Origin of the sequence: Massilia sp. AB1, from assembly GCF_018119385.1 — a bacterium.
In the GTDB taxonomy this organism is placed as follows: Bacteria; Pseudomonadota; Gammaproteobacteria; order Burkholderiales; family Burkholderiaceae_D; genus Telluria.
The window spans coordinates 171,961-285,556 of record NZ_JAGKSG010000001.1 but is presented as its reverse complement, the minus strand read 5'-3'; the positions used below and the strand labels follow the sequence as shown (position 1 = coordinate 285,556).

Here is a 113,596-nt window from a genome sequence, read left to right as displayed (position 1 = left end):
CAGCGCGCGTGGGCGCTGCCAGGTGGGAAGCTGCCGCAACCCGGGCCGCGTAGGCGGTCGGCCCTTCGTCCGCTGCACGTGCCAGGCCGTGTTGGCCGAGGCGCTTGCACAGCACCGAGTATAGAGCATCGATCGGATGAATTGCCCTGCGGCGAATTAAAATTCCATAGAGCAGCAACAAAATACAGCTGCTTGTTATCAGGGCGATAAAAGGCCAGCCCGTGAAGCCCGCCTGCAGGCTGTTCACCACGTCGCGCTGGCGTTCCGGCGTGTAGTTGAGCACCCACTGGTTCCAGCCATTGTTGACCGCGCCCAGCGCATTGCGCAGCTGGCCGAGCCAGTTGCCGCCGTCGCGACCCAAGTCGAACCCGCGCAGGGCTTCGATGCCGAAGGGTGCGGGCATCTGGACCGCCGCGCCGAGGCCGCGCCGCACCCGTTCCGGCGCCACCGCCGCGGTCGGGTCCACGCGCACCCAGCCGCGCGGCGCCAGCCAGACCTCGGCCCAGGCGTGGGCGTCCGATTGCCGGACTGTCATGAAGCCGTCCAGCGGATTGATCTCGCCGCCCTGGTAGCCGGTCACCACCCGCGCCGGCACCCCGGCAGCGCGCATCAGGAACACGAAGGCGCCCGCATAGTGCTCGCAGAATCCGGCCCGGGTCTGGTACAGGAATTCGTCGACCGTATGGCGGCCGAGCAGGGGCGGCTCCAGCGTGTACGAATAGGGCTGCTCGCGGAAGCGGCGCAGCACCGCCTCGACCCGGGCCGCCGGTTCCGGCTCGCGGCGCAGGTCCATGCCGGCCTGCAGCGCGCGCGGGTTGTAGCCGTAGGGGAGCAGCAGCCAGCGGCTGGCGTTGGCCAGGCGCTCGCCGCCCTGCAGCGCATAGTCGAGGTGCGAGCTGGCGCGGTAGCGCACGCGTTCCTGCGGGGCGGAGCCGACGGTCAGTTCGAACTGGGGCGACACGTGCGTGACGCGGCCCGGCAGCGCGGGTATGCGGCCCGGCATCTCGAGCGCGAACACCCAGCGCGCCGGCGAGGGCTCCAGCGTCACTTCGTAGGAAAGGGCCGGGCCGCCCACCGACAGGCGCTGGTCCCTGGGCGCATGCTTTTCCGCGCCGCGGGTCCAGGTCAGCCCGTCGAATGAATCCAGCACCGGCCCGCGCCAGTAGAGGCGCGCCTGGTCGGGCGCCGGGCCATCGAAGCGCACGCGGAACACTGGCTCGTCGGACAGCGCGAGCGAGGACATCTGCCCCGGCGCCATCTGGTCCGACAGGCCGGACTTCGCGCCGCCTCCGGGGCCCGGCATGCCCCACAGCGGGCCGTGAATGCGCGGGAAGACCACGAACATCAGCAAGGCCAGGGGCGCGGCCAGCGCCAGCATGCGCGCGGCCATCAGGAGGCGGGCGCGCAGCGCCGGCACGGCGCCGGTGAACTGGAAGGACAGCTGGGTGGTCAGCAGCGCCAGCACCGACAGCACCATCAGCAGCGCGCTGAAGATGCTCTGCGAGTAGAAGAAGTTGGTCAGGACCAGGAAGAAGCACAGGAAGATCACCACGAACAGGTCGCGCCGCGCATGCATCTCGAGCATCTTGAAGGCGACCAGCAGCACCAGCATGGCCACCCCGGCGTCGCGCCCGAGCAGGGTCTGGTAGCTGGTCTGCACGCCGATCATGGCCAGCACGGCGATCGGCAGCAGCACCAGGCTGGATGGCATGCGCTTGCCGCGCAGGGTGATCGCCGCGCGCCAGGACAGGACGGCGCCGCACAGCAGCGAGATCCAGGGTGGCAGGTGGCGCGCGTGCGGCAGCAGCACCAGCAGCGCGCTGCCCAGCAGCAGCAGGGTGTCGGCTTTGTCACGGGGCAGGGCGGCGCGCGCCTTCATGGCTGCTCCTGCTTGCCGTACAGGGCCAGCGCGCGCAGGCAGGCCGCCTGGTGCGCCGCGCCCAGGGCCGCGTCGTAGCGCAGCGCGCCCAGGCGGAAGGCATAGGGCAGGGCGCGCTGCTCGGCGTCCAGCACCCAGCGCGTCATGCGCGCCAGGCGCCCCTCCACGCCCAGCTGGGCCGGCAGCGCGTCGAAGTCGAGCACCAGGTCGCTGCCTTCGCCGCCCTCGAAATGCTTGGTCACCAGCTGGCCGCCGAGGGCCGGGTCGAGGCGCGCGATCTGGCGCCAGGCCAGCTGGCGCAGCGAGTCGCCGGCCTGGTAGCTGCGCACGCCGGCGAAGTCGTCGCTGCCGGCCGCGCGCACCTGGCTGCCGCTGTTGCCGACCAGGGGCAGGGCCGGTGCGCCGTCCTCGGGACGCGGGTAGACCAGGGCGCGCAGGCCGGGCCGCCAGTAGCTCCAGGCATGGAACAGGCCGAGAGGAAAGCGGGTCGAGAGCCTGACGCGCGGCGCGGCCAGCCAGCCGCGCTCGGTCGTCGGCATCGCCAGCACCACGGTGGATTGCGAACCGGCCGCCACGTCGGTCACGTGGCGCGGCTCGGCGATGGTCGAGAAATCGGCCCGGACCGCGTAGCGCGCCAGGCGGGTGCGGTTGGCGATCTGGAGCTCGAACTGGGCTTCCTGGCCCGCGAACACGGGCGCCACGCGGCCCTGCTGCAGGCGCAGCTGGGCAAGATTGCGGTAGGTGGCGACCATGTCGACCAGGGCGCAGGAGACGGCCAGGAAGGTCAGTGCGAAGCCCAGGCCCAGGGCGTAGTTGACGGAACCGATCAGGAGGATCAGCATCAGGGCCGCGAAGCCCAGTCCCGCCTTGCTCGGCAGGATGAACACGCGGCGCTGCGACAGCAGCACTTCGCCGGTGTCGAGCGTTCCCTTGCGCGGCAGCCAGGCGCCGGTGGTGCGCCGCAGCCAGCCCCTGAAGCCCTGCGCCTGCGCCATCAGACGGGAACGGATTTCTGCAGCTGCAGCACCAGGTCGCGGCTGGCCAGGGCGGCGCCGTGGGCGGCCTTGAGCGGACGCAGGCGGTGCGCGCAGACCGGCACCAGCACGGCCTGGATGTCTTCGGGGATCACGTGGTCGCGCCCTTCGAGCGCGGCCCAGGCGCGCCCGGCCTGCAGCAGGGCGATGGCGGCGCGCGGCGACAGGCCTTCGGCGAACATGCCGTTCTGGCGCGAGGCCTGGGCCAGCGCCTGCACGTAGGTGACCAGCGCGCTGGAGGCGTGGATCTCGCGCAGCGCGCGCTGGGCCTGGGCCAGTTCGGCCGCGTCCATCGCCGGTTCTAGGACCCGCAGCATGGCGCGCCGGTCCTCGCCCATCAGGAGGGCGCGCTCGGCGGCGGCGTCCGGATAGCCCAGCGAGAGGCACATCAGGAAGCGGTCGAGCTGGGACTCGGGCAGCGGGAAGGTGCCGACCTGGCTGGCCGGGTTCTGGGTGGCGATCACGAAGAAGGGCTCGGGCAGGGCGCGGGTGACGCCATCGGCCGTGACCTGGCGCTCCTCCATCGCTTCCAGCAGGCCGGACTGGGTCTTGGGCGTGGCGCGGTTGATCTCGTCGGCCAGCAGCACCTGGGTGAAGATCGGGCCGGGGTGGAACACGAAGCCGTTCTTCTCGCGCTCGTAGACCGAGATCCCGGCCACGTCGGCGGGCAGCAGGTCGCTGGTGAACTGGACGCGGTTGAACTTGAGGCCCAGCGAGATCGCCAGCGCGTGCGCAAGCGTGGTCTTGCCGACCCCGGGCAGGTCTTCGAGCAGCAGGTGGCCGCCCGCCAGCAGGCAGGTGAGGGCGAGGCGGACCTGCTCGTCCTTGCCGATCACGACCTGGCCGACCTGGCGCGCGGCGGCATGCAGTTGTTTGAACATAGGGCCTAATGGGTTGTTCGTCGGTGGCGGCCATTCTGCGGAGCAGGCTGCCGGCATGGTAGATTAGCGCCATCGGCAACCCTTGTACTCCGACAGCAACAAGCCGTCGCATCGATTCTATGCGAGAACGGCGGCGCGGGTGTGCATGGATGAGCACTGGCGAAAGACCAAGCACTATGAGCACAGCAATTTACAGCCACCCGGACTGCCTGCGCCACGAGATGGGCAGCTGGCATCCGGAGTCCCCATCGCGCCTGCAGGCGATCGACGACCAGCTGATCCTGGCGCGCCTGGACGGCCTGATCGAGCAGCGCAGCGCGCCGCTGGCGGACACCGCCGATATCCTGCGCAACCACACGCCGGGCGCGCTGGCGCTGGTGCGCGACCACGTGCCGGCCACGCCGGGCGACTATTATCCGCTGGACGGCGATACCTCGCTCTGTCATTACAGCTACCAGGCGGCGCTGCGCGCGGCCGGGGCGGCGGTGGCGGCCACCGACGCCGTCATCGCCGGCAGCATCGCCAACGCCTTCTGCGCGGTGCGCCCGCCGGGCCACCACGCCACGCCCACCGAGCCGATGGGCTTCTGCCTCTTCAACAACGTCGCCATCGCGGCGCGCCATGCGATGGAGGTGCACGGGCTGGAGCGGGTGGCGATCGTCGACTTCGACGTCCACCACGGGAACGGCACGGCCGACGCCTTCCGCAACGAGCCGCGGGTGCTGATGGTGAGCTTCTTCCAGCATCCCTTCTATCCCTACAGCGACCCCGAGCCGATCACGGCCAGCCAGGTGAACGTGCCGGTACCGGCGCGCGCCGACGGCGAGACGGTGCGCAAGCTGGTGCAGGAACAGTGGCTGCCGGCGCTGCATGCGCACCAGCCGCAGATGATCTTCATCTCGGCCGGCTTCGACGCCCACCGCGACGACGACATGGGCGGGATGGGGCTGGTCGAGGCGGATTATGCGTGGATCACGCGGCAGGTGATGGCGGTGGCGAAGCAGTATGCGCGGGGACGCATTGTCAGCTGTCTCGAGGGCGGATATGAGCTGTCGGCGCTGGGGCGCAGCGTGGTGGCGCATTTGAAGGTGTTGGCAGAGCTGGAGTAAGCGGCCAGAACCTAAGTTTTGCGCACTGATTTAGTGCAAATAAATGCCAAAGAGGCCAAATAAACCACACTTCAAAAATAGCACGAGTGTTCCCTTTGACATGTACATATGTCAGTAATACAGTCGATCTCGGCCTAAAGAAATGGCCCGCCGGACACTCCGGCGCAACATAATCAAGGAGAAGACAGTGAGACAAATCCGCATGCTGTGTGCGCTGTGCCTGCTTTTGATTTCCGGTATCACCTCTGCCGCCAACTACACCCTCTGGATCAACGGAAGGACGGGAGGCGGCCAGATCGGCAACTACAACGACTTCACCTATTGGGGACCTTCGACCGCCGCCGCCGGGGTCAACAAGAAGGCCGTCAACTGGGACGGCCGCAGCAGCATCGCTTCCCAGAGCGGCAAGATCCGCGACGCCCTCGACTGCTTCTGCACCGGCGCCAACTGGTGCTATGTCGCCACCCACAGCGCCGGCGACCTGATGATGGGCTACACGATGGCCAATTACGGGGGCTCGGCGCGCTACAAGAAGAACGCCGCCCCGAACTCGAGCGGCGTATGCGGCAATTCCGACGGCGGCACCCAGACCGGCTGGAACATCAAGTGGGTGCGCGCCGCATCGGGCGCGGGCGGCGGTTCCGAACTCTCGGACGCCGGCTCCTGGACCACTTCCGAGCCGCTGGTGCAGGACCTGAAGACCACCACCGCGCGCGCCATGTACAACCACAACACCACGCGCAACGTCTGGTTCTACATGTATGCCGGCGCCAAGGGCACAGCCTATTCCGGCATCCTGCCGGGCCAGGACGACGAGGCCGTGGCCTACCACAGCACCGGCGGCGTGTCCGGCAGTTCGGGCGGCTCCTACTGCAACCCGAGCGACTGGTGGTGCAACGACCTGACCCTGGGCACGGCCGCCAACGAAGGCGGCAGCGTCAAGTGGAGCTACCACTCGGTGGCCTTCCGCGACGACAACGAGGCCTATAACCACTACGCCAACGGCAATTGGGCAGGCATCGTCGGCGTCGTGCGCAACGCCGTGGTCAACAGTGCCTACTGAAGCACGCAAGCCGCGCCGCCTTGCCTGGTCCATCGGGCTGGGCATCGCGGCCCTCGCCGCCGCGGGTCTCTACCTGGCGCGCGGCGGCGAGGCCGGCGCAGAACATGCCACGGCTGCCCCGCCGCCCGCCAGCGGCCCGCAATTCTTCGCCAAGCTGCCGGAGCAGGGCGGCCTGCCTGTCCCGGACGGCCGCGAGGAGCGGCGCCGCCAGCTGGTCGAGCAGGTGCGGGAGACCGACCAGGCCTATTGCAGCTACCTCGAAGGCAGCAGGTATCCGCACGAGTCGCAGCCGATCGCCCGCAACCCGGACCAGGCCCACCCGAACCAGCCGGTGACCGAGATGAACCCGATGCGCACGCCGGGCGGAGGCAGCAGCGACAAGGTGCTGCTCCAGACCTCGCAGTCGCGCGTCTACCTGGCGGCGGGAGAGGCGGTCGCCTTTTCGCTGCGCGCGGTGGACGCCCAGGGCCAGACGGTGCCCCTGGTGGTGACGCGGGCGCTGGCGCAGGGCATGACCTACGGCGCCAGCCGTCCCACGGCCCAGGTGGCGCTGCCCTTCGCGGACGACGGCGGCGGCGCCGATCCGGTGGCGGGCGACGGCGCCTTCGCGGGCGTGCTGTCGCCGGCCCAGACCGGGCTGGCGGGCTTCCACGGCACCATCCGCACCGAGGTGCGCTACACGGCGGGCGGACGCAGCGGCTTCGCCCTGTTCGACGTCATCTACACGCCGACCCTGCCGGCCTCCTGGACCGGGCAGGTGCGCGAAGCCACCGAGAACGGCTCGCTCAACTTCTACCTGCGCCTGGACGTGCGCCAGCCGGGCCGCTACGTCGTCACCGGCCGGGTCGACGACGCGCGCGGCAAGCCCTTCGCGCTGGCGACCTTCAACGACGTACTGGGAGCAGGCGCGCAGGACGTGAAGCTGAGCGTGTTCGGCAAGCTGCTGACGGACGGTGCGCCGCAGCTGCCGCTGGTGCTGCGCGATGTCGACGGTTACCTGCTGCGCGAGAACGCCGACCCGGACCGGCTGCTGCTGCCGCGCCTGGAGGGCAAGGTCTACGCCAGCAAGACCCAGTCGCCGAAGGGCTTCTCGGATGCCGAATGGCAGAGCGAGGAGCGCAGCCGCTACCTGACCGAGTTTGCGAAGGACCGCAAGGAGGCGCGCGCCCGGCTGGCCGCTTTCGACCCGGGCCAGGCCGCGCCGCCCAGCGCCTGCGCCCAGCCCGCAGGGTGAGCGCCGCTGCTGCCGGGCCTTGGCTTCAGCCCGGCAGCAGCGGGAGCTGCTCCATCATCATGGCGACGCCGATCGCGCCGCACAGCATCCCGCACCAGAACCAGCGCAAGAATGGACGCATGAGTGGGCGCACGAGCGGGCGCTTGTCGAGTTGTCGCACTTTCATCTTTCTCTCCTCCAGCGGCTCTAACGGCCAAAGGAAAGTGTGCGCGCCAAATGTTTCAAACGCGTTGCAATGTATCAAGAAGTGCGGCCGGTGTAGTGGGGAGGGCGGGCGCCAGCGTAAAATAGCGCCTTGAACGAAAGATATAGAGAGCAAAGTATGTCGATACAATGGTTCCCGGGGCACATGAATGCGGCCAAGAGGGAAGCGGCCGAGCAGATGGAGAACATCGACGTGGTGGTCGAGGTCCTGGACGCGCGGCTGCCGGAGGCGAGCCGTAACCCGCTGGTCGAGGAGATCCGCAAGTTCCGCCAGCGCCCCTGCCTGAAGGTCCTGAACAAGATCGACCTGGCCGATCCCGCCGCCACCGCCGCCTGGAAGGCCTATTACGACGCCCAGGAAGGCGTGACCGCCTATCCGATGACGACCAAGAAGCCGGCCGACGTGGCGCGCATCCCGGCGCTGTGCCTGGGACTGGCGCCGCACCGCGGCGTGCCGACCAAGCCGCTGCGCATCATGATCATGGGCATCCCGAACGTGGGCAAGTCGACCCTGATGAACGCGCTGCTGAAAAAGCGCGTGGCCAAGGTGGGCGACGAGCCGGCCGTGACCAAGACCCAGCAGCGCCTCTACCTGGACAAGCACACTGTGCTGGTCGACACCCCCGGCATGCTGTGGCCGAAGATCGCGATGGCGAGCGACGGCCTGGCGCTGGCGGCCAGCCACGCGATCGGCTCGAACGCGCTGATCGAAGAAGAAGTCGCTGAATACCTGGCGAGCGTGCTGCTGGAGCGTTACCCGCAGCTGCTCACGGCCCGTTATGGCCTGAAGACCGAAGGCATGGACGGCGTGGACGTGATCGAAGGCGTGGCGGCGCGCCGCGGCTACCGCGTACGCGGCGGCGAGTTCGATTACGAGAAGGCTTCGCACATGCTGCTGCAGGACTACCGCAGCGGCGCACTGGGGCGCATCAGCCTGGAGACGCCGGAAACCCGTGCGGCCAGCCTGGCGCAGCACGCGGCCGAGATGGCGGAGAAGGCGCGCATCGCCGAAGAGAAGGCGGCAGAGAAGGCAGAGCAGGCGGCTCGCGGAAAACGCGGGACTTAAACAACCCTGTCATCAGCGCGATGCCGGCTCTGCCGCCGACGCGGTGATCGCCGGACCTTATCGATTCGTGCCGGCGCCGCCGGCCGCTGGCTCGCCAAAGCGGAAACTCGACACCGCCAGGCTCCCGAAGAAGTCATCTTCGTGGTACACACAGGCTGCCGCTTCATCTTCCGCCGCTCCGAGCGCCACCATCAGCGGAATCAAATGCTCCTCGCGCGGATGCGCGGCCCCTGCCTGCGGCGCTTGGCTCCAGCGCAGCAGCGCCTGTTCGCGTTCACTCGGCGGCAGGTCCACCACCGCATGCCGCAGCCAGCCGTCGAAGGCATGCGACGCCTCCCGTCCCGCCGGTCCGAACTGGCGCAGGTTGTGGAAGGACAGCCCGCTCCCGACGATCAGCACGCCCTCGTCGCGCAAGGGCTTGAGCGCGCGCCCGGCGGCGATGTGCGCGGCCGGGTCCAGGTCGCGCAGCAAGGACATCTGCACCACCGGCATGCGCGCTTCCGGGTACACCGGATACAGCATCGAGAAGGTGCCGTGGTCGAAGCCGCGCTCGGGATCGAGTTCGGCGTCGATGCCCGCCGCGGCCAGCAGGCGCGCTACCTGGCCGGCCAGCGCGGGATCGCCCGGGGCGGGATAGCGGATCTGGTAGGTATGGGGAGGAAAGCCGCCGTAGTCGTAGATCATGCCTGGTGCGCCGCCGGAGGACAGCATGAAGTGCGGCGCTTCCCAGTGGCTGGTCACGACCAGCACCGCGCGCACCGCGTCGCCATTCTCCTGCCGCATCGCCTTGAGCGAGGCTTCCAGTCGGTCGTAGGCGGCGCCGACCTGCTCCTTCATCCACGGCCAGGGGCCGCCGCCATGCGAGACGAAATAGGTGGGTAAGGTGGACATGGGCGCTCCTCTCGAAAGCTCGTAACGCCCATGTTAGCCCATCCTCCTACACCTTGCTGGCGCCCCGCGCCACTTCCATCAGGCCGAACAGGCGCGCGCAGCGCATCCAGGCCAGGACCGCCACCGCCAGCTGGGTCAGCAGCAGGGCCCCGACGAAGCCGGCGACGCCCAGCGGCGGTGTATTGATGCGCGCCACCGCCAGCAGCGCCGCCAGGCCCAGGCCCAGAACCGTCAGGCCCAGGTAGGTGCCGAGCACGGCGAACGGGCGGCGCGCCAGCACGCGCAGGCCGGCGAACCAGGCTTTCACGGCGGAGGTGCGGCGGCGGTCGAGCGCCAGCACCGCGCGGCCCTGGTCGAGGGTCGCGTGCACCACCAGGAACAGCACGGCCGCCAGGATCTGCGCGCCGGTCAGGGCCAGGCTGGCGTCGACCGCCACGATGGCGGCGGCCTCCTGCTTGCCGGCGGCGTCGAAGGCGACGCCGGCCACGGCGCCCACCAGGGCGAGCGGCAGCAGCGCCCAGATCATCATGCGCGCCAGGCGGCCGTATTCGAGCACGCCGCCCGCCACCAGGGCCGCGAAGCCCGGAGTCTGCGGAGCGCGCGCCGCCGTGATCGCGGCGCCGGTCAGCAGCGGCGACAGCAGCAGGGTCAGCACCAGGGCCGCGATGCCGCCGCCGGTGACGGCGGCGCCGTACTGCTTGCCGGTGCCGATCAAGTCGGTGATCGAGACCAGGTCGAGGCGGCGCGCCAGTTCCGCCGCCTGGACCGAGTGGTCGAAGGCCGCGCCCAGCATGTTCCAGACCGGCAGCGAGGCCGCCAGCGTGGGCAGCAGCAGAGCGGCGAGCCACAGCAGCACCAGGCGCCATTGCAGGGCCGGGCGGGTGGCGCGCAGCGGCGCGGGCAGGCGGCTCGGCGCCGCGCTGGGGATGGTATGCGGCGGCGCCGCTTGCTTGTCGAGGAGTGCGCTCATGGTCGTCATACGGTCGCGATGAAGGAAAGGACGAGTTGGACGAAGGCGGCGAATTCGCCGGTCCAGCGGGTCGACGCGCTGCGGTCGGCCTTGAGGGTGCGGCTGTCGTCGAGCTTGTTGACGTCGAGGTAGTGGCTGCGGCGTGGGTCGAGCTGGGCCGACACGGCCTTGGTCGGCCGCACCCAGGTGAAGGTGCGCCAGCGCTCGTCGGTATCCCACAGCACCGTCTCGCTGCTGCCGTCGGCGAACTTCACCACCAAAGTCTGCGGCACCGGCGCGCCGCCGCGGCGCACGGTCACCGTGGTGCGGTAGGGGAAGGGGCCGGTGCCGGCCGCCGGCTTCGGATGCGCCTTGTCCCATTCTTCGCGGATGCGCTCGATGCGCTTGTCGACCGCTTCCTGGGTGTCTTCCACCTGCTTGCCGCCGGCCATGCGCGTGCCCGGCAGCGGCAGGACTTCCTCGCTGCCGATCTCGGCCACGCGGTCGTCCACCCTGGCGGTCGAGAACACCTGCTGGGCGAAGACCCGCTCGACCGCCGCGCGCTGGCCGGTTCCGTCGGCGAGGGCTTCGCGCAGGTCGGCGATGCCCGGATGGCGGAACTTCCAGCGGCGGTAGTATTCCTTGAAGCCGCGCTCCATGGCTTCGCGGCCGATGCGCTCTTCCAGGTCGCGCATCACGATGGCGCTGCGCGAGTACACCGGGCCGATGCCCTGCAGGCGGTGCCAGGCGTTCTCGCCAGGCGCGTCGGCCGGGTTGTCGCGCGGGGCGCCGGTGCGCACGCCGTCGAACACGTCGAAGGCCGGGTCGATGCCGAGCCGTTTCATGAAGGCCGGCGCCGGGTACACCTGCTGGCCGCGGTCGCGCATCATGCGGCTGTCCCAGTATTCGTTCATGCCTTCGTCGAGGAAGGGCTCCTCGAACTCGTTCGAGGCCAGGATGCCGTAGAAGTAGCCGTGGCCGAATTCGTGGATAGTGACCGCGTCGAGCTCGAAGGCCTGCAGCGACTTCGGCTCCACCTTGTCGTAGCCCATGGCGGTGAAGAAGGTCGGGTACTCCATGCCGCCGGCTTCCTCGGCGTTGTGGGGCGGGATCACCACCGTCAGGGTCTTGTAGGGGTAGGGGCCGAGGGTGCGCGAGAAGTAGGCCAGCGAATCCTTGGCCGCCTTCATCGCCGGCTCGGCGCTGGCGGCGTATTCGGGCGGGTAGATCACCTGCACCGTCACGGTCGGGCTGCCCGGGCCGGTCCAGGTCTCGACCAGCGGCTTGGCGCTCCTGCGGTCGGCCATCCAGGCGAAGTCGTGGACGTCGGCCTGCACGTAGCGGCGCGTCACCATGCCGTTCTTCTCGACGGGTGCGCCCTGCAGTTCGCCGGTGGCGCCCACCGTATAGTCCTTGGGCACGGTGAGGCTGACGTCGAAGCTGCCGAAGTCGGCGTAGAACTCGGAGTTCTGGTGGAACTCATGCGCGTTCCAGCGCGGCGCCGTGGCCCCGCGTTCGCCCGGCAGTTCGAGCACGGCGATCTTGGGGAACCATTGCGCCACCAGGTGGAAGCTGCCGAAATAGCCGGTGCGCGCGATCACGCGCGGCAGCTGGGTGGCGAAGCCGATGTCGAGCGTGGTCGAGGCGCCCGGCGCGACCGCCTGCGGCAGGTCCATGCGCACCACGGTGTGGTCGGTGGCCGGGCCGTTGTCGGGCTGGACGAAGCGCCACGGCACGCTGGCGCCGGCCTGGCGCACGCTGCGCAGGGCGATGTGGCCCCATTCGCCGTCCTTGGTCTCGACCCCGGTACGGAAGCCTTGGCCGCTCTGGCGCTGCTCGGTGAAGAAGGTGCTGCCCGCGCCTTCGAAGGCGTTCATGTACAGGTGCACGTAGACGCTGCGCACGGGAACGGCGCTGCGGTTGCGCCAGGTGAGCTGCTGCTGGCCCGTCACCTGGTGCTTGACCGGATCGAGCGTGGCCTCGATGCGGTACTGGACCACGCGGTCGGACAGGGTGGCCTGCTCGCCGGTGCGGATCCCGCCCCAGGCATCCGGCGCGCTGGGCGTGGTCACGAAGGCGGCGTCGGGGGCGGCGAGGGCGATGCCGTCGAGCGAGGGCGGCGGCGCGGCGGCGGGCGCGCTGGCCTGGACGGTCCAGGCCAGGGCCAGGCCGGCGCTCAGTAAGGCCACGCCCGCCGCTCCGGCGGCCAGCACGGAACGGCTGCGGAAACGAATCTCCATCAGGACTCCTTGTCGTGTAAGGATGAGTTGTGATTGTGGAGTGACTATATCGACAAGCTTGTCGCCGCGCCAAGATTTTCCGACAGAAGGCGCGAAATGGCGCTTGGAAGGCAAAAATGGCGGCTGGGCCTTGCCAGCGTTATAATGCGGCCCGTTCTGGTGCCCGCGTGCGCAATCTGCGCGCGCAGTTAAACGGGAAACACGACGCGATCGCGCTACGCATGATCGCCAGGTGTGCTGCCCCCGCAACGGTCAACAAGCGTCGCCATTCGGCGACAGGCTTCCTCGACAACCACTGTGCATCCTGCATAGGAAGGTGAGGCGGTCCGTCTTGCAAGCCCGGATACCGGCCAGACAGGTGGAAGCGCGTTCGCACGCGGCTTCCGTTGACTCCGGCGTGCGGGGACGCAGGCCGGTGGCTTTTTCGAGAATGCATCCGACATGAATTTTGCTGCTCTACCGCGCAGCGCGCCGGCCATCAAGCCGCTCGCCCTGGCCTGCGCCCTGTCCCTGTCCGTCCTCGCCGCCCAGGCCTGCGCCCAGGACGCCGTTCCCTCCATCGTCGTCACCGGCGCCCGCTTCCCGGTCGACGCCGGGCTGGCCCCGATCGGCGCCACCGTCATCACCGCGGACGAGATCCGCCGCGCCGGCGCCACCGACGTCAACGAAGCGATCCGCAAGGTCGGCGGCGTGTACGGCCGCCAGAGCCTGGACGCCTCGCCCGACTTCGCGCTCGACCTGCGCGGTTTCGGTTCCAACAGCGCCCAGAACCTGGTGGTGATGGTCGACGGCGTGCGCCTGAACGAGAACGAACTGGCCAACACCGTGCTCTCGACGATCCCGGTCGACAGCGTCGAGCGCATCGAGATCACGCGCGGCGGCAGCAGCGTGCTGTACGGCGAAGGCGCGACCGGCGGCGTGATCCACATCATCACCCGCCGCGCCGGCCAGGCCGGCACCCGCGCTTCGGTGTTCGCCGAAGCAGGGCGCTTCGACCACCGCGACCTGCGCGCCTCGCTCAGCCATGGCGCCGGCCCCTGGTCCTTCGACGCGTCCATCGCCGACCGCAGCAGCGACGGCTATCGCCGCAACAGCGATTTCGACCAGACCACCGCCAGCGCCGGCCTGCAATACGCCTGGGACGCGCAAGGCCGCGCCGGCCTGCGCATCGAGAGCGCGCGTTCCGATTCGCGCTTCCCCGGTTCGCTCACGGAAGACGAATACCTGGCCAATCCGCGCCAGAGCCTCACCCTCCGGGACTTCGGCACCCTGGACACCGACCGCATCAGTGCCTACGCCGAGCAGCGCGTGGGCGCCTTCGAGCTGGCCGCCGACCTGTCGCACCGCGAACGCGACCTGAGCGCCAACTACTTCTTCAGCACCACGCTGTCGCGTTCCACCTACGCGTCGGAGCAGACCCAGTTCTCGCCGCGCGTGCGCCACAGCGCCATGCTGGGCGGCCAGCGCAACGAGCTGGTGGCGGGCGTCGACCTGATCCGCTGGGAGCGCCAGGTGAAGTCGGACTTCGGTTCGGGCGACGCGCGCCAGGATTCCAGGGCGATCTACCTGCGCGACGAGCTGCGCTGGAACGCGCCGCACAACGCGCGCCTGGCCGCGGGCGTGCGCCACGAGAAATTCGAGAAGGACGACGTGCTGGGCGCCGCGACCGATAGCCGTTCGCAGTCGCTCAACGCCTGGTCGCTGGAAGGCAGCGTTGACGTGATGCCGGAGGTGACGCTGTTCGCCAAGGCCGGCCGCAGCTACCGCATGCCCAACGCCGACGAGAACGGCCTGCGCTCGAGCGCCGACGTGCTGCAGCCGCAGACCTCGCGCGACCTGGAGCTGGGCGTGACCGCCGGCGGCAAGGAGCGTCAGCTGACGGCGCGCCTGTTCCGCCACCGCCTGCGCAACGAGATCTTCTACGATCCGACCATCGGCTGGGGCGCCAACACCAATCTCGATCCGACCCGCCGCCAGGGCCTGGAAGTGGAAGGGCAGGCCGCCCTCGGCGCGGCATGGCGCCTGACCGGCCAGTGGCAGCGCGTGGACGCCGAGTTCACCGCCGGCCCGAACGCCGGCCGTGAGATGGTGCTGGTGCCGAAGAACGTCGTGAGCGCGCGCCTGGCCTGGGTGCCGGGCGACGGCCAGAGCGCCGACATCGGCGCCCAGTGGGTCGACAGCCAGCGCTACGGCAGCGACTTCACCAACAGCTGCGGCGCGCGCATCCCTTCCTACACGACCGTCGACGCACGCTATGCGCGCCGCATGGGCGCCTGGGAAGTGGCGGTCAGCGGCCTGAACCTGTTCGACCGCGACTACTACAGCAACGCCTTCGGCTGCCGCTCGGGGATCTATCCGAGCGACGGCCGCCAGCTGAAGCTGTCGCTGCGCTACGACTTCTGATGATGAAGTCCCGCCTCCTGCCGCTGCTGGCCTTCGCGGCCGGCAGCGCCCACGCCGCCGTGAGCGTGGTCGACGACGCCGGCCGCAAGGTCGTGCTCGAGCGCCCGGCGCAGCGCGTGATCTCGATGGCGCCCCACGTCACCGAGCTGCTGTTCGCGGCCGGCGGCGGCGGCAAGGTGGTGGGCGCGATGAACTACAGCGACTACCCGCAAGCCGCGCGCAGCCTGCCGCTCGTCGGCAGCAACAGCCAGATCGACATGGAGCGGGTGCTGGCGCTCAAGCCCGACCTGCTGGTGGTCTGGCACAGCGGGAATACCCCGCGCCAGATCGCCCAGCTCGAAAGCCTGGGCGTGCCGATCTTCCGCAGCGAACCGAAGCGCCTGGAGCAGGTGGCCAGCAGCATCGAGCGCCTGGGCGTGCTGCTGGGCGCCGAGGCCAGCGCGCAGGCGGCGGCCGGCGGCTACCGCGCGCGCATCGCCGCGCTGGGCGAACGCTACGGCAAGCGTTCGCCGGTGACCGTGTTCTACCAGGTCTGGGACCAGCCGCTGTACACCCTCAACGACGAGCAGATCGCGAGCGACATCATCCGCCTGTGCGGCGGCCGCAATATCTTCGGCGCCCTCAAGGTGGTGGCGCCCCAGGTGGGCGTCGAGGCGGTGGTGGAGCGCGATCCGGAAGCCATCCTGGCCGGCAAGCGCTACGACCCGGCCAATCCGGGCCTGGCGCTGTGGAAGCCCTTCCAGGGCATGACGGCAGTGAAGCGGGGCAACCTGTTCACGGTCGACGGCGACCTGCTGAGCCGCCCGGGACCACGCACGGCGCAGGGCGCGGCCCAGCTGTGCGAGCAGCTCGAGAGCGCGCGCCAGCGGCGGTAACACTGGCTTAAGGAAGCGTTAAAGAGGTAAGCAAATGCAAAAAGATGGGCTCCATCCTCCTTGGATGAGCCAAAAAAGTGGTAATCTCGCGGTCGTTCGCTCAATCACTTTTAGTGGAAGGATAGTTATGCGCTCTCTGCGTTTTGCCCTCGTTGCCGCCAGCCTGATCGCCGGGTTCGCCAACGCATCGCCGACCGATCCGAAAAACGGCGCCGAATACACCACGCTGTCGGTGCCGCAACCGGTGCAGGCGACGGGCAAGAAGGTCGAGGTCATCGAGTTCTTCGCTTACCACTGCCCGGCATGCAACGCCTTCGAACCGACGCTGAACCAGTGGATCAAGAAGCAGGGCGATAACATCGTCATGCGCCGCATCCACCTGCCGTTCCAGGGCCCGGCCGATCCGGAAGCGCACCTGTTCCTCACGCTGGAAGCCATGGGCAAGCTGGAGGAGTATCATCACAAGGTGTTCCAGGCGGTGCACGTGCAGCGCCAGCGCCTGATGAAGGATGAGGACATCACCGCCTGGGCCGTCAAGAACGGCCTGGACAAGGCGAAATTCATGGAAGCATGGAATTCGTTCGGCGTGCAGACCAAGCTGCGCCGCCTGCCGCAAGTGGCGCAGGGCTATAAGGTCAGCAGCACCCCGACGATCGTGATCGACGGTAAATACGTGCTGTCCCCGGCCACCGTGGGCGAGGCCAACAAGCTTCAGAACATGAACCAGGCGCTCGCCGCCACGGAACAGGTCATGGACGCACTCGTAGCAAAGGCAGCCAAGACGAAATGAGCAGTGACGATGTCGAACGCGAAGTCCTGAAGATGTACGAGGGCTCACGCCCTCGCGAGGAAGAGCTGTTCGAGACAAGTAATTTCAACCACCTCGCGTGGTCGCTGGCGGCGTTCTTCGCGTTCGTCGCCATCTGGCTCGCCATTGCGCTCGTCCATGCCGAGAATCAGCGCTACGCGCTGCTGACCAACAAGTGCCCCGATCCCCTCTTCAAGGGCGGGATCGACAAGGCCTGCCTCGTTACCGTGCACTCGCGCGACCACTGGTGGGAACACCTGTGGTACGGCGTGACGCACGTACGCGCGCGGCCCGAAGACTCCGGCCGGTAATCCTTCCCCAGTTGGCGGCACGCCGCCAACCCTTTTCCTCCCGCTTACTCCTTTAATCCCTTGCCGCCAGGCAGGGCGATGACGAAGCGCGCCCCGCCCAGGGCCGAACTTTCCACCTTGAGCGTGCCGCCGTGCAGGGCCACCGCCTTCTGCGCGATCGACAGGCCGAGCCCGAAGCCGCCGGTGGCGCGGTCGCGGCTGCGGTCGAGCCGGTAGAATGGATCGAAGATCTTGTCGCGCTCTTCCTCGGGAATGCCGGGACCGTCGTCGTCGATGGCGATCTCGACGCCGTCCGCGCGCCGCCGCGCCGACAACAGGATGCGCGCGGCCGCGTACTTCTGGGCATTGCGCAGCAGGTTCCCGATCGCCCGTCCCAGCAGGCGGCCGTCGGCCTCGATGGCGCCCAGGCCGGATTCGAACTCGCAGTCGAGCTTGGCCGAGGCATGGGGCAGGGCGCCGCAGCATTCGTGGAGCAGCTCGTCCAGCGACAGGGTGGCGCTCTGCAGCGTACGCGCGCTGTCGAGCTTGCTCATGTCGAGCAGTTCGCTGACCAGGTTGTTGAGCTCCGCCAGGTCGCCTTCCATGGCGGCGATGCGCTTGCTCAGGTCCGGGTCCTTGGCGCGCGCGTCCAGCAGTTCCAGCGCGAATTCCAGGCGCGCGATGGGCGTGCGCAGCTCGTGCGAGACCGAATTCAGCAGGCTGCGCTGGGCTTCCAGCAGGTCCTCGATGCGGCCCGCCATGTGGTTGATGCGCTCGGCCAGCGGATAGATGGTGGCCGAGGATTTCATGTGGGCGCGCACCGTCAGCTTGCCGCTGCCGAACTCGTCGGCCATGCTGGACAGCGCCTGGAGGCCTTGCCAGTGCGAGCGCGACCACAACGCGATCGGCACCAGCAGGGCGATCGCGACGATGACGTAGCGCAGGGCTTCCATCTTGAGCGCCTGGCCGATATCGATCGGCAGGTTCTGGGCGTGCAGCACTTCCTCGTGGCTGCCGATGTAGCGCTCGCCCTCCAGGTCGACGCGCCGGAAGAAGGCCTTGCGGGCCGGGTCGAGCACGATCTCGCCGCGGTCCAGGGCGGCCCGGCGGCCGCTTCCCAGCTGCGCGCGGGCCTGCTCGAGGGGGATCAGGTCGTAGCGCACCGTGGAGACTTCGCGCACCTTGTTCAGGCGCCCCAGCCACTCGTCGGCCGGTGCCTGGTCCACGTATTGTTCCAGCAGAAAGATCTGGGCGGCGGCCTGGCTCCGCGCGATGTCGTCCAGCGGGTCGCCGAACAGGCGGCTGAATGCGAAATAGATGACAAAGGTGGCAGCCGTGATCGACAGCATGACCAGCACAAAGAAACGGAAGAAAATCCGGTTCACGGTGCCGTCCTGTGTGATTGTCGGTTTCGGAATGCTGCCAAACTCATAACTTCTCCTCACCCGGCATTGTACAGGTGCAACGAGGTGAATGGCTCGGCAAATTGATGGCACAAGTGCAACTAATCAGGCAAAGCCGGCTCGGTAGCAAATAGTTGCCCTTACAAATTGATGACAATTCCTCTACATCTAGAGGGGGAATAAAAAAGGACGGCCGTCTACCATAATGCTTCATCAGGGATACCAGGTTTTCCGTTTGCCCACCTGATGCGCGAGTGTCGGTGGGTTTTTTTATTCAGGAGTGGCCGGGCGGCAGCCCGCCCGGCCCTCGTTCCGATGGACGTCGTGACCGTGCAGCCCGAGGCGCCGGCGGAGTTCGTCGAAGACGTGTGGTACTTTGAAGTAACAAACTGGGAGAGTTCGGCTTGCTCGACGTAAAATACGCGGTTACCGAACTTTTCGACGATGTGAACATGAAAAAGCTATTCGCCCTGGTCCTGGCCGTCTCGGGCAGCGCAGCAAGCGCGCAGACGCCGACCACCAACCCGATGCCCGACGGCAGCCGCGACATGTATGTCGGGCTGGGCGCGATCTCGGCGCCACGGTATGAAGGCGCGGATAGCAGGAAGGTGTCGGCCTTGCCCCTGCTCCAGGTTCAATGGAGCCATGGCCTCTTCATTTCGGGTATGAGCGCCGGCATGCATTTGTCCGAGCGTCCAACGGTCGAGTACGGTCCCTTGCTGACACTGCATGCCAGCCGCGACGAATCCGGCCTCGGCGGCGAGATCGGCGCTTTCGAGAATTCGTCCCTGATGCCGAGCCTGATTCCGGAGCCGCTCTCGCGCAGCAGCGGCAATCCGCTGGTGGGCATGGACAAGATCGACGCCCGCCTGCAGGTGGGCGGCTTCTTCAATTACTACCTGGCGCCGCAGTGGCGCTTCACCAGCAGCCTGGTCTACGGCGCCGGCATCGACCGCGACGGCGTCCAGTTGCAGCTGGGCGCCCAGCGCCTGGCCGCCCAGATCACGCAGCACCACACGCTGTCCTTCAGCGCCGGCGCCACGGTCGCGAACCGCGCCTACAACCAGTCCTACTTCGGCGTCAGCCCGGCGCAGGCGCGCACCAGCGGGAATGCCGTCTACACCGCTGACAGCGGCCTGAAGGACCTGCGCCTCGGCGTGCGCTGGAACTGGGCGCTGACGCCTTCCTGGATGCTGACCAGCAATGTCCAGGTCCTGCGCCTGATGGGCGACGCACGCCGCAGCCCGCTCGTCGAGCGGCCCAACCACCTGACGGTTTCGACCGCACTTGCCTACCGGTTCTGATCATGCGATCCGCCTCCATCACCGCATGCGCTTGCCTGCTCCTGACGGCCCTCCCGGCCGCGGCGCAGTCGCAGTCGTTCGCGGGTGAATGGGTGAGCTACCGCGACGCCTACCGGACGATGGTGCTGTTCGACAAATACGGCGGCGCCAAGAACCTGCTGCAGAACCATCTGCAGGTGGCGCCGAAGGAAAAGGGCGTGCTGGGCGAGGGCCTGCAGCTGGTCCTGAACGGCAAGACGGTGCAGACCAGCCTGCCGCTCGACGCGAGCGGGCGCGGCACGCTGCCGCTGCTCAAGGCCGCCTACGACGAGAACGCGGTGCTGGCCCCGAACCGGCGCCTGGGCGGCTTCACGATCCGTCCACGGGTATCGCTGGCGCCGCGCGCCGACGGCGCCTACGAGGTGGCCGAACTGCGCAGCGCCTGCGAACAGGCGCTGGGCTTCGCGCGCTACGCCGATGCGTCGGCGCGCTCGCGCCAGTGCGCCGGCGTGCGCCTGGTGTTCCCGAAGAAGGGGGCGGAGGCCGCGGTGCGCCTGCGCCGTCCGGATGGCGGAGAACAGGTCCTGCCGGTGACCCACGGTCCCGCCTTCATCGGCGACCTCGACGACGATTTTCCGATCGTCGTCTACCGCTTCGGCGCCGCCGAACGCGCCCAGCTCATCAGCTACAACGCGCCGCTGGCCATCGTGCCGCTGTTCGAATAAGCGGCCTTTCCGTTCCTTGAGAGAGAAGCGGCGCCTAGTGCCCGTCATTACCGTCCGGCGGCGGTTCGTTCATGCCCAGGGGCGCCGCAGGCTTGCGCAACGCCCCGCGCGCAAGAATGCGCTGGATGGTGAAGTCCGGGATATTCACGTCCGCCAGGTAGCGTTCCGCATAGGCGTCGCCGAAATGTCTTTGCAGGCGAATGCCGACCTCGATCAGGGCCTGTCGGTGCAGATCGCGCCGGCGCTCGCATGGAGAACTCTCTGTCATGGCCGCTTCCTTATGGTCCATGTTGCCCGTATTGCTCTATAATTTAGAGCAGTGCGAGCAGCATAGCACTTTTGGTTGTATATGCATAGTAACCGGCGAGCAGTGCGCGGTGGTGATGCGCGGCTTGCAATCCTGAAGACTTTAGCTGGCAGAAGCTGAACCCGGATGATCGCACTTCATCGCATTACCGACGCCAACCTGATTTCGGCGCGTTGCTACGGCATTGAACTGGACCTCGACGGACCTTGCGAACAGCTCGCGTCCAGGGTGCGCCGCGGAACCAGGATGGCGTGGAATGCCGCGGACGAGCAGCGCGAGCTGTTCCGCCAGGAGCGGATGTTCCGGGCCATCATCCTGCACGCCTGGCCGGAACCGGACGATCCCGTGGTGCTGGAGCTGCGCGCCCAGGCCCGGCTGGGACTGGCGCACGTCGACCTGCTTACAGGCCGGCGCCGCTCCTGGCACCCACCGGAATGCGCATCAGGATGAATTTGGCCGTGTAGAGCACAATCATGGTGCCGACGAAATCGCCGGTGGCCATGACCAGGAATCCCGACAGCAGAGGCCGCTGAGGCTCGGCGAAGGCGAACCACAGGTGATGCAGCAGAGGGCTGGCAAGGGAAAAGGCGAGCGAGCAGATCAGAAGGCGCTTCGGCGTCAGGTTCTGCAAGGTGGCGAGCAGGCCCCAGTGGCGCTGCATGATGCGGTATACGAGGTAGGGCGCCGCGCTCGCGAGGATGCCGCCGATGAAGGAACGGATCATGTCGTCCGGGAAGAAATACAGGAAGCAGACCGCCCACGAGACCAGCAGCAGGCCGATCGCGCCGGCGCCGCCGAAGAGCAAGGTGCAGAGCAGCCGGACACCGGCGGGCAGGTAGATCCAGTTGATGCCGCTGGCAAATTCCAGGCGGGTGAAAAGCAGCTCGTTCAGTGCGAGTGTGGCGATGAAAAGCACGATTGTCGCGGCAATCATCGCAAGGTTCAATTTCAGTTGGCTCATGCCTGTTTTTCGTTGGAGTAAAATGACATGCCTGCCGAATACAGGTTATGAGCTTAGCGTAAGTCGATGTGCTGCTGCAACCAGGAATCGAGATTTGATGAAGAAGGTACGTCCTGCCGATATTTATCTGCGTTTTTTGCAACTGACCGAAGCAATACGCGGACTGCCGACCCTGCCGGAACTGGATCCGCTCGAAGAGCGCATCCTCAACATCGTCGCGCGCGCCCAGCAGGAGCAGCTGCGCCTGTCCGTGCGCGACATGATGGCCAAGCACGAGCTGGGCGCGCCCGCCACCGTGCATGCGCGCCTGAAATCCATGCGCGAGAAGGGCTGGATCATGCTGAGCGACACCGACGACGCCCGGCGCAAACAGATCGAGCTGACCCAGGCGGCGCTCCAGCATTTCGACCGCCTGTCGCAGTGCATGCTGCGCGCCACCGACGGCAAGATCCAGGGCTGAGGCGCGCGAGCTTCTATCCCGGGAAAGCGTGCAGGCCAGGCGCCGCCGCATTGGCCGGTCCGGGCGTCCGGCCGACATTCATGACCCAGCACACCATCACGAAATAGCCGGCCAGCGCGGTCAGCTCCACGGCGCCGTCCTGGCCGAAGCAGGCGACGGCTTCCGCATAGGTCTCGTCGCTGACCCCGTGCCTGAGCATCAGCTCGGCGACGAAATCGGCGGCGCAGGCTTCTTCAGCCGCCAGGCCGCGCGGACGCCGCCCCGCCGCCAGCGCCGCGATGGCCTGTTCCGGCACGCCGGCCTTGATCGCCAGGGGCGCATGGGTCTGCCACTCGAACTGATTCCCCGTCTCCCGCGCCACGACGCAGATCGCGAGTTCGCGGATATTGTCTGTCAGCTTGCCCTCGAAGCGCAGCGCTTCCCCGGTCTTGCCGATGCGCTCCATCAGCGCCGGCGTTTGCAGCAGCGGGATGAAGGGACCGAAGATCGCCTTGCGCGGGCCGTTGATGATGGAATCCGCCGCCGCCCGCTGCGCCTCGCTCATGGCCTCGCGGTCGGGAATGGGCAGGCGCTGGGACGCCGAGGCGCCGAAACCCTGGGCAGTTGCGTTGAGTTCGGTAGCTTGGTTCATGGATGCTCCTTAATGAGAGTGGAATGGCTTGCTTCGCGCCACAGCCAGATGGCGCTGAGGATCAGGCCGGCTGCTGCGAGCGTCAAGGCAGTGTGCAGGGCGGCCGGGGAATGGGCGGTGAGATAGCCGATGGCGCCGGAGACGACCGGACCCATCAGCTGGCCGAAGGCGAAGCCGGCGGTCATCCGCCCGAGGATGGCAGCGGCGTTGCCGTGGACGCGGTGGCGGGCTTCCTGCATGCCCACCATGGTGATCACCATGAAGGTGCCGCCGACCAGCAAGGCGGCGACGACGACGCCGGCCAGCGACACCCACAGCGCGGGCAGCAGCACGCCGGCCGCCATCACGACATGGGCGCCGGCCCACACCTTCAGGCGATTCGCCTTGTGCAGGCGCCAGGACACCAGCACCGTCGACAAGGCCGCGGCCAGGCCGAACACGGGCCAGGCCCAGCCGAAGTTGGCGGGGTCATCCACCAGCTGGCGCGCCAGTGCGGGCAGATACGTGGCCGGAAGGATGTATCCGAAACCAAACAGGGTGTAGCAGGCAATCAGGCCGCCCGTGCGTACCGCAGACGTACGCGATGCGGCGTCCGGCGCGGGCGCCGCCGCGGCAGGGGCGGGCACGGGCAGGCGCCTGCTGGCCGCCAGCGGAAGGATCACAGCGACCGCCGCCAGCAAGGCCAGGTCGACCCACATCGCCTGCGAGGAGATGGCGGAGCCCGCCAGTGCGAGACAGAACAGGCCGGCCGCGGCGATGCCCAGGCCCACGCCCGCGAACATCAGCCCCGCCAGGTGGGCGCGGCCGGCGGCGGCCAGCCAGCCCAGGCCCCAGGTGCTGGTCGCGACCAGGGTCCAGGCGCTCAGTACGCCGGCAAGGAAGCGCAGGACTGCCCAGGCCGGCAAGGAAGCGGTCCAGCCGATCGCCGCCGTGACCGCTACGGTGCCGGCCAGGCCGAGTGCGAGCAGGGTTTCCGCTCTCAGGCTCAGCCTGGACGCGAGCATGGCGCCCACCAGGTAGCCAAGGTAATTGCTGGCCGCGAGCAGGGCGCCGGCTTCGCTGTCGAGCAGGCCATCCCTCACCATCAGGGGAAACAGCGGCGTGAAGGCGAAGCGGCCGATGCCCATGGCCACCGCCAGGGAGAGGACGGCCGCCGTGCACACCAGGAGGGCGGTGCGCCCGGAGGGCAGGCTTGAGCTGAGAGTGGAACTGGTCATGGGCTCTATTACACCTTGTTTGCCCATGAAAGACTAATGAATAAATGTGGAGTACCATTCTCCATATGAGAACGATCGATCTGGAATCCCTTGCCATCTTCCGCACCGTGGTCGAGGAGGGCGGCGTCATCCGGGCTGCCGAGAAGCTGCACCGCGTGCCGTCCAACGTCACCACGCGCATCCGCCAGCTGGAGGATTACCTCGGCGTACGCCTGTTCCGCAAGGAAGGGCGCTCGCTGACGCTCTCCAGCGAGGGCGAGATGCTGCTGAACTATGCGCTGCGGCTCCTGAGGCTGGCGGACGAGACGGTCAATGCGCTGCGCAGCGGCAAGCCGCAGGGGACGTTCCGGCTCGGCTCGCTGGAAAGCACGGCGGGAAGCCGGCTGGCGCCGATCCTGTCGCGCTACCATGCCGAGCATCCGGGGGTGGTCGTGGAACTGGTGACCGGGACCACGGGCGCCCTCATCAACCGGGTGATGCAATACGAGATCGAGGCGGCCTTCGTGTCCGAGCCGTTCACGGCGCCCGAGCTCGAATCCACCGTGGTGTTCCGCGAGGAGCTGGTGCTGGTCACGTCCAAAGAGGTGCGCAGCGTCCGGACCGCGCGCGACCTGGGGCGCAGCACGATGATCGCCTTCGCCCATGGCTGCTCGTACCGCAAGCGCCTGGAAGACTGGCTGGGCGGCGACAATGTCATGCCCGAGCATGTGCTCGAATTCGGCTCCTACCAGGGCATGATCGCTTGCGTGGCCGCGGGGACTGGTTTTGCGATCATGCCCAAGTCGGTGCTGGCGGCGCTGCACGCGACCGGCAAGGTGAGCCAGCATCCGCTGCCGGAACGCTTCGCCACCAACCGCACGCACCTGGTGTGGCGCGGCGAGCGTTCGCTGGCCCTGGACCGGCTGGTCGAGGTCCTGGCGCTGGAGGCGCCCGGCGCCGAGGAAGGCGTCCTGATCGCCGCCTGAGTCAGTTCCAGGCGGAGGGCGAGAACAGGTAGCCTTCGCCCCACACCGTCTTGATCTTCTCCGAATCCACGTCGTCGAACTTGCGGCGCAGCTTGGAGATGCAGTTGTCGATGCTGCGGTCCAGGCCGTCGAACTCGATGCCGCGCATCTTTTTGAGCAGGGCGTCGCGCGACAGCACGCGTCCGGCCGCCTCCGCCAGCACCAGCAGCAGCTTGTATTCGGTATTCGACAGCACGCAAGGCTGGCCGCGCCATATCACGCTGCGGTCCGAGGTGGCGATACGCAGCGCGCCGAACTGCAGCACCCGGGTGTCGCCGCCGCTCTTGGCCTGGGTGCGGCGCATCAGCGCGCGCAGGCGCGCCAGCAGTACGCGTGGCTGCACCGGCTTGTTGACGAAGTCGTCGGCGCCCTGTTCGAGGCCGGAGACTTCATCGTAGGAATCCTCGCGCGCCGTGAGGATGAGGATGGGCACTTCCGACAGTTCGCGGATCTGGCGGCACACCACCATGCCGTCCAGGCCGGGCAGCATCAGGTCCAGCACGACCACGTCCGGGCTGAGTTCCTTGAAACGGCCGAGGGCGGCGTCGCCGCGCGTCACCAGATCGACCGAAAATTCGTAGCCAGACAGGTATTCCGTGACGAGCTCGGCCAACCGCGCGTCATCTTCCACCAACATCACTCGGTACATGCGTTTCTCCTTGGGTCTGCCATTGTATAAGACCGTCCAGGGAAAAACATACCCTCCCCAAAGGGGTGACATTTGATTACAGATTCACGACAAATTCATGCGGGCCGCTTAGCGAATGTCGTTGACTTCCCGGAGCAGGGTGCGCCAGTCGGTGTTGTACAGCACGCCCACAAGGCGGCCGAACCCGGAGGTGGGCAGCACGCGCTGGCGCACGACCTCGTTGTGCTCGGCCGAATCGGTGCCCACATAGACGGTCATGAACTGGATGTCCGAGCGCGGCCGCGTGACGTCGATCAGGTTCGGGTTCACTACCTGGCGACCGGAAGCGTCGCGCACGTACAGCGGCCGCTCCGTATTCGGGATGACGAACATGTAGCCGGCGCGCAGCACCGTCATGCCGTTCCAGGTGCCGAGCGGCGTGCGGCCGTCGAGCTCGTCGGTGTCGTTGACGCCGATGCGCAAGACGACGCCTTCGCCGGGGCTGTGGAAGGTCCCGTCGGGGAATTTATGCGTTTCGGGATCCTCGAGGCGGATCGGATAGGCCAGCAGGGTGGCCTGCCCGGCCGTCGCGTGGCGCATCGGGCCGCCGTTCGCATGGCCGAAGCCGCCGCCCGGCCGCAGGCTGGATCCGCGGATGCCGGCCAGCGCGGGGTGGGCCAGCACGCGCGGGAAGATCGCTTCGAGCTTGCGCTGCATGTCGGCGGTGCCCACGACCTTGCGGCTGCCGCCAAAGCTGAGCGGCTTGCCGATGACATGCCCGAGTGCGTCGCTGTCCGGCGTTGCGCCGCGCGTGCTGGCGTCGGGCCGGCTCCAGTAATCAGCCAGATAGTCGCCATACAGGATCGTGCCGTCCTCGAAACGCATGCGGGCTGCGCGTGGTGCGGCGGTCGGGGCGGGATAGCTGACGGCAGCGCTTGCCATGGTGGGCGCCGGGCTTTGCGCGGAGCTTGGCGCGGATGCCGTCGCGCTCAGGTTCTTTGCCGTCTGCTGGATCGCGGTGTTGGCCGCCTGTTTCGCCAGCTTGTTGAGCCAATCGTTGGCGCTGGCCGGCAGCGATGCGAGCAGGGCGGGCATCAGGGCGAGTCCGGAGAGAAGTCGATGTGTCATGGTCGGGGTGAGCGGTGCCGGAGGCCGGATGGCGCCCGTGCATTCGGTCAGTCAATGTAGTGGCGCGGACGGTACGGGACTAGCCCCCTGGGTGGGGGCAGAGCGGAATCCGGGATGTCATGTTCCTGTCACATTCCTGGCTTACGCTGATCCTGCCGATAACAATCACAAAGGAGGCAACATGAACTGGCTGATCAATCTGCGCGTCAAGCGCCACCTGCGGACGTCGCGCTACAGGACCGCGCTGGCGGAGTTGCCGCCGGGGCTGGAGGCCGCGTGGCGGCACGGCGCATCGACCGAGTTTCCGGGCATCCCAAGGGATGCCCTTTTTTTCGTCCGTGCGGCGGAAGGACTGCTGGGATTCTTCGACGCGCTCACCAGGCAGGGTGCGTCCTGCGCCTTGCCCTCGCTCGCGGCGGATTCGGTGTGGCATGCCTGGCTGGCGCACGACCCGATCGGACTCGAGCGCTTTTGCCGGCGTCACTTCGGCGCCGCGGTGCCGCACCTGGAGGCGGTCAGCCTGGAGCCGGGCGCGCTGGCCAGGGCCCTGGTGGCATGCCGGGCGCTGGACGGCATTCCCGTCCACGGTCCGGCGCTGCCGCGTCTCTTCACGCTGGATGCGCGACTGCGGATGCCGCGCGGTCACGGCTACTGGACGGAGCGCGGCGAGGTCGCCTACGCCCGGCTCGGCGCGAGCGGACGCAGGCTGGGGGTGGCGCGGCGCCAGCCCGAACTCTCGCTGGCGGCGCTGCTCGCGGCCGGGTTCATCAGCGAGGAAATCTACGCGGAGGCGCTGCGCCGGCGGGAAGACAATGGCGGCGATACCGGTTCCGGTACCGGTGACGGCAGTGGGGACTGCGACGGCGGAGGCGACGGCGGAGGGGATGGCGGGGGCGGATGCGGCGGCGGCTGCGGTGGAGGCGACTGAGGCCGTCCTTCGCCGGGCACAAAGCAATACGGCCCGCAAGGCGGGCCGTATCGTTCGCGCATCCTGTGCCGGGGCACAGGATCCTCAGGCCATTCAGGCCAAGTTCTGGTTGGCGAAGTCCCAGTTGGCGACGTTCCAGAACGCTTCCAGGAACTTGGCGCGGGCGTTGCGGTAGTCGATGTAGTAGGCGTGTTCCCAGACGTCGGCGGTCAGGAGGGCCTTGTCGGCGGTGGTCAGCGGGGTGGCGGCGTTCGAGGTGTTGACGATGTCGACGCTGCCGTCCGGCTTTTGCACCAGCCAGGTCCAGCCCGAACCGAAGTTGCCCAGGGCAGCCTTGTTGAACTCTTCCTTGAACTTGTCGAACGAGCCCCACTTGGCGTTGATGGCATCAAGGACCTTGCCGCTCGGTGCGCCCGAGCCGTTCGGGGTCATGCAGTTCCAGAAGAAGGTGTGGTTCCACACTTGGGCCGAGTTGTTGAACAGGCCGCCCGACGACTTCTTGATGATCTCTTCCAGGGGCATGTTCTCGTACTCGGTGCCCTTGATGAGGTTGTTCAGGTTGGTCACATAGGTCTGGTGGTGCTTGCCGTGGTGGTATTCCAGGGTCTCAGCCGAGATGTGCGGCTGCAGGGCATCCTTGGCGTACGGCAGTGGCGGCAGGGTATGTTCCATGTTCTTTCCTTTGTTGGTTGGACGGGTTTGTTCCGATAGCGGCGCTTATTCTAAACCGGATACCGCAATGTTGCATAAATGGCCTTGGCTCACTCGAGCACGCTCTGCACATGGGCCACGCCGACCTCGGCGCTGCCGCCGGCCAGGCGCAGGGTCAGGGTGTCGCGCGCATGGATGGCGGCCGGGTCGCGCAAGACCTGGCCCTTGGCGTCGCGCACGATGGCGTAGCCGCGTTCGAGCGTGCGCTGCGGATTCAGCAGTTCGAGCTGGGCCGCCAGCGCACCCAGGGCGTCGCGCCGCTGTTTGACCTGGCTGCACAGGCTCGCGTTCAGGTGGCGCTGGTCCGACAGCAGCTGCGCGCGCACCGCCCGGATATCGGGGCGGTGGCGCGCCCAGCGCTGGCGCAGCTGGGCCAGCACCAGGCCCTGGCGGTTGATCGGATGCTGGGCCGCGTGGGTCATGGCGGTCGCCATCGACAAGAGCTTGAGGCGCTGGTGGCCGATGCGGTCCGACGGGCTCAGCAGACGGCGGCTGAGGCTGTCCAGGCCCTGGCTGGCGTCCGACAGGGTGCGGCGCATGGCGCGGCGCAGGTCGAGCGCGTCGGCCTGGAGCGAGCCGATCCAGTCGGCGCGTGGCGTGGCGGCCAGCTCGGCGGCGGCGGTCGGAGTGGCGGCGCGCATGTCGGCGGCGAAGTCGGCGATGGTGAAGTCGGTTTCGTGGCCGACGCCCGAGATCACGGGAATGCTGCAGGCGGCGATGGCGCGCGCCACGCATTCCTCGTTGAAGCACCACAGGTCTTCGATCGAGCCGCCGCCGCGGCAGACCAGCAGCACATCGGCCTCGGCCCGGCGCGAGGCGGTGGTGATGGCTTCGGCAATCTTGTCCGCCGCGAACTGCCCCTGGACCGGGGCGGGGTACAGGATCACGCGTACATGCGGCGCGCGGCGGCGCAGCGCGGTCAATACGTCGCGCAGCGCGGCCGCCTGGGGACTGGTGACGATGCCGATGGTGCGCGGGAACAGGGGCAGGGCGCGCTTGCGATCCTGGTCGAACAGGCCCTGGGCGGCCAGCTTTTCCTTCAGGCGCAGGAAGGCTTCGTAGAGCTGGCCGACGCCGGCGCGGCGCATGGCCTCGACGTTGATCTGGTAGTCGCCGCGTGCGCCGTACAGGGTCACCAGCGCGCGCACCTCGACCTTGTCGCCTTCGCGCGGGGTGAAGCCGGCCATCTGGGCGCGGCTGCGGAACATCACCGCGCGTACCTGGGCGGCATCGTCCTTGAGCGTGAAATACCAGTGGCCGGAACTGGCGCGCGTGAAGTTGGAGATTTCGCCGCCAATCCAGACCAGTGGAAAACTGCGTTCGAGCAGGCGCGCCACCTGCTGGTTCAGGGCGGTGACGGTCATCACCGGCGGGGCGGTGTAGGCGGGATCGGCATCAGGCGGGCGTTGCATAGGAGTCGTGGCGTGGTGGCGGGAGCAAAGCTGATGCTTATGTCATATCTTGGCAAAATCGACAAGCCCTGTCGTTCAATGGTGTGCGGAAAACTACTAGTTGCTGCTTTTCAATGCATTTTATTGAAACCCTTTAAATTCAAGGGCTTGCGATGCGATATTCACACATGAGGGTGGTTTTATCCACAAAATCTGTGGGGAACTCATGCATAAGACCGAAGACTGCGCGGGATTTGGGCAGGGTAGGGTGTTCCCTTTTGGATCAAGCACTTAGGAGCCCGTAGAGTAGCTTACCCACGTGCTTGTCCACAAAATCTGTGCATAGCCGAGCTCATGCGGCCTGGGCAAACGCCGAACTTGCGTGGGCGACGCCAGACTGCACTGCCGTGCTTAAAAATGATGCTTGGAAACTTTGTTGAGTAAAATCAATAGCTTAACAGGTGGAAAGTATCCTTGCTCACAATGTTGTCCACAAAACATGTGCACAAGCTAGGGCTGGGGCCGCACTAAACATCGTCTGCCAGTGCGCTGCCTCGCCTTGGGCACGCGGAAATGCTCGCTTGGGACAGGCATGAGGACATGCCTGCTTTTTGAGCACCGCAGTACGAATTGATTAAAATCAATGACTTAAACATGAAAACATGCGCTTTCTCACATTCTTATCCACAAAAAATGTGCACAGCCAAATATTGCATGTGAGTAACGCTCGGAAGGCGAACAAATCGGGGATCCAAACCCTTCCAGGCAGTGGAAATTGTGCATAGGGCCGCTTTGCTCAAATATTGAGCTATGAGTTTTTTATGATCTAGATCAAGTACTTAAGCATAAAAATGGAGCCTTAATCACATTCTTGTCCACAAAAAATGTGAGGAACCACACAGAGGTGGAAGAGAAGTACAGCTGTCCGGAGCTGCCTGTTTTTTAACCGCGTGCAAATTATTGAGCCAAATCAACAGCTTAGTACTTGCTAGGAGGCATTGCACACAATTTTGTCCACAGAATTTGTTCGTAACTACAAGAACTATTGGTTCGGCAAACCGAGGCGGATCAACTTGGTTCGCAGCCGGGCAGTGAGTCCTGAGCCTGCCATTTTCTTGCGCAGGATCAGAAAGTCCTTATGAATCAAGGGGCTTAGGTTTGACGGGACCCCTTGCGCACAATTTTATCCACAGAAGTTGTGCAGAACTCTACTTGCCGCAAAGCTGGCAACTTGCTACATTGCCGAGTGATTTTTCTCAACATAGGAGTTTCTCTTGCTCGCCATTTTTCAAGCTGCAGGCTGGCCGATCTGGCTCTTGCTGATCGCGTCGATCGTTGCTGTCGCCCTGATCGTCGAACGCCTTATCTACCTGCGCCGCGAGAAGATTCTCCCGAAGCAGTTGCTCGATGATGTGATCCGCGTCTATCGGAGCGGCAAGGTCACCCCGGATGTGGTGAACACCCTGGAACAGAATTCGCCGCTCGGCGCGGTGCTGGCCTCCGCGCTGCGCAACGTCGACGCGCCGCGCGACGTGATGAAGGAATCGATCGAGGAAGCGGGCCGCGGCGTCGCCCACGGCCTGGAACGCTTCCTGACCACGCTCGGCACCATCGCCTCGCTCGCGCCGCTGATGGGCCTGTTCGGCACCGTGGTCGGCATGATCGAGATCTTCGGCGCCCAGAGCCCGACCGGCGGCAACAACCCCGCCCAGCTCGCGCACGGCATCTCGGTGGCCTTGTATAACACCGGCTTCGGCCTGGCGATCGCCATGCCGGCCCTGGTCTTCTACCGCCACTTCCGCAACCTGGTCGACACCTATGTGGTCGACATGGAACTGCAGGCGGTGAAGTTCGTCGACGTCGTGCACGGGTCCCGCAAATGATGAATTTCCGCCGCGGCCGCCGGCCCGAGGAACCGGAGATCAACCTGATCCCGTTCATCGACGTGCTGCTGGTGGTCCTGATCTTCCTGATGGTCTCGACCACCTACAGCAAGTTCACCGAGCTGCAGATCACGCTGCCGACCGCCGACGCGGAAAAGCAGCAGGAAAAGCCTTTCGAGATCAACGTCACCATCGACGCCAAGGGCAATTACACGGTCAACAACGTGCCGGTGTCCTTCCACAGCGTGGCGGGCCTGGCCCAGGACCTGAAGAACGCCGCGCGCACCCAGGAGGGCCAGGTGGTGGCCAGCCCGGTGGTGATCGTCAATGCCGACCAGTTCGCGATGCACCAGATGGTCATCAACGTGCTGGAAGCGGCGCGCCTGGCCGGCTACGACAAGCTGACTTTCGCGGCCCAGACCGGCGCCAAGAAGTAAACAGGGGAGGCCCCGCGCCTCCTGCATCCCATGGCATCCCGACTCGAATCGACCCTGACCCGCGCCTGGCTGCGGCGCGGCCCGCTTGCTTGCGCGCTGCTGCCGGTCTCGCTCCTGTTCCGCCTGCTCACCGCGCTGCGCGTGCGCCTGTTCCGCGCCGGTATCCTGGCCAGCGAGCGCCTGCCGGTGCCGGTGGTCGTAGTCGGCAACATCTTCATCGGCGGCACCGGCAAGACCCCGCTCACGATCTGGCTGGCCCGGGCGCTGCGCGCGGCCGGCCTGCGTCCCGGCGTCATCTCGCGCGGTCACGGCGGCAAGGAAAGCGCGCCGCGCGAAGTGACGCCGGGTTCGAGCCCGCTCGAGGTCGGCGACGAGCCGCTCCTGATCGCCGCGCGCGCAGGCTGCCCCGTCTTCGTCGGTCGCCGCCGCGCGGAAGCGGGCAGGGCGCTGCTGGCCGCCCATCCCGAGGTGAACGTCCTGATCACGGACGACGGCCTGCAGCACTATGCGCTGGCGCGTGACGTCGAGATCGTCCTGTTCGACGGCCGCGGCGTCGGCAACGGCTGGACCCTGCCGGCAGGCCCGCTGCGCGAACCGCCTTCGCGCCGCCGCGACGTGACGGTGGTGAACGCGCCCGAGATCACGCCGGCGCTGGCGCGCGCCGTCGGCGGCCGGCCTTTCCGCATGCAGCTCGAAGGCGGCGTGGCCGAACCGCTGCCTGGAGGCGCCTCCGTTCCCCTGGCCAGCCTGGCCGGAAAACGCCTGGTGGCCGCCGCAGGCATCGGCAATCCGGGCCGCTTCTTCGCCATGCTGCGCAGCCACGGCCTGGCCTTCGCGGAGCTGCCGCTGCCCGACCACCACGACTTCCTCGACCGCCCCTTCGACGGCATCGACGCCGATGTCATCCTGATCACGGAGAAGGATGCAGTAAAATGTCGGCAACTTGATAACCTGAAGGACGACCCGCGGCTGTGGGTCGTGCCGGTGACGGCGCAGCTCGATGCTGCGCTGGCCGAACAAATCGTGGAGAAATGTCGTGGACGCTCGACTGCTTGATATCCTGGTCTGCCCGCTGTGCAAGGGCCCGCTCGAATACGATAAGAAGGCGCAGGAACTGACCTGCCGCCCTGACCGCCTGGCCTACCCGATCCGCGACGGCATCCCGATCATGTGGGCCGACCAGGCTCGTCGCATCGAACCCACCTGAGCCGCGGCATGAGCTTTACCGTCATCATCCCGGCGCGCATGGCGTCGACCCGCCTGCCGAACAAGCCGCTGGCCGACCTCGGCGGCAAGCCGATGGTGGTGCGCGTGGCCGAACGCGCGCGCCTGTCGGGCGCGGCCCGCATCATCGTCGCCACTGACCACGAGGACATCGCCGCCGCCTGCGCCGCCCATGGCGTGCATGCGGTGCTGACCCGCCCCGACCACCCCTCGGGCACCGACCGCATCGCCGAAGTGGCGCTGGTACTGGGTCTGCCGGAGGACGAAGTGGTGGTCAACCTGCAGGGCGACGAGCCGCTGATCGACCCGAGCCTGCTGGCGGCATGCGCCGCGCGCATCGGCGAAGGCGTGCCGATGGCCACCTGCGCCCACCCGATCGACCAGGCCGACGACGCCTTCAACCCGAACGTGGTCAAGGTCGTGCTCGACAAGCAGGGAAGGGCGCTGTACTTCTCGCGCGCCACCATCCCCTGGCACCGCGACGCCTTCGCCCAGTCGCGCGACGGCCTGCCGGCCGGCTACGCGCCGCTGCGCCATATCGGTCTTTACGCCTATAGCAATGCCTTCCTTCAGGCCTATCCCAAACTGGAGAGCTCGCCGCTCGAACAGATCGAGGCCCTGGAGCAGCTGCGCGTGCTGTGGCATGGCTACCCGATCGCGGTGCACGTGACCGACAGCGCCCCGCCCGCAGGGGTCGATACCCCTGAAGATCTGGTTCGCACGCGCCTGCATTTTGCGTCTTGATCCTGCGCGCAAGACGCCTTCAAGGCGTCTGCGCTGCGTCAACTTTTGTTGCCGGCGGAAGGCCGCAAGGTGGCGTTGATGCTGACTTTTGTGGTAACTTTCGTGTCAAGCTAGTCAGATATGCATCACGCGCGATCGCTCGCACCTCACTATTCCACACATCCATTAGAACACTAGGAAACTCATGCGTCTCATTCTGTTAGGAGCACCCGGCGCCGGCAAGGGCACCCAGGCCAACTTCATCAAAGAGAAGTTCAACATCCCGCAAATCTCGACCGGCGACATGCTGCGCGCCGCGATCAAGGCAGGGACCGAGCTGGGCCTGGCTGCCAAAAAAGTGATGGATGCGGGCCAGCTGGTGTCCGACGACATCATCATCGGGCTGGTCAAGGAGCGCCTGAAGGAAGCGGATTGCGCCAACGGCTACCTGTTCGACGGCTTCCCGCGCACCATCGCGCAGGCGGACGCCATGAAGGACAGCGGCGTGAACATCGACTACGTGCTGGAAATCGACGTGCCGGACGACATGATCGTCGAGCGCATGTCGGGCCGCCGCTCGCACCCGGGTTCGGGCCGCGTGTACCACGTCAAGTTCAACCCGCCGAAGGCCGAAGGCGTCGACGACGTGACCGGCGAGCCGCTGGTCCAGCGCGACGACGACAAGGAAGAGACCGTCAAGAAGCGCCTCGAGGTGTACCACAACCAGACCGAAGTGCTGCTGGGCTACTACAACAAGTGGGCGCAGTCGGGCCTGCCGGGCGCGCCGAAGTACCGCAAGATCTCGGGCGTGGGCCCGGTCGAGCAGGTGCGTGAGGCGGCGTTTGCGGCGCTGGCCGAGTAAGCGTTTTTTCGCTTGATGACAGGAGCGGCCCGATGGGCCGCTTTTGTTTTTTGGGTGATTCGACGAACTTGGGTTCCGGCCTCCGCCGGAACGACGGCATTAGGCGCGGGCCAGGGGAGGCATTGTCGGCATATCGTAGGGTTGGCAGGTCTCATGCCAACGCGTTCAACGCACGCCTAATGCTTCCTCGATCGCCTTCGTCAGCGATTCCTTATCTGAATCCCCCGGATACCGCTGCCCGTTGAAGAAAAAGGTCGGCGTCCCCGTCGCCCCGACCCGCGCAGCGTCTTCCGCATGCTCGCGCACCTTGTCGCGATAGCGCCGGTTCTCGACATCCCGCCTGAAGCGCTCCATGTCCAGTCCGATCTGCTGCGCCAGCAGCGGCAGGTTGGCTGCGTTCAGCTGGCGCTGTTGCTCGAACAGGGCGTCGTGCATGGCCCAGAACTGTCCCTGCGCCGCGGCCGCTTCCGCCGCCTCGGCGGCCAGTCCGGCCAGCGGATGCAGGTGCTCGAGCGGCAGGTGCCGGTACACCAGCGCGATCCGGCCGTCGTGCCGCTCCTGCAGGTCGGCCAGGGTCGGGCGCGCCCGGCCGCAATACGGGCACTGGAAGTCCCCATACTCGATCACCACCAGTTCCGCATCGCGCATGCCGCGCAGATGGTCGTTCGCCGCCGCTGTTACCTGCTCGCCCATTGCCGCTCCGTTCTCCCAAACTTACGTACAGCTACTCGATGCTGCTTAAAGTTGGCCATACAGTTGGGTTCCTGCTTCATAGGGGCCGGTTTCACTTTGCGCTCGGGCGCAAGGCCAGCGCCTTCCCCTCCACAGGCAGTCACGGTGGAACTCACCGCAAGCCAACTCAGTTTCATTGGCATGTAGACGTAGCGCAGCAAGACACTACGAGCTTCGGCTACAACGTTCGAACTGAGTGCTTCTGTATGACTAATCAAAAATGAATAAGTTTCGCGCGAACTGTTAGAACCCTGCGGCATGTCGCCGCGCAATCATGTGAGAATGTGTTTCGTGTGCGCCGTGCCCGCCTGGGCAGGCCGATAATGGGTTCACGGTCATCAAGCCCACGAGGAGAACCATGAACCATTCTAGCCATATCCTCCTGCTTGCCGTCGCACTCTCGGCGGCCGGCATCGTCCAGGCCCAGGCGACGGGGGGCGCGTCCCAGGAAAAAGAGAAGGCGCGCGCGACCGGCCCGACCTACGGGCCCGTGCTGAATCCCCAGGCGGCGCCGTCGCCCCAGCCCATCCCGGCTGCCGATGCCCGGCCCCAGGCCCAGGAAGAGCGCGCCGCGCCGGCCCAGCAAGCCCGGCAGCGCCAGGACGAGCCCGATCCCTCGGCCCGTCCCGCACCCCAGCCGCCCCAGCCGGAACCCGGCCAGAAGGCCCAGCAAGCGCCCAAGAAGGATCCCAAGGCCAAGCCTGCGCCGCGGCGCCCCGGCGCCCAGCAGCGGATCGAGCCGACGGCGCGCATCACAGCACCTTCAAGCCAGCCTTACGCCCGCGTCCCCGTCCCGGTCGCCCCCGCGCCCACACCGGGCGCGCCAGGCGGCGCCCAGATCAGCACCTGCCAGGGCAACGTCTGCACCGATGCCAGCGGCACCTCCTACGCGACCGGCGTGGGCAACGCGGCCGTGAACAGCAGCGGCCGGCTGTGCAACCGCAACGGGACCGTGATGCAGTGCTTTTGACAAGAACATGGTTTTTCCGGGCAAAAGTTCGCTACAATGCCGCTGCTTGACGTTTACGTAAAGGTCAATCGCGCGACACTGAGCGCGGACCGGCGTCATATGAACTTTTACAAGGGAAAACCATGCAAATTCAGAACAATGTGTTCATCGTCACCGGTGGCGCGTCGGGCTTGGGAGCGGCCACTGCGCGCATGATCACGGAAGCCGGCGGCAAGGTCGTCATCGCCGACGTGCAGGCCGAAGCGGGCGCCGCCCTGGCGGCCGAGCTGGGCGGCCAATTCGTCAAGTGCGACGTCACCTCGGAAGCCGACGGCCTGGCCGTGGTCGCCGCCGCGACCGCACTGGGCACGCTGCGCGGCCTGGTCAACTGCGCGGGCGTGGCGCCGGCAGTCAAGACCGTGGGCAAGGACGGCCCGCACCCGCTGGACGCCTTCCAGCGCGCGGTGAACATCAACCTGGTGGGTACCTTCAACATGGCGCGCCTGGCCGCCGATGCGATGGGCAAGACCGAAGCCGGCGAGTACGGCGAGCGCGGCATCATCATCAACACCGCCTCGGTCGCGGCCTTCGACGGCCAGATCGGCCAGGCCGCCTATGGTTCGTCCAAGGCCGCCGTCGCCGGCATGACCCTGCCGATGGCGCGCGACCTGGCGCGCAGCGGCATCCGCGTGATGACCATCGCGCCGGGCATCTTCGAAACCCCGATGCTGATGGGCATGCCGCAGGAAGTGCGCGACTCCCTGGGCAAGATGGTGCCGTTCCCCCCGCGCCTCGGCATGCCGAAGGAATACGCGCACCTGGCCAAGGCCATCATCGAGAACGTGATGCTGAACGGCGAAACGATCCGCCTGGACGGCGCGATCCGTATGCAGCCTAAATAAGCTGTTCTGTAAGCAACCGGCAATTGTTGTACGATGCCGGGGTAGCGGGCGCGGCCAATCATGGGGCATCCCATATTGCGCGCCCGCCTTGCTTTTGGAGAGCCGATTTGAACCGATTCACACTGATTACCATCGGCCTGGCACTGGCCGGCGCCTTCCAGTCTCCCGTCCACGCACAGGACACCCGCCAGGCCGCACCGGAAGCGGCCACCGGCTACCAGGACAAGGCCGGCTGGCCCGCGAAAAAATACATGGTCGCCGCCGCCAATCCGCTCGCGGTGGACGCCGGCTACCAGATCCTCAGGAAGGGCGGCAGCGCCATCGACGCCGCCATCGCCACCCAGCTGGTGCTCACCCTGGTCGAGCCCCAGTCCTCTGGCATCGGCGGCGGCGCCTTCCTGGTCCACTATGACGGCAAGCAGGTCCAGGCCTTCGACGGCCGCGAGACCGCGCCGGCCAGGGCCGACGAGCGCCTGTTCCAGCGTCCCGACGGCAAGCCGCTCTCGCGCGTCGAGGGCATCGTCGGCGGCCGCTCGGTAGGCGCGCCCGGCGTCTTGCGCATGCTGGAGCTGGCGCACCGCCAGCACGGCAAGCTGCCCTGGAAAGCCCTGTTCGAGCCGGCCATCCGCCTGTCGGAACGAGGCTTCGCCGTCAGCCCGCGCCTCAACGGGCTGCTGAGCTACGACGCCCACCTGCGCAAGGACCCGGTGGCCGCCGCCTATTTCTACGACCCTGCCGGCCGTCCCTGGCCGGTCGGCCACGTGCTGAAGAACCCGGCCTTGGCCAGGACCCTGCGCGAGATCGCCGAGGGCGGCGCCGACGCCTTCTACAAGGGCCACATCGCGCGCGACATCGCCGCCAAGGTGGCGGGCCACCCGACCAACCCGGGCCTGCTCACGGCGGCCGACATCGCCGGCTACCAGCCGAAGGTGCGCACGCCGGTCTGCAGCGACTATAGGACTTACACCATCTGCGGCATGCCGCCGCCGTCCTCGGGCGGCATCGCGGTGGCCCAGATGCTGGGCATGTTCGAGACCATGGACATGAAGGCGCTGGCGCCGGCCAATGGCGTGCCGGGCCCGCAAGCGGTGCACGTGTTCTCCGAAGTGGGGCGCCTGGCCTACGCCGACCGCAACCGCTACGCCGCCGACACCGACTTCGTGCCGCTGCCGGGCAAGGGCATCGCCAGCCTGATCGACAAGTCCTACCTGGCGCGGCGCGCCGCCCTGGTGGGCCAGCGCTCGATGGGCGAAGCGCCGGCCGGCACGCCGCCGGGCATGGAAGTGGCCGCGAAGTGGGGCACCGACAACGCCATCGAAACCCCGTCCACCTCGCATGTGGCGGTGGTCGACGGCTACGGCATGGGCCTGGCGATGACCACCACCATCGAGGACGCCTTCGGCTCGCGCCAGATGGTCGACGGCTTCATCCTCAACAACCAGCTGACCGACTTCTCCTTCGATGCGCGTGACGCCAACGGCCCGGTGGCCAACCGCGTCGAGGCGGGCAAGCGCCCGCGCAGCGCGATGTCGCCGACCGTGGTGTTCGACAAGAAGACCGGCAAGCTGGCGCTCACGGTCGGCTCGCCCGGCGGCCCGGCCATCATCAACTACGTGGCCAAGGTCCTGGTCGGCACCCTCGACTGGGGCCTGAACGTCCAGCAGGCGATCGCGCTGCCCAACTTCGGCAGCCGCAACGGACCGACCGAGCTCGAAGCGGGGCGCTTCCCGCTGTCCACCGTCGAAGCGCTGCAGGCGCGCGGCCACAAGGTGCGCCAGAGCGAGCAGACTTCGGGCCTGCAAGGCATCGAACGCCTGAACATCCACGGCGTGCCGCTGTGGTTCGGTGGTGCGGATCCGCGACGCGAAGGCGTTGCAAAAGGGGATTAAATGCTGACGAAATGGCACTTATTTCCCTATAGCTAGTCTTTGTTTGCTAAGCTTGGCGGGGTGGACAGTAAAGAAAAAACCGGGCTCATCCTGACTGGGGGCGGCGCACGGGCCGCTTACCAGGCGGGCGTATTGCATGCGGTCCGGCAGATCCTGGTGGAGGCCGGCCGCACCGCCCCCCAATCCCCCTTCGACATCATCTGCGGCACCTCGGCCGGCGCGCTCAACGCGACCGCCCTGGCGTGCCGCGCCGACGATTTCGCCGACGGCGTGCGCGGCCTGCTGTCGGTCTGGGAAAACGTGGCCGCGCACCAGGTCTACCGCGCCGATTCGCTGGCCGTGCTGCGTTCAGGGGCGCGCTGGCTGTCGCTGCTGTCCTTCGGCTGGCTGCTGCGCAAGTGGCACGCTTCGCCGCCCCAGTCCCTGCTCGACAACACCCCGCTGGCCGGCCTGCTGCACCATGCGCTCGACCTGCCGCGCCTGGATGCGGCCCTGGCGGACGGCGTACTGCACGCGCTGGCCATCACCGCTTCGTCCTATAGCAGCGGCCACCACCTGACCTTCTACCAGAGCGCCGCCCAGATCGAGCCCTGGGTGCGTCACCAGCGCATGGCGCTGGCCACCCAGATCGGGGTCGAGCACCTGCTGGCATCGAGCGCGATTCCCTTCATCTTCCCGGCCGTGCCGCTCTACCTGGCGGGCCGGCGCGAGTACTGCGGCGACGGTTCGATGCGCCAGCTGGCTCCGATCGCCCCCGCGATCCACCTGGGCGCCACGCGCGTGCTGGTGGTCGGCGCCGGACGCATGACCGAGCCGGCGCGCGAAGAGGTCAACAGCGGCGGCTATCCGAGTCTGGCGCAGGTCGCCGGCCATGCGCTGTCCTCGATCTTCCTCGACAGCCTGGCGGCGGACGTCGAGCGCCTGCAGCGCGTCAACCACACGCTCGGCCGCATCCCCGACGAGGCGCGCGCCGCCATGCCGCTCAGGCCGGTCAAGCTGCTCGTGATCGCGCCCAGCGAGCGCCTTGACGACATCGCCGCGCGCCACACCCAGAGCCTGCCGCCGCCGGTGCGCACCCTGCTGGGCGGGATCGGCGCGCTGGAATCGCGCGGCTCGGCGCTCGCCTCCTACCTGCTGTTCGAGGCCAGCTACACGCGCGAGCTGATCCGCCTGGGCGAGCACGACACGCTCGCGCGCCGCCAGGACGTCCTGTCCTTCTTCGCCCCATGACGGCCTGCCTGCGACTGCTGCTGGTGCTGGCGGCCTTGTTCTGCGCCGGGTTCGCGCACGCCGGGCCCGAGCCGACCCTGCGCTTCGACCACCTGTCGGTGCACGACGGACTGCCGCAGGAATCGGTGCTGTCCATCGTCCAGGACCGCGAGGGCTTCATGTGGTTCGGCACCCAGTCCGGCGTCTCGCGCTTCGACGGCTACCGCTTCACCAACTACCGCAGCGAGATGGGCAAGCCGAACAGCCTGGCCAACAACTGGGTGCGGATCCTGCACATCGACCGCCATGGCCAGCTGTGGCTGGGCACGGACGGCGGCTTGAACCGCTTCGACCCGGTGACGCGCAGCTTTACCCTGTTCGTGTCCAACGGCCCGGCGCGGCGCGGCAACGGCAACCGCCACATCAAGGCATTGATCAGCGACGGCGCCGACGGCCTGTGGATCGGCACCGGCGACGGCCTGCAGCACTTCGACATGGTGAGCAAGCGCTTCACCAGCTGGCACAGCGAGCCGGGCGCCGGCTCGCTCAGCGACGACGGCATCAACGCGCTGGCGCTGGACGCCAGCGGGCGCCTGTGGATCGGCACCGCGGCCGGCCTGGACAGCTTCGACCCCAAGCGCAAGCGCTTCGAGCACCACGGCGCCGGCCTGGGCAAGCGCGACGCCCCGGTGCACGCGCTGATGGTGGACAGCGAACAGCGCCTGTGGGTGGGCCGCTACGGCGGACTCGAACGCCATGCGCTGCGCGGCGAGGACCAGGGCAAGGTGCGCCGCTACCGGCCCGAGGACGGCATCGGCCGCTTCTGGATCACTGCGCTGTACCAGGAAGAGGGCGGCACGATCTGGGCCGGCACCCACGACGACGGCCTGTTCCGCTGGCGCGAGGGCGGCGACCGTTTCGACCCTTACCGCAACAGCGTCACCGACCGCCGCAGCCTGGCGGACAACTTCGTCTCGGCCCTGTACCGCGACCGCGTCGGCACCTTCTGGGTGGGCACCTGGTATGGCGGCGTCTCGCGCACCGACCTCGAAAGCGGCGGCTTCGCCCGCATCGTCGCCCGTCCGGGCGAGCCCGACTCCCTGGCCGACAGCAAGGTGCGGGTGCTGCTCGAGGACGGCAACCGGCTGTGGGTCGGCAGCGTCACGGGCCTGAGCAACCTCGATCCGGCCACCGGGCGCGCCGTGGTCTACCGCCACGACCCGGCCAATCCGAACAGCCTGATCGACGCCCCGGCCACGGCGCTGGCGCGCGACCGCGACGGCGTGCTGTGGGTGGGCAGCCGCACCGGCGTCACCGGCTTCGATCCGCGCACCAAGCGCTTCCGGCGCAAGGTGCTGCCGGGCGACGCCGACTCCAACAACGTGCGCGGCATGCTGGCCGCGCGCGACGGCTATGTGTGGATCACCACGCGCGGCGGCCTGCACCGGCTCGATCCCGTCACCCAGGACGTCGTCAGCTACCGCCACGACGCCAACCGCATGGCCAGCCTGGCCGACGACATCACCCGTCCCCTGCTGGAGGACCGGCGCGGCCGCTTCTGGGTCGGGACCTTCGACGGCCTCGACCTGCTCGACCGCAAGAGCGGGCGCTTCCGCCACTTCCGCCACGACCCCTACGACAAGAACAGCCTCAGTCACGACGAGATCCACTACCTGCTGGAAGACAGCCGCGGCGACATCTGGGTCGGCACCGCGGGCGGCCTCAACCGCATGATCACGGCCGCCGACGGCTCGGTGCGCTTCGTGCGCTACACCGCGCGCGACGGGCTGGTGGACGACGCGGTCGCCGCCATGCTGGAAGACGCCGACGGCCGCATCTGGGTCAGCACCTCGAGCGGCATGTCCTGCTTCGACCCCAAAAGCGGGCGCTTCCGCAACTACACCTCGGCCGACGGCATCACCGACGGCGCCTTCTTCGACGCCTCGGCCCTGCGCGCCTCCGACGGCACCCTGTACTTCGGCGGCTTCAACGGCATCACGGCCTTCGATCCGAGCGCCATCCGCGACAACCGCACCGCGCCGCGCGCCGTGATCACCGGGCTGCAGGTGTTCAACCGCCCGATCGAGCAGGCCATGCCGGGCCTCCTGACCCGCCCGGTGGAGCAGACCGACCAGGTCACCTTGCCCGACGAAGCGGCCGTGCTGACCCTGGAATTCGCGGCCCTGCATTTCGCCGCGCCCTCGCGCAACCAGTTCGCCTACCGCCTGGACGGCTTCGACCAGGGCTGGGTGCTGACCGGCGCCGACAAGCGCTTCGCCACCTATACCAACCTGGAGCCGGGCACCTACGTGTTCCGCGTGCGCGCCGCCAACAAGGACGGGGTCTGGGGCGAGGACGTCGCCGCGCTGGCGCTCACCATCGAACCGCCGCCCTGGGGCACCCCCTGGTTCCGGATCGGCGCCGCGGCCCTGTTCTGCGCCGCCGTGTACATCGGCCTGCGCATGCGCCTGGAAGGGCTGCGCCACCAGAAGGAACGCCTCGAGCGCCAGGTGGGCGCGCGCACCGAGCAGGTCGAGCACCAGAACCGCGTGCTGGAACGCCAGACCCAGGAACTGCGCGACCAGGAGCGGCGCGTGCGCGCCCAGACCAACGAGCTGCAGAACGCTTACCGCGCGCTGCAGGAGAACGAGGAATTCCTGCGCCAGGCCAAGCAGCGCGCCGAGGATGCGACGCGCCAGAAGTCCGAATTCCTGGCCAACATGAGCCACGAGATGCGCACCCCGCTGGCCGGCGTGATCGGCATGCTCGGCTTCGCGCTGCGCGACGGCGCACTCAAGGACGCCACGCGCGACCAGATCCTGCGCGGCCAGGCCAACGCCCAGGCGCTGCTGGCGATCATCAACGACCTGCTCGATTTTTCCAAGATCGAGGCGGGCAAGCTGAGCATCGAAAGCATCGACTTCGACCTGCACGCGGCCATCACCAACGTGGCCAGCCTGTTCCAGGAACAGGCGGCGGCCCACAGCCTGGACTTCGCGGTGAGCCTGGGCGAGGAGCTGCCGCGCTTCGTGGTGGGCGACCCGACCCGCCTTCGCCAGGTGTTGGTCAACCTGGTCGGGAACGCGTTTAAATTCACCAGGTCGGGCGGGGTGCGGGTCGAGGTCGAGCGCCGCGCCGAAGATCAGCCGAAAGGCGAGGGAGCAGGTCAAGGCGGCCACATGATCCGCTTCACGGTGCGCGACACCGGCATCGGCATCCCGGCCGCCGCGCTGCCGCGCCTGTTCCAGAAGTTCGAACAGGCCGACACCACCACCACGCGCCGCTACGGCGGCACCGGCCTGGGCCTGGCGATCTGCCGCCAGCTGGTGGAGCTGATGGGCGGCACCATCGGCGTCAACAGCACCGAAGGCAAGGGCAGCGTGTTCAGCGTGCTGCTGCCGCTGGCGGACGGCGTCGAGCCGCCCCAGCTCGAGCAGCTGGCGCGCGCGCCGCACAGCCACCGCCTGCGCATCCTGTGCGCCGAGGACTTCCCGACCAACCAGATCATCGCGCGCCTGATGATCGAGGAGATGGGACACCAGGTCGACGTGGTCGCCAACGGCGCCGAGGCGGTGCAGGCCTGTTCCCGCACGCGCTACGACCTGGTCCTGATGGACGGGCGCATGCCGGAGATGGATGGCGCCACGGCGACCCGCCTGATCCGCGCCGGCGGCACCATGGAGTCGCCGGCCATCGACCAGCATGTGATGATCGTCGCGCTCACCGCCAACGCCACCAGCGAGGACCGGGCGCGCTACCTGGCCTGCGGCATGGACGCCTTCCTGACCAAGCCGATCGACGAAGATGCGCTGCACTACCAGATCGCGCGCGCGATCGAGCGCCAGCAGCAGCGCGGCCTGCCGCTGACGCCGATGCCGGCCCACGACGCCTCCAAGGCGGCCGCGCCCCCGGTGCGCGAAAGCGTGGCGGCGCTGGCCGAGCTGGATGCGATGTTCGGCGTGACGCCGGAAGCTGCGGTTGCGGCGCCGGCGCCGGCCGCGGCCAACCCGGGACGGCGCGCCAACGACCTGAGCGCCCGCCTGCGCGCCGCCTTCGCCGCCGACTTGCCGCGCCGCCGGGCGGAGCTCGACGCCGCCATCGACGCCGGCGACTTCGACACCGCCGGGCGCGTCCTGCACGGTCTGCGGGGCAGCGCCAGCCACCTGGGCGAGAGCGCGATCCAGCAGCTGTGCGCCGAGCTGGAAGCGGCCGCCGATGCGCGCGACGCAACGCGCCTGCGCGCGGGTCTGCCGCGCCTGGCCATCCTGTTTGCCGGATTCGCTACGGGGCAGGCGTGAAGCCCGGCCCGAGCTTGCGCGTTTATAATGCCGGCTTCTAACGAGGGGAAGCCGATGAAGGTGCTGGTGGTCGACGACGACGTCGTTTCGCGCATGATGCTGATGCATCTGGTCGACAGCTGCGGCAGCCACGAGATTCTCGAGGCCGAGGACGGCGAGGACGCCTGGCGCCAGCTGGAGGCCGGCCTGGCCCCGGGCATCGTGTTCTGCGACCTGCGCATGCCGCGTCTGTCCGGGCTCGAACTGCTGGCCAGGATGCGCGCCCACGCGGTGCATGCGCAGCAGCGCTTCGTGCTGGTCTCCGCCTCCGCCGATGCCGCCACCATGGCCGAAGCCGACGGCCTGGGCGCGGACGGCTACATCGTCAAACCCTTCCAGGCCGAGGACGTGCGCGCCCAGTTCGCGCGCCTGGCCGGCGCGCCGGCCGGGGCTGCCGACGAAGACCCGCAGGACGTGGCGCGCCGCCTCGGCATCGATAGCGCGCGCCTCCAGCTCTACCTTGACGGCCTGCAGCGCCAGCTGGCCGCGGCGGGCCCCGAGCTGGCCGGCCTGCTGGCGGCAGGCGAGGGCGATGCCGTGGCCGGGCGCCTCAAGCGTCTGCGCGAGGGCTGCGCCACCCTGGGCCTGCACGCGGCGGCAGCCAGCCTGGAGCAGCTGGAACAGCTCGCCGACGGTGCGCTCGACGCGGCCCGACTCGGACAAGTCCTGGGGCAGGCCGGCGCCGCCGCGCTGCGCCAGGCCGGGCGTGCCCGTAGCGCATAACCGCACTAGAGGCGTCCGCCGCGAACCCCGCAAATCCCTTGCTGCTGGGTTACTTTAGATTTAAAGTACCTGCGGACGCTTGCCTGACCTACCAAAGAGGGCTCACATGACCGATGCCGCACCAGCAGCAGTCTCTTCCACGGAACTGACCCGTTCCGGCTATACCGACGGCTTTGCGCGCGCCAACCTGCCGCCGCGCGCACTCTGGCCGGAATTCCTGTTCGAGCTGCCCGAGCTGCGCTACCCCGAGCGGCTCAACTGCGCGGCCGAACTGCTGGACAAGGGTGTGCAGCGCGGCTGGGGCGAACGCAGCGCCCTGATTGGCGCTCGCGAGACCCTGAGCTATGCCGCGCTGCTGGCCCGGGTCGACCGCATCGCCCACGTGCTGCGCGAAGACCTGCGCCTGCCCACCGGCAGCCGGGTGCTGCTGCGCGGCGCCAACTGTCCCATGATGGCTGCCTGCATCCTGGCCGTGATCAAGGCCGGCTGCATCGCCGTGCCGACCATGCCGCTGCTGCGCGCCCGCGAGCTGGGCGCCATCGCGGCCAAGGCGCGCGTCGGCGCCGTGCTGTGCGCGGCCGCCCTGTGCGGCGAGGTCGAGGCGCTGGCGCTGGATGGCGTGCCCCTGGTCTGCTTCGACAGCGACAAGGAAGAGGGGCTGGAGGCGCGCATGGCGCGTTACGAAGCGCCGTTCGACGCCGTCGACAGTGCGGCAGACGACGTCTGCCTGATCAGTTTTACCTCGGGCACCACCGGCGTCCCGAAAGGCACCATGCACTTCCACCGCGACGTGCTGGCGATCTGCGACTGCTTCCCGCGCCACATCCTGGGTTCTAGCATCGACGACGTCTTCATCGGCACGCCGCCGCTGGCCTTCACCTTCGGCCTCGGCGGCCTGCTGCTGTTCCCGCTGCGCGTGGGCGCACGCGCGGTCCTGATCGAAAAGCTGACGCCGGAAACCCTGCTGGCCGCGATCGAGCAGCAGCGCGCCACGGTATGCTTCACGGCCCCGACCTTCTACCGCCAGATGGCGGCGCTGGCCCCGCAGTTCGACCTGTCCAGCCTGAGCCGCACCGTCTCGGCCGGCGAGGCGCTGCCGCTGGCCACGCGCGAGGCCTGGCAGGCGGCCACCGGCCTGGCCATGATCGACGGCATCGGCGCCACCGAAATGCTGCACATCTTTATCTCGGCGGCCGGCAGAGAGATCCGTCCCGGCGCCACCGGCAAGCCGGTGCCGGGCTACCAGGCCTGCGTGCTCGACGCGCAGGGCCGCCCGGTGGGGCCAGGCGTGATCGGAAGGCTCGCCGTCAAGGGACCGACCGGCTGCCGCTACCTGGACGACCCGCGCCAGCTCGATTACGTGAAGAACGGCTGGAACCTCACGGGCGACGCCTACGAGATGGATGCCGACGGCTACTTCTACTACCGCTCGCGCACGGACGACATGATCATTTCGGCCGGCTACAACATCGCCGGGGCCGAGGTCGAGGAAGCGCTGCTGCGCCATCCGGCCGTGGCCGAGTGCGGCGTGGTCGGGCGCCCGGATGCCGAGCGCGGCCAGCTGGTCGAGGCGCACGTGGTGCTGCGCAGCGGCCAGGCGCCCTCGGATGCGCTGGCGCAGGAGCTGCAGGAATTCGTCAAGCAGCAGATCGCACCCTACAAATACCCGCGCGCTGTGCGGTTTCGCGAACAGTTGCCGCGCACCGAAACCGGTAAGCTGCAACGGTTCAAACTACGCGCCGAGACGGCCCAGGGAACAGCATGAAGGATGTCGACGGTCGGGGAAGCGACGGCTTGCGGGAGGCGCCGGAGGATCTGGACAGCCTCGACCTGGAGAGCCGGCTGACGCAGGAACACCACCAGTCGCTGCGCCTGTGGCTGCGCATGCTGTCGTGCACCTTGCGGATCGAGAACGAGATCCGCAGCCGCCTGCGCACCAGCTTCGGCATCACCTTGCCGCGCTTCGACCTGATGGCGCAGCTGGAGCGCCATCCGGACGGCTTGCGCATGGGCGAGCTGTCCCGGCGCATGATGGTCACCGGCGGCAATATCACCGGCATCACCGACCAGCTCGAGCGCGAGCAGCTGGTGGTGCGCGTGCCCGATGCGAAGGACCGGCGCGCCTTCGCCGTCAAGCTGACGCCGGCAGGGCGCCTCGCCTTCGCCGAAATGGCCGCCGTGCACGAGCGCTGGATCGACGAGATCCTGTCCGAGATCCCGGCCGAGGACAAGGACAGCATGATCGGCCTGCTGTCCACGATGAAGCGCCGGATCCGGATCGGCGACGGACGTCCGGCAAGCAGCTAGGCCGCCACGCACGCTCCGGTGCATTCGCCGACGGACCATACCCAGCCGGCGGCGTTCAGCCGATGCAATTATCCGTCGACTGCAGGAGAGGGAAGACCGTCTGCTGGTTCAGGTAATTGGTGCCGAGCGCGATGGCGGAGTTCGCGATGTTCGGATCGCGGGAAATAGCTGTGCTCGTCACGCTGCCGACGTGGCGGCAAGTCGTCCGCCCGGCAGGATAGGAGCCGACCAGCATGTTCCCGCCCACGTACATCATCTGTGGACTCGCCTTGATGCCGCTGATGTTCAGGCCGATCGTGCCGCCGCTGATCGTATTTCCCTCGAAGCGTCCGCCGAACACGGGCTTGTTTTTCGGGTACCAGGGGCTGGGACCGATATTGACCCCGAAAAAGCATTTCCCCGGCGCGCAGCTTACCGTATTGCCCGAGATGGTCGAGTCGCTGAAGTCGCCGGTCTGCAGCGAGTCCAGCATGAAGCCGGCAAAGGCCTTGATCTTGTCCTGAGTTACCACGTTGTTCAGGATCTTGGTCCGCGCGGAACCAAAGGAGATGAGGCCCACGTCGCTGTTGTCGATGAAGCGGTTCTCCTGGATGGACGAGTCATCGGCCAGGACCACCGACAAACCGTCGGACCACAGGTAAGGGGTGTCGTTGTCGCCGTTGTTCGCGAAGACGTTCCTTTCGATCGTCGCCTTGCTTCCGGACCAGGCCAGGCCGGTGCCGCAAACGGCGTTCACCGAAGCGGAGTAGGTCACGCTGCAGGAGGTGCAGCTCTCGATCGAGGCGTTGAAGCCGTAGCGATTGTCGCCTGCAACGCAGCGGTCGCGCGCCACGCCGAGCAGGCGCTCGGCGCGGTTGCCGTCGAGCGTCACATGATCCATGACGAAGCCTTCGACGGCGACGCCTTCGCCACCGACAAACAGGATGCCGAACTTTTCCGCGAGCAAGGGGGATGCCTTCAAGGTGGCGCAATCGGCGCCCTGGGTGCAGGTCGCCGTCGAGCCGGCCAACCCCTTGGTCCTCAGGGTGAAGGGGAACCTGAACCTCAACTGCGAGCTCATCAGGTAGGTGCCCGGAGGCAGTTCCAGGGTTCCCTTGGCCCCGATCTGGTCGACGCAGGCCTGGATGGCTGCCGAGGCCGGTACTTCGCCGGTCGGATCGGCGCTCTGGCCGGGGCAGATCTGGACCAGCGAGGCGGTCCTGACGGCGGCTGCCGATGCGGAAGGGACACTGGAAGCCGTGGCAGGTGCGGCATCTCCACTACCGCCGCCGCAGGCGGTCAGGACGGTAAGGCAAAGCAGGACAGGCAGGAGAAGCGTGGTGCGGGAGCGTGACGTGAACTTCAAGGGAATCTCTTCAGGACAGAGGAAGGTCGCGTGGCACGACCGGCAAAGCCCTTGAGTTTACTGGGGGGTATTAAGTCCAGGCAACACAAATTTCGTTAAAACAACAATGGTTAAATTTAAGGATTTGAAGTTCCCAATGTTATTGCCGAGCAAGAACTCTGCAAGCGATGGCACCGTATCCGCGTGTTGTTTCAGCGGCCTGTCGTCTAGGCATTCATATGCAGAACCGGCAAACCGGCGCAATATGTAGCTCGGTAGTGTGGAAGCCTGGTGCTACCTGTCGCAGGTGGTTTGACAAGCCAACTTGTTAAAGGAGAGAAAATGAGATTTCCTAAGCCAGCAATAGCTATCATGACAGCCCAGTTCTTTGTGACAGCCGCGGTCATCGGTGCCGAGGACTGCGGTATCCCTGGGAAGATTACAGTCAAGAACCGCGCCGGCGACAAGATGAAAGCCAGCACGCGCAAATTCGCCGATGGGTCCATCGCCGTGCGTGCGCGGCTGGCCGTGAATCCGGACGGTGGCCCGGCGTCGTATACGGTTGGCGATCACGGTTTTACTTACCTGCAAAATGGTATGTCCCGCTGGAACGGTAAAGAGACTCAATCCTGCGATGCCACCTGTGCCGTGGAATTTTCTCAGGCCGCAAAGGCCGGGTTCGGCCCCGGCACACCAATGTTTTGTGTGTTCGGCATGGAGGTCGAAGCCTTGGCGCCCGGGCGGAGTCCCACGTCATGCAAAAAGGGCTACGTGGCTGGTAATGGGATAGGCAGGCCGAAAATGGGAGCCTTGCTGGAAACCGTAGCAGGAGAACAGATTCAAGCCTACTTCTCCGCCACGTCCCTGCGGCACCTGGTGGATGGCGAAGCGCGGTACCTGGATGCCGAGTCGCTTCCCGTTGCGGTCACCCCCACCGAGGACCTGCTGGGCAAAGTGGTATGGATCGGTGGTGCGGGCTACAAGCCGACATGGGCTGTGATCGCCGACAGCGGACCTGCCTTTGGCGAGGGTTCGATTGCCCTTCACCAGTTGCTCCGCTATGGCAAGGTATCGCCCCAAAAGCCCGGACCCATCCCCGTGGCGAAACGCTGCAGTCCGGAAGAGCTGAACCTCAAGGCGCCCTTCGTTTCCAAGCCGGATATCAAAACCGACAGATGCAGGCAGGGCCACGTTGCCTCGTCAGGAAGCGATATTCGCGCTTATACGGGGATTAATCAGATGCTCGACTTTGTCATCCTCGGGAAAGACTTGCTGGCCAAAAAGGGAGGGGTCATCCAGTCCCAGGTCACTCAGGAAGCGCTCCAGGCCGCGGCAAGCGTTTATTCCGAGCAGCGTATCCAGCAGATGCTTTCCTGCCTTCCTAAGGAGCCGATGGATTGATTCGCGATACGGCGCAGCCGAGTGCCAGCGCCAGCCGATCGGCGCCACTTATCCGGTCGGACGGGCTGGCAGATGAGGGAAGGTCTATCGAGTTGGTCCCTCCGACTGGAATCGAACCAGTATCCCACGCTTAGGAGGCATGTGCACTATCCATTGTGCTACGGAGAGGACGCGAGCGCCGCCGTGAAGCGGGCAGGGCAGTCACCCGGCAGAACCAGGCCTGCAGTCCGGCGGGCGGACCCCGCGAACGGGCCGGAACCGTGAACCGAGCGCAATTATAGCCGAGGATGGCCGGATTGTTCGAGGCCTTGCCCCACGAGTCGGTACAATACCGGTCTCATTCAATCATTTCATGCATTTGTCGCTGCGGCAGCAACCCGCGCCCGCAGGACGCTAACCCATTATGGCTGTCATCTCCCTTACTTCCGCCCAGCTGGCCTTCGGCCACGTGGCACTGCTCGACCACGCCGACTTTTCGCTGGAGGCCGGCGAGCGCGTCGGCCTGATCGGCCGCAACGGCACCGGCAAATCCTCGCTGCTCAAGATTATTTCCGGCCGCTCCAGGCTCGACGACGGCCTGCTGGTCATGCAGCAGGGGCTGAAGATCGCCTACGTCGAGCAGGAACCCGTGTTCGACCCCGAGGTCACCGTGTTCGACGCGGTCGCCGCCGGCATGGGCGAGCAGCAAGCCATGCTCACCGAGTACGAAGAGCTCACCGGCAAGTTCGGCCAGGGCGACGACGAAGCCCTGATGGAACGCATGCACGAGCTGCAGTCGAAGCTCGACGCCCTCGACGGCTGGAACCTGGCGCACAAGGTCGACACCACCCTCGACCGCCTGGGCCTGGCGCGCGAAGCGAAGATGGGCACCCTGTCCGGCGGTATGCAGAAGCGCGTGGCCCTGGCCGTGGCACTGGTCTCCGGCCCGGACGTGCTGCTGCTCGACGAACCCACCAACCACCTCGACTTCACCTCGATCAAGTGGCTGGAAGGCCTGCTGCGCGAATTCCGCGGCTCGGTGCTGTTCATCACCCACGACCGCAGCTTCCTCGACAACGTGGCCACCCGCATCGTCGAACTCGACCGTGGCCGCCTGCTTTCCTTCCCGGGTAATTTCTCGACCTACCAGGAACGCAAGCGCGAACTGCTGGCCAACGAGGAAGTCGAGAACGCCAAGTTCGACAAGTTCCTGGCCCAGGAAGAAGTGTGGATCCGCAAGGGCGTGCAGGCGCGCCGCACCCGCGACGAAGGCCGCGTGCGCCGCCTGGAAGCGCTGCGCCTGCAGCGCGCGGCACGCCGCGACCAACAAGGGCAGGTCAAGCTCGACGTCGGCACCGGAGAACGCTCCGGCAAGATCGTGGCCGAGCTCGAGAACGTCTCCAAGCGTTACGGCGACAAGCAGATCATCACGAATTTCACCGGCACCATCCTGCGCGGCGACAAGGTCGGCCTGATCGGCCCCAACGGCGCCGGCAAGACCACCTTGCTCAAGATTATCCTGGGCGAGGAGAGCGCCGACAGCGGCACGGTCAAGCTGGGCACGCGCCTGAACGTGGCCTACTTCGACCAGATGCGCGCCCAGCTCAACGAAGAGGCGAGCCTGGCCGACACCATCTCGCCGGGCAGCGACTGGGTCGAGATCAATGGCCAGCGCAAGCACGTGATGACCTACCTGAGCGACTTCCTGTTCGCGCCGGAACGCGCGCGTTCGCCGGTCAAGTCGCTCTCCGGCGGCGAACGCAACCGCCTGCTGCTGGCGCGCCTGTTCGCCAAGCTGGCCAACTGCCTGGTGCTCGACGAACCGACCAACGACCTCGACATCGACACCCTTGAGCTGCTCGAGGAATTGCTTGAGGACTATACCGGCACCGTGTTTCTCGTCAGCCACGACCGTACCTTCCTGGACAATGTCGTGACCCAGGTGATCGTTGCCGAAGGCGCCGGCATGTGGCGCGAATACGTCGGCGGCTATACCGATTGGGAACGCGTGAAAGCCAGCGAACCCGCGTTCCAGCCCGCGAAGGCCGCGGAGGCGCCGAAGCCTGCCGTGACGAAACCGAGTGGTATGTCATCCACCGCACAGAGCCCTGCCGCTAAGAAGGTAAAGTTGAGCTACAAAGAGCAGCGCGAACTGGAGGAACTTCCTCAGCTGATCGCGACTCTTGAAGATGAGCAGTCGGCGATTACAGCACAGATGAATTCGCCGGACTTCTACAAGCAGAATCCCGGCGATGCCAAGCGCCTGAATGCGCGCTACGCCGAGATCGACGATCTGCTGCTCGACGCCCTGGAACGCTGGGAGCGCATTGAAGCTCGCGCCAGGGGAGAGTAGCCTAACGAAACAGGCAAGCGGGCCAGGCGCCCGCCATTGAATCCATGACCGAGAACAACGAACAACGCATCGTTTCCTCCGCGCCCAAGGCGCTCTCGGTCCATCATGCTGCAGCGAAGTCCTCCCCGGCGGAGACGCCGTTCCTGAGCCGCGCCGCCTGGGCGCGGATCCTGCCTTTCGGCACCTATATCTTCTTCATCATCCTCGGCGACATGCTCGAGCGCGCCGGCTTCGCGCGCGCCGAGCTGCGCTGGCTGTATCCGGTCCAGATCGGGCTGGTGGCCGTGCTGCTGGCCGTGTTCTGGAAGCAGTACGCCGAGCTGCGACACGCTTTCATCACATTCAGGCAAGCCGCCGTCGCCATCGCGGCCGGCGTGCTCGTGCTGGTGCTGTGGATTAATCTCGACGCGCCCTGGATGGTGGTCGGATCGAGTCCCGGCTACGACCCGCGCACCGCGGGCGAGATCGACTGGCTGCTGGCGGCTATCCGCATCGCCGGCGCCGCCCTGGTCGTGCCCGTCATGGAAGAACTGTTCTGGCGTTCCTTCCTGATGCGCTGGGTGGAAGCCTCGGACTTCGAGCAGGTCGATCCGGCCCGAGTCGGTCTCAAGGCCTTCCTCGTTCCCGTCGTGCTGTTCGGCTTCGAACACAATCTCTGGCTGGCCGGCATCGTCGCCGGCGTCGCCTACAGCCTGCTCTACATGCGGCACCGAAACCTGTGGTCGCCCGTGCTGGCCCACGCCGTCACCAATGGATTGCTGGGGATCTGGGTGGTGACGACGGGCAGCTGGGCGTTCTGGTAATCCGACTAGCGTCGCACTTTCGAGAAGACAAACAACATGCTGAGTTTCCGCTACCGTCCCCTGGCCGCCGCCGTGATCGGCGCCCTCATCACCCTGCCGGCCGCATCCGCATTCGCGGCCCCGCCCGAAGAAGGCATGCGCCTCTACGGCGGCATCGGCTGGGCCTACGACGACAACCTGCTGCGCATTCCCGACAACGCGCGCCCCTTCCAGGGCAAGCGCGGCGATTCCTACCGCACGCTCGAAGGCGGCGTGGTCTACAACAAGCGCATCAGCCGCCAGCGCATTTCCGCCGTCGCCAAGGCGTCCAAGGTCAAGTTCGATCACTTCAAGCAGCTCGACTACGATGGGCGCGACCTGCAGGCCCAGTGGAACTGGGAGATCGGCAACAAGCTGGAGGGCAAAGCGGAAGTCAACCATGTCCAGACGCTGGCGCCTTACACCGACTTCCAGAGCAACGAGCGCAACCTGCGCAAGCTGCGCCGCCAGTTCTTCGATGCCGGATGGAAGATGCATCCGAGCTGGAAGCTGCGTGCGGGCGTGGCGCGCGAGCGCTGGGACTACGAGCTGCAGGCCCAGCGCTTCAACAACCGCACCGAAAAGGCGGCCGAGGCCGAGCTGATCTACCAGCCCAGGAGCGGCAGCTCGGTCGGCCTGGTGGCGCGCCGGGTGAAAGGCGAGTTTCCCATCCGCCGGCCCAACCGTCCGAATCCGCTGCTGACCGACGACTTCACGCAGGACGAACTGAAGGCACGCGTCAACTGGCTCGCCACCGGCTCGACCACCCTGCAGGCGCTGGTCGGCTATGTGCGGCGCGAGCAGCCGTCCTTCGGCGAAGGCAAGACCAGCGGCGTCAACGGGCGCGTGACGGCGCTCTACCAGCCGCGGGGCAAGATGAGCTACAGCGCCTCGGTATGGCGCGAATTCGCCCCGATCGAAAGCACCGTCGTCAGCTACACCCTGAACAAGGGCGCGATGCTGGGGGCGACCTGGAACGCGACCGGCAAGGTCAAGGTCGACGCCAGCGCCATCTACGAAAAGCGCGACTACAACGCGCGCCGGGAGTTCCCCGGTTCGGAAGACCTCAACGACACGATCCGCTCCGCCAACCTGCGCGCCACCTGGCAGGTCAAACGCAAGATCCAGGTGCAGGCGGGCTATTCGCACCAGGCGCGCAGCGGTTCGCGCGTACTCGGCACCAGCCGCTTCGACGCCAACGTGGTGCAGGTCGGCGCCAACGTCCTGTTCTGACGTGGACACCAAGAGAAAAGACGTGAAACATGACGGTCAACGATATTCCGATTATCTCGTTCTTCCAGCGCGTGCTCGATCCCCTGATCGTCATGGGGACCCTGTATCTCGCCACGCTGGTGTACGGCGAGCCGTTCTCGGGATACTCGCTGGTCCTGATGATCCTCGCGTTCTTCATCTCGTCCTCGGTCTACCAGCACATCGATCCCTACCGCACCTGGCGCAGCGGCCGCATGCTGGCCTATGCGCGCGACACCGTGTTCGGCTGGTGCGTGACGATCGCGGTCCTGTATTTCCTGGGTTCGGCGAGCGGCCTCAAGTACTACTATGACGAGCGCGTGCTGCTGGCCTGGTTCGTCGCCACGCCGGTCACGATCCTGGTCAGCCACATCGCGGTGCGCCGCGCCACCGGCAGCCGCGACCGCGGCGAAGAAGTGCGTTCCATCGTGGTGGTGGGCGCGAACGACGTCGGCATCAAGTTCGCCGGCGTGTGCGACCGCCATCCGAACCTCTTCATGCAGGTGATCGGCTTCTTCGACGACCGCGCCGACGAGCGCAAGCCTGCCAGCCTGGTCCACCCGATGCTGGGCAAGATGGCCGAGGTGGCCGCCTATGTGCGCCAGCACAACATCAAGATGATCTTCATCAGCCAGCCGATCTCGGCCCAGCCGCGCATCCGCAAGCTGATCGACGAGCTGAAGGACACCACGGCCTCGGTCTACTTCCTGCCGGACGTGTATGTGTTCGACCTGATGCAGGCGCGCTTCGACACCGTCGGCGGCATGCCGGTGATCGCGATCAGCGAGACGCCCTTCATGGGCTTCAACAGCGTGCTCAAGCGGGGCAGCGACGTCGTGATCTCCCTGTTCGCCCTGATCCTGCTGGCGCCCCTGATGCTGGTGATCGCCATCGCCGTCAAGCTGAGTTCGCCGGGCCCGATCATCTTCAAGCAGCGCCGCTACGGCCTGTACGGCGAAGAAATCTATGTCTACAAGTTCCGCTCGATGACCGTCACCGACGACGGCCCGGTGGTGGTCCAGGCCAGGAAGGACGACCGGCGCGTGACCCGGGTGGGCGGCTTCCTGCGCCGCACCTCGCTCGACGAGCTGCCGCAATTCATCAACGCCCTGCAGGGACGCATGAGCATCGTCGGCCCGCGTCCGCATGCGGTGGCCCACAACGAGCAGTACCGCAAGCTGATCAAGGGCTACATGCTGCGCCACAAGGTCAGGCCGGGCATCACCGGCTGGGCCCAGGTCAACGGCCTGCGCGGCGAGACCGCGACCCTCGACAAGATGGAGGCGCGCATCCAGTACGACCTGGACTACCTGCGCAACTGGTCGCTGTGGCTCGACCTCTGGATCATCCTGAAGACGGTGAAGGTCGTCTTCACCCGCGAAAACGCGCACTAAGCGTACCAGGGCGCCTTCCGGCGCACAGTGAACCGGACCGTTTCCGGCGCATCGAACAGCAGCGGGCCGCGGTTTGCCTGGATTGCTAACTGTAACTAATTTGCGCTAAAGCACGCGCATTTACGTGTGAAAACACGTCATCGTACGAAAGGGCAACGATTTACTTAAGTCCTACTTAAAAGAGGTGCGCACGATTGCGGTCTTGTTTGCACGACCATGCACGCTGCGTAGAATCATTGATGAGTTTGCAAGTTTTTCGGAGGGCCGGCTGCCTCTGGCAAACAGGAAACACAAGGACAAAACAAGATGAAGAAAGCTCTGATCACCGGGGTAACGGGCCAGGACGGCTCTTACCTCGCGGAACTGCTGCTTGCGAAAGGGTACGAGGTCCATGGCATCAAGCGCCGTGCCTCGCTGTTCAATACCCACCGCATCGACCATATCTACCAGGATCCGCACTCGGACAATCCGCGCCTGATCCTGCATTACGGCGACCTGAGCGACACCTCCAACCTGACGCGCATCATCGCCCAGGTCCAGCCGGACGAGGTGTACAACCTGGGCGCCATGAGCCATGTCGCGGTGTCCTTCGAGTCGCCCGAATACACGGCCGACGTCGACGCCCTCGGCACCTTGCGCCTGCTGGAGGCGATTCGCTTCCTGGGACTGGAAAAGAAAACCCGCTTCTACCAGGCCTCGACCTCCGAGCTCTACGGCCTGGTCCAGGAATCGCCCCAGCGCGAAAGCACGCCTTTCTATCCGCGCAGCCCTTATGCGGTGGCCAAGCTCTACGCCTACTGGATCACCGTCAATTACCGCGAAGCCTATGGCATGTATGCCTGCAACGGCATCCTGTTCAACCACGAATCCCCGCGCCGCGGCGAGACCTTCGTCACCCGCAAGATCACGCGCGCGCTGGCCAACATCTCGCAAGGCCTGGAGCGCGAGCTCTACCTGGGCAACCTGGACGCGCTGCGCGACTGGGGCCATGCGCGCGACTATGTCCACATGCAGTGGCTGATGCTGCAGCAGGACAAGCCGGAAGACTTCGTGATCGCCACCGGCCGCCAGTACTCGGTGCGCCAGTTCGTCGAGATCGCCGCCGAGGAACTCGGCATCGAGATCGCCTGGCAGGGGGAGGGCGTGCACGAACGCGGCATCGTGGCGCGCATCCATGGCGACAAGGCGCCGGGCGTGGCTGCCGGCCAGCCGATCGTGGCGGTCGATCCGCAATACTTCCGGCCCACCGAAGTCGAGACCCTGCTGGGCGACCCCAGCCGCGCACGCGAGCGTCTCGGCTGGGAGCCGGCGACCAGCTTCGAAGCGATGGTGCAGGAGATGGTGGCGCATGACCTGGAGACGGCGCGCCGCCACAAGCTGCTGACCTCGCATGGCTACAACGTTGCAATTTCACTGGAGTAAACGTGTCGAACACTACGCAGCCCCGTATCTACGTCGCCGGCCACCGCGGCCTGGTCGGCTCGGCCATCGTGCGCGTCCTGCACGCCCAGGGCCACACCAACATCGTCACCCGCAGCCATGCCGAACTGGAACTCACCGACCAGGCCCAGGTGCGCGAGTTCTTCCGCACCGAGCAGGTCGACCAGGTCTACCTGGCCGCCGCCAGGGTGGGCGGCATCCACGCCAACAACACCTATCCGGCCGAGTTCATCTACGACAACATGATGGTCCAGGCCAACGTGGTGCACGAAGCCTGGCGCGCCGGCGTGAAGAAGCTGCTGTTCCTCGGCTCTTCCTGCATCTATCCGCGCCTGGCGGGCCAGCCAATCCGCGAGGAATACCTGATGAACGGCAAGCTCGAGCCGACCAACGAGCCCTATGCGATGGCCAAGATCGCCGGCATCAAGCTGTGCGAGAGCTACAACCGCCAGTACGGCACCGACTACCGCAGCGTGATGCCGACCAACCTGTACGGGCCCGGCGACAACTACCACCCCGAGAACAGCCACGTGATTCCCGCGCTGCTGCGCCGCTTCCATGAAGCCAAGGCGAACGGCGCACCCGAGGTCGTGATCTGGGGCAGCGGCAAGCCGATGCGCGAATTCCTCTACGTCGACGACATGGCCGCCGCCAGCGTCTACGTGATGAACCTGGCGCAGGACGTGTATGCGGCGCATACCGACCCCATGCACTCGCACGTCAACGTCGGCACCGGCCAGGACGTGACCATCGCCGAGCTGGCGCGCCTGGTGGGCGAGACCGTCGGCTACCAGGGGCGCATCGTCTTCGACGCCGGCAAGCCGGACGGCACGCCGCGCAAGCTGCTCGACGTCTCCAAGCTGGCCAGCCTGGGGTGGCGCGCCAGCACGCCGCTGGCGGAAGGCCTGAAGCGCGCCTATGCGGCTTACCTGGCGGAGCAGGAGGAAGCGCAGCCGGTGCGGGCCGTGGCCTGAGGCGGGCATGCGTGGCCGACCCATTTAGCAGAGTGTTAATTGACGTACAGAGAGGCCGGCGTGCGCTCCCCAGAATGGATGAGTCCAGACCGGGACCAGATCGCGACTCCGGCACACATAACAAGCGGGCGGCCTTGCCGCCCTTAACGTCGAGGAAATCATCTTGAAAACCTTCCACTTGGCAGCCATGCAAACCACCATCCCATCCACCCCCAAGCGTGCGCTGTGCGCGGCGCTAGTGCTCGTCACGGCGGCCCTGGCCGGCTGCGGCGACAAGGAAAAAGAGGCGAAACCAGGTCAGGCCCTGGCCAGCGTGAACGGCGAGGAAATCACGGTGCTGCAGCTGAACGAGGAGATGCAGCGCGCCGGCGTGCCGGCCGCGCAGCAGCAGGTCGCCAGCAAGCAGCTGCTGCAGGCCCTGATCGACCGCCAGCTGCTGGAGAGCGAGGCGGCCAAGGAAAAGCTGGACCGCGATCCCAAGGTGATGCAGGCGATCGAGCGCGCGCGCTCGCTGATCATCGCCCAGGCCTACATGCAGAAGCGCATCGGCGAGGTCGCGCGTCCCACCCAGGCCGAGGTCCAGGACTACTACAACAAGAACCCGCAATTCTTCGCCAACCGCAAGCAGTTCGCCATGAACCAGCTGGTGGTGCCGGCTGCGGCCCTCACGCAGGATGTGCGCAGCGCGGTCGACAACGCCAAGTCGCTGGAAGAGGTGGCCGTGCTGCTCGACGCCCGCAAGGTCCAGTACGGCCGCGCCCAGGTCACCCGCAGCACCGCCGACCTGAACCCGCAGGTCGCGTCCAAGCTGCTGGCCATGCCGAAGGGCCAGATCTTCGTGGTCAAGGAAGGCGAGCGCGCCCTCCTGATCTCGATCGCCGACGTGCGCGACGCGCCCGTCACCCTGAACATCGCCGCACCCCAGATCACGCAATTCCTGGTCAACAAGAAGAACAAGGAGCTGGCCCAGGCCGAGATCCAGCGCCTGCGCTCGACCGCCAAGATCGAGTACCTGAACAAGGACTTGCAGCCGACCGGCAAGGAGCCGGGCCTGCCCACGACGGCCCCCGGCGTCGGCGGACCGGCCGCCGCGCCGGAACCGTCGGCGCTGGCTAACGGCGCCGGCCCGGCTGCGGATGCCGCCGCCCCGGCGGCAGCGCCGGCCACGGCGCCGGCTGCAGCCGCCGACGAAGGCGCGGTCAGCCGCGGCGTAGCAGGTCTTAAATAAATCAACCATCTGGACGACACAACTGAACAACAAGGAGCAATCATGAAACGACTCGTGAAGTGGATGATGGCCGCCGCACTCGTGCTGACCTTCGGCATGGCGGGCGCCCAGGAAGTCAAGTTGGGTGCGGGCGACGTGGTGAAGATGTCCGTGTACGGCAGCCCCGACCTGTCGGTCGAGACCCGCGTCAGCGAAACCGGCAACATCACCTTCCCGCTGCTCGGCCAGGTGGCCGTGGGCGGCCTGTCGGTTGCCGAGGCCGAGAAGAAGATCGGCAGCCTGCTCGAGAAGGGCGGCTACCTCAAGAAAGCCCAGGTCAACATGCTGGTCACCACCCTGGCCAGCCAGCAGGTGTCGGTGCTGGGCTATGTGAACCGTCCGGGCCGCTATCCGGTGGAAGGCCGGCGCAAGGTGCTCGACCTGCTGGCGATGGCGGGCGGCATCCACGGCGACGGCGGCGACCAGATCAGCCTGGTGCGCACCCGCAACGGCAGCACCAGCCGCGAAACCATCGACGTGGTCGAGATGGTGCGCAAGGGCGAGCTGGACAAGGATTACGAAGTGGCCGGCGGCGACATCATCTACGTCGAACGCGCCCCGCGCGCCTACGTGACCGGGGAAGTCCAGCGTCCGGGTCCGTTCCGCCTGGAGCGCGGCATGACCGTCCAGCAAGCCGTCTCGGCCGGCGGCGGCCTGAGCGCGCGCGGCAGCAACAACGGCATGAAGATCACCCGCCGCGACGCCAGCGGCAATCCGGTGACCATCAACGTCAAGGCCAGCGATCCGGTACAAATGGACGACGTGATCACCGTGCGCGAGAGCTGGTTCTAAGGTTCCGGCTCGCCGGTTTTGTACACCCCGTTGCAAAGGTTTAAGCCATGAACGTACATCAATTCCTCCTGATTCTGCTCGCCAGGAAGAAAGTCATCCTGTCGACCCTGTTGGTCACGGTGCTGCTCGCGCTGGGCTGGAGCCTCGTGCAGCAAAAGACCTATACGGCGACCGCGTCCGTGCTGCTGAACTACAAAGGGGTGGATCCGCTGACCGGCCTGACCATGCCGGGCCAGCTGCTGCCGGGCTATATGGCGACGCAGATCGACATCATCAGCAGCAAGAACGTGGCGCTGCGCGTGGTCGATTCGCTGCGTCTCGCTTCCAGCCCGGCGGTGCAGAAGCAGTGGCAGGAAGCCAGCGACGGGCAGGGCAGCGCGCGCGACTGGCTGGCCGACCTGCTGCTCAAGAAGCTCGAGATCATGCCTTCGCGCGAATCGAGCGTGGTCGCGATCAGCTTCAAGGGCGCCGACCCGGCCTTCGCCGCCGCGGTCGCCAACGCCTTCGCCGACGAGTACCAGAAGATCAGCGTGCAGCTCAAGACCGAGCCCATGAAGAAGGCCTCGTCCTACTTCAACGAACAGACCAAGCAGCTGCGCGACAACCTCGAGGCCGCCCAGGCGCGCCTGTCCAAATACCAGCAGGAGAAGGGCATCGTCAGCCTGGACAACAACCGCGTCGACGTGGAGCTGTCGCGCCTGAATGACTTGTCGGCCCAGCTGGTCGCGGCCCAGTCCCAGGCCATGGAAGCCAGCTCGCGCGAGCGCGCCGCCGGCGGCGGCGTGAACTCGGCCGACGTGGCCAACAACGCCCTGATCCAGAACCTGCGCGTGCAGGTGTCGGGCGCCGAAGCCAAGCTGGCCGAGGCCGGCTCGCGCTATGGCCGCAACCACCCGCAATACCAGGCCGCCTCGGCCGAGGTCGGCAAGCTGCGAGGCGAACTGAACGCGGCGCTGGGCACCGTCTCGCGCAGCGTGGGCGCCAACGCCCAGGTGCTGCGCCAGCGCGAAGCCGAGCTGCGCACCGAGCTGGCCGCGCAAAAAACCCGCGTGCTGGAGCTGAACCGCTCGCGCGACGAGCTGGGCGTGCTGCTGAAGGACCTCGACAGCGCCCAGCGCGCCTTCGACGCCGCCAGCCAGCGCTTCTCGCAGACCCGCATCGAGGCCCAGTCCGAGCAGTCGGATATCTCGCTGCTGAACCCGGCGGTGGCGCCGACCGAGCCGTCCGGCCCGCGCATCCTGCTCAACACCCTGGCCTCGATCCTGCTGGGCACCATCCTGGGCGTCGGCCTGGCGCTGCTGCTCGAACTGCTGAACCGCCCGGTACGCTCGGCCGGCGATGTCAAGGACATGCTGGGCATCCCGGTGCTCGGCACCATCGAATGGCGCCCGGCGCGCGCGCGCAGCGGCGGCATCCGTTCGCTGATGTCGCCGCGCCGCCTGCGCCTGAACTAAAGGAGTGGACACGATATGAACCCATCCGTGCTATCCGCACTGCCTACCGGCCACGCCGCCGACTCGAGCATGGGCGCACTGCTGCTCGACTCGGGCAAGCTCACCCCTGAAAGCGCCGAGCGCGTGCTGCGCATGCAGAAGGACCTCGGGATCCGCTTCGGCGAGGCCGCCGTGCGCCTCGGCCTGGTGAGCGAGGATGATATCCAGCAGGTGCTGGCGCGCCAGTTTTCCTATCCCTACCTGCAAAAGGGACAGGCTAATTTGTCGCCGAAGCTGGTCGCCGCCTACGAACCCTTCTCGCCCCAGGTGGAAGCGCTGCGCGCGATCCGCAGCCAGCTGATGCTGCGCTGGTTCGCCCGCGGCCGGCGCGCCCTGGCGATCGCCGGGGTCAATCCGGACGACGGCGCCAGCCTGTTCGCGGCCAACCTGGCGGTGGTGTTCTCGCAGCTGGGCGAACAGACCCTGCTGGTGGACGCCAACCTGCGCAACCCGCGCCAGCAGGACATGTTCGGCCTCAAGCCGCGCCAGGGCCTGTCCGACCTGCTGGCCGGACGCGCCGACCTGGATGTGATCGGGCGCGTGCCGGCCTTCGTCGACCTGTCCATCATGCCGGCCGGGACCCTGCCGCCCAATCCGCAGGAACTGCTGGCGCGCGAAGGTTTCCGCAACCTCAACACCCAGCTCGAATCGCGCTACGACGTGGTGCTCTACGACCTGCCGCCCTTCGCGGCCGGCGCCGACGCGCTGGCGGTGGCCGGGCGGGCCGGCGGCGTGCTGCTGGTGGCCTGCAAGCACCGCACCCGCATCGCCAACATGAGCCGCATGGCCGAGCAGATGACCGAGGCGGGCGCGGAAGTGATCGGCTCGGTGGTGGTGGAGTTCTGAGATGGCGACCCAGGTGCATGCGAATGTTCCGCTGGACGCGGACAAGCGGCAAGGCGACCTGCGCAACGAACTGCGTAACGCGCTCCCCGAATGGTGGCCCATCATCGCCGGCCTGGCGATCCTGTTCGGGCCGACCTTCCACAGCCTGTTCACCGGCGCCTGGATCGGCGAGGAACAGGGACACGGCCCCATCATCTTCTTCCTGGCCCTGTGGCTGATCTGGCGCAAGTGGCCGGAAGTCATGGCGGCCACAACGCCGCCCGTGTCGAGCTGGCTCGGCTGGCCGGTGCTGGCCTTCGGCCTGGCCATCCACCTGCTGGGCCGCTCTCAGAGCATCCTGATGTTCGAAGTCGGTTCCATCCTGGTGGTGCTGGCTGCCGTGCTCCTGATCAAGCGCGGCAGCAGGGCGCTGCGCATCCTGTGGTTCCCCTTCTTCTTCATGCTGTTCATGGTGCCGCTGCCGAGCGAGTTCGTGGCGGCCGTCACCATGCCCATGAAGATGGCTGTGTCCTGGGCCACCGAGCACATCCTGTTCGCGCTGGGCTACCCGATCTCGCGTTCGGGCGTGGTGCTGCAGATCGGCCAGTACCAGCTGCTGGTGGCCGACGCCTGCGCCGGCCTGCAGACCCTGCTCACCCTGGAAGCGCTGGGCCTGTTCTACCTGAACCTGATGCGCCACCCCTCGGCCTTCCGCAACATCGGCCTGGCCATCCTGATCGTTCCGATTTCCTTCTCGGCCAACGTGATCCGCGTGATCACCCTGACCCTGATCACCTATTATTTCGGCGACGCCGCCGGCCAGGGCTTCCTGCATGGATTCGCGGGCATGGTGCTGTTCGTCACGGCCCTGGTGCTGATCCTGGCGGTCGATTCAAGCCTGCAATGGTGGCTCAAGCGCCGCGGCAGCAACGACCGCGGCGGTCCGGGCGCGCCACACGCAATGAAGGAGGCGACATGAACCGCCGTTTCGCCATCAGCCTGATCCTGGGCGCGGCCATGGCCGGCACCTCGGCCCTGACCGTGGCCCTGACGCCCAAGGCGCGCGCGCCGCAGGCGCATGAGCAGTTCAGCCTGGAGCAGATGATTCCGGCCCGCTTCGGCGACTGGCAGATCGACCCCAGCGTGGTGCCGCTCACGCCCGATCCGGAACAGCAGGGCATGCTCGAGAAGATCTACGACCAGACGCTGTCGCGCACCTACATCAACCCGCAGGGCCAGCGCGTGATGCTGTCGATCGCCTATGGCGGCGAGCAGAGCAAGTCGCTGCAGATCCACCTGCCCGAGGTCTGCTACGTGGCCCAGGGCTTCGCCATGATGAAGGAAGGGGAGGGCGTGCTGCCGACCCGCTTCGGCGAAGTGCCGGTCAAACGCCTGGTGGCGCGCCTGCACGAGCGCAACGAGCCGATCACCTACTGGATCACGATCGGCAACCAGGCCACCCGCGCAGGCGTGCAACAGAAGCTGCGCCGCCTGGCCTACGGCTTGTCGGGCGAGATCCCGGACGGCATGCTGGTGCGGGTCTCGACCCTCGGCGCCAACGAGGCCGCCGCCTACCAGGTGCAGGACCGCTTCGTCGCCGAGATGCTGGCGGTGATGGCGCCCAGGGACCGCGCACGCCTGCTGGGCGCCGGCACGGTACAGGGCGCCGGTACGGCGCAGGGCTGAGGAAGGAAGGCGCCTTGAACGATCTCCTGACCTACGTCTATTACTCGCTGCCCTGGCTGTTCGTGGCCGCCCTGTCGGTCGCGGCCGTGGTCGGCTTCGGGGTCGGGATGGTGTGGCCGCGCTTCCTGGTCTATCCGTATCTGTGCGTATTCTTCTGGGTGAACTCGACCAGCTACGGCAACCTGGCCGTGTTCGCCTCGCGCAGCATCTACAGCCGCGGCTCGGGCATGCTGTTCTTCGGCGTCGTCCTCTGGTACGTCCTGGGCGCCTGGGCCTGCGCGCGCGTGTCCGCCAGCTTCCAGCGCTACCCGTCCCCGGCCTGCAACCTGCGGCCCTGGTTTATCGGATGGCTGGTGCTGCTGGCGGGCCATGTGGCGGTGGCGATGGCGTCGGACGTGACCCTGGCCGAAGCCCTCGCTCCTTCCGGCTTTTCCAACATCGTCTGGATGGCGCCGCTGATCTCGCTGGTGCTGCTGTCCTTCCGCACCCGCGAGCAGGTGATCGAGCTGACCCACTTCATCATGCTGGCCGGCCTCGGCCGCGCCTTGTTCGGTCTGGTGCGCTGGGCCGCCTTCGGCGGCGACCCGAACAATGTCTACGCCAACATGAACGCGATCAAGATCCGGCTGACCTTCTTCGACATCAACGACAGCCTGCTGTGCACGGTCGCCTTCGCCATCGCCGCCGTTCACCTGTTCCAGGTGCACAAGTTCGACCGCCCGAAGTTCTGGCGCGCCGTCGAATGGATGACCCTGGTGTGCACGGCGCTGTGCGTGGTGCTGTCCTACCGCCGCTCGGCCTGGATCGGCTTCCTGCTGGCCTTCGTGGTGGTGATGTTCCGCTTCCCGGTGAAGCGCCGCCTGCACCTGACCGTGGCCGGCCTGCCGCTGGTGGGCGCGGCCCTGGCCTATGCCGCCGTGCGCCGCCTGACCCAGACCAAGGGCGCCGGGGGAGGGCTGTCCGGCCTGGTCTACGACATGCAGTCGAAGCGCTTCGGTCCCGAGAGCCACCGCGTGCTGGAGCTGAAGCTGGCGCTGGCCGACTTCCTGTCCAGGCCGCTCACCGGCATCGGTTCCTGGGGCCGCTACAACGGTTACCAGTACATCCCCTGGCAGAATAATCCGGACGGCGGCCTGTTCCTGCACAGCGGCGTGCTGCACATCGCCCTCAAGAGCGGCCTGCTGGGCCTCGCGCTGCTGGTCGGCACCATCGCCGCCTTCGTCCTGTTCGCCCGGCGCGCGCTGCGCGAGCTGCCGCCCGAGCTGCTCGGGCTCGGCACGGCCGGCGTGGCCGGGATCGCCTTCATGATTCCCGACCTGCTGGTCGGCACGCCCTTCCCGCAGGTGCGCACCACGCAAATGCTGGCCTTCTGCCTGGCCTTGCCCTACCTGGCGATGGCGGTGGCGAAGCTGGCCCCGGCGCCGGCGCGTGCCGTGCCCAAGCCCGCCGCGCCGCGTCCCCACCTGGTGCCGGCGTGATGAAGCTGCGCCTGGTCAGCAACGCCTGGGCCAACCTGCTCGGGGCCGCGATTCCCGCGCTGGTCATGCTGGGGACCGTGCCCCTGGTGGTCAAGGGGCTGGGGGAGGCGAACTACGGCGTGTATTCGCTGGTCACGGCCATCGTCGGCTACTTCGCGGTCATCGACATCAACGTCACCGCCGGTTCGGTCAAGTACATCGCCGAGCACAATGCGCGCCGCGACGACGCCAAGATCGCCGAGACCTTTTCCTTCGGGCTGGCGACCTACCTGATCATCGGCCTGCTGGGCGCCTGCGGCCTGTTCCTCGGGGCGCACTGGTTCGTCACCGAGGTGTTCTCGGTGCCGGCCCGCCTGATCGGGGAAGCGACGGCGACCCTGGAGCTGGCGGCCCTCGGCTTCCTGCTGGGCCAGCTGCAGAATTATTTGAACAGCGTGCCGCAATCGCTGATGCGCTACGACCTCTCGAGCCGGGTCGAGATGGCCTTCGGCACCCTGGTGCCGCTGGCCACGGTGGGCATCCTGATGCTGGGCTACGGCCTGTTCGAAGTGATCCTGCTGCGCGTGCTTGCCAGCGGCCTGCACTGCCTGTTCCTGTGGCGCGCCATCCGCAGCCTTCTGCCCGGCCTGGCCTGGCGCTGGCCGGGGGCGCGCATCCGCGGCGAACTGCTGGGCTTCTCGGCCTATTCCTTCCTGGCGCGCTTCGCCTCGCTGTCCTATGCCTATGCCGACAAGCTGATCATCGGCGCCCTGGTCGGGGTCACCGGCCTGGCCTATTTCACGGTGGCGGCGACCCTGGCCAACCGGGTGCTGGGACTGACATTCCGCCTGTCCGGCGTGTTCTTCCCGGCCGCCAGCGCCCTGGCCGCGCGCGGCGAGCTGGCGCGCCTGGACCAGGTCTACGTCAAGGCCACGCGCTACGTGGTCTACCTGAACGCCGCCATCCTGGTGCTGGTCGCGGTGTTCGCCCACCAGATCCTGGGCTACTGGATGAACGAGGACTTCGCGCGCCACGGCGCCGTGGTGCTGGCGGTGATGGCGCTGTCGCAGTTCGTCGACTCGCTGACCAACCTGCCGTCCCTGGTCAACGACGGCATGGGCCATCCGCGCGTGTCCGGCATGTTCGCGCTGGGACGCGCCTTGGCCGGGCTGCTGGTCGTCTGGCTGGGCGTGGCCGGCTGGGGCATAGACGGCGCCGCCTGGGGGCACCTGCTGGGGTCGATGCTGTTCACCACCGCCTTCGTGCTCTACGTCCACGGCCGCACGGTGCCGACCAGCCTGGCGCGCCTGCTGAGCCAGGGTTATGCGCCGGGCCTGGCCGGCGTGGCCCTGGTGGCGATCGCCGCCACCGCGGCCGAACAGCTGTTCGACGCCGGCCCGCTCGACTTCATCGTAATCCTGTGCGCCACGGTCATGCTGCTGGGAGCCCATGGCTTCCTGTTCGTGATCGAGCGCGACGACCGCTTGCTGGCCTGGTCGCGCACAAAGGAAAAAATTCGGGCGCGCTGGCAGCCGGCAGGAGGTTGATCAATGGAGTGGACATGCGGATCTTGATGGTGTCGGAGGATTTGCCGGGCGAACAGATCGGCGGACTGGGCAAGCACGTGGTGACGCTTGCCAACCGCCTGCTGGCCGAAGGCCATCATGTCGAGATCCTGGGGCGCGACGACCGCGGGCGCGAGCACTGCGCCGCCCAGATCGGCTTTCGCGGGCGCTTCCGGCCCGGCTTCGACCAGGCCCGCCCCGGCTGGAAGGAGCTGCAGCTGGGCGTGTTCAACCCGCTCAAGCGCCCCTATTTCGCGCGCAAGATCGGGCGCGCGATCAACCAACACGCGATCGACTTCGACGTGGTGCACTACCACGGCCACCTGCCCATGGTCGGCCTCCACGTGGACGAGGGCATCAACTACGTCCAGACCCGCCACGACCAGGGCAGCGAGTGCCTGACCCACCTGCGCTTCCGCGACGGCGCCGTGTGCGACAACCTGGTGCCGGGAGATTGCTCGGCCTGCATCGCGCGCCGCGCGGGACCGATGCGCAAGAGCGTCACGGCGATCGCCGTCAACGGCTACCGCGAGCAGACCGCGCGCGCCTTCGCCCGCCACAAGACGGTGTTTGTGTCGGACTTCCTGCGCCGCCAGTTCCTGCGCGCCGTACCCGGCGCCGACTTGTCGCGCTGCCGCGTGATCCATAACTTCGTCGACTATCCACAGCTGAAAGCGGCCGCGGAGGCCGCGCCGCAAGCGGCGCAGGGCGATGTGGTGCTGGTGGGCCGGGTCGACAAGGGCAAGGGCTTCGGCGAATTCCTGGCCGCGGTGGAGGGCAAGCTGCCGCCGCATGCGCGCCTGCAGATCGTCGGCGACGGTCCGGAGCGCGCCGCGCTGGAAGAAAAATATGGCGGCGAGCAGGTGCGCTTCCTTGGCTGGCAGGACTACCGCGACGCGCTGGCCCTGTCCGCGCGCGCCCACCTGTGCGTGGTGCCCTCGCTGTGCGAGGAGGCCTGCAGCACCACGGTGCTGGAAGCGCTGGCCCTGGGGCGCCAGTGCGTGGCGATGGCGCGCGGCGGCACGCCGGAACTCGCGCAATACCAGTTGTACGAAGGCCAGCTGCAGCTGGCCGCTTCCATGGACGAGCTGGTGGAGCGCGTCCGCGCCCAGCTTGCCGAACCACCGCGCCGCGTGGCGCCGGCCCCAAGCTTCGGGGCCGACGCCGGGCGGCTGCTACCGCGACTACTGGAGCTGTATGCCGAACACACCCACCTTTACGATCGTCACCTGCACCTGGAACAGCGCCGCCACGCTGGCTGACACCCTGGCCTCGGTCCAGGCCCAGACCTGCCAGGACATCGAGCACATCTTCGTCGACGGCGGCTCGACCGACGGCACCCTCGACATGATCGCCGCCTATCCCGGCAACAAGCGCGTCTTGCGCGACGTCGGCGGCGGCATCAGCCGCGCCATGAACCAGGGCATCGAAGCCGCCCGGGGCGAGTACATCGCCCACCTGCACTCGGACGACTATTACGCCGGTCCCGACGTGCTGTCGACCGTCGCGCGCCGCTTCGATGAGGCGCGCGCCGCCGGCCAGCCGGTCGACTGGCTCTACGGGAATATCCAGGTGCTCAAGGATGGCCAGCTGGTTCCGCCTTACGCCATGCCGCGCTATTCCTACCGCTCGTTCGCGGCCGGGCGCGCCTCGATCCCGCATCCGGCCGTCTTCATCCGCCGCGCGGCCTTCGAGCGGGTGGGGATGTTCGACGAGAAGCTCAAGTACGCGATGGATATCGACCTGTGGCTGCGCCTGGGCGCGGTGGCGCGCCCGGCTACGGTGGACACGCCGCTGACCGTGTTCCGCGAGCATGCCGGCAGTGTGTCGTCCGCCAACAAGATCAAGGCGAGGAGGGAAGAGTTCGAAGTCCGCAAGCGCTACATGAAGCAGGCGCCGCTGGCCTTCGGCATTTATTGTCTGAGATACATGAAGCGCATGCGCGCGCTGGAATCCGAGGCGCAGGAAGCACCTGCTTAGCAATTTGACAGCTTTGCCTTTCTGTCTTTTCAGGCCCAGAACGACCGTTATCAGGCAGTTTACGGTCGTTAGAAAGCTTGAAATATTATTCGGCAAAAATTGATTTTTTTGCGTGGTATTTCTGTGAGGCAAGCAAAAAAATTTGATTTCTTTGGGAAATTTGCCTGTGCTCAATAAAAGATTGGGTTACCATTCTTTTCGTTGACGGGGCGCATCAGTCGTCCGCCACAGCAGTTGACACACGCGCCCCGTCTGCGGCGCCACCTCAAGAAATCTCAAGTTTTTTCTCGGAGCTTCAGCATGAAATTTCACCGGAATGGTCTCGTCCGCGCGGCGGCAATGGCATCGCTGTTTGTGTGCATGAGTGCACGCGCCGACTGGGTCGAGTCCACCGATCCCCTGATCGTCAAGCCGAGCCCGGCGATGAATCAGGTCCAGGCCCAGAACCCGCCCGGTTTCACCTGGGCGCGCCACAATACCGGCCCGGCCACCTATGAACTCGAGATCACCCCGGTCGGCGGGTCGCCCACCAAGGTGACCGTGGACCGCAACTGGTACCTGCCGTCCAAGGCCCTGGCCCTGGGCAACTACACCTGGCGCGTGCGTCCGAGCGGCGCGAGCGAGTGGTCGACCCCGCGCACCTTCTCGGTCACCAGCAAGTCGAACCTGTTCGAAGTGCCGGACAACGCCACCCTGCGCAACCGTATCCTGTCGAAGGCGCGTCCGCGTTCGATGCCGGCCTCGTTCACCCCGTTCTCGACCTGGAGCGCGGCCAAGAAGCTGGAGCTGGAACCCTACCTGAGCCGCCTGGGCAACGAAGTCAAGCTGCAGATCACCGCCGTGCCGGTCCTGTCCGACTCGCGCTGGTCGATCGTGATCACCTCGCCGCTGACGGCCGCCATGGCCTCCCAGCAGACCGACGTGCGCCAGCGCATCAACGAAGCCAGCCGCCAGCTCGAAGCCGCGGCCGTCATGTACCGCCTGAAGGGCGAGTCGATCTACCTGAACGAAGCCATGGCGCGCGGCGACCAGCTGGCCTCGCTCGATCCGAACGGCCCGACCAGCTACGCCAACCAGGACCAGGCCAACCGCCAGATCGCCTGGTCGCTGATCAAGGCGATCGACGTCCTGGGCGGCTCGCTGGATGCGACCCGCAAGAGCCGCTGGCTGACCTCGGTGAAGGCCCGCGCGACCGAGATGTACAACAACCTGGCCGGCGACAACGGCCGCCTGGACCAGTACCCGTTCGATTCGCACGGCAATACCAGCCTGATCTTCATGGTGCTGATCTCGACCCTGTCGCTGGGCGACATCCCGGAAGCGCAGAAGTGGTTCGACTTCTCGTTCCGCGCCTACGCCAACAGCCCGTCGCCGTGGAGCGGCCCGGAAGGCGGCTACGCCAACGGCACCGCCTACGCCGAGTATGCGGCCGGCTACCTGGTGGCGCTGTGGGATCCGCTGACCCATGCGACCGGCGTGAACTTCTTCTCCAAGCCGTGGACCCTGGGCTTCCTCGACTTCGCGATGGAATTCATCCCGCCGGGCGCGCGCGTCCACGCCTTCGGCGACGCCTCGGAGACCAAGCCGGACCACCGCGTGTTCCGCGCCTTCGCCTCGCGCATCCCGTCGCCGCGTGCGGCCTGGTACGTGAAGAACCTGGGCGGCATGGAGGATTCGCTGTCGCTGCTGCAGGCCCAGTACCCGCTGCCGGTCGCCGACACCAAGGTCTACTCGGCCCCGTCGAATTCGGCCTACTACCCGAGCATCGGCTGGGTGGCGATGCACAGCGACCTGGCGTCGAGCTCGCGCACCTCGCTGTTCTTCAAGTCCAGCCCGTACGGCTCGTTCAACCACAGCCACGGTGACCAGAACGGCATCCTGCTGTCGGTCGCCAACCAGCCCCTGCTGGTGAAGGCCGGCTGGTACGACTGGTACGGCTCGCCGTACTGGACCGACTGGTACCACCAGACCCGTTCGCAGAATGCGGTCACCTTCGACGGCGGCAAGGGCCAGATGGTCACCGGCTACCGCGAGCAGCTGCAGCGCAACGGCAAGATCACCGGTTTCTCGGCCCAGCCGTCCTACGACTACTCGGAAGGCGATGCGACCCCGTCCTACGGTGGCCAGCTGACCATGGCCAAGCGCCAGGTCTGGCACCTGCGTAACGCCGGCAACGCCATCCTGGTGCGCGACCGCCTGGGAAGCACCGTGGCCCGCACCTACGAGTGGAACATGCACACCCCGGTCATCATGACGGTGGAGAACGGCCTGAACGTCAAGGTCGCGGCCGGCAACCAGATGGTCTGCGTGCGTTCGCTGAACACCGCGGCGACCTTCGCCAAGTGGATCGGCCCGGGCGCCAAGACCAATGTGGTCGAGGACCACGGCGCCTTTTACCTGAAGAACGACGGCAAGTCGGTCGCCGAGTTCCTGGTGCTGCTCGACGTCGGCTGCAAGCGCCCGGCGGTCAACATCAGCACCTCGGGTTCGGTGCGCACCGTGACCGTTGGCGGCCAGTCGGTGACGCTCAACTAAGCACTGCCTGAGCAGTAAAAATCCCCCTGCGGCTGCGCGCCCCAGGGGGATTTTTTTGTTCCTCAGCCCGGCAATGGGACCTGGCGCACGGTAGCCCGGCCCCAAGCGCGGCATACTGGCCGCTCCACAGCAGCGAGGAGCCCAGACGTGAGCACGGCCAGCGACGACATGCCTTTCCTCATCCTGACGCGGGCAGGTTTCGACGACCTCGTCGCGCGCATCGAGCAGCCGGGCGCGGTCCTGATGCTCAATCCCGGCATCGCCTCCGACACCGAGCTGGCGCGCCTGCGCGAGGCGGGCGCCAATGTTCATGTCCTTTCTTCCCCGATCGATTCCGCGCAGCAGGCGAACCTGGACGCCGTGCTCGGCCGTCCGGCCTGGGTCGAGCATGGCGCCGCGGCGCTCGGACCATCCGCGCCGCCCGCCGAACCCGAACGTATGCCGGAAGAGCGCTCGCGCGCCTTGCACCGCCGCCTGGCCGGCGCCGTCGGCGGTGTCGTCGGCACCTTCGCCACCCACGCCTTCCGCCGCCTGAGCCGGCTGGGGCAGGGCGGCCAGATGATGCTGCTGCCGTATTTCGGCTTCGGCAATACCGGCAAGCTGTGGATCAAGGGCCGGGTGCTGGATGAGGTCGATTTCCGCGAACAGACGCAGCACGACAGCAGCTGGCACAACCTGGTCGCCCTGTACCGCCGGCTCGAATCCGACGAGGTGGCCGGCGCGCGCGTGGTGGCGCGCTTCCAGGGCCAGGTGCTCGAAACACAGACCGACCGCGGCGGCTATTTCAGCTTCGAGATCGTGCCCGCCGCACCCTTGTCCGGCGGCTGGCACGAGGTCGAGCTGGAATTGCCGGATAGCGCCACCCGCGACGGGCAAACGGTGCGGGCGGTGGCCCAGGCGTCCGTACCGGCCGCCACGGCGCGCTTCGGCATCATCAGCGACATCGACGACACGGTGCTGTGGACCAATGTCACCAACAAGCTGAACATGGCCCTGATGCTGGCCCGGTCCAACGCCCACACGCGCAAGCCTTTCAAGGGCGTGGCGGCGTTCTACCGGGCGCTGAGCGCCGGGGCCAGCGGGCAGGACGAGAATCCGATGTTCTACGTGTCGAGCAGTCCCTGGCACCTGTTCGGCCCGCTGGTCGACTTCCTGCGCCTGCAGGGCATTCCGCTGGGGCCGCTGATGCTGCGCGAGCTGAGCCCGAGCCAGATGCTCAAGCTGACCAGCCATGGCAGCCACAAGCTGGACAAGATCGAGCAAATCCTCGGCTATTACCCGGACATGCAGTTCGTCCTGATCGGCGACAGCGGCGAGCAGGACCCGGAGATCTACACGGAAGTGGTGCGCCGTCATCCGAAGGCGGTGCGCATGATCTATATCCGTAACGTGAACCCGGACCCGGCCCGCATCGACGCGCTCGACCGCCTGATCGCGGAAGTCAGCGCCACCGGCGCCCAGCTGATCCTGGCGCCGGACAGCGTGTTCGCCGCCTCCCACGCGGCGGCGGAAGGGCTGATCCATGTCGATCGCCTGGCCGACGTGCGCTCGGACAAGCGCGAGGACGACAAGCTGATCACGACGAAAGCCTGAGCCGGACAATTGTTCCGGCTCTTGCGCTGTGAGTTGTTTTTCCATTACTATTCGGCTTCTTTCAACCGACCCAACAGGAGGCAACCATGCAATATCAACACGCCCAGCAGCCTCCAATCTCTGGGTCGGTGTCGTCGCACAGGCGCTAACAGTCCAAGCAGCCTCGCCTCGCCCCGCTCCCGGAATTCTGAATGTATGAATACGGGAATCAAATGGGAAATTTCATTTCTCGGGTCGCAGACCGTGCGACCCTCGTTGCCGCCCCACGTCTGTGGATCGAGGGCGCGGCAATCCAACAGCTTTCTAAAACCCTTGAACTGCCAGGCATGGTGCGCGCCGTCGGAATGCCCGACCTGCACCCTGGCCGCGGCTATCCGATCGGCGCCGCCTTCTTCACCGCCGGCCGCTTCTACCCGGCCCTGGTAGGCGGCGATATCGGCTGCGGCGTCAGCGTCTGGACCACCGAACTGCCGGCCGCGAAAGTCAAGCTCGACAAGCTGGACAAGCTCGTCGGCAACCTCGATGGTCCGCTGACCGGCGAAGAGCGCCAGCACATGGCCGAGGCTTATCCGGAACTCGACGCCAGGGTGGCGCAGGTCGAGCAGGCGCTGGCCGATGCCGGGCTCGATCCGGGCTGGATGCGGGCCGCGCCTTCGCTGGGTTCGGGCAACCACTTCCTGGAGTTGCAGCGCCTGGAAGACGTGCTCGATCCGGACGCGGCGGACGACAAGGTACTCAATACGAAGCACCTGAACCTGGTCGTGCACACCGGGTCCAGGGGCCTCGGCGGCGCGATCCTGCGCGAACATGTCGAGCAGTTCGGGCATCGCGGCCTGGCGGAGGGCACGCCCGAGGCGCTGGACTACGTCCGGCGCCACCAGGCGGCCGTGGCGTTTGCCGAACTCAATCGCTGGCTGGTCGCGGTGCGCGTGCTGGTGCGCCTGGGCGTGGAAGGCAGCCAGCGCCTGGATGTGAACCACAACACGGTCACGCGCGAGCGCTTCGACGGCGCCGACGGCTGGGTGCACCGCAAGGGCGCCACCCCGATGTCGGGCGAACTCGTCCTGATTCCGGGATCGCGGGACCATTTCAGCTACCTGGTCAGGCCCATCGGGGAAGCCTCCGAATCCAGCCTGGGTTCGCTGGCGCACGGCGCCGGCCGCAAATGGATGCGCGCCGATTGCAAGGCGCGCCTCGGCCGCCACATCAAGGGCAAGGACGTGTCGAAAGGCGCGCTGGGCAGCCGCATCATCTGCAACGACAAGGACCTTGTCTATGAAGAAGCCGGCGCCGCCTACAAGCCGATCGATACCGTGATCGACAGCCTGGTCGGCGCAGGGCTGGTCGAGGCGGTTGCTTCGTTCCGGCCGGTGCTGACCTACAAGACGCGTGGGGAGTGCTGCTGATGACGACCTTGATGCAAATCTCCGCGAATACCGGCCCGGCGGAATGCTGCCTGGCTGTCGCCAAGCTGCTTGGGCACCTGGAGGCGAAGGCCGGGGCCAGCGGCGTCACGCTCACGCTGGTCGAGGAGACCCGCGAAGGCGGATCGGGCCTGCTGCAGTCGGTCCTGCTGGCGCTGGAAGGCGAGGAGGCGGCTTGCCGCCTGTTCGCTGCGCCTTACGCCGGCACGATCCTGTGGGTCTGTCCCAGTCCTTTGCGGCCGGCGCACCGCCGCAAGAACTGGTATCTCGATGTGAGCTTGTTTGCGGAACCGGATCGCGGCTTCGGCGACGAGGTCAGGTTCGAGACGATGCGCTCCTCCGGTCCGGGCGGGCAGCACGCCAACAAGACCGAGACGGCCGTGCGGGCCACCCATGTGGCCACGGGCCTGTCGGTCAAGATCGGCGGCTCGCGCAGCCAGGGCGCGAACAAGGCGGCGGCGCTGGCGCTGCTCAGCGCCAGGGTGAGCGACCATGTGGATGCGTCGGCACGCCTGCACAAGGCGGAACGTCGTCTCAGGCATTGCGCGAAAGCCGGCGGCGAGGTGGTCAAGCGCTTCGCCGGGCCGGCCTTCACCGAAGCCTGAGCCGGGCAGGGCGCCAGTCACTCCTCGTGGCGGGCGCCCTTGCGGTAATCGAGCGGGCTGCTGCCGGTCCAATGCTTGAACGCGCGGCAGAAGCCCGTGGCGTCGGAAAAGCCCAGGTCGTAGGCCAGCTTGGCCACGCCCGTGTTCGAGTTGGCCAGCCGGTGGACGGCGATGTCGCGCCGCAGGCCATCCTTCACCAGCTGGAAATGCGTGCCTTCCTCCGCGAAGCGGCGATTCAGCGTGCGCACCGAGGTGTGCAAGGCCTGTGCCAGGTCCTGGATGCTCACGGGCCGCGCGATATGCTGTTCGAGGTACTCGCGTGTTTTGGCGGTGACCGAGCCGGGATGGAACGCGCTGAAGGTCCAGTCTTCGGGCGCACGCTTCAGGAAAGCCCACAGCTCGTGCTTCTCGCGCTTGAAGGTCTCCGCGCAATCCTGGTAGGTGAAGGTGATGCCGGTCATGCCGGCATCGAAGCGTACGTCTCCGGGGTAGAAGAAGGCGTAGTCCTCCGCGTGCCGGGGCCTGGCGAAAGCGAACTCGACGCGGTGCAGGCTGATGTCCCTGCCGAGCAGCCAGGACGCGATCCCGTAGATCAGCTTCATCATCAACTCATGTCCCAGCACCGTGACCGGCGTGCCGGGCGTTCTTTCCACCAGGCTCAGGCGCACCAGATTGCTCTTCGTCGAGATCTGCAGGCGGTAATCGTCCAGCAGCAGATTCCAGAAGCGCACGAAGCGGTTCAGGGCGACCAGCACGGTCGGGGCGTCGAGCAGGCTCAGCATCAGATATTTCAGGGTACCGGTGCGGATCGGGCGGGACCACAGTCCCAGCATCTCGTCGTCGAGCGTCGCCGCGACCGTCCGGTACAGCGCCACGTACTGCTGGCGCGTCAGCCGCGCATCGGGCTGCACCAGCAGCGATTGCGGGATGGCCGCGCTGGCGAGCGCCTGCGCCGCCGCGGCTTCGCCGTGACGCGTGCGGATGAAGTGCAGCATCCCATGCAGGAAGTGGGATGAGACGGTGAGCGAGTGTTGCCAGGACCGATCCATAGTGCGCGTATTATGGCGCGTTTTGCATATTCGTTGGCGCGATGCGTCAATTTCCTTAGCCAGCTATCCCTATACTGGCCCGTGTGTACTGCGGCGCTCAAGGGTTTCCTTGAGTGTTGTTTGGCGTATTTTGCCAATAGTCTTCATCAACGAGGGAGCAACTGTGAATACGAAACGCATTGTCGTGACTGGCATGGGGGTGGTGTCGCCCCTGGGGTGTGGTGTCGAGGCCGTATGGCGGCGCCTCCTGAATGGCGACTCAGGGCTGGCGGGCCTGGGGGAGGAGATCACGGAAGGGATCGCAGCGAAGGTCGCGGGCGTCGTGACTAGCCTGGCGCCCGAGCGTCCATGGGGGTTCGATGCGGCCCTTGCCGTCGAACCCAAGGACCAGAAGAAGATGGACCGCTTTACCATGTTCGCCCTGGCCGCGGCGCAGGAAGCCTTGAGCCAGGCGCGCTGGCAGCCGGAGTCGGACAGCGCGCGCCAGAGGACGGCGACCATCGTCGCTTCCGGCATCGGCGGTTTCGGCGCCGTCGTGGAGGCCGTCCGGACCACGGACCAGCGCGGACCGAAGCGCCTGTCGCCGTTCACCGTGCCCAGCTTCCTCGCCAATATGGCGGCTGGCCACATTTCCATTCGCCATGGCTTGCGTGGCCCGCTCGGCGCGCCCGTCACCGCCTGCGCCGCCAGCGCCCAGGCCATCGGCGATGCGGCGCGCCTGATTCGCGCCGGCGAAGCCGACATCGCCGTATGCGGCGGCGCCGAGGCCTGCATCGACCGCGTCAGTTTCGGCGCCTTCGCCGCGGCAAGGACCATGTCCACGGGCTTCAACGGGCACCCGACCCAGGCGTCCCGTCCCTTCGACATGGGACGCGACGGCTTCGTCATGGGGGAGGGCGCGGGCATCCTGGTCATCGAAGACCTGGAGCACGCCCTGCGGCGCGGCGCCACGCCGATTGCCGAGGTGCTCGGCTATGGCACCAGCGCCGACGCCTACCACATGACCTCGCCGCCGGAAGACGGCGAGGGCGGACGCCGCGCCATGGAACTGGCGCTTCGGCAGGCCGAGCTGGAGCCGGGGATGATCGGCCACCTGAATGCGCACGCCACGTCCACGCCGGTGGGCGACATCAGCGAACTCGCCGCGATCAAGGCACTGTTCGGAACAGGCCGCGGTCCCGCCGTGTCGGCCACCAAGTCCTCGACCGGCCATTTGCTGGGCGCGGCCGGAGGCGTGGAAGCGATCTTCACCATTCTCGCGCTGCGCGACCAGATGGCGCCGCCCACCTTGAACCTGATGCAGCCCGATCCTGCGGCCGACGGGATCGACATCGTGAGCGGGGTGGCGCGCAAGATCGCGACGGACTATGCGATCTCGAACGGCTTCGGTTTTGGCGGCGTCAACGCCAGCCTGGTATTCGGCCGGCTGTGAGCTTTGCGGCGGCCCGGATGCGCCCGTGGAGCGCGGTCTTTGCTCTCACGGCTATCAGCAGAAGCAATTAAAATTTCTCTGAAGCGATATACTGCCACCATTACAACCAAACCCGGGCCGCAAAGGGCGCCATGCTCATCCTCGCTGCAATCCAAAGCTTGATCGCCGTCGCCTTCCTGTTGTTCGGTTTCGTGGCGCTCTTCGGCATCGGCATCACTGGCCTGCTGTTTCTGGTGCCCGGCGTCATCTTCGCCGTCACTGCCGGACTCGCGCTGGAAAAGTCCCGTGGCGCAGCGGTTATCGCCTTGGTGGCGGATGCCGCGCTCGCCTACATGGCGATCCGCAAGCTCCAGGCACTGCTGGCGCCGGCAGTGGGCGAGAGCGAGGCCCATCAAGCGGTGCGCGCGGTGGTCCATCCGAACATGTTCGATTACCTTGTTCCCTCCGCTGTGCTGGTGCTTGTCGGTATCGGGGTGATTGCACTCCTCATGGACTGGCGGACCTTGCGGCATGCACGCTGGTTCTAAGGCCGCGAGCGGATCGAGGAGTCCGTCCTCGATCCGCCGGGAAGCTTGAGCAAGGATCCACTCGACGGACATAGGCGGACGCATCGCCAGGGCGACGTCGCTCCATGCTGCGGCGCGGCGCAATAGGCATGCATGGGCCCATATGGCTGAGTGTGTTGCAACGCACAGATGGCGCCATTCCCTGAACCGTGCGCGCCCGGCGCTGCGCTAGAATCGATTGGCCTTTGACCCATCGATATGAGGTTTCATGCCTAGCCAGCCGCTCAGCAGGCAATTGTCCATCGCCTTCATCATCCGCGATCCCTTGCCTCCCATTCGTGCCGACGTGCTGACCCTGTTCGGCGCGGAAATGCCGCGCTATGGCGTGCGCACCGAGCTGGTGGGCCAGTCCGGCAGCGGAGCCCGGGATCCGTGGCATGCCGGCGGCATGTACGAAGTGGGCAGCCTGAAGAGCCGCTTCGCCGCCGTCCTGTCGCCGCTGTGGGACCTGCTGGGCCTGCTGCGCGCGCGGCGCGGCGCGCGGCCCGACTGCATCCAGGTGCGCGACAAGATCGCCTCCGGCCTGCTCGGCCGCTGGGCCGCCGCCTTGCTCGGCGTGCCCTTCGTTTACTGGATGTCCTTCCCCATCGTCGAAGGCTACGAAGTGCGGCGCGACGAGATCGCCTTGCACGGCAAGGGCCTGAAATGGCTGGCCCACGCGGTGCGCGCGGCCGCCTCGCGCTTCGTGGTCTATCGCCTGGTGCTGCCGGGCGCCCGCCACGTCTTCGTGCAGAGCGAAGCCATGGCCGACTGGCTGGCCGCCAAGGGTTTCGCCCGCAGCCGCATGACGGCGGTGCCGATGGGCGTGGACGCGGAGCTCTTCGACCGCGCCAGGGTCGACCCCGTCGACGATCTGCGCCTCGACGGCCGCCGCGTGCTGCTCTACCTGGGCCGGGTGGCCCAGGCGCGCAAGTCCGGCTTCCTGCTCGACGTGGTCGAGCAATTGCGCGGCACCATGCCGGAGGTGCTGCTGGTGATCGCCGGCGACGCGCCTTCCGACGACGAAATGGCCTGGATGCGCGCCGAGATCGCGCGCCGCCAGCTCGGCGAGCACGTGCTGCTGACCGGCTGGCTGCCCCAGCGCACCGCGCTCGGCTATGCGCTGCGGGCCGAGGTCGGGCTGTCACCGATCCCGCGCGGCGAGCTGTACGACGTGTCCTCGCCGACCAAGCTGGTGGAATACCTGGCGCTCGGCATTCCCAGCGTGGCCAACGATATTCCCGACCAGGCCCTGGTCATCGAACAGAGCGGGGCAGGGCTGTGCGTACCCATGGAGGCCGGCGCCTTCGCGGGCGCCGTCCGGCGCCTGCTGGAGGACAAGGCCCTCGCCGCAGAGTTCGCACTACGTGGCCCAGCGTACGTAAAAAGCCATCGGACCTATGCTATTCTCGGAAGAATAGTTGCCGAAACGTACACAAAAATCCTGCCCGACCGGAAGTGAACGCCGATGTGGACCTACTCCCTGAAACTCTCGCTGCGCTCGCTGGTCCGTGAACTGGCGCGCAACCTGTGGGGACGGATCCTCATCTATCCAGTGCTGGCCCGCAACGAACGCTCGGCCGCCAGCCTCAACGCCTATATCGCGCGCCGCGCCCGCGCCCTGCGCGTGCCGGTGCCGCCGGACGGGACCAGGCTGCACAGCGCCAATCCGGGCGCCAGGCTGTTGACCAAGACCGAGCTCAAGCAGCATCCCGAACGTTTTGTCCGCCCGCGCAAGGCCGGTTCCCTGATCCGCAACACCATCAAGACCAGCGGCACCTCGGGCTCGCCCCTGACCCTGGTCCAGACCCTGGGCACGGTGATCCGCGAAGAAGGCTTCGTCTACCGCCAGCTGCGCTGGATCGGCTACCGCCACGGGCAGCGGCGCGCCTGGATCCGCGGCGACATCGTCTGCGACGACCAGCCGAAGGATGGCCGCTACTGGTGCCGCGACTGGGTCGGCAACATGCTCATGATGTCGTCCTACCACCTCTCCGGCGCCACCATCGGCGCCTACATCGATGCGCTGGAGCGCTTCGATCCCGTCGTCATCCACGCCTATCCGTCCTCGATCGCCGCACTCGCCAACTGGCTCAATGCCGCCGGCCGCCGCTACCAGGGCAGGGCGCTGCGCGGGGTGATGACCTCGTCCGAGACCCTCGAGCCCGCGGTGCGCGAGGCGGTGGCCAAGGCCTTCGGCGTCGTCGTGTTCGACTGGTACGGCCAGGCCGAGCGGGTGTCGGCGATCGGCACCTGCGAGCAGGGCCGCTACCACCTGCTGACCGATTACGCGGGCGTGGAATTGCTGGACAAGGGCGACGGGACGGCCGAGTTGGTGGGCACCACCCTGAATAACGCGGCGATGCCGCTGGTGCGCTATTGCACCGGCGATACCGTGATCCCGGACGGCGAGCCCTGCAGCTGCGGGCGGGTGTTTCCAACCGTCAAGGCCATCGTCGGGCGCCAGGAAAAGATCCTGACCCTGCCGGACGGGCGCATCGTGGCGCGCCTGGACCGCATCTTCCAGGGCCACGACCGCAGCCTGGTCGAAGGCCAGGTGCTGTACCACGGCGACGGCCGCTTCACCCTGCGCGTCGTGACCAACGAGGCGTTCACCGAGGCGGATGAAGCCGCGCTGAAGGACAAATTCCTGCTGCGGGTGCCGGGCGTGCAGGTCGAGGTGGCGCGGGTGCCGGCGATCCCGCGCGGGCCGAACGGTAAATTCGAATTTATTGCTGTGGAATCGTGAATTGTGCGCTTCCTCAAGAAAACATTGTTGTACTATTTAAAACACTTTCTTAAGTGCAGGTTTCCAGACATGGGACAGGCAGCATGAATCACACATCGCGTCCGGCGGTACCGGCGGTGCCCGCTCGTTCGGCGCCGCGGGTGCTCATGCTGGGCACTGCGCCCGGCGGGCGCGGCGGTGTCGCGACCGTGGTGTCCTTGCTGCGCCAGGACGGCCTGTTCGAGCGCGAGGGCGTGTGCTACGTCCCAACCCATGTCGAAGGCACGCGCGCCACCAAGGCGCGCGTCGCATTGACGGGCCTGGCGCGCACCCTGGCCTGCCTGTGCCGGCGGCCTGAGCTGGTGCATGCGCATGCGGCCTCGAACGCCAGCTTCATGCGCAAGTCGGTGCTGCTGGCGCTGGCGCGCCTGGCGGGCTGCAACACCGTGTTCCACCTGCATGGCGGCGCCTTCGACCGGTTCATGGAACAGTCCGGGCCCCTGATGCGGCGCTGGATCCGCCACACGCTCGAGGCGAGCTCGGTGGTGATCGCGCTGTCCGGGCGCTGGGCCGACTACCTGCGCGGGCTTGCGCCGCGCGCCCACGTGGTGGTGATCCCGAATTCGGTGCCGCTCCCAAAGCTGGACCAGGAACAGGAAGAGCCCGGCCGTATCCTGTTCCTCGGTAAGATCGAACGGTCCAAGGGCATCGACGAGCTGCTGGAGGCGCTCGCCGCGCTTGCCCCGCGCTTTCCTCAGGCCCGGCTGGCCATCGGCGGGCAGGGCGAGCTGGAGCGCGTTCGGCTTCGCGCCGCCGACCTCGGCATTGCCGAGCGCATCGAGATCCTTGGCTGGGTCGACGGACAGCGCAAGGCGCAGGAACTGGCGCGCGCCGCGATCTTCTGCCTGCCTTCGCATGCCGAAGGCCTGCCGATGGCCATGCTGGAAGCCATGGCCGCCGCCAAACCCATCGTGGTGACGGCCGTGGGCGGCATCCCCGACACCGTGCGCGACGGCGACAACGGACTGCTGGTGGCGCCCCGCGACGTGCCGGCCCTGGCCGCCGGCCTGGCCAGGCTGCTGGGCGACGGCGGCGAACGGCGCCGCCTGGGCAGCAGTGCCCGCGCCACCATAGAACAAGAATACGAGTCCGGTGTCGTGATCGGACGCATCTCGGCGGTTTATCGACAACTTCGCAGGGCGGGGGAGCAATGAACGCAACAGTTCGCATGGTATGGCTGGTCAACCGGCTGCGCTGCATGTCGGTGGCGGAGCTCGGCTACCGGGTACGGCAGGCCGCCGCGACCAGGATGGGACGGCGTCTCAGCGGCCGCGATGCGCCGCCGCCCCCGCCGCCGCTGCCGCGCGCGCTGACCCTGGCCGTCGAGGGCGCCCCGGAGCTCGAGCCGCAGGAGATCGAGGCCTTGCTGGCGGATGCGGACCGCATCTGCGCCGGCCATGTGGTGCTGTTCGCCGAACGGCGCTTCGACGTGGGCGTGCCCACCGCCTGGAACCGCGACCCCGAGACCGGCGTCACCGGCCCCGCCATCTACGCCGGCGACATCGCCATCACCAACCGCGAACTGGTGGGCGACATCAAGCACGTCTGGGAACTGAACCGGCACCTGCACCTGGTGCGCCTGGCCCAGGCCTGGGCCGTGAGCCGCGACCCGCGCTGGCTGCACGCCCTGGAACAGCAGCTGCGCAGCTGGCTCGACCAGTGCCCGCCGCTCACCGGCCCCAACTGGACCAGTTCGCTCGAACTGGGCATCCGCCTGATCAACTGGAGCCTGGTCTGGCAGCTGACCGGCGGCGAGTCCGGCAGCCTGTTCGACGGCGACGCCGGCCAGAAGCTGCGCGCCGACTGGCTGGCCAGCATCCACGCCCATTGCCGGACCATCGCGCGCCACCTGTCGCGCCATTCCTCGGCCAACAACCACCTGATCGGCGAGCTGGCCGGCCTCTACGTCGGCGCCAGCACCTGGCCGTGCTGGAAAGAGTCGAACGACTGGCTGGAGCAGGCGCGCGAGGAGCTGGAGCACGAGGCGGTGGCGCAGTTCTCGCGCGACGGAGTGAACCGCGAGCAAGCCTTTGCCTACCATGTCTTTTCCAGCGAATTCCTGTTCGTCGCAGGCCTGCTGGGCCAGGCCGCTACACAGGCGAACCCGCGCGCCACCGCGCAGCCGTTCTCGCGCAACTACTGGGCTTCGCTGCAGCGCGCACTGCGCTTCCTGCGCTCGGTGCGCGACGTCGGCGGCAATGTGCCCATGGTCGGCGACGCCGACGACGGCATCGTGTTCCGCCTCGACGCTTCCGGCCTGGACCGCGCCGGCCAGCTGCTGGCGCTGGGCGACACCGTGTTCGGCGGCCAGGCCGCCCAGCACCCCGGCGTGCGCTGGCTGCTGCACGCGCTGCCCGGCGGCCGGCCCGACTGCGATCCGCATGAGGTCGACACCGGCTGGGCCTTCCCGGATGGCGGCTACCTGCTGTTCGGCAACCATTTCGGCGAAGAGCGCGAGATCAAGGGCATGCTCGACTGCGGCCCGCTCGGCTACCTGGGCATCGCCGCCCACGGCCACGCCGATGCCCTGGCGCTGACCCTGTCGGTGGCGGGCGAGGAATGCCTGGTCGACCCGGGCACTTATTCCTATTGGCAGGAGCAGAAGTGGCGCGATTATTTCCGCGGCACGTCCGCCCACAATACGGTGCGCATCGACGGCCAGGACCAGTCGGTCAGCGGCGGGCGCTTCATGTGGCTGAAAAAAGCCCGCGCCAGTATCGAGCGCATGCCCAGCTCGCCCCATGAATTCGAATTCCGCGGTTCGCACGACGGCTACCAGCGCCTGGCGGATCCGGTGCGCCACCTGCGCAGCGTCCGTTTCGACGGCGCCAGCAATACCCTGGTGGTGCGCGACGAAGTCTCGGCCCGCAAACAGCACAAGGTCGAGCTGTTCTGGCATTTCGCCCCGGAACTCGACGTGCGCCTGTCGAGCCACGGGCTGTCGGTGCGCGGCAAGCGCTTCGTCCTGCAAATGCAGGCCAGCGGCGCCGATCTGCAGCTGGAACTGGTGCGCGGGGCTGAAAATCCGCCCCTGGGCTGGTATTCGCGCACCTATGAAGCGAAGCAGCCGTGCGAAGTCTTGCGTGTCACAACCGTATCGTCCGCCGTTCCGGTCGAATGCAGGTTTACAATAACGTTTTTTTAATAACAAATATTTATCAAAGGGAAAGTCCAAATGCAGGTTTATCTCGTCGCCGGTGCCCGTCCCAACTTCATGAAGATCGCGCCGATCGTGCGTGCGCTGCAGGCGCAGGACGCACTGACGTTCAAGATCATCCACACGGGACAGCACTACGACCGCGAAATGAATGACGTGTTTTTCGAAGAACTCGGCATCCCGCAGCCCGACGTGTTCATGGCCGCCGGCGGCGGCAGCCATAGCCAGCAGACCGGCAAGATCATGGTCGCCTTCGAAGAGCTGTGCGTGGCCGAGCGCCCGGCGGCCGTCCTGGTGGTGGGCGACGTCAACTCGACCCTGGCCTGCTCGATCGTGGCCAAGAAGCTCAACATTCCCGTAGCCCACGTCGAAGCCGGCCTGCGCAGCGGCGACATGAGCATGCCGGAAGAAATCAACCGCCTGGTCACCGACAGCATCTCGGACTGGTTCTTCGTGACCGAACCGGCGGCCCTCGAGCACCTGCGCCGCGAAGGCAAGCCGGATTCCGCCGTGCATTACGTCGGCCACGTGATGGTCGACAACGTGCTGTACCAGGCCGACAAGCTGGGCCAGACCGACACCTCGGGCTTCGAGACCAGCGCGTTCAAGGCAGCGCGCCAGGCCGCTGGCCAGCGCTATGGCGTGGTGACCCTGCACCGTCCGAGCAATGTCGACAATGCCGAGAACCTGGGGCGCGTCATCGGCGCGCTCAAGGAGATCGCGGCCGAACTGCCGCTGATCTTCCCGGTGCACCCGCGCACCCGCGCCAACATCGAGAAATTCGGCATCGACCTGGGCCCGAACATCACCCTGGCCGGCCCTCAGGCCTACATGGCCTTCCTCAACCTGTGGAAGGACGCGGCCGTGGTCCTGACCGACAGCGGCGGCCTGCAGGAAGAAACCACCGCGCTTGGCGTGCCCTGCGTAACGATCCGCGAAAACACCGAACGCCCGGTGACGGTCGACGAAGGTTCCAACGTCCTGGCCGGCACCGATCCAGTCGCCATCGTGCGCGAAGCCCGCAAGGTGCTGCGCGGCGAAGGCAAGCAAGGCCGCCGCCCGCACCTGTGGGACGGCAAGGCGGCCGAGCGCATTGTCGCCATCCTGGCAAAGGAACTTGCATGAATGAACGGATCGCGGCGGAATCCGCCGCTCATGAACGCATCACGCTGATGGGCTGCCAGGTCGACAACCTGTCGATGGAAGAAACCCTGGGACGCATCGAGGGTTTCATCCAGTCCGGGAAGCCGCATCAGCACGTGGTGGTGAACGTCGACAAGCTGGTCAAGGCCAGCCGCGATCCGGAACTGCGCCGCATTATCAATGAATGCGCGCTCATCAATGCGGACGGCATGCCGGTGGTATGGGCTTCGCGCCTGCTCGGCAAGCCGCTCAAGGAGCGGGTCGCCGGCGTCGACCTGTTCGAAGCGCTCATGCGGCGCGCCGGCGAGAAGGGCTGGCGCGTATTCTTGCTGGGAGCGAAAGAGGAGGTGGTCGGCAAGGTGGCCGAAACCTACCAGCGCAAGTATCCGCGCCTGGTGCTGGCCGGCTGGCGCAACGGCTACTGGAAGGGCGAGCACGAGGAAGCGGAAGTGGCGCGCCAGATCCGCGACAGCCGCGCCGACCTGCTGTTCGTGGCGATTTCCTCGCCCAAGAAAGAACAATTCCTCGGCAAGTACCAGGCCGAGATGAAGATTCCGTTCGCGATGGGCGTGGGCGGCACTTTCGACGTGGCGATCGGCAAGGTCAAGCGGGCGCCGGTGTGGATGCAGAAGTCGGGACTGGAATGGTTCTACCGCTTCCTGCAGGAGCCGCGGCGGATGTTCCGGCGCTACTTCATCGATGACATGGCCTTCGTGTGGCTGTTCATCAAGGAAGCGGCGAGAGGTAGATAGGCAAATGTAGTTAGCCGAAAGACCGTCGCCCCGGGACTCGGCGTCCCCCTTGGCCGGGGCCCAAGTCAAGCGTCTCGATCGCGCATGCAAACTTGGATTCCGGCCTCCGCCGGAATGACGTGCCTGGGCCAACCATGAAAAGTCATACGAAACTGGGATGAGGCGGCCACGGAAAGCCGGCTGGCAGCAAGACCGCGGCCGCAGAAGCCGCTGGATGACAAGAACGACGAGGAAGGCTGGCTCGCCAGCCATCACCACCGGAGCACCGCCGGACGCGGCCCCGGTCAATAACATAGATAGAGAGCGAAAGACATGAAGATTCTGGTTACTGGCGGCGTAGGCTACATTGGATCGCACACCGTCGTCGAACTGCAGAACGCCGGGCACGAGGTGGTCGTGGTCGATAACCTGTCGAACGCCCAGGCTTCGGTGCAGGATCGCGTGCAGAAAATCACGGGCAAGCCTTTCGACCTGGTCGAGGCCGACATCCGCGACCGCGCCGCGATGGAGGCGGCCTTCGCCGCCCACAAGGTCGACGCCGTGATCCACTTCGCCGGCTTGAAGGCGGTCGGCGAATCGGTGGCCCAGCCGCTGCGCTACTACGACAACAACGTGTCGGGCAGCGTGGTGCTGTTCGAGACCATGGCCAAGTTCGGCGTCAAGAAGCTGGTGTTCTCCTCGTCGGCCACGGTGTACGGCGACCCGGCCTCGGTGCCGATCCGCGAGGACTTCCCGCTGTCGGCCACCAATCCCTACGGCCGCAGCAAGCTGATGATCGAAGACATCCTGCGCGACCTTTCCAAGGCCGAGCCGGACTGGCGCATCGCGCTGCTGCGCTACTTCAACCCGGTCGGCGCCCACGAAAGCGGCCTGATCGGCGAAGAGCCTTCCGGCATCCCGAACAACCTGGTGCCCTACATCGCCCAGGTCGCCAACGGCCAGCGCGAAAAGCTCTCGGTCTTCGGCGGCGACTACGACACCCCGGACGGCACCGGCCTGCGCGACTACATCCACGTGGTCGACCTGGCGATCGGCCACGTCAAGACGCTGGACCGCCTGGGCAAGGGCCCGGGCATCCTCACCTACAACCTCGGTACCGGGCGCGGCAACAGCGTGCTGGAAATGATCAAGGCCTTCGAGGCCGCCAGCGGCCGCCCGGTGCCTTACCAGATCGTCGACCGCCGCCCGGGCGACGTGGCCAAATGCTATGCCGATCCGTCCCACGCCCGCGAAGAACTGGGCTGGACGGCGGAACGTGATGTCGCTCAAATGTGCGCCGACGTCTGGCGCTACCAAACCACAGCCAAATAATCTCAAGGACGGTCTAATGAAAGCCATGATTCTCGCTGCAGGCAAGGGCACGCGTGTACGCCCGCTGACCTATGACCTGCCTAAACCCATGATCCCCCTGCTGGGCAAACCCGTGATGGCCTACCTGGTCGAGCACCTCAAGAAGCACGGCGTGACCGAAATCATGGTCAACGTCAGCTGGCTGCACGACAAGATCGAAGAATACTTCGGCGAAGGCGAACAGTTCGGAGTCCAGATCGGCTACTCCTTCGAAGGCTATACCAAGGACGACGGCGAAGTCGTGCCGGAACCGATCGGTTCGGCCGGCGGCATGAAGAAGATCCAGGAATTCGGCGGCTTCTTCGACGACACCACCATCGTGCTGTGCGGCGACGCGCTGATCGACCTCGACCTCAAGGCGGCCCTGCTGGAGCACCGCCGCAAGGGCGCCATGGCCACCGTCATCACCAAGGAAGTGCCTTGGGATAAGGTGTCCTCGTACGGCGTGGTCGTCACCGACGAGCAGGGCCGCATCGTCGAGTTCCAGGAAAAGCCGAGCCAGGAAGTCGCCAAGTCGAATTTCATCTCCACCGGCATCTATATCTTCGAGCCGGAAGTGATCGACCTGATTCCGTCGGGCGTCGAATTCGACATCGGCTCCCAGCTGTTCCCGCTGCTGGCCGAGCGCGGCCTGCCGTTCTACGCCCAGGGCCGCCCCTTCAACTGGCTCGACATCGGCACCATGAGCGACTACTGGGAAGTGCTGCAGACCGTCCTGACCGGCGAGGTCAACCACATGGACGTGCCGGGCATCCAGATCAAGCCGGGCGTATGGGTCGGCCTCAATTCCAGCATCGACTGGGAAGACACGACCATCGAAGGCCCCGTGTACATCGGTTCCGGCGTCAAGATCGAGGCCGGCGCACGCATCGTCGGACCGACCTGGATCGGCCACGGCAGCCACATTTGCGAAGGCGCCGAAATCGTGCGCAGCGTGTTGTTCGAATACACACGGGTGTTGCACGACGTGAGCTTGCATGAAATGATCGTCTTCAAGGATTACAGCGTCGACCGCCAGGGCGAAATGAAGCACGCGTCCGATTACTCCTCCGAGGAGTGGCTGAATGCACGCGACCGCCGCCGTTCGCGGCGCAAGGACTTTGCCGGCAATAACAATAACGAGTTTGAGAAAGTAAGCGCATGAAAATCTATCCAGTCATCCTCTCCGGCGGCGCCGGCACCCGTCTGTGGCCGCTCTCGCGCGCCGTGCTGCCCAAGCAGCTGCTGCCGCTGGTGGGCGACAAGACCATGCTGCAGGACACCGCATTACGCGTGGCGAACTGGCCCGGAGTGATGGCGCCCCTGGTGGTCTGCGGTAACGACCACCGCTTCATGGTGGCCGAGCAGCTGCGCCAGATCGGCATTACGCCGCTCGGCATCCTGCTCGAGCCAGTCGGCCGCAATACTGCCCCCGCGGTGGCCGCGGCCGCCCACCACCTGAAAGCCATCGATCCGGAAGCCGTCATGCTGGTGCTGCCGGCCGATCACGTGATCGAGAACAACGCCGCCTTCCGCGACGCCGTCGAGCGCGCCATCACCCTGGTGGGACAGGGCGCGCTGGCCACCTTTGGCATCGTGCCGAAGACGCCGGAGACGGGCTACGGCTATATCCGCCGCGGCGAGCAGGTCGCCAATTGCGGCGAATGCTTCAAGGTGGCGCGCTTCGTCGAGAAGCCCGACCTGGAAACGGCCCAGGGTTTCCTGGCCGAGGGCGGCTATTACTGGAACAGCGGCATGTTCATGTTCCAGGCCGATCGCTACCTGGCGGAACTGCAGCAGCATGCGCCCTCGATCGCGGCCTCCGCCGCCCAGGCCATGCAGTCGGCCTACCGCGACCTGGACTTCTGCCGCCTGGACGAAGCGAGTTTCTCGGCCTGCCCGTCGGATTCGATCGACTACGCGGTGATGGAGCATACCCGCGACGCCGCCGTGGTGCCGGCCGATATCGGCTGGAACGACGTCGGTTCGTGGTCGGCGCTGTGGGAAGTCCAGTCCAAGGATGAGCAGGGCAATGCCCAGCGCGGCGACGTCTACCTGGACGGCGTGAAGAATTCGCTGGTGCGCGCCGAGAGCCGCATCGTGGCCGTGGTCGGCGTCGAGGACCTGGTCGTGGTCGAGACCCAGGACGCGGTGCTGGTCGCGCACAAGGACCAGGTGCAGCGCGTCAAGCAGGTGGTCGATCACCTCAAGGCCAAGTCGCGCACGGAACACCTGCACCATACCCGCGTCTACCGTCCCTGGGGCTACTACGAAGGCATCGATGCGGGCGACCGTTTCCAGGTCAAGCGCATCACGGTCAAGCCCGGCGAGAAGCTCTCGCTGCAGATGCATCACCACCGCGCCGAGCACTGGGTCGTGGTGTCGGGCACCGCGCGCGTGACCTGCGGCGACAAGGTGAGCCTGCTGTCCGAGAACGAATCGACCTACATCCCGATCGGCATGAACCACCGCCTGGAGAACCCGGGCAAGCTGCCGCTGCACATCATCGAGGTGCAGTCGGGTAGCTACCTCGGCGAGGACGACATTGTCCGCTTCGAGGATATCTACAAGCGTTCCTGAACCAGGCAGCAAGGCGGGAGCAGGGCGGGGGGGGGGCGGGGGGGGGGGGGGGCCCCCCCCCCGGGGGGGGGCCCCCCCCCCCGGGGGGCCCCCCCCCCCCCCCGCCCCCCCCCCGCCCCCCCCCGGGGGGCGCCCCCCCCCCCCCCCCGCCTGTCAACCCGGGATCTTCAAGCCCCTGGCCACCGCCGGACGCGCGCGGAAGCGCTCCAGCGCGGCGTTCAGATGCGGGAAGTCCTTGAAGCCGACCAGCTCGCCGGCATCGTAGAAGCCGACCAGGTTGTTCACCCACGGGAAGGTCGCGATGTCCGCGATCGTGTACTCCTCCCCTGCGATCCACGCATGCTTCGCCAGCTGGCTTTCGAGCACGCCGAGCAGGCGTTTCGATTCGTTGACGTAACGGTCGCGCGGCCGCTTGTCTTCATACTCCCGGCCGGCGAACTTGTGGAAGAAGCCGAGCTGGCCGAACATCGGGCCGACGCCGCCCATCTGGAACATCACCCACTGGATCACCTGGTAGCGCGCGGCCGGATCGGCAGGCAGGAACTTGCCGGCCTTCTCCGCCAGGTAGATCAGGATGGCGCCCGATTCGAACAGCGGCAGCGGCCTGCCGCCAGGTCCGTCGGGATCGACGATCGCCGGGATCTTGTTGTTCGGGTTCAGTGACAGGAAGGCCGGCGAGAGCTGGTCGTTGGTCTCGAAGCTGACCTTGTGCGGCTCATAGGGCAGCCCGGTTTCCTCCAGCATGATCGACACCTTGACGCCGTTGGGCGTGGGCAGCGAGTACAGCTGCAGGCGCTCGGGATGCTGGGCCGGCCATTTGGCGGCGATGGGGAAGGCAGACAGATCGGTCATGGTGGTCGTCGCACATCGTAGTGATTGAGACAACGACAATACCAAAGTTCGCCCCGCCTTGCCGGCGGGGCTTCGTTTTCCTTGCGGCCGTTCAGCCGAACAGCTTGATGGCGGTCTTCGCGATCAGTTCGCCCTGGTGACGGGCGCCGCCGAGGTCGATCTCGCTGGGCTGGCGTTCCCCTTTGCCGCCGGCGATCGTCGTGGCGCCGTAGGGGCTGCCGCCGACGATCTCGTCGAGCGACATCTGGCCCTGGTAGCTGTACGGCAGGCCGACGATGGTCATCCCGAAGTGCAGCAGGTTGGTGATGATCGAGAACAGGGTCGCTTCCTGGCCGCCGTGCTGGGTCGCGGTCGAGGTGAAGGCGCCGCCCACCTTGCCGTTGAGCGCGCCGCGCGCCCACAGGCCGCCGGTCTGGTCGAGGAAGGACGCCATCTGGCCCACCATGCGGCCATAGCGGGTGGGCGCCCCGACGATGATCGCGTCGTAGTGCTCCAGCTCCTCCACCCTGGCGATGGGCGCGGCCTGTTGCAGCTTGAAGTGGGCCTTGGTGGCGATGTCATCGGGGACCGTCTCGGGCACGCGCTTCACGTCGACCGTGGCGCCGGCCGCGCGCGCCCCTTCGGCGACCGCGTTGGCCATGGTTTCGATATGCCCGTAGGTCGAGTAATACAGTACCAGTACCTTTGCCATTGTCCTGCCTCCGTTCTGATGGTGGATGGGCTGCCTCAGCCCATAGCATACGGCCAATGGCCGCGCCGCCGCAGCACGCTTGGCTCATCCGAAGGAGGCGGACGGCCGACGCCGGTCAGCCTTGCTGGACGGTCCTCGGCTGGAAGGTGACGCCGGGGGCCGTGCACTGCTCGACCGGCTGCGGCTTGCCTCCCGAGGCTTTGCGGACATAGCACTCGTCGAACACCGAGCAATAGCAAGCCGAATAGGTGATGTCCTTCATCTGGCGGTGCAGCGCGTCGAAGCGTGGGTTCGACTCATCCGGCTCCGGCCAGCTGAACATCACCAGCGATCCGCCGGGACGAACCAGCGAATCGTCGACCCCGCCACGCATGTTCATGCCATTGAAGTTGCCGCCCGCGCCAGCGCAGCAGGCCTGGCCGAGCGCGCTCAGGTCGGCGACCGGCTGCCCCTTGAAGAAGAACTGGACCCACTCGATCCGTGCCGGGCCAACGCCATTATTCTGCATTTCATACGAGACCATCCGGCGAAAGCTCTTCTTTTCTTCGGACGGCATCGTGGAGGTCGAACGCATCAGTTCGAGATAGGGGTAGCTGTTGGCAGCGACCAGCTTTTCCATCGAGTGCGCCGAGTGCAGGCCCAGCCACAATGAGACGAGCGACACGATCGCGGCGGCGACCGCCAGCGTGACGTCGAGCCAGCGGACACCGGTGCCGTGGGGATGGTGGTGATGGTGGCTTTCGTGTTCCAAGGCGGCTCCTCGCGCGGGTCAAAGACCCGCAAGTATAGCGAGGAGTTGCCTGGATGCTACTGCCGCGGCGCAGATTATGCGCGCCGGGTAAAGGGACTCAGATCCAGTAGATCAGCGCGGCCAGGCCGACGACCAGGGCAATGCGGGTCAGGTTGTAGGCGGTCTTGTTCCAGGCCTTGAAGCGGCGGCGGTACTGGCCGGCATAGAAGGAAATGCGGAACAGCTTGCTGACCAGGCCGACCTGGTCGCCGGTCTCGTTGGGCGAGGCGGCGGCGGTCATCAGTGTGCGGCCGAGCCAGCGGTTGACGCCCTGCATCCAGCGGAAGCGCATCGGACGCTCGACGTCGCAGAACAGGATCACGCGGTCGCTCTCGCTGCCGTTGATGGCCCAGTGGATGAAAGTCTCGTCGAAGACGACGCCCTCGCCGTCGCGCCAGCTGTGGCGTTCGCCGTCGACTTCGATGAAGCAGCGGTCGTCGTTCGGGGTCGCCAGGCCCAGGTGGTAGCGCATCGAGCCGGCATAGGGATCGCGGTGCGGGTTCAGCTTGCCGCCTGGCGGCAGCTCGGCGAACATCGCGGCCTTGACCGAAGGGATCGACTGCAGCAGCGCATAGGTCTGCGGGCACAGGCGCTCGGCCGAGGGGTGGCTGGCGTCGTACCACTTGAGGTAGAAGCGCTTCCAGCCGTTCTTGAAGAAGGAGTTGAAGCCGGCATCGTCGTTCTGTTCGGCGGCCTTGATCTTCTTGAGGGCGAGCAGGTTTTCGGCTTCGGCGCGGATGACCTGCCAGTTGTCCTGCAGGCGCTGCAGTTCGGGGAATTCGCTCAGCGGAATGTAGGGCGTGGCCGGCACCCGCGAGAACTTATGCATGAAGATGTTGATCGGCGCCATGAACGACGAATGGTCGAACAGCTGGCGACGGAAAGGCAGGCGTACCCGTCCGCGGAAATGGATGTGCAGGATCGAGAGGAAATAAAAACCAACCACTGCCCACTTCATCACGTCCTCCATCTCAGCCGGGTTGCGGCTGGCTTGCTTGATCAAGGACGCAGGATACCATAACGGCTTCCTGACCGGGCGGGTCAGGCCGTATCTCAGAGGCAACATACCACGCCGGAATCCGGTCGCTACGCGGGCTGCGCGCGGGTTCCGGCGTGCTGTCTTGGCCCGGCTTGCCGGGCGCGAAGTCTATACGCGGCTTAATGCAGCACGGACGTCATCGCATAACCTTTTTCGGCGATCTGGCCGCTCAGGTTCTCGATATCAAAATCCGGCAACTGGCTGGCGCCATCATCGACCTCGTAGGCGCGGGTTTCGATCTCCCAGTCGGTGTTGGTGGCTTCTTCAGGAATATTCTTGGCTTCGGGTACTGCCAGGTACGAGTACTTCCCGTCTCGTTCTGCTCTGCGGTAAATATCCAGGCGCATAGTGTTGTCCTCTTGTCAAAACCCGCTGTCCGGATGACAGCGGGCGGTTCCACAGTAGAAGATCGAGGCCCGGTCGTCTGTTAATTGGCCCACACTCAGCCGAGCAGCTGATCAGCGGCCGGGCGAATAGCCGAGCACCCGGGCCGGCAGCAGCACGATGGCGCGCAGCAGTTCGAACACGGCTTCGACACCGATGCCGAGCAGCCGGAACGGCAGCAGCAGGAGCCAGACGAGCGGATACAGCACCAGGGCCAGCAGCGCGATCGGCCAGCACAGGAACAGCAGGACCAGCCACAGCAGGAAACTCAGCATTGTTCGCTCCATGTCGAAAGGGACAGCATGGACAGCGTAAGTATTTACGAGGCTGGGCTCAACTGGCTTGCGATAGAGGGTCGAAAAATCGGGGTGAATGGGGGAATTTCGGGGGTAACTGGTGCGGAGGTGTTAGTGGTTTGCCAAAAACTTGGGCCCCGGCCTTCGCCGGGACGACGTGCCAGGGCTGCGGACCGCAGTGCTTCAACGGGCCGCTCGCCCCAAGACCGTCGTCCCGGCGCAGGCCGGGACCCAAGTTCGTCGCACACCGCACGGCTACCGATGGCCGCATGCGCCCGCCCATCATCAATCAAGCAAACTCCGCCACCCTCTCCGCCACCTCGCGATTCACCACCTGCGCCTCGATCGACGCCTGCAGCGACGGAATCGACCCGCCCGCCCGGTAATGGAAGCTCACGCGCAGCAAATCCCCCGCCTCGACCGCCATCGGCCTGGCCAGCGGCAAGGTCATGTAGTGGTTCAGCCAGTCGATCGTGGTCGACTGCTCCTGCACCACCGCCAGCACGTTCTTGGTAATGAAGCGCATCGCATTGAGCGTGCCCGCCTGCTCGATCAGCACCGAGCCTTCGAAGCCGATATGGGTATCGACCGGGGTCTGGAAGTCGATGATGCTGTACACCGCCGGCTGGCCCAGTTCCACGGTGCCCGGATACACGACGCCGGTCTCCTGGAACTGCACGATCGGCGCATGGAAACCTTCGAAATCGTATTCCTGCTGGATCGGCTGGGCCGCCATGATCACGGCCTCGGGCAGGAACACCGGCAGCGGACCGCCGAATTTTGCCAGGTAGCGGCGCTTGAAGGACTCGATCACCTCGACCTGCTTCTCGCGCAGCATGCCCACGTGGATCATCTCGCAGATCACGACATCCACCGGTTCCGGCGGCAGGTAGTCGAAGGCGTCCGCGTGGATCACCTCGACCTTGTGGCCGTTCGGATTGATCGCCAGGAATTTGCGCGCCTCGCGCACCATGTCGGGGTTGTATTCGACGCAGTAGACCTTGCTCGCCTGCTGGGCCGCGAAGAAGGACAGCACGCCGGTGCCGCCGCCCAGTTCCAGGACGCGCGCGCCCGGGAAGACCGCGTAGTGGATGGCGGACTTGAAGCTGTGCATCCGGTTCTGGTCCATCAGCATGTTGTGATGGTAGTGGACGGGGATGAACTGCCCCAGGTAGCAGCTTTCGATTTCGCGTTCGTTCAGCATGATGTTCCCGATTGTCGTGATGTCCGGAGTGGACCGTAAGGACATTATGGACAAGCAGGCATGCCGCCGAAGGGCCGAGCTGCGGGGTCTTTCACCCCTAGTTCTCGGCGGAAACGTTAAATCATCAGGGCTTAGTGCCCGAAATGGCCTGGGCCAGCCCCGTGTGCCCTGCCCGCTCGGCGATCTGGGCGGCCGTCAGGCCTTCGGTGTTCTTCAGGCCCGGCTTCGCCCCGCGCTTGAGCAGCAGCTGCGCGGTCGCATCGTGGCCCTCGCGCGCCGCCATCATCAGCGGCGTGTAGGCGCCGCTCTGGCGCGGCGACAATGCGTCGAGCTTGGCGCCGCGCTCGGCCAGCAGGCCGGTAATTTCCACATCGCCCGCCGCCGCCGCATAGTGCAGCGGCGTCCAGCCGGCGCGGTTCACCTTCGCGCCCTTGGCCAGCAGCGCGTTGACGGCCTCCTTGTTGCGCTTGAAGGCGGCCATCATCAAGGCCGTGTTGCCGTTCGCGGCCGTAGCCTCGAGATCGGTCCCGGGGTGTTCCAGCAGGGCCTGGAACACGTTTTTCGCATCCTCGCGCACCGCCAGCACCAGCGCGGTATCGCCGCCGACCGGGTTGCGCTCGTTGGCGTTGACCGTGGCGCCCACCATCTTGCGCACCGTCGAGGCGTCGTCGGTCTGGACCGCCCGGAAAAAGGACGTCACCTGTTCCGGGGTCGGCGGCGGCACCGCCTGGGCGGCGGACAGGAAGCCTGCGAGCAGGCCGGCAAGGACGATGGAGCGGCGGGTGGTGGACATGGTTCAGTTCCTCGCGGTCTGGAACAGCTTGAAGAAGTTCTCGGTGGTCTGCTGGGCCACGTCGCGCAGCGAGACGCCCTTCAGGGTGGCGATGAACTCGGCCACGTGGGCGACATAGCCCGGCTCGTTCATCTTGCCGCGGAAAGGCACCGGGGCCAGGTAGGGCGAATCGGTCTCGATCAGCATGCGCTCGAGCGGCACGGCCCTGGCGACCTCCTGCAATTCCTTGGCGCTCTTGAAGGTCACGATACCCGAGAACGAAATATAAAAGCCCTGGGCCATGGCGGCCTGGGCGACTTCCAGCGACTCGGTGAAGCAATGCATGACGCCTGCCACGCCGCCCTGGTCGGTTCCGGCGCCCTCTTCCTGCATGATGCGTATGGTGTCGGCACTGGCGGCGCGGGTGTGGATGATCAGCGGCTTGCGGGTCTCGCGCGAAGCGCGGATGTGGGTGCGGAAGCGCTCGCGCTGCCATTCCAGGTCGCCCTCGAGGCGGTAGTAGTCGAGACCGGTCTCGCCGATGGCGACGATCTTGGGATGATCGGCCAGCTCGACCAGCTGCAGCACCGTCGGCTCGGGCGTGTCCTCGTAGTCGGGATGGACGCCGACCGAGGCGTAGATGTGCGGATATTGCTCGGCCAGGGCGAGCACCTGGGGGAAATCCGGCAGGTCGACCGAGACGCACAGCGCATGCGTCACCTTGTTCTCGGCCATCTTGGCCATGATCTCGGGCATCCGGGCAGCCAGCTCCGGGAAATTAATGTGGCAATGGGAATCGATGAACATCCCGCCATTTTAATCGAGCTGCGGCTAGACCGTTATTCAGGCGACGCGCTTGCCCAGGATGACCAGGTCGCGTTCGATGCCGTCCAGGTTCGCCACGCGCGGGAAATTGGCCCAGGTATCGAAACCGTACTTGCGGAACAGCGCCAGGCTCGGCACATTGTGGCCGAAGATAAAGCCCAGCAGGGTGTGCACCTTCACTTCCGGCGCAAACGCCATCGCCAGCTCCAGGCAATAGCGGCCAATGCCCTTGCCGCGCGCCTTCTCGGCGATATAGATCGACACCTCGGCGGTGCCCGAGTAGGCCGGACGGCCGTAGAAGTTCGAATACGACAACCACCCCAGCACTTCGGGCTTGTCGCTGCTGTCGTCCGCGGCGTGGATCACCCACAGCGGCCGGCGATCCGGCGTGTGGTCCGCAAACCATTGCTCGCGCGATTGCACGGTGATCGGTTCGGTATCGGCGGTGACTTCGCGCGAAGCGATGGTGGAGTTATAGATATCGACGATGACCGGCAGGTCGTCGCGCGTAGCGAGGCGGTGGACGTAGGACGGCATACAGCAGGAAGTGGGTTGGAAACTCGGTTACAGGGTATGGGTCGCGCGCGACGAACGCAGGGCCGCGCCGAGGATTTCTTCGATGCGCAGCTTGGCGCGCTGCCCGGACTCGTCCGCCGGGAAGTGCACGCCGATGCCCTGCGCCTTGTTGTTGTTCGCGCCCGCCGGGGTGATCCAGGCCACCTTGCCGGCGATCGGGTATTTGTTCGGGTCGTCCATCAGCGACAGGATCAGGTAGATCTCGTCGCCGATCTTGTACGGCTTGTTGGTCGGCACGAACATGCCGCCGTTCTTGAGGAAAGGCATGTAGGCGGCGTACAGGGCCGCCTTTTCCTTGATGGCCAGGGACAGCACGGACGGCCGCGGCGCTTGCGCTGCGTTCGGGTCTGTCGGGGTGGCGCTCATCGGTATCCTCTCATTGCATCAGCTGCAGCACGAAGTGTACTCAAGCAACATGTCTTCGACAAACAATTTTGCCGACAGCGGGTGCTCGGCCACCGCGCGGCGCTCGTTGGTCGCCTTGATCGCGCGCATCAGGCTCGCAGTGTGCACCTTGGCCGCCAGGGCCGCAAGCTCGCGCTCATGGCGGGGATAATAGCGGATCTGGCCGGACAGCTTGAAGGCGAACACATCGTACAGCCAGCGCTGCAGCCAGGCCACCAGGGCGGGCAGCTCGCCCTTGGACAGGCGCTCGGCGGCGCGCAGCGCACCATCCCTGGACGGCTGGGCCAGGAAATGCAGCAGCGCTTCCAGTTCCTCGCGGCTGCCGCCCTCGCTTTCGGCCAGCGCGGCCAGCGGCGCGCCGCCCTGCTCGCGCAGCCAGCTGTCGGCGTCCGCCACGCCCTGGGCCTTGAGCCAGGCCAGGGCTTCCTCATGCGAAGGCATGGGCAGGGCGAACTTGCGGCAGCGCGACAGGATCGTCGGCAGCAGGCGGTCCAGGCTGTTCGAGGCCAGCAGGAAGACGGTGCCGGGCGGCGGCTCTTCCAGGGTCTTGAGCAGGGCGTTCGAGGCCGGCATGTTGAGCGCTTCGGCCGGATACAGCACCACCACCCGCAAGCCCTGGCGGTGGGTCGAGATGTTCATGAAATCGGCCAGCGCGCGGATCTGCTCGATCTTGATTTCCTTGGACGGCTTGGCGGACTTGGCCTTGCGCTCGCCCTCCGCGCCCTCCTCGCCCTCCGGCGCTTCGTCCTCGAAGGCCTCCGGGCGCACCCGGCGGTAGTCCGGATGATTGTGCTGCACGAACCAGCCGCAGGAAGCGCACACGCCGCAGGCGTGGCCGTCCGGCTGCACGTTCTCGCACAGCAGGGCCTGAGCAAAGGTTTCCAGGAAATCGGCCTTGCCGGTGCCGGCCGGGCCATGGAACAGGATGGCATGCGGCATGCGGGCGCGCATCTGCTGCAGCTGCGCCCACGCGGCTTCCTGCCACGGATACATCGTCACAACAATTTCTCCAGTACTTCCGATAAACGCACGCGGGTGTCTTCGATCGAGCGGGTCGAATCGATCACCACGATCCGCTCCGGGAACTCGGCCGCGCGGCGCAGGTACTCGTTGCGGCATTTCTCGAAGAAGCCGGCCTGCTCGCGCTCGAACTTGTCGAGGGTGCGGGTGGCGTCCAGGCGCTCGCGCGCCACGGCGAGCGGCACGTCGAACAGCAAGGTCAGGTCGGGCTGCAAATCGGGATGAACCCAGTGCTCCAGCGCTTCCATCTTGTCGCGCGCCAGGCCGCGCCCGCCGCTCTGGTAGGCGAAGCTGGCGTCGGTGAAACGGTCCGACAGCACCCAGTTTCCGAGCGCCATCTGGGGCGCGATGACCTGGGCAATGTGCTCGCGGCGGCTGGCGAACATCAGCAGCGCCTCGGTTTCCAGGTGCATCTTCTCGTGCAACAGCAATTCGCGCAGCTTTTCGCCCAGCGGCGTACCGCCCGGCTCGCGCGAGGAGACCACGTTCTTGCCGCGCGCGCGCAAGAAGTCGGTGACGAAGCCGATGTGGGTGGACTTCCCGGCGCCGTCAATGCCTTCGAAACTGATGAACTTTCCGCGCAACGTACTACCTTCGCTCATCGGGTGATCTTTCGCTGATACTGGTTGACCGCGCGGTTGTGGTCCAGCAGGTTGTCGGAGAACTGGCTGGTGCCGTCCCCGCGCGACACGAAATACAGGGCCGGCGTCTTCTCCGGCGCCAGCGCCGCGTTCAGCGACTGGATGCCCGGCAGCGCGATCGGGGTCGGCGGCAGGCCGCCGCGCGTATAGGTATTGTAAGGCGTGTCGGTTTCCAGGTCCTTCTTGCGGATCTGGCCATCGAAACGCTCGCCCATGCCGTAGATGACGGTCGGATCGGTCTGCAGCAGCATGCCGGTGCGCAGGCGGTTCACGAACACGCCGGCGATCATGCCGCGTTCGCTCTTCTGGCCCGTTTCCTTTTCCACGATCGAGGCCATGATCAGGGCCTCGTAGGGCGTCTTGTAGGGCAGGTTCTGGTCGCGTTTTTCCCAGGCCGCCTTCAGGTGGCTCAGCATCGCCTGGTGCGCCTTCTTGTAGATCTCGAGCTCGGACGAGCCCTTGGCGAACAGGTAGGTGTCCGGGAAGAACAGGCCTTCGGGATCCTTGTATTCGGTCGAGATCTTGGCCATCAGTTCCTGGTCCGACAGCTTGACCGTATCGTGCTTCAGGCGCTCGTGGGCGGCCAGGGCCTGGCGCATCTGGCGGAAGCTCCAGCCTTCGATGATGGTGATCGCTTCCTGGGCGAATTCGCCGCGCACCAGTTGCGACAGCAGCTGGCGCGGCGAGGTGTCCGGTTTCAGTTCATAGCTGCCGGCCTTGATCTTGGCGGCCTGGCCGGTCACGCGGGCCAGCAGCGCGAACAGGTAGCGGTTGAGCGGAACGCCGGCGCTGGCGATCTGCTGCGCGGCGGCCGCCGCGCCACTGCCCGGGTTGACCGTGAATTCGATCGCCGGTCCTGCCGTGGTCAGGGGCTGCTTGGCCCACCAGGAGAAACTGCCGACCGCGGCGATCGCCACGACAACGCTGGCGACGAGGAGTTTTTTAATCAGAGCCATGGGGTTTTGCTTGGTATTGCGCCGTGTCCGGCGCGATTTTCTCGACATCTTTATAATGAGCCCGTAATGATAAAGCCTAATTGCAAGATCATATTCGATTTATGAGTCACTGGACTGAACAACTTTCTGCGCTCGGCGCCCGCTTTCACGTCGACGAGGCGAACCAGGTCGAGGATTTCGGCCGTGTATTGACGGCTGCCGACCTGGCCGCCGGCTTCGTCGCCCCCGTGACCGATCTCGGTCTCATCGCCGTCGCCGGCGACGATGCCGCGACCTTCCTGCACGGCCAGCTCACCAACGACGTCGAGCACCTCGGCCAGGGCGACGCCCGCCTGGCCGGTTTCTGCACGCCCAAGGGCCGCCTGCAGGCCACCTTCCTGATGTGGCGCGACCAGGACGCGGTCTACCTGCAGTTGCCGCGTGCGATCCAGCCCCCGCTGCAAAAGCGCCTCAGCATGTTCGTGCTGCGCGCCAAGGCCAAGCTGCGCGACGCCACCGACGAAGCGCCGTTCCAGGCGGTCCTCGGCCTGGGCGGCGCCAAAGCCGAAGCGGCGCTGCGCCGCCACGTCGCTACCCTGCCCACTGCGCCCATGACCAAGGTCAGCGGCGAAGCGGGCACGGTGCTCCGGCTGCACGATGCCTTCGGCATGCCACGCTACCTGTGGCTGGCGACGAGCGACACAGGCCTCGCCGCGCTGACCGCCCTCAAGGACGAACTGGCGCTGGGCGGCAACCAGGCCTGGCAGCTGGCGGCGATCCACGCCGGCTCGCCCCAGGTGACCGCCGCGACGCAGGAACAGTTCGTGCCGCAGATGGTCAATTTCGAGCTGCTGGGCGGCGTGAATTTCAAGAAAGGCTGCTATCCCGGCCAGGAGATCGTCGCACGCACCAAGTATCTTGGCAAGATCAAGCGCCGCGCGGCCCTGGCCAGCGTCGAGAATGCGGCCGCCCGTCCCGGCGACGAGGTATTCTCCCTCGCCGATCCGGACCAGCCTTGCGGCATGGTCGTGAATGCGGCGCCGAACGGCAGCGGCGGAGCCGACGTGCTGGTCGAGATCAAGCTGGCCGCGCTGGACGAGGAAGTGCGCCTGGGCTCGAGCGCGGGTCCGCGCCTGGCCTTTGCGCCCCTGCCCTACAGCCTCGACGCCGTCGACGACTGACGATGGTCGACCTGTACGTCTACTACAAGGTGCGCGAACACGACGCCGCCCGCCTCGCCCCGCTGGTACGGGCGATGCAACAGCGCCTCGCCGACGGCGAAGGCGTGCAAGTGCAGCTCAAGCGCCGTCCCGACGCCAGGGATGGCCTGCAGACCTGGATGGAAGTCTATCCCGGGGTCGGGGAAGGTTTCGCCGCGGCGCTGGAACGCGCCGCCGATGCCGCCGGCCTGCACGCGATCATCGAAGGCCCGCGCCGGGCGGAAGTATTCACGGATCTAGCGCCATGTGCTTGATAGTCTTTGCCTGGCACGTCGTCCCCGGCGTGCCGGTGATCGCGGCCGCCAACCGCGACGAATTCTACGACCGCCCGGCGATGCCGGCCGCGCCCTGGCCCGAGCATCCGCACGTGATCGCGGGGCGCGACCTGCAGGGCGGCGGCAGCTGGATGGGCGTTTCGCTGTCGGGCCCCGGCGGTCCGCGCTTCGCGGCCCTCACCAACATCCGCGCGCCCAGCGAACGGCGCCTCGATGCGCCGACGCGCGGCGCCCTGGTGGCCGACTTCCTGAAGGACGACATCAGCGCGGCCGATTACGTGGCGCGCATCGCGGCCCGCGCGGACGATTACAACGGCTATAACCTGGTGCTTGGCGACCACGAAGCCTTGTACTGGTACTCGAACCGCGGCCACGCCGACCCGCGCAACGGCCAGCCGCTGGAGCCGGGCCGCATCTACGGCATCTCGAACGGCCTGCTGGACGCGCCCTGGCCCAAGGTGCTGCGCACCAAGGCGCAATTCGCGAGCCTGCTGTGCCAGGGGGCGCCCGAGGACGCCTACTTCGAAATGCTGGCCGACACCACGCGCGCGCCCGACCTGCGCCTGCCGGAGACCGGCGTGCCGCTCGAGGTCGAACGCATGCTGTCGCCGGTGTGCATCGAGTCCGAAGGCTACGGCACCCGGACCTCGACCGTCGTCAAGCTGTACCGCGACGCGCCGCCGGAGCTGCACGAACGCGTGGTCCAGCCGCAGGCGCGCGAGACGGCTTAGCGCGGCGTCTAGCGGACCACGGCGCCGGCGATCTGCTGCAGCAGCCGGTTCACCTTCACCACGCCGCCATCGTCGTCGTACATGCCGGCAGTGAGGACCACCACCAGGTCCAGCCCCGGCACCAGGAACAGCCGCTGGCCGCCATTGCCGAAGGCCGCCGCCCAGCGCTGTTCCGTGCCGAGCGTCCTGGTCGTTCCCAGCCACCACTGGTAGCCGTAGTGGCGGCCGTCGCCGATGTCCGCGTGCGGGCGCAGCGAGGCGTCGATCCATTCCGCGGGCACGATCTGCCGTCCGTTCCAGGCGCCGCGCTGCAGAACCAGCTGGCCGATTTTCGCAAGATCATAAGGGCGCATGCGCAGGCCGGCGAAGGCCAGCGGGCGGCCGCGCAGGTCGGACATCCATTCCCAGTCCGTGATCCCCAGCGGCGCGAACAGGCGCTCGCGCGCATAGTCCGGCAGCGGCATGCCCGCGCCCTGCGCCAGCAACCTGGCCAGGATCGCCGTGGCGCCGCCGGTATAGTGAAAGTGCGTGCCGGCCGCATGCAGCATGGGCCGCGCCAGCACCACTTTCTCCTGCGAGGCGCGCCAGTACAGCGCCAGTTCGTCGTTACCGAGCCCGTACTGGTAGGGTTCCTTCCATTCCAGTCCGCTGGTCATGCTCAGCAGGTGCTCGACCGTGATCGCCTCGCGCCCTTCCCGCTTGTATTGCGCCAGTTCCGGAAACAGGTCCAGCACGCGGGCGTGGAGCGGCGGCGTCCTGCCCTCGGCCTGGGCGATTCCCCACAGCAGGCCCACCACCGATTTGCTGACCGAGCGCAGGTCGTGGCGGTTGGCGGCGTCGAATTCGACCGTGCGCGGGAACAGGGAGTACACCGAGCGGTCCTTGCCGGTCCGGTAGCGCTCCGCGACCAGCCTGCCGCGGCGCTGGATCACCAGCCCGTGCAGGTTGGCGTCGCCCGCCTGGAACTCGGTCAGCACCTGGCACAGGCGCTCCGCATCGAAGCCCTCGTCGACGCCGGCCGCGGTCTCGGCCGGATTGCAGGCCACGGCAGCGCCCGCCCACAGGCAGCACAGCGCGGCGGCAGTGCGCAGCAGTCTGAGAAAACGCGGGGACTCGGGTAGCGCGGTGGGGAATGCAATGGATAGTGACATGCTCGGTACAATTGAAGGAGGCGCGCAATCTTGCCATGGAATCAAGCCAGGCAAGCACATTCGCCGCCCGCCAGTCCGAAAGAATTTACCCTGCATGAACCGCCCCGCTGACGGGGCCGCGCCGCTCCCCCCAGGGGTGGGGGCATTACACTTTGGTGACATCTTTGGACTTGCCTCGGCTGCTAGCATGTTTCCTTGTGGTAATAATCAAAAGGAGAATGCAATGCATATCAAGTTCAGCCGCGTGGCCGCGATGTCGATGCTGTCCCTGGCCATGAGCGCCCCCTGGCATGCCTTCGCTGCCGACAACCCAAGCGGCAAATGGGTCACCGGCTACTACGGCGGCTACTTCTGGGACAACAGCGACTACCAGGCGCCCGAGCACGTCGACATGACGGCCATGACCCACCTGGTGTTCGCCCGCATCGGTCCGGGCGGCGGCGCCAAGGGCCTGCCCGGCGAAGTGGTGCCCGGCGCCGGCACCGCCCACGACCGCCGCGACATCGGTCCCGGCGCCTCCTACGACCTGACGGTCGAGGAATACATGGTCAAGCGCGCCCACCACGCCGGCATCAAGGCCCTGATCATGCTGGGCGGCGAAGGCGACAACGCGGGCTTCATCGCCTCTTCGCGCCCCGAAGTGCGGCCCGCCTTCGTGAAGAACCTGGTCGACTACATGGTGGCCAAGGACTACGACGGCATCGACGTCGACTGGGAAGGCATCAAGGACAGCGCCGTCGAGGAGCAGGCCCTGCTGGAGGCCCTGATCGCCGACCTGCGCAAGGAAGCGAATTCGCGCCCGCGCTACCAGGACAGGCCGGTCATCATCACCTTCCCGGCCGGCATGCTCAACATGAACATCGACAAGGTCAGCGCGCACAGCCTGCGCGTGGCCGCCATGGTCGACCAGTACAACTTCATGAGCTACGGCATGGGCTGGTTCGGCCAGGGCTGGAACAGCACCACCTTCGCACCGCTGACCGGCCACAGCCCGGCGCGTCCGATGTCGATCGCCGGCACCATCCAGAAATACGTCGACGCCGGCGTGCCGCGCAACAAGCTCGGCATGGGCCTGGGCTTCTACGGCATGCACTACGCGCCGCCCTACACCGGTCCGGACCAGGTGACCGACGGCGACCTGGCCAACTGGTCGGTCTACGACGTGCGCTGGAACTACCGCCAGCTGCACAAGCACGGCTACCTGGACAAGGGCATCTACGCCTGGGACGAGGCCACGCAGACCAGCTACCGCACCTACCCGGGCGGCTATACCCCGTCCACGCGTCCGGAATGGACTACCGGCTACCTGAGCTACGAGGAGCCGGCGACCATTGCCGCCAAGGGCGCGTGGGCGCAATCCACCCGCGAAGGCGAAGGCGCGGGCGGCACCATCATCTGGCTGGTCAACTACGGCACCACCGACGGCGTGGACAACCCGCTGCTCACCGCCGTCAAGAAAGCCTTCATCGACCCCAACGCGACCGAGCCGGGCCCGAACCCGAACCCGCTGCCGCCGCCCGCGCCGCCGGTCGTCGAGAGCACCCTGGTGGCCTCCAACGACTGGGGCAGCGGCTACTGCGGCACGCTCACCGTGCGCAACGTCGGCGCCACCGCAGGCGAATGGACGGTGGAGCGCCAGTTCCCCGACACCGTCACTTCGCTGTGGAACGGCGGCTACACCCTGGCCAACCAGGTCCTCACTGTCAAAGGCGCGAACTGGAACAAGATGCTGCGCCCCGGCGAGTCGACCGAGATCGGCCTGTGCGCCACCCGCCCGGCCAAGCCGGTGGAGACGCCGCCCGAACTGCCGGCCGGCTCGCTCAAGGCGACGCTCGCGATCACCGCCGACTGGACCAGCGGCTACTGCGCCAGCGTGTCGGTAGCCAATACCAGCACGGTCAAGGCCATCGGCTGGACGGTGCAGGTGCCGAACATCCAGGGTACGGTGACCTCGTTCTGGAACGGCAAGCACAGCATGGATGGGGCGACCATGACCATCTCGGGTCCTGACTGGAGCCGCGACCTGGCGGCCGGCGCGACCAACAGCGACGCCGGCTTCTGCGCCACACGCTAAGACCGGTGGGGCGGTCGGCGTGGCTTTCCGCGAGAATCGCGGGGTGCGGATGCAGGTATACTTCGCACCATCTTCCATACCACGCCGACTGCCCATGCTGCCCACACGCATTCGCGCCTTACCCGATTGTCCCCGTGGGCGGGCCGCGTGAAGGCCTTGGCCGCGATATTGTCCGTGGTCCTGGCCGGATACCTCGGCATCTGCGCGCTGCTCTTTTTCAAGCAGCGTTCGCTCATCTACTTCCCACCCCAGCGCGCCGCCCTGCAGGCGCCGCAGGTGACAACGCTGGCGGCGCCGGACGCGCTGCTGAAAGTGTCGCAACGCGCCATGCCCGGCCCGAAAGCCTTGATCTACCTGGGCGGCAACGCCGAAGACGTGTCGGCCAGCCTGCCGCAGCTTGCACAGGCATTTCCGGACCGCGCGCTCTACCTGCTGCACTACCGCGGCTATGCAGGCAGTTCCGGCACTCCCTCCGAGAAGGCCCTGGTGGGTGATGCCCTTGCCTTGTACGACAGGACCGCGACCGAACACCAGGACATCGCCCTCGTCGGGCGCAGCCTCGGCAGCGGCGTCGCGATCCAGGTGGCGAGCCTGCGCCCGGTCAGCAAGCTGGTGCTGATCACCCCTTACGACAGCCTGCTCGAACTCGCGGCAGCCCAGTTCCCCTGGCTCCCTGTGCGCTGGCTGCTGCAGGACAAGTACGAATCCTGGCGCTATGTCCCCAAGGTGCAGGCGCCGACCCTGATCATCGCGGCGCAGGACGACGAGGTCATCCCGCCCGCCAGCACCCGGCGCCTGGCGGGGCGTTTCGCACAAGACCGGGTCGCCGTGCGTATGATCGAGGGCGCTGGGCACAACACCATTTCGGACGGCGCCGGCTACGTCGAGGCGCTCGCCTGGGCCCGTTAATCACAAACACACAGGAGGAGAAGCATGCACTACCAAGGAAGCTGCCATTGCGGCGCCGTTGCCTTCGAAGTCGAGGGCGAGATCGACAGCGCGCTGGCCTGTAACTGCTCGATCTGCTCGCGCAAGGGCTCCCTGCTCTGGTTCGTGGCGCGCGACAAACTGCGGCTGTTGACGCCGGAGGACGCAGCCAGCACCTACATGTTCAACAAGCACGTGATCAAGCACCGCTTCTGCCCGACCTGCGGCATCCATCCCTACGGCGAGGGCAGCGACCCGAAAGGCAATGCCATGGCGGCGATCAACCTGCGCTGCCTGGAGAACCTGGATCTGGACAGCATCCCGGTGCATCACTACGACGGCCGTTCGCATTAAAGCGACCATCCATGAATGAATTCGAAAAATTCGCCTACAACGAGATCTGCACTGCGTTGGCCGACATCGACTCTCGCATCGCGCCGGATAACTATGTCCTCTCGTTTTTCGTTTTCGATGCCGATGATGATCCACGTCGTCCTGTGCTCCAGCTGGGCTACAACACCCGAACCCGAGTGAGCGAAAGCATCCCCTTCGCATCCAGTGCCGAAGAGGCGACATGGAACTTCGCTTTCTGGCTCCAGAACGAACTGAGGTTCATCGGTGAACCGGGAACCAAGGGCGGGCAATTGCTGGAAGACGTGCTGGCCAAAAAAGGGCTATGGTATTCGGATGAGGATGACGAGGCGGATTTCGATCGATGCACACAGGTGGGAGAAGAAATCACGGCTTACTTCGTGGATGCCTGCGTCCGGATCGCTCAAGCCCTGCATGCGTCCGGCGTCATCGAACGGCGGTTTTCCCGTGCGCTTCCAATCATTGTGCATGAGCTCGAATACTACGACGAGATAGCCCGTCAAACCCGTCTCGCAAATCCGGCAGGGTTGACGCGCGAATTCGACGACTGGATAGCGAGTTTGTACCGACACTAGTCATCCAGGCCGGCTCGCCCCGGCAAGGCGATCGGCCTGGCGCGCTAGTGAGGCCTCCGCAGGCCGGTCCTGAGCATCTCCAAGACTTGCGGCGTCGCCGCATACGGATCGGCCGGCGGCTCGGCCTTCACGATCGCCTCGAAACGTTCAGCCACCGCGCCCAGCGCCTGCGGGTGCGAATAGAGGTAGAAGCGGCCCTCGCGGATGCCGTCGAAAGTCAGGCGCGCCACGTCGGCCGCCGACACCTTGCCCGAACCGACCGCCTTCTCGGTCAGGGCCTGCGCGGCCATCTGGCTCGCAGTGACGCATTCCTGGCTGTGCAGCTCGTCCGGCCGGTTGCGGTGCGAGTGCGCAATTGCCGTCGGCACGAAATACGGGCACAGGACCGAGGTCCCGATGGGCGCCCCGACCAGCTGGAGGTCGTGGTAGAGCGTCTCCGACAAGGCCACGACCGCGTGCTTGGAGACGTTGTAGACCCCCAGGGCCGGCGCGGTGAGCAGCCCGGCCATCGAGGCCGTGTTGACGATGTGGCCTTCGAAGCCCGGATGCTTCTGCGCGCATTCGAGCATCACGCGGGTGAACACGCGCACGCCGTGGATCACACCCCACAAATTCACGCCCAGCACCCACTCCCAGTCCTGTTCCGAATTCTCCCAGATCAGGCCGCCCGAGCCGACGCCGGCGTTGTTGAACACCAGGTGCACGGCGCCGAAGCGCGCGATGGCCGAGTCGGCCAGTTCCTGCACGTGGGCGCCCTTGCTGACGTCGCAGACCATGGCCAGCACCTCGGCCCCGCCATGCAGCAGCTCGTCGGCCGCGTGCTCGAGGGGCTTGGCTTGGACATCGGCCAGGACCAGCTTCATGCCCAGCCCCGCGGCCACGTTGGCGAATTCACGCCCCAGGCCGCTGGCCGCGCCGGTGATGACGGCCACCTTGCCGTGAAACTCCTTCATCGTCCTCTCCCCACAGATGACATCGCTGCGTCCGGAATCAGACCGCCGACACGCCTCCATCGACGGCCAGCGTCTGCCCGGTAATATGCTTGCCGGCGTCGGAGGCGAACAGCACCACCGCGCCCTTCAGGTCCTCGTCGTCGCCAAGGCGCTTGAGCGGCGCATCCTTGGCCAGGGTGTCCTCGCCGAAGGTCGCCAGCACCCCCTTGGTCATCTTGGACGGGAAGAAGCCCGGCGCGATCGAATTGACCGTGATGCCGTAGCGTCCCCATTCGCCCGCGAGGGTACGGGTGAAATTTACCACCGCGCCCTTGGACGTGTTGTACGCGAGGGTTTGCATGGTGCCCGGCGGGTTGCCGGCCAGGCCCGCAATCGAAGAGATGTTGACGATGCGCCCGTAGCGGCGCGGGATCATGGACAGCTTGCCGACCCGCTGCGAGACCAGGAACATGGCGCGCACGTTCAGGTTCATCACCTTGTCCCAGGCCTCGAGCGGATAGTCCTCGGCCGGGGCGCCCCAGCTGGCGCCAGCATTGTTGACCAGGATGTCGACCTGCCCGAGCCGGCGCAGCGCCTCGTCCACGAAGGCATGGGCCTGGGCCTCGTTCGACAAGTCGACGGCGATGCTGGTGGCATCGATGCCGCGCGCCTGCAGGTGCGCCACGGCTTCATCGAGCTCCTCCTGCTTGCGCGAGGAAATCAGCAGGCGGGCGCCCTGCTCGCCGAGCGCCTCGGCCATCTGCAGGCCGAGCCCGCGCGAACCGCCGGTGACGATGGCGGTCTTGTCCTTCAGGGAAAACAGTTCGTGGGTGGTGCGCATGCGGTCTCCGTCTTGTTATAGGCCGAGCCTGGGCTCAGACTTCGTAATCCATGCACTGGCGCGCTTCGCGGATCGCGCCGATGAAAGGCACCAGGGCCTTGTGCGTCGGGTGGCTGGCGTAGGAGTCCAGCGCCGCCTTGTCCTCGAATTCCGAGTACAGCACCACATCGTAGGTGGCTTCCAGTCCCGGCTGGGCGATCACGACCTCGAACGTGAGGATGCCAGGCACGATGTGGGCGCACTCGTCGAGCCGGCGCTTCATTTCGCGCGCATTGGCGGCGCGGTCCGCGCCTTCGGCCTGCTCCTTGAGCTTCCACATCACGATATGCTTGATCATTACTTCTCCTAAAAAACGTTCAGACGACTTCAAACAGGCCGGCCGCGCCCTGGCCGCCGCCGATACACATGGTGGCCACCACGTACTTGACGCCGCGGCGCTTGCCTTCGATGAGCGCGTGGCCTACCAGGCGCGCGCCCGACACGCCGTAGGGATGGCCGACGGCGATGGCGCCGCCGTTGACATTCAGGCGCTCCATCGGGATGCCCAGCCGGTCGGCGCAATACAGCACCTGCACGGCGAAGGCTTCGTTCAGCTCCCACAGGCCGATGTCCTCGACACCCAGCCCGGCTTTCTGCAGCAGCTTCGGCACCGCGAACACGGGACCGATGCCCATTTCGTCCGGCTCGCAGCCGGCCACGGCGAAGCCGCGGAAGACCCCGAGCGGCTGCAGGCCCCTGGCCTCGGCCGCGCGGCTGCTCATGACGATGGTGGCGGCCGCGCCGTCCGAGAACTGGCTGGCGTTGCCGGCGTTGACGACGCCGCCCGGCAGCGCCGGACGAATTTTGGCTACCCCTTCCAGGGTGGTGTCGGCGCGGATGCCTTCGTCGGCACCGATCGTCACTTCGCGGGTGAGCAGCATGCCGGACGCCTTGTCGGCCACGCCCATCACGGTGGTCATGGGCACGATCTCGGCGTCGAACAGCCCGGCCGCCTGGGCGGCGGCGGCGCGCTGCTGGCTGCGCACGCCGTATTCGTCCTGGCGCTCGCGCGAAATCCCGTAGCGGCGCGCCACCGTCTCGGCGGTCTGCAGCATCGGCCAGTAGAGTTCCGGCTTGTTCTTCTTGAGCCACTGCTCGTAGAGCATGTGGCGGTTCATCTCCTGCTGGACGCAGGAGATCGATTCCACGCCGCCGGCGGCGTAGATCTCGCCCTCGCCGCTGAGGATGCGCTGGGCCGCCAGGGCGATGGTCTGCAGGCCGGAGGAACAGAAGCGGTTGACCGTCATTCCCGGCACGCCGACCGGGCAGCCGGCGCGCAGCGCGATCTGGCGCGCGACATTGACGCCGGTGGCGCCTTCGGGATTGGCGCAGCCCATCATGACGTCTTCCAGCTCGCCCGGGTCGATGCAGGCGCGCTCGATGGCCGCCTGCAGCACGTGGCCGCCCAGGGTGGCGCCGTGGGTCATGTTGAAGGCGCCTTTCCAGGATTTGGCAAGGGCGGTCCGGGCGGTCGAAACGATCACGGCGTCATGCATGCTGCTGTCTCCTGTTGTTCGTGTTGGACCGGCCGAGCATAGCATATAAGAACGGTCGTTCGTAATGAAACCGTGAAGACGCCGGTAGAGATCGTCGGACCCGGCCTTACGAGGGAGAAGCGCCTCGTCCGACACAGCCGCAAGCTGCACGAGCGTCCACTTGTAAGCTCCGTGTAAGCTGGCTGCAAGAATCGTGTAAGGTTTGCGGAACACACTCGGTCACAGCTGATAGGTAATTGGCAAGTTGCGTTAGCAATCCGTCAGCAACAGCGTCATCATCCGGAACAAAATTACTATACGGAGACAAACACATGGCTATCACACCCGGCATGACCGCCGGAGGAAAGGTTGCACCATCCTCCTCTGGCCTGACCAAGGAAGAGCGCAAGGTCATCGTCGCATCTTCCCTCGGTACCGTTTTTGAATGGTACGACTTCTATCTCTACGGTTCGCTCGCTTCCATCATCGCCAAGCAGTTCTTCATCGGCGATCCGACCACCACCTTCATCTTCGCGCTGCTGGCCTTCGCCGCCGGCTTCATCGTGCGTCCGTTCGGCGCGCTGGTGTTCGGCCGCCTGGGCGACATGATCGGCCGTAAGTACACCTTCCTGGTGACGATCCTGATCATGGGCGCATCGACCTTCCTGGTCGGCCTGCTGCCGAGCCACGCGCAGATCGGCATCGCGGCGCCGATCATCCTGGTCACCCTGCGCATCCTCCAGGGCCTGGCCCTGGGCGGCGAGTACGGCGGCGCGGCCACCTATGTGGCCGAGCACGCTCCGCACGGCAAGCGCGGCCTGTTCACCTCCTTCATCCAGACCACGGCGACCATCGGCCTGTTCCTGTCGCTGCTGGTGATCCTGGGCACCCGCACCGCCATGGGCGAAGAGGAGTTCCAGGCCTGGGGCTGGCGCATTCCCTTCCTGATCTCGGTGGTCCTGCTGGGCATCTCGGTCTGGATCCGTATGTCGATGTCCGAGTCGCCGGCCTTCGCCAAGATGAAGGCCGAGGGCAAGACCTCGAAGGCGCCGCTGTCGGAAGCCTTCCTGAACTGGAAGAACGGCAAAATCGCCCTGCTGGCGCTGGTCGGCCTGACCATGGGCCAGGCGGTGGTGTGGTACACCGGCCAGTTCTACGCCCTGTTCTTCCTGACCAAGACCCTGAAGATCGACGAGCCGACCGCCAACATCCTGATCGCGATTTCGCTGGCCCTGGCCACCCCGTTCTTCATCTTCTTCGGCTCGCTGTCGGACAAGATCGGGCGTAAAAAGATCATCCTGGGCGGCTGCCTGATCGCGGCGGTGACTTACTTCCCGATCTTCAAGGCCATCACCCACTACGGCAACCCGGCCCTCGAGCGTGCGATCCAGACCTCGCCGGTCGTGGTCGTGGCCGATCCGGAGACCTGCAGCTTCCAGGTCGACGCCACCGGCACCAAGAAATTCCCGTCCTCCTGCGACATCGCCACCCGCATGCTGACCGCGGCCTCGGTGAGCTACACCCGCCAGGACGCGCCGGCCGGCACCGTCGCATCGGTCAAGGTGGGCGACACGACCTTCCAGTCGTTCAACGCCGTCATGACGCCGGATAACCTGAACTTCGACGCCGCCAGCAAGGAGCGCGAAACCGTCCTGAAGAAGGAAGTCACCGGCGCCCTGAAGGCCGCTGGCTATCCGGAAAAGGCCGACCCGGCCGCGGTGAACAAGCCGATGCTGGTGC

General features: G+C 66.7%; 106 protein-coding genes, 1 tRNA gene and 1 riboswitch (2 of these 108 running past the window's edge). Of the genes, 68 read left to right on the top strand and 39 right to left on the bottom strand.

Annotated elements, in window-relative coordinates; translation table 11 throughout:
* The 3 genes in view from J8847_RS01280 to J8847_RS01270 are tightly spaced (each overlapping or abutting the next) and all read right to left on the bottom strand, a layout consistent with a single transcriptional unit that may run on beyond the window.
* On the bottom strand, positions 1–1,879 hold the 5' portion of the coding sequence (locus tag J8847_RS01280; protein ID WP_211522858.1) for a DUF3488 and transglutaminase-like domain-containing protein. 107 nt of this gene lie to the left of the window's left edge; the window shows 1,879 of its 1,986 coding nt (coding positions 1–1,879); its start codon is at positions 1,877–1,879; its stop codon lies off the left edge, out of view.
* Positions 1,876–2,874: a DUF58 domain-containing protein gene (locus tag J8847_RS01275; RefSeq protein WP_211522857.1), complete on the bottom strand. Its 999-nt coding sequence runs from the start codon at positions 2,872–2,874 to the stop codon at positions 1,876–1,878. Before J8847_RS01275 ends, J8847_RS01280 begins: the two co-directional genes overlap by 4 nt.
* A complete protein-coding gene (locus tag J8847_RS01270; RefSeq protein ID WP_211522856.1) occupies positions 2,874–3,794 on the bottom strand; it encodes a MoxR family ATPase in 921 nt (306 codons plus the stop codon). The genes J8847_RS01275 and J8847_RS01270 overlap by 1 nt, the downstream gene beginning before the upstream one ends.
* Positions 3,795–3,970: 176 nt before the next feature.
* On the opposite strand from J8847_RS01270, the gene J8847_RS01265 reads away from it, so the two are divergent.
* The 3 genes from J8847_RS01265 (at position 3,971) to J8847_RS01255 (ending at position 7,200) form a co-directional block, all read left to right on the top strand.
* Positions 3,971–4,903: a histone deacetylase family protein gene (locus J8847_RS01265; RefSeq protein ID WP_211522855.1), complete on the top strand. Its 933-nt coding sequence runs from the start codon at positions 3,971–3,973 to the stop codon at positions 4,901–4,903.
* Positions 4,904–5,090: 187 nt separating this feature from the next.
* Positions 5,091–5,966, top strand: a complete 876-nt coding sequence (locus J8847_RS01260; protein WP_373999804.1) for a hypothetical protein — start codon at positions 5,091–5,093, stop codon at positions 5,964–5,966.
* Positions 5,956–7,200: a choice-of-anchor X domain-containing protein gene (locus J8847_RS01255; protein WP_211522854.1), complete on the top strand. Its 1,245-nt coding sequence runs from the start codon at positions 5,956–5,958 to the stop codon at positions 7,198–7,200. Before J8847_RS01260 ends, J8847_RS01255 begins: the two co-directional genes overlap by 11 nt.
* A gap of 25 nt (positions 7,201–7,225) precedes the next feature.
* Here J8847_RS01255 and J8847_RS01250 read toward each other — a convergent pair whose 3' ends face one another.
* On the bottom strand, positions 7,226–7,366 hold the full coding sequence (locus J8847_RS01250; protein ID WP_211522853.1) for a hypothetical protein: 141 nt from the start codon (positions 7,364–7,366) through the stop codon (positions 7,226–7,228).
* A 156-nt stretch (positions 7,367–7,522) separates the two neighbouring features.
* Here J8847_RS01250 and ylqF point away from each other — a divergent pair, with 156 nt between their 5' ends.
* Positions 7,523–8,470 carry a ribosome biogenesis GTPase YlqF gene (ylqF, locus tag J8847_RS01245; RefSeq protein WP_211522852.1) on the top strand — a complete coding sequence of 316 codons (948 nt, stop codon included), beginning with the start codon at positions 7,523–7,525 and terminating at the stop codon, positions 8,468–8,470.
* A 57-nt stretch (positions 8,471–8,527) separates the two neighbouring features.
* Here ylqF and J8847_RS01240 read toward each other — a convergent pair whose 3' ends face one another.
* From J8847_RS01240 to J8847_RS01230, 3 genes are read right to left on the bottom strand one after another with little or no spacing between them, the layout of a single operon-like run.
* A complete protein-coding gene (locus J8847_RS01240) occupies positions 8,528–9,361 on the bottom strand; it encodes a class III extradiol ring-cleavage dioxygenase (RefSeq protein WP_211522851.1) in 834 nt (277 codons plus the stop codon).
* Between the two features lie 46 nt (positions 9,362–9,407).
* The gene (locus J8847_RS01235; RefSeq protein ID WP_211522850.1) at positions 9,408–10,331 is read right to left on the bottom strand and encodes a hypothetical protein; all 924 of its coding nucleotides are present in this window, start codon (positions 10,329–10,331) and stop codon (positions 9,408–9,410) included.
* A gap of 5 nt (positions 10,332–10,336) precedes the next feature.
* Positions 10,337–12,550 (bottom strand): M1 family metallopeptidase, encoded by a 2,214-nt coding sequence (locus tag J8847_RS01230; protein ID WP_211522849.1) that lies wholly within the window; start codon positions 12,548–12,550, stop codon positions 10,337–10,339.
* Positions 12,551–12,690: 140 nt separating this feature from the next.
* Positions 12,691–12,920, top strand: a riboswitch (cobalamin riboswitch).
* A 71-nt stretch (positions 12,921–12,991) separates the two neighbouring features.
* Between J8847_RS01230 and J8847_RS01225 the strand changes: the two genes are divergently transcribed.
* The 4 genes from J8847_RS01225 to J8847_RS01210 all read left to right on the top strand — a co-directional run bounded on the left by J8847_RS01225 (position 12,992) and on the right by J8847_RS01210 (position 16,947).
* On the top strand, positions 12,992–14,953 hold the full coding sequence (locus J8847_RS01225; RefSeq protein WP_211522848.1) for a TonB-dependent receptor: 1,962 nt from the start codon (positions 12,992–12,994) through the stop codon (positions 14,951–14,953).
* 2 nt (positions 14,954–14,955) lie between these two features.
* Complete coding sequence (locus J8847_RS01220) at positions 14,956–15,828, top strand: cobalamin-binding protein (protein WP_211522882.1); 873 nt, start codon at positions 14,956–14,958, stop codon at positions 15,826–15,828.
* A 127-nt stretch (positions 15,829–15,955) separates the two neighbouring features.
* Positions 15,956–16,618, top strand: a complete 663-nt coding sequence (locus J8847_RS01215) for a thiol:disulfide interchange protein DsbA/DsbL (RefSeq protein ID WP_211522847.1) — start codon at positions 15,956–15,958, stop codon at positions 16,616–16,618.
* Complete coding sequence (locus J8847_RS01210) at positions 16,615–16,947, top strand: hypothetical protein (protein WP_211522846.1); 333 nt, start codon at positions 16,615–16,617, stop codon at positions 16,945–16,947. The genes J8847_RS01215 and J8847_RS01210 overlap by 4 nt, the downstream gene beginning before the upstream one ends.
* A 44-nt stretch (positions 16,948–16,991) precedes the next feature.
* On the opposite strand, the gene J8847_RS01205 is transcribed toward J8847_RS01210, so the two are convergent.
* The gene (locus J8847_RS01205) at positions 16,992–18,311 is read right to left on the bottom strand and encodes an ATP-binding protein (RefSeq protein ID WP_211522845.1); all 1,320 of its coding nucleotides are present in this window, start codon (positions 18,309–18,311) and stop codon (positions 16,992–16,994) included.
* A 470-nt stretch (positions 18,312–18,781) separates the two neighbouring features.
* Between J8847_RS01205 and J8847_RS01200 the strand changes: the two genes are divergently transcribed.
* Positions 18,782–19,633, top strand: coding sequence for a MipA/OmpV family protein (locus tag J8847_RS01200; RefSeq protein ID WP_211522844.1), 852 nt, complete (start codon positions 18,782–18,784; stop codon positions 19,631–19,633).
* Positions 19,634–19,635: 2 nt separating this feature from the next.
* Positions 19,636–20,337, top strand: coding sequence for a hypothetical protein (locus J8847_RS01195; RefSeq protein WP_211522843.1), 702 nt, complete (start codon positions 19,636–19,638; stop codon positions 20,335–20,337).
* Between the two features lie 34 nt (positions 20,338–20,371).
* Here the strand turns inward: J8847_RS01195 and J8847_RS01190 are convergent, their stop codons facing one another.
* Positions 20,372–20,605, bottom strand: a complete 234-nt coding sequence (locus J8847_RS01190) for a hypothetical protein (protein ID WP_211522842.1) — start codon at positions 20,603–20,605, stop codon at positions 20,372–20,374.
* Between the two features lie 165 nt (positions 20,606–20,770).
* Here J8847_RS01190 and J8847_RS01185 point away from each other — a divergent pair, with 165 nt between their 5' ends.
* Positions 20,771–21,094, top strand: coding sequence for a hypothetical protein (locus J8847_RS01185; RefSeq protein ID WP_211522841.1), 324 nt, complete (start codon positions 20,771–20,773; stop codon positions 21,092–21,094).
* Here the strand turns inward: J8847_RS01185 and J8847_RS01180 are convergent.
* Positions 21,045–21,605 carry a hypothetical protein gene (locus J8847_RS01180; RefSeq protein WP_211522840.1) on the bottom strand — a complete coding sequence of 187 codons (561 nt, stop codon included), beginning with the start codon at positions 21,603–21,605 and terminating at the stop codon, positions 21,045–21,047. The two genes, J8847_RS01185 and J8847_RS01180, sit on opposite strands and share 50 nt — an antisense overlap.
* A gap of 97 nt (positions 21,606–21,702) precedes the next feature.
* Here J8847_RS01180 and J8847_RS01175 point away from each other — a divergent pair, with 97 nt between their 5' ends.
* On the top strand, positions 21,703–22,065 hold the full coding sequence (locus J8847_RS01175; RefSeq protein WP_211522839.1) for a winged helix-turn-helix domain-containing protein: 363 nt from the start codon (positions 21,703–21,705) through the stop codon (positions 22,063–22,065).
* Between the two features lie 13 nt (positions 22,066–22,078).
* On the opposite strand, the gene J8847_RS01170 is transcribed toward J8847_RS01175, so the two are convergent.
* Positions 22,079–22,696: a carboxymuconolactone decarboxylase family protein gene (locus J8847_RS01170; RefSeq protein ID WP_211522838.1), complete on the bottom strand. Its 618-nt coding sequence runs from the start codon at positions 22,694–22,696 to the stop codon at positions 22,079–22,081.
* The gene (locus J8847_RS01165; protein ID WP_211522837.1) at positions 22,693–23,913 is read right to left on the bottom strand and encodes a YbfB/YjiJ family MFS transporter; all 1,221 of its coding nucleotides are present in this window, start codon (positions 23,911–23,913) and stop codon (positions 22,693–22,695) included. The genes J8847_RS01170 and J8847_RS01165 overlap by 4 nt, the downstream gene beginning before the upstream one ends.
* Before the next feature lie 65 nt (positions 23,914–23,978).
* Here J8847_RS01165 and J8847_RS01160 point away from each other — a divergent pair, with 65 nt between their 5' ends.
* Positions 23,979–24,878, top strand: a complete 900-nt coding sequence (locus tag J8847_RS01160; RefSeq protein WP_211522836.1) for a LysR family transcriptional regulator — start codon at positions 23,979–23,981, stop codon at positions 24,876–24,878.
* A 1-nt stretch (position 24,879) separates the two neighbouring features.
* On the opposite strand, the gene J8847_RS01155 is transcribed toward J8847_RS01160, so the two are convergent.
* On the bottom strand, positions 24,880–25,566 hold the full coding sequence (locus tag J8847_RS01155) for a response regulator transcription factor (protein WP_211522835.1): 687 nt from the start codon (positions 25,564–25,566) through the stop codon (positions 24,880–24,882).
* A 108-nt stretch (positions 25,567–25,674) separates the two neighbouring features.
* Positions 25,675–26,640, bottom strand: coding sequence for a hypothetical protein (locus J8847_RS01150; RefSeq protein WP_211522834.1), 966 nt, complete (start codon positions 26,638–26,640; stop codon positions 25,675–25,677).
* 214 nt (positions 26,641–26,854) lie between these two features.
* Between J8847_RS01150 and J8847_RS01145 the strand changes: the two genes are divergently transcribed.
* On the top strand, positions 26,855–27,601 hold the full coding sequence (locus J8847_RS01145; RefSeq protein WP_211522833.1) for a hypothetical protein: 747 nt from the start codon (positions 26,855–26,857) through the stop codon (positions 27,599–27,601).
* Between the two features lie 93 nt (positions 27,602–27,694).
* Here the strand turns inward: J8847_RS01145 and J8847_RS01140 are convergent, their stop codons facing one another.
* Positions 27,695–28,273 carry a superoxide dismutase gene (locus J8847_RS01140; protein ID WP_211522832.1) on the bottom strand — a complete coding sequence of 193 codons (579 nt, stop codon included), beginning with the start codon at positions 28,271–28,273 and terminating at the stop codon, positions 27,695–27,697.
* Between the two features lie 89 nt (positions 28,274–28,362).
* Positions 28,363–29,724 carry an exodeoxyribonuclease VII large subunit gene (gene xseA / locus J8847_RS01135; RefSeq protein ID WP_211522831.1) on the bottom strand — a complete coding sequence of 454 codons (1,362 nt, stop codon included), beginning with the start codon at positions 29,722–29,724 and terminating at the stop codon, positions 28,363–28,365.
* Positions 29,725–30,977: 1,253 nt separating this feature from the next.
* On the opposite strand from xseA, the gene J8847_RS01130 reads away from it, so the two are divergent.
* From J8847_RS01130 to adk, 6 genes are all read left to right on the top strand, one after another.
* Positions 30,978–31,586: a MotA/TolQ/ExbB proton channel family protein gene (locus tag J8847_RS01130; protein ID WP_211522830.1), complete on the top strand. Its 609-nt coding sequence runs from the start codon at positions 30,978–30,980 to the stop codon at positions 31,584–31,586.
* Positions 31,586–32,023 (top strand): biopolymer transporter ExbD, encoded by a 438-nt coding sequence (locus J8847_RS01125; RefSeq protein ID WP_211522881.1) that lies wholly within the window; start codon positions 31,586–31,588, stop codon positions 32,021–32,023. The genes J8847_RS01130 and J8847_RS01125 overlap by 1 nt, the downstream gene beginning before the upstream one ends.
* A gap of 30 nt (positions 32,024–32,053) precedes the next feature.
* Positions 32,054–33,079, top strand: a complete 1,026-nt coding sequence (lpxK, locus tag J8847_RS01120) for a tetraacyldisaccharide 4'-kinase (protein WP_211522829.1) — start codon at positions 32,054–32,056, stop codon at positions 33,077–33,079.
* Entirely contained in the window at positions 33,060–33,230 is a 171-nt protein-coding gene (locus J8847_RS01115; RefSeq protein ID WP_211520764.1) for a Trm112 family protein, read from the top strand. Before lpxK ends, J8847_RS01115 begins: the two co-directional genes overlap by 20 nt.
* A gap of 8 nt (positions 33,231–33,238) precedes the next feature.
* Positions 33,239–33,991: a 3-deoxy-manno-octulosonate cytidylyltransferase gene (gene kdsB, locus J8847_RS01110; protein WP_211522828.1), complete on the top strand. Its 753-nt coding sequence runs from the start codon at positions 33,239–33,241 to the stop codon at positions 33,989–33,991.
* A gap of 184 nt (positions 33,992–34,175) precedes the next feature.
* On the top strand, positions 34,176–34,832 hold the full coding sequence (gene adk, locus J8847_RS01105; protein ID WP_211522827.1) for an adenylate kinase: 657 nt from the start codon (positions 34,176–34,178) through the stop codon (positions 34,830–34,832).
* 165 nt (positions 34,833–34,997) lie between these two features.
* Here adk and J8847_RS01100 read toward each other — a convergent pair whose 3' ends face one another.
* On the bottom strand, positions 34,998–35,525 hold the full coding sequence (locus J8847_RS01100; RefSeq protein WP_211522826.1) for a DsbA family protein: 528 nt from the start codon (positions 35,523–35,525) through the stop codon (positions 34,998–35,000).
* A 397-nt stretch (positions 35,526–35,922) separates the two neighbouring features.
* Between J8847_RS01100 and J8847_RS01095 the strand changes: the two genes are divergently transcribed.
* The 8 genes from J8847_RS01095 to J8847_RS01060 all read left to right on the top strand — a co-directional run bounded on the left by J8847_RS01095 (position 35,923) and on the right by J8847_RS01060 (position 47,880).
* Entirely contained in the window at positions 35,923–36,534 is a 612-nt protein-coding gene (locus J8847_RS01095; protein WP_211522825.1) for a hypothetical protein, read from the top strand.
* Positions 36,535–36,656: 122 nt separating this feature from the next.
* Entirely contained in the window at positions 36,657–37,415 is a 759-nt protein-coding gene (locus J8847_RS01090) for an SDR family NAD(P)-dependent oxidoreductase (protein WP_211522824.1), read from the top strand.
* 107 nt (positions 37,416–37,522) lie between these two features.
* Complete coding sequence (ggt, locus tag J8847_RS01085; protein WP_211522823.1) at positions 37,523–39,304, top strand: gamma-glutamyltransferase; 1,782 nt, start codon at positions 37,523–37,525, stop codon at positions 39,302–39,304.
* Positions 39,305–39,364: 60 nt separating this feature from the next.
* On the top strand, positions 39,365–40,534 hold the full coding sequence (locus J8847_RS01080) for a patatin-like phospholipase family protein (protein WP_211522822.1): 1,170 nt from the start codon (positions 39,365–39,367) through the stop codon (positions 40,532–40,534).
* Entirely contained in the window at positions 40,531–44,811 is a 4,281-nt protein-coding gene (locus tag J8847_RS01075; RefSeq protein ID WP_211522821.1) for a hybrid sensor histidine kinase/response regulator, read from the top strand. Before J8847_RS01080 ends, J8847_RS01075 begins: the two co-directional genes overlap by 4 nt.
* Before the next feature lie 27 nt (positions 44,812–44,838).
* Positions 44,839–45,573 carry a response regulator gene (locus J8847_RS01070; RefSeq protein WP_229429813.1) on the top strand — a complete coding sequence of 245 codons (735 nt, stop codon included), beginning with the start codon at positions 44,839–44,841 and terminating at the stop codon, positions 45,571–45,573.
* 106 nt (positions 45,574–45,679) lie between these two features.
* Positions 45,680–47,338 carry an AMP-binding protein gene (locus J8847_RS01065; RefSeq protein WP_211522820.1) on the top strand — a complete coding sequence of 553 codons (1,659 nt, stop codon included), beginning with the start codon at positions 45,680–45,682 and terminating at the stop codon, positions 47,336–47,338.
* Positions 47,335–47,880 carry a MarR family winged helix-turn-helix transcriptional regulator gene (locus tag J8847_RS01060; protein WP_211522819.1) on the top strand — a complete coding sequence of 182 codons (546 nt, stop codon included), beginning with the start codon at positions 47,335–47,337 and terminating at the stop codon, positions 47,878–47,880. The genes J8847_RS01065 and J8847_RS01060 overlap by 4 nt, the downstream gene beginning before the upstream one ends.
* 55 nt (positions 47,881–47,935) lie before the next feature.
* On the opposite strand, the gene J8847_RS01055 is transcribed toward J8847_RS01060, so the two are convergent.
* Positions 47,936–49,225, bottom strand: a complete 1,290-nt coding sequence (locus J8847_RS01055; protein WP_211522818.1) for a right-handed parallel beta-helix repeat-containing protein — start codon at positions 49,223–49,225, stop codon at positions 47,936–47,938.
* 351 nt (positions 49,226–49,576) lie between these two features.
* Here J8847_RS01055 and J8847_RS01050 point away from each other — a divergent pair, with 351 nt between their 5' ends.
* Positions 49,577–50,605 carry a hypothetical protein gene (locus tag J8847_RS01050; protein WP_211522817.1) on the top strand — a complete coding sequence of 343 codons (1,029 nt, stop codon included), beginning with the start codon at positions 49,577–49,579 and terminating at the stop codon, positions 50,603–50,605.
* A 93-nt stretch (positions 50,606–50,698) separates the two neighbouring features.
* Here J8847_RS01050 and J8847_RS01045 read toward each other — a convergent pair.
* Positions 50,699–50,773 (bottom strand) — tRNA-Arg (locus J8847_RS01045).
* A gap of 235 nt (positions 50,774–51,008) precedes the next feature.
* Here J8847_RS01045 and J8847_RS01040 point away from each other — a divergent pair.
* The 20 genes from J8847_RS01040 (at position 51,009) to prfH (ending at position 76,039) form a co-directional block, all read left to right on the top strand.
* Positions 51,009–52,937, top strand: coding sequence for an ATP-binding cassette domain-containing protein (locus J8847_RS01040; protein WP_211522816.1), 1,929 nt, complete (start codon positions 51,009–51,011; stop codon positions 52,935–52,937).
* 44 nt (positions 52,938–52,981) lie between these two features.
* On the top strand, positions 52,982–53,740 hold the full coding sequence (locus J8847_RS01035) for a CAAX prenyl protease-related protein (RefSeq protein WP_211522815.1): 759 nt from the start codon (positions 52,982–52,984) through the stop codon (positions 53,738–53,740).
* A 36-nt stretch (positions 53,741–53,776) separates the two neighbouring features.
* Positions 53,777–54,991 (top strand): XrtB/PEP-CTERM-associated polysaccharide biosynthesis outer membrane protein EpsL, encoded by a 1,215-nt coding sequence (gene epsL / locus J8847_RS01030; RefSeq protein ID WP_211522814.1) that lies wholly within the window; start codon positions 53,777–53,779, stop codon positions 54,989–54,991.
* Positions 54,992–55,020: 29 nt separating this feature from the next.
* Positions 55,021–56,403 carry an undecaprenyl-phosphate glucose phosphotransferase gene (locus J8847_RS01025; RefSeq protein WP_211522813.1) on the top strand — a complete coding sequence of 461 codons (1,383 nt, stop codon included), beginning with the start codon at positions 55,021–55,023 and terminating at the stop codon, positions 56,401–56,403.
* A 306-nt stretch (positions 56,404–56,709) separates the two neighbouring features.
* Positions 56,710–57,825, top strand: coding sequence for a GDP-mannose 4,6-dehydratase (gmd, locus tag J8847_RS01020; RefSeq protein WP_211522812.1), 1,116 nt, complete (start codon positions 56,710–56,712; stop codon positions 57,823–57,825).
* A 2-nt stretch (positions 57,826–57,827) separates the two neighbouring features.
* Positions 57,828–58,817, top strand: coding sequence for a GDP-L-fucose synthase (locus J8847_RS01015; protein WP_211522811.1), 990 nt, complete (start codon positions 57,828–57,830; stop codon positions 58,815–58,817).
* Between the two features lie 163 nt (positions 58,818–58,980).
* Complete coding sequence (locus tag J8847_RS01010; RefSeq protein ID WP_229512436.1) at positions 58,981–60,045, top strand: EpsD family peptidyl-prolyl cis-trans isomerase; 1,065 nt, start codon at positions 58,981–58,983, stop codon at positions 60,043–60,045.
* A gap of 42 nt (positions 60,046–60,087) precedes the next feature.
* Entirely contained in the window at positions 60,088–60,876 is a 789-nt protein-coding gene (gene epsE, locus J8847_RS01005) for a polysaccharide export protein EpsE (protein ID WP_211522810.1), read from the top strand.
* A gap of 47 nt (positions 60,877–60,923) precedes the next feature.
* Complete coding sequence (gene epsF / locus J8847_RS01000; RefSeq protein WP_211522809.1) at positions 60,924–62,330, top strand: chain length determinant protein EpsF; 1,407 nt, start codon at positions 60,924–60,926, stop codon at positions 62,328–62,330.
* Positions 62,331–62,345: 15 nt separating this feature from the next.
* Entirely contained in the window at positions 62,346–63,215 is an 870-nt protein-coding gene (epsG, locus tag J8847_RS00995; RefSeq protein ID WP_211522808.1) for a chain length determinant protein tyrosine kinase EpsG, read from the top strand.
* Between the two features lies 1 nt (position 63,216).
* Positions 63,217–64,173: an exosortase B gene (gene xrtB / locus J8847_RS00990; RefSeq protein ID WP_211522807.1), complete on the top strand. Its 957-nt coding sequence runs from the start codon at positions 63,217–63,219 to the stop codon at positions 64,171–64,173.
* On the top strand, positions 64,170–64,880 hold the full coding sequence (gene epsI / locus J8847_RS00985) for an exosortase-associated protein EpsI, B-type (protein WP_211522806.1): 711 nt from the start codon (positions 64,170–64,172) through the stop codon (positions 64,878–64,880). The genes xrtB and epsI overlap by 4 nt, the downstream gene beginning before the upstream one ends.
* Positions 64,881–64,894: 14 nt before the next feature.
* Complete coding sequence (locus tag J8847_RS00980) at positions 64,895–66,358, top strand: O-antigen ligase family protein (protein WP_211522805.1); 1,464 nt, start codon at positions 64,895–64,897, stop codon at positions 66,356–66,358.
* A complete protein-coding gene (locus J8847_RS00975) occupies positions 66,358–67,884 on the top strand; it encodes an oligosaccharide flippase family protein (protein ID WP_211522878.1) in 1,527 nt (508 codons plus the stop codon). Before J8847_RS00980 ends, J8847_RS00975 begins: the two co-directional genes overlap by 1 nt.
* Before the next feature lie 14 nt (positions 67,885–67,898).
* Positions 67,899–69,164, top strand: a complete 1,266-nt coding sequence (locus J8847_RS00970) for a glycosyltransferase family 4 protein (protein WP_211522804.1) — start codon at positions 67,899–67,901, stop codon at positions 69,162–69,164.
* The gene (locus tag J8847_RS00965; protein ID WP_211522803.1) at positions 69,100–69,882 is read left to right on the top strand and encodes a glycosyltransferase family 2 protein; all 783 of its coding nucleotides are present in this window, start codon (positions 69,100–69,102) and stop codon (positions 69,880–69,882) included. The genes J8847_RS00970 and J8847_RS00965 overlap by 65 nt, the downstream gene beginning before the upstream one ends.
* Before the next feature lie 339 nt (positions 69,883–70,221).
* On the top strand, positions 70,222–72,417 hold the full coding sequence (locus J8847_RS00960; RefSeq protein WP_211522802.1) for a DUF4962 domain-containing protein: 2,196 nt from the start codon (positions 70,222–70,224) through the stop codon (positions 72,415–72,417).
* A 147-nt stretch (positions 72,418–72,564) separates the two neighbouring features.
* The gene (locus tag J8847_RS24395) at positions 72,565–74,010 is read left to right on the top strand and encodes a phosphatase domain-containing protein (protein ID WP_211522801.1); all 1,446 of its coding nucleotides are present in this window, start codon (positions 72,565–72,567) and stop codon (positions 74,008–74,010) included.
* A gap of 212 nt (positions 74,011–74,222) precedes the next feature.
* Positions 74,223–75,416, top strand: coding sequence for an RNA ligase RtcB family protein (locus J8847_RS00950; RefSeq protein ID WP_211522800.1), 1,194 nt, complete (start codon positions 74,223–74,225; stop codon positions 75,414–75,416).
* Entirely contained in the window at positions 75,416–76,039 is a 624-nt protein-coding gene (prfH, locus tag J8847_RS00945; protein ID WP_211522799.1) for a peptide chain release factor H, read from the top strand. The genes J8847_RS00950 and prfH overlap by 1 nt, the downstream gene beginning before the upstream one ends.
* 17 nt (positions 76,040–76,056) lie before the next feature.
* On the opposite strand, the gene J8847_RS00940 is transcribed toward prfH, so the two are convergent.
* Positions 76,057–77,034, bottom strand: coding sequence for an AraC family transcriptional regulator (locus tag J8847_RS00940; RefSeq protein WP_229512434.1), 978 nt, complete (start codon positions 77,032–77,034; stop codon positions 76,057–76,059).
* Between the two features lie 217 nt (positions 77,035–77,251).
* Between J8847_RS00940 and fabF the strand changes: the two genes are divergently transcribed.
* The 11 genes from fabF to J8847_RS00885 all read left to right on the top strand — a co-directional run bounded on the left by fabF (position 77,252) and on the right by J8847_RS00885 (position 90,814).
* On the top strand, positions 77,252–78,520 hold the full coding sequence (gene fabF, locus J8847_RS00935) for a beta-ketoacyl-ACP synthase II (protein WP_211522797.1): 1,269 nt from the start codon (positions 77,252–77,254) through the stop codon (positions 78,518–78,520).
* A gap of 131 nt (positions 78,521–78,651) precedes the next feature.
* On the top strand, positions 78,652–79,047 hold the full coding sequence (locus J8847_RS00930; RefSeq protein ID WP_211522796.1) for a hypothetical protein: 396 nt from the start codon (positions 78,652–78,654) through the stop codon (positions 79,045–79,047).
* Positions 79,048–79,294: 247 nt separating this feature from the next.
* Complete coding sequence (locus J8847_RS00925) at positions 79,295–80,527, top strand: glycosyltransferase (RefSeq protein WP_211522795.1); 1,233 nt, start codon at positions 79,295–79,297, stop codon at positions 80,525–80,527.
* A 6-nt stretch (positions 80,528–80,533) separates the two neighbouring features.
* Entirely contained in the window at positions 80,534–81,814 is a 1,281-nt protein-coding gene (locus J8847_RS00920) for a phenylacetate--CoA ligase family protein (protein ID WP_211522794.1), read from the top strand.
* A gap of 83 nt (positions 81,815–81,897) precedes the next feature.
* Entirely contained in the window at positions 81,898–83,007 is a 1,110-nt protein-coding gene (locus J8847_RS00915) for a glycosyltransferase family 4 protein (protein ID WP_229512432.1), read from the top strand.
* A complete protein-coding gene (locus J8847_RS00910; protein ID WP_229512430.1) occupies positions 83,004–84,998 on the top strand; it encodes an alginate lyase family protein in 1,995 nt (664 codons plus the stop codon). Before J8847_RS00915 ends, J8847_RS00910 begins: the two co-directional genes overlap by 4 nt.
* A 30-nt stretch (positions 84,999–85,028) precedes the next feature.
* Positions 85,029–86,135: a non-hydrolyzing UDP-N-acetylglucosamine 2-epimerase gene (gene wecB / locus J8847_RS00905; protein ID WP_211522793.1), complete on the top strand. Its 1,107-nt coding sequence runs from the start codon at positions 85,029–85,031 to the stop codon at positions 86,133–86,135.
* Positions 86,132–86,905, top strand: a complete 774-nt coding sequence (locus J8847_RS00900) for a WecB/TagA/CpsF family glycosyltransferase (RefSeq protein ID WP_211522792.1) — start codon at positions 86,132–86,134, stop codon at positions 86,903–86,905. The genes wecB and J8847_RS00900 overlap by 4 nt, the downstream gene beginning before the upstream one ends.
* A 312-nt stretch (positions 86,906–87,217) precedes the next feature.
* Positions 87,218–88,216 (top strand): UDP-glucose 4-epimerase GalE, encoded by a 999-nt coding sequence (galE, locus tag J8847_RS00895; RefSeq protein WP_211522791.1) that lies wholly within the window; start codon positions 87,218–87,220, stop codon positions 88,214–88,216.
* Positions 88,217–88,232: 16 nt separating this feature from the next.
* Complete coding sequence (locus J8847_RS00890; RefSeq protein ID WP_211522790.1) at positions 88,233–89,399, top strand: sugar phosphate nucleotidyltransferase; 1,167 nt, start codon at positions 88,233–88,235, stop codon at positions 89,397–89,399.
* On the top strand, positions 89,396–90,814 hold the full coding sequence (locus tag J8847_RS00885) for a mannose-1-phosphate guanylyltransferase/mannose-6-phosphate isomerase (protein WP_211522789.1): 1,419 nt from the start codon (positions 89,396–89,398) through the stop codon (positions 90,812–90,814). Before J8847_RS00890 ends, J8847_RS00885 begins: the two co-directional genes overlap by 4 nt.
* Before the next feature lie 153 nt (positions 90,815–90,967).
* Here the strand turns inward: J8847_RS00885 and J8847_RS00880 are convergent, their stop codons facing one another.
* The 14 genes from J8847_RS00880 to mltG form a co-directional block, all read right to left on the bottom strand.
* Positions 90,968–91,666, bottom strand: coding sequence for a glutathione binding-like protein (locus J8847_RS00880; RefSeq protein ID WP_211522788.1), 699 nt, complete (start codon positions 91,664–91,666; stop codon positions 90,968–90,970).
* Between the two features lie 91 nt (positions 91,667–91,757).
* Complete coding sequence (gene wrbA / locus J8847_RS00875) at positions 91,758–92,357, bottom strand: NAD(P)H:quinone oxidoreductase (protein WP_211522787.1); 600 nt, start codon at positions 92,355–92,357, stop codon at positions 91,758–91,760.
* A 115-nt stretch (positions 92,358–92,472) separates the two neighbouring features.
* Positions 92,473–93,108: a hypothetical protein gene (locus tag J8847_RS00870; RefSeq protein ID WP_211522786.1), complete on the bottom strand. Its 636-nt coding sequence runs from the start codon at positions 93,106–93,108 to the stop codon at positions 92,473–92,475.
* Positions 93,109–93,205: 97 nt separating this feature from the next.
* Positions 93,206–94,105 (bottom strand): lipid A hydroxylase LpxO, encoded by a 900-nt coding sequence (gene lpxO, locus J8847_RS00865; RefSeq protein WP_211522785.1) that lies wholly within the window; start codon positions 94,103–94,105, stop codon positions 93,206–93,208.
* A gap of 200 nt (positions 94,106–94,305) precedes the next feature.
* Positions 94,306–94,533: a DUF6139 family protein gene (locus tag J8847_RS00860; RefSeq protein ID WP_211522784.1), complete on the bottom strand. Its 228-nt coding sequence runs from the start codon at positions 94,531–94,533 to the stop codon at positions 94,306–94,308.
* Between the two features lie 111 nt (positions 94,534–94,644).
* On the bottom strand, positions 94,645–94,845 hold the full coding sequence (locus J8847_RS00855; RefSeq protein ID WP_211522783.1) for a hypothetical protein: 201 nt from the start codon (positions 94,843–94,845) through the stop codon (positions 94,645–94,647).
* 310 nt (positions 94,846–95,155) lie between these two features.
* Positions 95,156–96,070, bottom strand: a complete 915-nt coding sequence (locus J8847_RS00850) for a methyltransferase domain-containing protein (RefSeq protein WP_211522782.1) — start codon at positions 96,068–96,070, stop codon at positions 95,156–95,158.
* 124 nt (positions 96,071–96,194) lie between these two features.
* Positions 96,195–96,863, bottom strand: a complete 669-nt coding sequence (locus J8847_RS00845; RefSeq protein WP_211522781.1) for an ankyrin repeat domain-containing protein — start codon at positions 96,861–96,863, stop codon at positions 96,195–96,197.
* 3 nt (positions 96,864–96,866) lie between these two features.
* Positions 96,867–97,649, bottom strand: a complete 783-nt coding sequence (locus tag J8847_RS00840) for a TatD family hydrolase (RefSeq protein WP_211522780.1) — start codon at positions 97,647–97,649, stop codon at positions 96,867–96,869.
* A gap of 36 nt (positions 97,650–97,685) precedes the next feature.
* Positions 97,686–98,204 carry a GNAT family N-acetyltransferase gene (locus J8847_RS00835; protein WP_211522779.1) on the bottom strand — a complete coding sequence of 173 codons (519 nt, stop codon included), beginning with the start codon at positions 98,202–98,204 and terminating at the stop codon, positions 97,686–97,688.
* 27 nt (positions 98,205–98,231) lie between these two features.
* A complete protein-coding gene (locus tag J8847_RS00830) occupies positions 98,232–98,609 on the bottom strand; it encodes a PilZ domain-containing protein (RefSeq protein ID WP_211522778.1) in 378 nt (125 codons plus the stop codon).
* Positions 98,610–98,627: 18 nt separating this feature from the next.
* Positions 98,628–99,641 carry a DNA polymerase III subunit delta' gene (locus tag J8847_RS00825; protein ID WP_229429972.1) on the bottom strand — a complete coding sequence of 338 codons (1,014 nt, stop codon included), beginning with the start codon at positions 99,639–99,641 and terminating at the stop codon, positions 98,628–98,630.
* A gap of 2 nt (positions 99,642–99,643) precedes the next feature.
* On the bottom strand, positions 99,644–100,270 hold the full coding sequence (gene tmk / locus J8847_RS00820; RefSeq protein WP_211522777.1) for a dTMP kinase: 627 nt from the start codon (positions 100,268–100,270) through the stop codon (positions 99,644–99,646).
* Positions 100,267–101,265, bottom strand: a complete 999-nt coding sequence (gene mltG / locus J8847_RS00815) for an endolytic transglycosylase MltG (RefSeq protein ID WP_211522776.1) — start codon at positions 101,263–101,265, stop codon at positions 100,267–100,269. The genes tmk and mltG overlap by 4 nt, the downstream gene beginning before the upstream one ends.
* Before the next feature lie 101 nt (positions 101,266–101,366).
* On the opposite strand from mltG, the gene J8847_RS00810 reads away from it, so the two are divergent.
* The 3 genes from J8847_RS00810 to J8847_RS00800 are packed head-to-tail and all read left to right on the top strand — an operon-like array spanning position 101,367 to position 103,470.
* The gene (locus J8847_RS00810) at positions 101,367–102,425 is read left to right on the top strand and encodes a folate-binding protein YgfZ (protein ID WP_211522775.1); all 1,059 of its coding nucleotides are present in this window, start codon (positions 101,367–101,369) and stop codon (positions 102,423–102,425) included.
* A 2-nt stretch (positions 102,426–102,427) separates the two neighbouring features.
* Positions 102,428–102,718 (top strand): DUF4936 family protein, encoded by a 291-nt coding sequence (locus J8847_RS00805; protein WP_211522774.1) that lies wholly within the window; start codon positions 102,428–102,430, stop codon positions 102,716–102,718.
* Positions 102,709–103,470 (top strand): NRDE family protein, encoded by a 762-nt coding sequence (locus J8847_RS00800; protein WP_211522773.1) that lies wholly within the window; start codon positions 102,709–102,711, stop codon positions 103,468–103,470. The genes J8847_RS00805 and J8847_RS00800 overlap by 10 nt, the downstream gene beginning before the upstream one ends.
* Positions 103,471–103,478: 8 nt before the next feature.
* Here the strand turns inward: J8847_RS00800 and J8847_RS00795 are convergent, their stop codons facing one another.
* Positions 103,479–104,621, bottom strand: coding sequence for a serine hydrolase (locus J8847_RS00795; RefSeq protein WP_229429971.1), 1,143 nt, complete (start codon positions 104,619–104,621; stop codon positions 103,479–103,481).
* A 223-nt stretch (positions 104,622–104,844) separates the two neighbouring features.
* Here J8847_RS00795 and J8847_RS00790 point away from each other — a divergent pair, with 223 nt between their 5' ends.
* The 4 genes from J8847_RS00790 (at position 104,845) to J8847_RS00775 (ending at position 108,569) form a co-directional block, all read left to right on the top strand.
* Entirely contained in the window at positions 104,845–106,695 is a 1,851-nt protein-coding gene (locus J8847_RS00790) for a glycosyl hydrolase family 18 protein (protein ID WP_211522771.1), read from the top strand.
* A gap of 174 nt (positions 106,696–106,869) precedes the next feature.
* Entirely contained in the window at positions 106,870–107,604 is a 735-nt protein-coding gene (locus J8847_RS00785) for an alpha/beta hydrolase (protein ID WP_373999802.1), read from the top strand.
* Between the two features lie 24 nt (positions 107,605–107,628).
* Complete coding sequence (locus J8847_RS00780) at positions 107,629–107,976, top strand: GFA family protein (protein WP_211522769.1); 348 nt, start codon at positions 107,629–107,631, stop codon at positions 107,974–107,976.
* An 11-nt stretch (positions 107,977–107,987) separates the two neighbouring features.
* Positions 107,988–108,569 (top strand): hypothetical protein, encoded by a 582-nt coding sequence (locus J8847_RS00775; RefSeq protein ID WP_211522768.1) that lies wholly within the window; start codon positions 107,988–107,990, stop codon positions 108,567–108,569.
* Positions 108,570–108,613: 44 nt separating this feature from the next.
* On the opposite strand, the gene J8847_RS00770 is transcribed toward J8847_RS00775, so the two are convergent.
* From J8847_RS00770 to J8847_RS00755, 4 genes are read right to left on the bottom strand one after another with little or no spacing between them, the layout of a single operon-like run.
* Positions 108,614–109,522, bottom strand: a complete 909-nt coding sequence (locus tag J8847_RS00770; protein ID WP_211522767.1) for an SDR family oxidoreductase — start codon at positions 109,520–109,522, stop codon at positions 108,614–108,616.
* Between the two features lie 37 nt (positions 109,523–109,559).
* Complete coding sequence (locus J8847_RS00765; RefSeq protein ID WP_211522766.1) at positions 109,560–110,342, bottom strand: SDR family oxidoreductase; 783 nt, start codon at positions 110,340–110,342, stop codon at positions 109,560–109,562.
* A gap of 34 nt (positions 110,343–110,376) precedes the next feature.
* Positions 110,377–110,679 (bottom strand): Dabb family protein, encoded by a 303-nt coding sequence (locus J8847_RS00760; RefSeq protein WP_211522765.1) that lies wholly within the window; start codon positions 110,677–110,679, stop codon positions 110,377–110,379.
* 19 nt (positions 110,680–110,698) lie between these two features.
* A complete protein-coding gene (locus tag J8847_RS00755) occupies positions 110,699–111,877 on the bottom strand; it encodes an acetyl-CoA C-acyltransferase (protein WP_211522764.1) in 1,179 nt (392 codons plus the stop codon).
* 311 nt (positions 111,878–112,188) lie between these two features.
* Between J8847_RS00755 and J8847_RS00750 the strand changes: the two genes are divergently transcribed.
* On the top strand, positions 112,189–113,596 hold the 5' portion of the coding sequence (locus tag J8847_RS00750) for an MFS transporter (RefSeq protein ID WP_229429970.1). The gene runs 293 nt beyond the window's last position; the window shows 1,408 of its 1,701 coding nt (coding positions 1–1,408); its start codon is at positions 112,189–112,191; its stop codon lies off the right edge, out of view.

Coding starts and splice junctions, on each gene's coding strand:
- J8847_RS01275 (WP_211522857.1), bottom strand. CDS start 2,874: ATGGCGCAGGCGCAGGGCTTCAGGGGCTGGCTGCGGCGCACCACCGGC.
- J8847_RS01270 (WP_211522856.1), bottom strand. CDS start 3,794: ATGTTCAAACAACTGCATGCCGCCGCGCGCCAGGTCGGCCAGGTCGTG.
- J8847_RS01265 (WP_211522855.1), top strand. CDS start 3,971: ATGAGCACAGCAATTTACAGCCACCCGGACTGCCTGCGCCACGAGATG.
- J8847_RS01250 (WP_211522853.1), bottom strand. CDS start 7,366: ATGAAAGTGCGACAACTCGACAAGCGCCCGCTCGTGCGCCCACTCATG.
- ylqF (WP_211522852.1), top strand. CDS start 7,523: ATGTCGATACAATGGTTCCCGGGGCACATGAATGCGGCCAAGAGGGAA.
- J8847_RS01240 (WP_211522851.1), bottom strand. CDS start 9,361: ATGTCCACCTTACCCACCTATTTCGTCTCGCATGGCGGCGGCCCCTGG.
- J8847_RS01235 (WP_211522850.1), bottom strand. CDS start 10,331: ATGAGCGCACTCCTCGACAAGCAAGCGGCGCCGCCGCATACCATCCCC.
- J8847_RS01230 (WP_211522849.1), bottom strand. CDS start 12,550: ATGGAGATTCGTTTCCGCAGCCGTTCCGTGCTGGCCGCCGGAGCGGCG.
- J8847_RS01225 (WP_211522848.1), top strand. CDS start 12,992: ATGAATTTTGCTGCTCTACCGCGCAGCGCGCCGGCCATCAAGCCGCTC.
- J8847_RS01220 (WP_211522882.1), top strand. CDS start 14,956: ATGAAGTCCCGCCTCCTGCCGCTGCTGGCCTTCGCGGCCGGCAGCGCC.
- J8847_RS01215 (WP_211522847.1), top strand. CDS start 15,956: ATGCGCTCTCTGCGTTTTGCCCTCGTTGCCGCCAGCCTGATCGCCGGG.
- J8847_RS01210 (WP_211522846.1), top strand. CDS start 16,615: ATGAGCAGTGACGATGTCGAACGCGAAGTCCTGAAGATGTACGAGGGC.
- J8847_RS01200 (WP_211522844.1), top strand. CDS start 18,782: ATGAAAAAGCTATTCGCCCTGGTCCTGGCCGTCTCGGGCAGCGCAGCA.
- J8847_RS01195 (WP_211522843.1), top strand. CDS start 19,636: ATGCGATCCGCCTCCATCACCGCATGCGCTTGCCTGCTCCTGACGGCC.
- J8847_RS01190 (WP_211522842.1), bottom strand. CDS start 20,605: ATGACAGAGAGTTCTCCATGCGAGCGCCGGCGCGATCTGCACCGACAG.
- J8847_RS01185 (WP_211522841.1), top strand. CDS start 20,771: ATGATCGCACTTCATCGCATTACCGACGCCAACCTGATTTCGGCGCGT.
- J8847_RS01180 (WP_211522840.1), bottom strand. CDS start 21,605: ATGAGCCAACTGAAATTGAACCTTGCGATGATTGCCGCGACAATCGTG.
- J8847_RS01175 (WP_211522839.1), top strand. CDS start 21,703: ATGAAGAAGGTACGTCCTGCCGATATTTATCTGCGTTTTTTGCAACTG.
- J8847_RS01170 (WP_211522838.1), bottom strand. CDS start 22,696: ATGAACCAAGCTACCGAACTCAACGCAACTGCCCAGGGTTTCGGCGCC.
- J8847_RS01165 (WP_211522837.1), bottom strand. CDS start 23,913: ATGACCAGTTCCACTCTCAGCTCAAGCCTGCCCTCCGGGCGCACCGCC.
- J8847_RS01160 (WP_211522836.1), top strand. CDS start 23,979: ATGAGAACGATCGATCTGGAATCCCTTGCCATCTTCCGCACCGTGGTC.
- J8847_RS01155 (WP_211522835.1), bottom strand. CDS start 25,566: ATGTACCGAGTGATGTTGGTGGAAGATGACGCGCGGTTGGCCGAGCTC.
- J8847_RS01150 (WP_211522834.1), bottom strand. CDS start 26,640: ATGCCCGCCCTGCTCGCATCGCTGCCGGCCAGCGCCAACGATTGGCTC.
- J8847_RS01145 (WP_211522833.1), top strand. CDS start 26,855: ATGAACTGGCTGATCAATCTGCGCGTCAAGCGCCACCTGCGGACGTCG.
- J8847_RS01140 (WP_211522832.1), bottom strand. CDS start 28,273: ATGGAACATACCCTGCCGCCACTGCCGTACGCCAAGGATGCCCTGCAG.
- xseA (WP_211522831.1), bottom strand. CDS start 29,724: ATGCAACGCCCGCCTGATGCCGATCCCGCCTACACCGCCCCGCCGGTG.
- J8847_RS01125 (WP_211522881.1), top strand. CDS start 31,586: ATGAATTTCCGCCGCGGCCGCCGGCCCGAGGAACCGGAGATCAACCTG.
- lpxK (WP_211522829.1), top strand. CDS start 32,054: ATGGCATCCCGACTCGAATCGACCCTGACCCGCGCCTGGCTGCGGCGC.
- kdsB (WP_211522828.1), top strand. CDS start 33,239: ATGAGCTTTACCGTCATCATCCCGGCGCGCATGGCGTCGACCCGCCTG.
- adk (WP_211522827.1), top strand. CDS start 34,176: ATGCGTCTCATTCTGTTAGGAGCACCCGGCGCCGGCAAGGGCACCCAG.
- J8847_RS01100 (WP_211522826.1), bottom strand. CDS start 35,525: ATGGGCGAGCAGGTAACAGCGGCGGCGAACGACCATCTGCGCGGCATG.
- J8847_RS01095 (WP_211522825.1), top strand. CDS start 35,923: ATGAACCATTCTAGCCATATCCTCCTGCTTGCCGTCGCACTCTCGGCG.
- J8847_RS01090 (WP_211522824.1), top strand. CDS start 36,657: ATGCAAATTCAGAACAATGTGTTCATCGTCACCGGTGGCGCGTCGGGC.
- J8847_RS01075 (WP_211522821.1), top strand. CDS start 40,531: ATGACGGCCTGCCTGCGACTGCTGCTGGTGCTGGCGGCCTTGTTCTGC.
- J8847_RS01070 (WP_229429813.1), top strand. CDS start 44,839: ATGCCGGCTTCTAACGAGGGGAAGCCGATGAAGGTGCTGGTGGTCGAC.
- J8847_RS01065 (WP_211522820.1), top strand. CDS start 45,680: ATGACCGATGCCGCACCAGCAGCAGTCTCTTCCACGGAACTGACCCGT.
- J8847_RS01060 (WP_211522819.1), top strand. CDS start 47,335: ATGAAGGATGTCGACGGTCGGGGAAGCGACGGCTTGCGGGAGGCGCCG.
- J8847_RS01050 (WP_211522817.1), top strand. CDS start 49,577: ATGACAGCCCAGTTCTTTGTGACAGCCGCGGTCATCGGTGCCGAGGAC.
- J8847_RS01040 (WP_211522816.1), top strand. CDS start 51,009: ATGGCTGTCATCTCCCTTACTTCCGCCCAGCTGGCCTTCGGCCACGTG.
- J8847_RS01035 (WP_211522815.1), top strand. CDS start 52,982: ATGACCGAGAACAACGAACAACGCATCGTTTCCTCCGCGCCCAAGGCG.
- epsL (WP_211522814.1), top strand. CDS start 53,777: ATGCTGAGTTTCCGCTACCGTCCCCTGGCCGCCGCCGTGATCGGCGCC.
- J8847_RS01025 (WP_211522813.1), top strand. CDS start 55,021: ATGACGGTCAACGATATTCCGATTATCTCGTTCTTCCAGCGCGTGCTC.
- gmd (WP_211522812.1), top strand. CDS start 56,710: ATGAAGAAAGCTCTGATCACCGGGGTAACGGGCCAGGACGGCTCTTAC.
- epsE (WP_211522810.1), top strand. CDS start 60,088: ATGAAACGACTCGTGAAGTGGATGATGGCCGCCGCACTCGTGCTGACC.
- epsF (WP_211522809.1), top strand. CDS start 60,924: ATGAACGTACATCAATTCCTCCTGATTCTGCTCGCCAGGAAGAAAGTC.
- epsG (WP_211522808.1), top strand. CDS start 62,346: ATGAACCCATCCGTGCTATCCGCACTGCCTACCGGCCACGCCGCCGAC.
- xrtB (WP_211522807.1), top strand. CDS start 63,217: ATGGCGACCCAGGTGCATGCGAATGTTCCGCTGGACGCGGACAAGCGG.
- epsI (WP_211522806.1), top strand. CDS start 64,170: ATGAACCGCCGTTTCGCCATCAGCCTGATCCTGGGCGCGGCCATGGCC.
- J8847_RS00975 (WP_211522878.1), top strand. CDS start 66,358: ATGAAGCTGCGCCTGGTCAGCAACGCCTGGGCCAACCTGCTCGGGGCC.
- J8847_RS00970 (WP_211522804.1), top strand. CDS start 67,899: ATGCGGATCTTGATGGTGTCGGAGGATTTGCCGGGCGAACAGATCGGC.
- J8847_RS00965 (WP_211522803.1), top strand. CDS start 69,100: ATGCCGAACACACCCACCTTTACGATCGTCACCTGCACCTGGAACAGC.
- J8847_RS00960 (WP_211522802.1), top strand. CDS start 70,222: ATGGCATCGCTGTTTGTGTGCATGAGTGCACGCGCCGACTGGGTCGAG.
- J8847_RS00950 (WP_211522800.1), top strand. CDS start 74,223: ATGGGAAATTTCATTTCTCGGGTCGCAGACCGTGCGACCCTCGTTGCC.
- prfH (WP_211522799.1), top strand. CDS start 75,416: ATGACGACCTTGATGCAAATCTCCGCGAATACCGGCCCGGCGGAATGC.
- J8847_RS00940 (WP_229512434.1), bottom strand. CDS start 77,034: ATGCTGCACTTCATCCGCACGCGTCACGGCGAAGCCGCGGCGGCGCAG.
- J8847_RS00930 (WP_211522796.1), top strand. CDS start 78,652: ATGCTCATCCTCGCTGCAATCCAAAGCTTGATCGCCGTCGCCTTCCTG.
- J8847_RS00925 (WP_211522795.1), top strand. CDS start 79,295: ATGCCTAGCCAGCCGCTCAGCAGGCAATTGTCCATCGCCTTCATCATC.
- J8847_RS00920 (WP_211522794.1), top strand. CDS start 80,534: ATGTGGACCTACTCCCTGAAACTCTCGCTGCGCTCGCTGGTCCGTGAA.
- J8847_RS00915 (WP_229512432.1), top strand. CDS start 81,898: ATGAATCACACATCGCGTCCGGCGGTACCGGCGGTGCCCGCTCGTTCG.
- J8847_RS00910 (WP_229512430.1), top strand. CDS start 83,004: ATGAACGCAACAGTTCGCATGGTATGGCTGGTCAACCGGCTGCGCTGC.
- wecB (WP_211522793.1), top strand. CDS start 85,029: ATGCAGGTTTATCTCGTCGCCGGTGCCCGTCCCAACTTCATGAAGATC.
- J8847_RS00900 (WP_211522792.1), top strand. CDS start 86,132: ATGAATGAACGGATCGCGGCGGAATCCGCCGCTCATGAACGCATCACG.
- galE (WP_211522791.1), top strand. CDS start 87,218: ATGAAGATTCTGGTTACTGGCGGCGTAGGCTACATTGGATCGCACACC.
- J8847_RS00890 (WP_211522790.1), top strand. CDS start 88,233: ATGAAAGCCATGATTCTCGCTGCAGGCAAGGGCACGCGTGTACGCCCG.
- J8847_RS00885 (WP_211522789.1), top strand. CDS start 89,396: ATGAAAATCTATCCAGTCATCCTCTCCGGCGGCGCCGGCACCCGTCTG.
- J8847_RS00880 (WP_211522788.1), bottom strand. CDS start 91,666: ATGACCGATCTGTCTGCCTTCCCCATCGCCGCCAAATGGCCGGCCCAG.
- wrbA (WP_211522787.1), bottom strand. CDS start 92,357: ATGGCAAAGGTACTGGTACTGTATTACTCGACCTACGGGCATATCGAA.
- lpxO (WP_211522785.1), bottom strand. CDS start 94,105: ATGAAGTGGGCAGTGGTTGGTTTTTATTTCCTCTCGATCCTGCACATC.
- J8847_RS00860 (WP_211522784.1), bottom strand. CDS start 94,533: ATGCGCCTGGATATTTACCGCAGAGCAGAACGAGACGGGAAGTACTCG.
- J8847_RS00855 (WP_211522783.1), bottom strand. CDS start 94,845: ATGCTGAGTTTCCTGCTGTGGCTGGTCCTGCTGTTCCTGTGCTGGCCG.
- J8847_RS00850 (WP_211522782.1), bottom strand. CDS start 96,070: ATGCTGAACGAACGCGAAATCGAAAGCTGCTACCTGGGGCAGTTCATC.
- J8847_RS00845 (WP_211522781.1), bottom strand. CDS start 96,863: ATGTCCACCACCCGCCGCTCCATCGTCCTTGCCGGCCTGCTCGCAGGC.
- J8847_RS00840 (WP_211522780.1), bottom strand. CDS start 97,649: ATGTTCATCGATTCCCATTGCCACATTAATTTCCCGGAGCTGGCTGCC.
- J8847_RS00835 (WP_211522779.1), bottom strand. CDS start 98,204: ATGCCGTCCTACGTCCACCGCCTCGCTACGCGCGACGACCTGCCGGTC.
- J8847_RS00830 (WP_211522778.1), bottom strand. CDS start 98,609: ATGAGCGCCACCCCGACAGACCCGAACGCAGCGCAAGCGCCGCGGCCG.
- J8847_RS00825 (WP_229429972.1), bottom strand. CDS start 99,641: ATGTATCCGTGGCAGGAAGCCGCGTGGGCGCAGCTGCAGCAGATGCGC.
- tmk (WP_211522777.1), bottom strand. CDS start 100,270: ATGAGCGAAGGTAGTACGTTGCGCGGAAAGTTCATCAGTTTCGAAGGC.
- mltG (WP_211522776.1), bottom strand. CDS start 101,265: ATGGCTCTGATTAAAAAACTCCTCGTCGCCAGCGTTGTCGTGGCGATC.
- J8847_RS00810 (WP_211522775.1), top strand. CDS start 101,367: ATGAGTCACTGGACTGAACAACTTTCTGCGCTCGGCGCCCGCTTTCAC.
- J8847_RS00805 (WP_211522774.1), top strand. CDS start 102,428: ATGGTCGACCTGTACGTCTACTACAAGGTGCGCGAACACGACGCCGCC.
- J8847_RS00800 (WP_211522773.1), top strand. CDS start 102,709: ATGTGCTTGATAGTCTTTGCCTGGCACGTCGTCCCCGGCGTGCCGGTG.
- J8847_RS00795 (WP_229429971.1), bottom strand. CDS start 104,621: ATGTCACTATCCATTGCATTCCCCACCGCGCTACCCGAGTCCCCGCGT.
- J8847_RS00790 (WP_211522771.1), top strand. CDS start 104,845: ATGCATATCAAGTTCAGCCGCGTGGCCGCGATGTCGATGCTGTCCCTG.
- J8847_RS00780 (WP_211522769.1), top strand. CDS start 107,629: ATGCACTACCAAGGAAGCTGCCATTGCGGCGCCGTTGCCTTCGAAGTC.
- J8847_RS00775 (WP_211522768.1), top strand. CDS start 107,988: ATGAATGAATTCGAAAAATTCGCCTACAACGAGATCTGCACTGCGTTG.
- J8847_RS00770 (WP_211522767.1), bottom strand. CDS start 109,522: ATGAAGGAGTTTCACGGCAAGGTGGCCGTCATCACCGGCGCGGCCAGC.
- J8847_RS00765 (WP_211522766.1), bottom strand. CDS start 110,342: ATGCGCACCACCCACGAACTGTTTTCCCTGAAGGACAAGACCGCCATC.
- J8847_RS00760 (WP_211522765.1), bottom strand. CDS start 110,679: ATGATCAAGCATATCGTGATGTGGAAGCTCAAGGAGCAGGCCGAAGGC.
- J8847_RS00755 (WP_211522764.1), bottom strand. CDS start 111,877: ATGCATGACGCCGTGATCGTTTCGACCGCCCGGACCGCCCTTGCCAAA.